Genomic DNA, 114,718 nt, shown 5'->3' with positions numbered 1-114,718 from the left:
ACTAAAATCGCCATCTCCGCCGAAGAGCGGAAAACCATGACCCTTGATATCAGTGCATCGACAAAGACGCCCGCCCCTGTCGCCCTTGTCACCGGCTCGACTTCCGGTATCGGCGCGGCCATCGCCCGAAGGCTATCGAGGGAGGGATACTCGATCGTTTTGCATTCGCGCACTTCGGCTGACGCGGGTCATGCGTTGGCTCGCGAACTAGGCTCAGCAGTTTATATCCAGGCCGACCTGGCCGACGATGCGGACAGGGTAAGGCTTATCCGCGAAACAGTTGGCGTGTGGGGCCGCCTCGACGTTCTGGTCAACAACGCCGGGATAAGTCGCGTGATCCCACACGCCGATCTCCAGGCGGCCACACCGGACGTGTGGCACGAACTGTATGAAGTCAATGTCGTTGCTCCATTTCGTCTGGTGTCCGAAGCAGAATCTGCGCTGCGCGATGCGGCCGCGCGAGGACGGCCTGGTTGCGTCGTGAACGTCAGTTCGCACGCGGGCGTCCGACCCAAGGGAGCCTCCATTCCTTACGCAGCAACCAAGGCCGCGTTAAATCACGTCACACGCCTGCTCGCTGTTTCGCTTGCGCCGGATATCCGCGTGAATGCGGTCGCACCTGGACTCGTCGATACCCCGCTTACCGCCAGCTGGACCCAGGCGCAGCAACTCTGGAAAGAACGCGCACCCATGCGCCGGGCAGCCAGTCCCGAGGACATTGCGCAGGCTGTCGCCTTGCTGGTCGCCTCGGACTATCTGACCGGCGAAATTCTGCTCTCGGATGGCGGATTAAATCTGACGTAAGCGCGTCGAGCGAGCCATATTCGTTTACGTAGGAACATTCCCGCCGTCAATACACCGCCCCGAATGATCCAATCTGTGGGATAAGGTGTGAAATCTTCGCTAGATCACGCTTTAGAGCCCGCCCACTAAAACGTATATTGGGAATGTACTGGATAGTTAATTGGGGTCACCGTGATGGATATTCCTCTTTCCGATGAGGCTTGGTTGCGCGTCAGCCATCTCCTGTCCCGCGATTCGAAGCAGCGGTTTGGCCGCCCCGCCCGGGATCCGCGAGATGTGTTGAATGCCATTCTCTGGGTCATCACCCGCGACGAGAAGTGGCACCGGCTACCGGCCAACTTTCCGCCATCGCAGACGTGCTACATCAAATGGCTGCAATGGCGACGCGCCGGCCTCATGACTCAGATACTCGATGAACTGCAGATCGAGCAAGTCTGAATGAAAGCTCTCCTCCTCCGTGGTATGTCGGCTGCTCGGCCGCGATAGTGCACATTTTTTGCTACTCCGTAAGCACTATTGAGCACCATTGCGACGGCGACCCGCGAGCTTAGGCCGCCACCGGCCTGCAGCAACGGGCCGGCCCGGGAGGAGTAATTTATGCGAGCTTTAAATAACAAGGTACGGACTGCAATTTTTTCCGTCGCGACCGTATTGCTTGCAGCATGCGGCGGCGGCCACGGAGGCAGTTCGAGTAGCGGCGGCAGCACAACCACACCGGCAGGCGGCGTCAATCTGCAGGTTGTCTCATTCGGCGACAGCCTCTCGGACGTCGGAACGTACGCGCCGATCGCAAGCGCGGTGGGTGGCGGGCGTTTTACGACCAATCCAGGCCAGGTGTGGACGCAGAACGTCGCGCAGTATTACGGCAATACGCTCACCGCCGCGTACACGATCGGCCTCACACATGCACTGAGTCCGAATGGCGGTATGGGCTATGCGGAAGGCGGCGCGACGGTGGCAACGCCCGCGACCGAATACAACTTCCTCACCGACGTGATTGGCGACATCGAAATGCCTGTCAATCAGCAGGTTTCGAGCTACCTGAGTGCGTACAAGAGCTTTAACGCCAATCAGCTGGTGCTCGTGTGGGCCGGCGCGAACGATGTGCTTCGCGCGGGAGCGCTGCCCGCCGCTGCTTCGATCGTCCAGACTGCCGCCAACACACTCGCCCAACAGATCGGGCTGATCGTCCAGAATGGCGCCACGCATGTCGTGGTGGTCAATCTGCCGAACGTCGGTCTATCGCCTGACGGCCTCGCGTCGTCCGACGGCGGAGCCAACTTGACGCAGGAATCGGAACTCTTCAACAGTACCCTGACCGGCGCGTTGCAAACCGCCGGCCTGCAAAGCAAGGTGATCCAGATTGATGCCTACGCATGGTTGAACGGGATCATTGCGAATTTCCAGGCCAATGGCTTCGCCGTGTCGAACACCGCACAGGCCTGCGACGCCTCGAAAACGCCCGATGACACGTCCTTGCTATGCTCGCCCGCAACCTACGTGAGCGCCAACGCGGACCAGACCTACATGTTCGCTGACGACCTTCATCCGACGACCCATTTGCACGCGCTCTTCGCCCAGTACGTTGAGCAGCAGATCGCAGCCAGCGGTTTGGGTCACTGAAGACACGACTGACCGCCCCTGCCTGCGTTGCTTGACGACAGGCAGGAGCGCTCGCCTCATTTCCTCAACCACGTAATAACAACCGCTCACGACCCACGAGCGTCAGAACTTGTACGTCGCCCCAATCTGCGCGAAGCGGCCGACATACGTGTACAGCGACGTGTCGTAGCCCTGTTGCCACAGCGGGCCATCCGCCCATACCGCGTCGAACGGCGGCACGCGATTGAAGATATTGTCGATGCCGCCGTACAACGTCCAGTGCTTGAAGCCCGTGTAGGTCACCATCAGGTTGAACTGGCTATAGGACCCCATACTGGTACTTTGCGGCGTCGGCGTCGGGATGTACGTGAAGGTCTGCGTATAAGGCCCCACGTACTGCCACGTCAGCGAGGTACTCCACTTGTGATACGCCCAGTTCAAGGTCGTATTGCCCTTCCAGCGCGGGAAAGCGCCGCCGAACGGCTCATTGAGCGCGAGGTTGTTGCCTGCCGCGTTCACCGTCTGACCGTCCAGCGTAAACTTGAACGACTCGACATAGGCCCAGTCTCCCGACAGCGTGAACGTACCGTACGGCGTCGGCAACGACTGGCGGAAGGTGGTTTCGAAACCGCTCGTATCGAGCCCGCCGAGGTTCTGATACTCGAAGGTCTCGTATTCCGGCGTGGTCGTACCCGGGTAATAGACCGTCGACGACGGCTGGTCGATGCCGATCACGTTGCTGACGTGAATCTTGTACCAGTCGAGACCGACATCGGTTGTGCGGGCCGGCGACAGTTCGAAGCCAATGTTGTAGTTCTTCGTGCGCTCCGGCTGCAGATCCGGATTGCCCGACGTCAGCGCCGTCACCGCACCGGACTGGTTGATCACGAGCGCCATGTTTTGCGAGGTGCTGTCTTCGACAAACGTCGGTGCACGAAAGCCGCGATCGTACGACGCATACGCGGTCAACTCCTTGACCGGCTGCCAGCGCAAAGCGAAGCGAGGCGAGAATGCACCGCCGACATCGCTGTAGTGATCGTAGCGGCCCGACTGACTAAACGTCAGCCCCTTGATGATCGGGATATCGAACTGGTAGTACACCGCAGCAACGTTGCGCTGACCTTGCACCTCTTCCTCATCCGGCGTCAGCACCAGGCCCTCGGCGTACGCCGCACCTTGACTCAGCGACTCGCTCTGGTGGAAGAACTCAGCACCCAGACCAAGGCCCACGTCGCCCGTCGGCAGGTGAAACAGCGTCGGGGTCGAGATCGTCGCATCAAGCGTGTCGAGCTTGGAGACGGCTATATTGTTAGCGTCCATGTACAGGCCGTTAAGCCCGTTCGGCGTCGCAGACGGATTCGCGAAGTCGTAGGTGCCGTTCTGGAAGATGTTGTTCAGAACGTTGACATTCAGCTGGTTCGAGTACGAGTTGGACACATCGCTTTGCGAGTGGGTGTAGGTGGTTGCCCAGTCCCAATCCCCGTTCGGCAGTGTGAGCGAACCCTTCACACCCGTGGCCGCCCGCCAGTAGTTGGCGTCCGTGGTTTCCGCCACGGAGTTGGGGAACGAATAGATGAGCGGCGTCGCCACCCCGAACGGGTTGTACGGGTTGCTCGCCGGCACGGTGTTGTTGAACAGCGAAAACGTCTTCGTCGATGGGTTATACACCAGCGACGAATTGGTGCCGCCCACGGTGTTGTTCCAGACTCCGCCGCCCTGCACGCTTGTGTTGTTGCTTTCCCAGAGATCGACAAATGCGGTGGTTGTGTCGTTGATCTTGAACTGCGCATCCACCTTCGCGCTTAGACGCTGACTCCACGGTTCAATGGAGAAACCGTTGCCGGTGTACAGGCCGCAGACGCTTCCGGTTGTCTGACCATAGAAGACCGAGGTGAAATTCGTGCTGGCCGGTTTGACCGAGCTGCCGTATGGACACGAACTGAGCGCCTGCGCATTGCCCGTGGTGGGATTTGTCCAGTAGGAAGGCGCGAGCATCGACATACCGCCCGGCTGCCCCGTGAAGTCCATGGACGAGGTCGAATCGCGATCGGCCAGCGTGGAGCCGTTGTCCCTGACGAAGCTTGCGGATGCCGTGACGTTGTAGCCGTCCGAAGTGAGGTTGCCGAAGCCGCCGAGCGCGCTGAACTTCGCCGTGCCGTTGCCGCCGCCACCGTCAGTGGAGCCGCCATAGCTGCCATCGAGCTGCAAGCCCTGGAAATCGTGCTTCGTGATGATGTTGACCACGCCCGCGATCGCGTCCGAACCGTATTGCGACACCGCACCGGTCTTCACGATTTCGATGCGGTCGATAGCGTTAAGCGGCAGCGTGTTCAAATCGAAGAAGGTATCGACGCCGTTCGAAAAGAAGGCGAACGGTGCAACCCGCTGTCCGTCGATCAGCACAAGCGTGTATTTTTCGCTGAGCCCGCGCAACGCCATGCCCGAGGCGCCTGCCGCAAAGTTATTGGACTCGGCTTCGCTCCAGCTATCGGCCGAATTGGCGCTAGTGCTGCGCAGGAAATCGGAAACGCTGTTGGCGCCGCTGTCCTGGATCTCCTTGGCGGTAACCGTCTGGACCTGGTTAAAGCCAACCTTGTCGGAGCTACGGATCAGCGAACCCGTCACCTCGAACCGCTTGACCTGGGCAACACCGTTTTTGTCCTTCGTCATCTCCGGTGAAGACGGTGCGGTAGCCGCCGAACTGGCTCCGGCAGCCGGCGCCGCGGCAGTGGCCGCGGGCGTCGAGTCGTTCGTTGCAGCCGGTTGACTCTGAGCGAGCGCAGAGGTGCTGAGTGTTGTGCCCAATGCTGCCGACAGCGCTATTTCAGCCCAAAGGATCTTCCCCATGGCCGATACCAAAGCTCTTTGTTTCATGATTTCCCTTCACTCTTGTCAATAAGCCAAACCCGTTGCGCAACTCAACGTGTTGCGCCTGGGCATTTTTTTCGACTTCAGGTGGCCTGGAATTTTTGAAATCCCCACCCTGGTACTGCGGGACAGCAGACACAACATCAACGACTCAAAGACCTTTCAATTACATCGACATAAAATAGGATTACTAATTTATTTACAAAACATTAAAACTGAAAGAAACTGAATCTATACGGGTTCCCGTTCGGCTCCAGGGTCGAACCCAGGCGATCGGGAAAAGCGTAGCCATGCCAGGCATGGCTACGTTCACAACTGATGAAGCACTTTGCGATGCGCGACACGGCATGCCGCGCGCACCGCTCGCACGGTGCGGACAGCGCGCTGACTAGTTAGCGGGGACGCCGTCTTTCCATTGCGCCCAGTTCTTGACGATGGCGTTGACCAGCGGCGAACCGGCGAGATAAAGGTTGTCCACTGCAGGAACGAATCCGCCCTGTTGCTGGTAGTTCAGCAGGTTGTCAACGTTCGATACGCCGGGCGGCGGCCGATCGAAGTCCGATCCCGCACGCAGGACGGCCACACGATTCGTGTCGGCGAGGCCCGCCGCAGCGGCGCGCTTGATGACCTCGAAGGTCGCGTTGTCTTCCTGCTGGGTGGTGCAGTACGTGCCTTTGCCGTCGGTCAGCAGTTTGGTCCAGTCACGCGCGCGCTGCCCCAGCGCCTCGCCGGAGAACCATGTGTCGCCGGCGAGCGTGTCGCACTGGATGACCGTCGGCGGCTGATTGGCCGGCGCGGTCGTGTATTTCGCCCGATACGCCTGTGCTTCGACGCTATCGGTCAGCTTCACGTCGCGCGAGAGCAGGTAAGCTTTCTGCAATAACGCTTCGTTTAACTGAAAGACTTCAGTGTGGTAGTCCAGCGGAGGCTTTTCGTTGCCGCTCTTTGTGTTAATGCCGAGATAGCCCGACTTCCAGCCGCTGGGGATTTCGCGCGCATCGAGCTCCCACTGGATACCGAAGTCCACCAGATAGCGAGCCCACGCTGCCGACCCCAGCGTGCCCTGCGCCGGGTCGATGCCGGCAATGCCCGATACCAGGAAGTAGGTCTTACGCAGATCGAACTTCTTCGAATAAACCAGCGCGGCCATCGTGGCAGCCGCGTTCGCGTGTCCCATGCCCGTCGTGACAACGCATACGTCATCATGGTTGCAGTGAACCGCGGGGTAATCCGGCGATAAACCGGCCACTTCGATTGCCTGTGTTTTTCCCAGATGGTCGAGCCATGTTTTACCTTCCGGCGCGAACATCGAAATGATCAGTACCTTGACGTGCCGCGGGGTCGACGGCGACTGTGCGGCGAAGGTGGTGCCGGTTTGAATAACAAATGCGAGACCCGCGCAAACAAGACTTCGAAGCAGTTTCTTTTTATGCATGAGGCGCTTTGATTAAAAAATGATTCGGCCGAACAGCCCAGCTTTGTGCTTAAGTGCCCAATAATCGTGCGGCGACGTCGCCTTACTGCGAGTTTCATAAACAAACAGTAACTTTTTGTAGCGCCTCGGCGCAGTAGGCGGGACTATAAGCACGGCGCATGCCAAAGCTTGTCCGAGGGACGGGTGTGATACCCGGTATACGAGAGGATATATAACTGCGGATGCGAAATGGGTAAGACCCAAGCCGTAAAAGGAAGAAGCCCGCGCATCACACATCGCGCATGGCAAGAGGCCCAATCTTGCGGCCAAGGCAGCAAGCAAAATGTAGGCGGATTCGCTAGCGCCCCGCTTGGGGTGCGTGAGGCCGCCACGCCAGTGCGGCCCCAATGCCCTTTGAGACGCCGCTCACGATTGCTGTACGTGGCGGGCAAATGCAGATATTCGGATGCTCTACTAGTCCTTGTCTTTGAACCGCACGGCCCGGACTCGATTCACGCCTCTTAAGAGAACAGCTTTTGCCATTCATCCTGCTTGTGCATGTCCTCGCGCGTGTTGACCTCGATCAGGACGCCACCAGGCGAGCGGCAAAAGAACCGCGATCCACGCGTGTTATTGAAGACCTCAGTTTCCATGCGGACGCCTCCCGCGCGAAATTCCTCATAGAGGGTATGGACGTCCTTCAAGGTCTCGACCTCCACGCCGAAGTGGAAGTTCTTTGGCCAAACCGGCACCTCCTCCGTGACGCACTCCAGAACAATGTCGAAGCCGCTCCGTTTGAGCAGGCAGTGCTCGCCGGCGGCGACAATCTCGCAACCAAGGTATTTTTCGAAAAAGGCAGCCGTTTCGGCCACGTTGGTCGTGGGGAAACTGAGGTGGTTCAGCTTTGCTTCTTGATGAAGATTCATGATGGATCTCGCAGAAATTTTGAAATGTGTCGTAGAGCGGTTGCTCGGCGCTCCGCTTGCATGCAGCCGCGCCGATCAACGCGATGCTCCACGAGGATTATTTTGCGAGTAATTGCTCGATTTTTAAACTCGCATTGGGCAGCGCCTGTGCGGTGGCGTGCGACCCAATATCTGCGCGGGTTTACGGGTTTGATGGAGCAACGATCTGAACAATTGCTCGCTTTTGGGAAGGCAACAAGGCACCGCCGGCTATTTCCGGGCTCGCGACTTTTCGGGCGGACGCTCCACGATCCCCAGATATCCGAACAAAGCGCGGCCGACACGGCTTTCCAGGTCGCGGCGATCCGATTCGCCGCGCTCCCCCGCACCATCGACGATGGCGCGAATGACGGCGATCAGGTCTTCGGTCGTGACATCCATGTTTGACTGCAGCGGAATATCCTCGCGACCCAGAATCTGTTTCATTACGTCGTGAAAGGCGCCCTTCGACGCGGCCAGTTCTTTCGCAATCGCGGGGCGGTTTTCCTCGAAGTCGAGCGCGCGTGCAAGCGCCGGACGGCGCAGTTGCTGGTGGACCGCGACGGCGATCAGATGCTTTAGTGCCTTCTGGCCGGTGGGTTCGTGCAATGCATCTTTGGCCTCGGCAAAGAACACGGCTCCTTCCCGCTTGCTAAGGGAAACGATCAGCGCGTCCTTGTTTGGGAAGTATTGATAGAGCGTGCCGACGCTGACGCCCGCGCGCTGCGCGACGAGATTGGTATTCAGCCCGTCGAGTCCCTTGGTCTCAAGGATGAGGGCTGCTGCCTCGAGAATCGTAGCGACCGTTTGTTCTGCGCGCGATTGCTGTGGAATCTTGCGCGGCTTAAGTGAATGGCGCTTTTTTGTCGTCACCACGAGATCCGTCAAAAAGCGAGCAATCGCTCGGACCTTATAGCTTAACGGATGATTCGCCAGACCGCCGCGAACGCAGTTCGCGGCGGCGCCATCGCATCGACTACGAAGCTCCGGTCAAGACCGGACTCGAGGTTCAGCGCGATCAGACCTGCGCGGCCCATGCCACAGCGTCAGCGCCGGCAGGAATGCGCAACGGGCACGATGGGTCATTTGCCGCACGCCACACCGCTTCGGCCACATCCAGCGAATGCGTGACCACCGAGGAGTCAGCCCATCGCGCGAAGACCCCCTGTGCAATCTCGGCGTACGCCTCGTGGATGCCACCTGCCATCCGCGGACGGCCGTTTTCAGCGAAGCGGGTCTCGGGGGCACGTCCCGGCAGCACCAGGCGCGCTCGCACATTGAAGGGCTCGAGTTCCAGCGCAAGAGATTCGGTAAATGCGTTCACGGCCGCCTTGCTGGCGGTGTACACGGAGAGCAGATGGAGCGGCCTCAAGGTCACGCTCGACGTCACATTGACGACGACGCCGTCCTTCCGCTCGCGAAACTGAGGCAGCACTGCCTGAGTCATCGCTATCGTGCCGAGCGTGTTGGTTTCGAAGATCTCGCGCGCGATCTCCATCGACGTACCTTCGAGCGCGTTCAGCATGCCAATCCCCGCGTTATTGACGAGTACGTCGATCGGCCCAGCCGCATCCACAGCCGCGCGGATGCTGGCCGGATCCGTGACATCGAGCGCGAGCACGCGCAGGTGCGCGGAACGCGGCAGCACGTCCTCGCGCGGCGTGCGCATCGTGGCGATGACCTGCCAATCGCGATCGAGAAAGTAACGAGCGGTCTCGAGGCCGAATCCGGACGAGCATCCGGTGATCAGGACGGTTTTCATGGTGACTCCGTTGGTGGGTTGCCGTACCCACACGATAAGTCGCCGCACCCGGACTTGCTACAATTGAGCGTCCATTTTGCATTTGCAGGAGTCCGGTTATGGTCGACCCGCTCGCGGAAGTCGTCACGCTGCTTCAGCCGACCGCCAGTTTCTCAAAAGTTGTCACTTGCGCCGGCCCTTGGCGTGTTCGCCGCTCGGACACGGGGCAGCCCTTCTATTGTTCGATCCTCGAGGGCTCCTGCCGCCTCGAGGTGGACGGGCATGAGCCAGTAATCCTCCAGACGAACGACTTTGCACTGATCCCGGCGGCATACGACTTCGCGACGACGAGCCTCGAGCCGCCGTCGCCCAGGCACGCGGACAAGTCGCCCGTGATGCTCGCCGATGGCAGTTTCCGGGTCGGTGTTCAGGAGGGTCCGCCTGACGTGGTGGTGCTCGTGGGCCACTGCGTCGCCGGTTCGCCGGATGCGGCCCTGCTGGTGTCGCTGCTGCCGAAACTCATTCACGTCCGCGGTGAGAAAAGGCTCGCCACGCTCGTGCAACTCGTGCGAGACGAGACGCGCGCGCAGCGGCCCGCACGGGATGTCGTCCTTGCGCGGCTGCTGGAGGTTCTTTTCATCGAGGCGCTTCGATCGTCGGGAACAGCGGCATCGCCCGGCCTGGTGCGTGGACTAAGCGACCCGCGCCTCGCCGCCGCGATACGGCAGATGCACGAACGTCCAACAGAAACCTGGACTGTTGCACAACTGGCAAAAGAGGCCGCCCTCTCGCGCTCGGCATTCTTCGAGCGGTTCAGCCGCGCCGTGGGCGTCGCACCCATGGAATACCTGCTGTCGTGGCGTATGGCCTTAGCCAAGAACCTGCTGCTACGCGAAGAGTGCAGTGTGACAGAGGTCGCAGGGCGCGTCGGCTACAGCTCCGCCAGCACGTTCAGCGTCGCATTCACCCGCCACGTCGGATTGCCGCCAACGCGGTATGCTCGGGACCGGAGACTCGTCAGCGCGCAGCCGTGAATCCGGATCGTCCAGGCTGCGAATTTGAAACCCTGCAAGGAGTACGACATGAGTTCAGCTTCACTCACGACCGGAATTGATCACGTAGGTCTTACCGTCAAGGATCTCGGCCTCACCAGCGCGTTTTTTATCGACTGCCTTGGCTGGAAAAAGATAGGCGAAAAGCCGGACTATCCTGCCGTGTTCGTCTCGGATGGCCACATCATGCTGACCTTGTGGCAACTCAAGAACACCGAATCCGAGGTCGCCTTCGACAGAAAGTCCAACGTCGGGCTGCATCACCTCGCAATACGCGCCGCGGATGAAAGCGCATTCAACGAGATATTCGAGCGTGTGTCGAAATGGCCAGGCGTCAAGGTGGAGTTTTCGCCCGAGTTGCTCGGCAAGGGGCCGAAGCGCCACATGATGATTTACGAGCCGAGCGGCATCCGCATCGAGTTCGACCTGAATCCGCCCAAGTAAGCACTCGTCAGCCATCCTGAACATCGTCTATGGGCCGGGCGCGGCTGTTCACCGCGCCCGGCGCTGAGGTGTTCGCGCGACGCGCAATTCCGATGGATCGAGGAAGAAGTCCCGGTTGTCCGCCAGGCGCTCGATCATGAAGTCGATGAAGGTTTTCACGCGCAGCGGCTGTTCGGTTCGATGTCCGTAATAGATATGGATCATGCCGTAGTCCGCAATGTGCTGCGTCAGCAACGGAACGAGCCGGCCGCTTCGGATGTGAGCCGTAGCGTTGAAGGTGGCCAGCTGTCCGATGCCAAGCCCCGATAGCACAGCATGCGTTTCCATTTCTGTGTCGTTCACACAGACGACACAGGGCACGTCGCGATAGACAACCTCATCGCCGATCCGGAACTGCCACTGCGCAAGCTTGCCGGTGTTCGCGCGACGATAGCCGGTGCAACGATGCTGAGCCAGTTCCTCGATGGTCCGCGGCACGCCGTTACGCTCGATGTATTCCGGCGACGCGCAGACAATCAGATGGATCGGCATGAGCCGGCGCGCAATCGATCCGCCCGAAGGTGGCGGCCCCGCCCGAAATCCCACGTCGGAACGTTCCGTCACGAGATCCGTGAAGTGATCGTCGAACTGCACTTCGAGTTGCACGTTCGGATAAAGCTGCTGGAATGCCTCGAAGCAAGGCCACAGCAGCGGAAGTCCGAGCGATCGCGGTGCGCTCACGCGCAGCAGACCGCCGACCTCCTCTTTCGAGCGCCGCGCCTCGTCGAGCGCGGAGTGCAGAGTGGCAAGCGCCGGCTTCACGCTGTCGAAAAGCCGCTGGCCCTCCTCGGTCAGGCTCAGCTTGCGGGTAGTCCGGTGGAACAGCCGCACCCCCAACTCCTTCTCCAGTTGCATCACCGCGTGGCTCGCAGCCTGAGGCGAGATGCCCTGATCGACCGCGGCGCGTCGCAGGCTGCCGAGCGCCGCGGCGCGCACGAAAGTGGTGATCGCACGAATTTCGTTCATGATCGCGCCCAGATTAGCAAATTTTAGTTGATTATGAGTCTAGCAATTGACGGCTAGTTTGTGTCAATCGTGACGCCTACCATGGCATCACCTCATCCGAGGCCACCCATCCGTAGGAGAGACATCATGGCAAGTACCCAGCAAGGCGATTTCAAGCGCGTATGGTTCATTACCGGTGCGTCGCGCGGTATCGGCGCGCTGATCGCCGAAGCAGCGCTCGCGGACGGCAACGCCGTCGTGGCGGCGGGACGCAACGTCGCGGCCATCGTCGAGCGGTTGGGCGAATCGGCCGCCTTGCTGCCGGTGGCGCTGGACGTGACGGATGAGACGCAGGCCCGAGCGGCGGTACGACAGGCGGTGGAGAAATTCGGCCGCGTCGACGTGCTGGTCAATAACGCCGGCTTCGGCCTGCTGGGCGCAGTAGAAGAGTCTGCTGACAAGGACGTCCGCCGGATGTACGACACCAACGTATTCGGCCTGCTGAACGTGACGCGCGCGGTACTGCCGACGCTGCGCGCCCAGCGCTCGGGCCATGTGATCAATATTTCGTCGATTGGCGGTTACCGCGGCTCGGCGGGATTCGGCGTGTATTCGTCGACGAAGTTCGCTGTCGAAGGCATTACCGAAGCGCTGCATGCCGAATTGAAACCGCTCGGGATTCACGCGACGGTCGTCGAGCCCGGCTATTTCCGCACGGACTTTCTGGATGGGTCCTCGCTGGTCGTCGCGCCTGAGGTGATTGCCGACTATGACGCGAGCGCAGGCGCCGTGCGCCGCAAAGCCCAGGAGATGAATCACAACCAGCCGGGCGATCCGAACAAGCTGGCGGCTGCGATGATCAAACTCGTTGATGCACCTACGCCACCGCTGCGTCTTCCGCTTGGTACTGACACGCTTGCTGCTATCGCTGCGAAGAACGCTTATGTTACGCAGGAAACGGAGACGTGGAAGGCGTTGTCGGCATCGACGGACTTTGCTGCTTGAGTCGGGAAAAAACAGGAGCGCGGCGATTCGACATCCGCGCCTGAATCGTCGACAATCAACCCCGATCCAGGGCCATCGGGGAAAGTGACATGAGCATTCGGGACGCGCGATCGAGCGATGCGAAAGAAATTTGCATCTTGAGTTGCCAGTTCGGCTGGACTGCTTCCGAGGAAGACATCAAGACGCGGCTTGAGGTCATATTGCCCAGATCGGATCACAAGATTCTTGTCTATGAAAATGATGCCGGAGAAGTCCTTGGATGGATTCATGCTCGCGTCGACATCATCGTCTCCAGTGGAAACTATGGAGAGATTTTGGCTTTCGTGGTGCGTGAGGGTTCGAGAGGCGTCGGCACTGGCCGCGAACTCCTTTCAAGCGCCGAGCATTGGATCAAAAGCCACGAATACAACGCTACATCGATTGTCATACGCTGCAACAACGAGCGAAAGCGCACCCACGAGTTTTATACGCGCAACGGCTATAGCATTACGATGATTGGCCTTAGAAAGCAGATCGGCAACTGAGCCAGCCCGCCTAAAACTGGTCCCATGACGGCTGTTCTCCATAAGCCTCAGCCAGGTAATCCATGAATCGCCTCGCCTTCGAAGGCACATAGCGCGCAGTCGGATAAACCGCGTGGATCGTCAATTCGGGCGCCTTATATCCGGGCAAGAGTTCCACCAGTCGCTTCGTGCGGATATGCGGTCCAAACACGAACGTAGGCCCATACGCAATGCCGATACCTGCCAGCGTCGACGCCAGCAGCATCTGCATGTTGTTCGCCTGCATCCGGTACGGCCCGTCGATCGCATGTTGGCGGCCTGCTTCATCTATCAGTGCCCACTCAGGTATCGACACCGCCTCGTTGAAGGCCAGACGAGGCGCGTCACGCAGATCTTCGGGCGTTTTCGGCACACCCTCACGTTCGAGAAACGCAGGTGCCGCGCACAGGACCATCCTGCACGGCGCAAGACGCCGCGCGACCAGCTGCGAATCGGGCAACCGGCCGATGCGGATCGCGACATCGACTCCATCGTTCTGCAGATCAACGTAGCGATCATCAAGCGAAACCTCGATGTTCACCTGCGGATGGTTCTCGAGGTAACGCGCCACCACGTCGCCCATATGCAGTTCGCCAAAAGTAACCGGCGCGGCCACGCGCAACGTGCCGCGTGCAGTGCTGTGGGCATCGCTCGCCTCGCTGTTGGCGTCGTCGAGTTCTTCGAGTATCCGCTTGCAGCGCACGTAATAACTACGTCCGGCATCCGTGAGGCTAAGGCTGCGCGTACTTCGCTGCAGCAACCGGACGTTCAGATCGGCCTCGAGCGCGCTCAGATACTTTCCTGCCATGGAGGCCGACAGTCCAAAGCGTCTGCCGGCTGCCACCAGGCTGCCCTCGTCCACCGCGGCAACGAATACCCCAATGCTCGCAAAACGGTCCATGGCTCGCTCATTCGATAGTTTTACGACAGGTTGATGATAAGAAATACCGGATTATCTCGCCAAGCGATCCAATCTACTATGGATTCACGGTCCGGAAACGGAAATCGAATCGCGTGAACATCAGAGGAGCGGCGCCATGAAAATCGCATCAAACGGCATTCATATCGAGGTCAACGATCAGGGCAGCGGCACACCCGCTATTGTCTTTCTGCATTACTGGGGCGGCTCGTCACGCACCTGGAACGACGTGATTGCCGCGCTGCCGAACTCATACCGGACAGTCGCGCTCGATCACCGCGGCTGGGGAAACTCGGACGCTCCGGCTAACGGCTACGCACTCGCTGATTTCGCCGATGACGCACAAGGGGTAATCGGGTCGCTGAATCTGGGCAAGTTTGTGCTGGTAGGTCATTCGATGGGCGGCAAGATCGCACAATTACTGGCGGCGCGCCGTCCCGAAGGACTGGCGGGATTGGTGATGGTCGCGCCCTCCCCGCCGGTTCCACTTGTGCTTCCCGCTGAAACGCGAGCGCAGATGGAAGTGGCCTACGAATCGCGCGCGTCGGTCGAGATGTCGATCGACCACATGCTCACGGCGAAGACGCTAAGCCCGAAGCATCGTGAGCAGGTGATTGAAGACAGTTTGCGTGGTGCCCCGCAGGCCAAAGCAGCGTGGCCGCTCCATGCGAGCCATGAAGACATTACACGCGAGGTTGCGACGATCAATGCCCCTGCGATCGTTATCGCTGGCGAACTGGATCGGGTGGACAGCGTGGAAACGCTTCAGACGAAACTGCTTCCCTATATTCCACATGCTCGCATGCATGTCGTGCCAGGCACCGGCCACTTGTCGCCGCTCGAATCTCCGGTTGAGGTCGCCAGGCTTGTCAAGAATTTCGTCGGGTCCCTTGAATTGACGACCTCGTAAGCGAAGCAATGTTTGAAATGCGCGGGGAAAGCCGCGTTGGCACTACCTTCCCCGCGTACTCGGCTATAAAATGACGCTCCCCTGCAAAAGCCCTCTCCGCGGAGCAACATGACTAACGTACGACTCAGCCGCGCTACCCCGGCCGACGCAGCCGATCTGATCGCCGCCAACGTTGCGAGCCAGGCTCACCATTTGCCATGGGTTACATCCTTCACCGATCAGGCCGGTTTCGACACCTGGTTTGCGCGTAGCCTCACCGGACCCAACGTTGGCCTGGTCGCGCGTGAAGCAGCGTCGCATCAGGTAGTGGGCATCATCAATCTCAACGAGATCGTCATGGGCGCTTTCCGGAGCGCCTATCTCGGCTACTATGGAATGCTTAGCTTCGCCCGCACGGGCCTGATGACCGAGGCGCTCCGCGCGGCCGCATGCTATGCGTTCAACGATCTTGGTTTGCACAGGCTGGAGGCCAACATTCAGCCGGACAATCTCGCATCGATTGCGCTAGTGCGCCGCGTGGGTTTCAAGCAGGAAGGCTTCTCGCCGCGCTATCTTCGCATCAACGGGGAATGGCGCGACCACGAACGCTGGGCACTGCTTGCCGACACGGCGGACTAAGCAATGCCCCACACACGGCGCCATCGCGCGGACCTTTTAGAACCGGTGGCGCATCCCCACTCCCACCACAATTTGCTCATCGGTCGAAGACATCGCCTGACCGCTTACATCGGCTGTTAATCCCGAGCCGTCGCTGTCGATATGCTGATAGCTGGCCTGCAAATACAGGTCCGTACGCTTGGACAGAAAATAATCGGTCATCACCGATACCTCATGCCACTTCGGATGATGCTCGCCGCTCGCCGTAGAGAGCGCCGCGTCCGTGTAGGTGTATTCGCCGATCAGCTTGAACGCCGGGCTTAGCGTATAACTCGCGTTCACTTCATAGTTGTTAAAGCTCGCACCCTGGCCATTCTGCGTGAGGCCGAGGCTATTGGCCCCGTTGATCGTATCCAGGCCACCCAGTTGCGTGCGCGTCCAGACGAAGCCGAACCTTGCTGCGCCGAGCGTATAGTTTGCCCCTGCGCCATAAGTACGCTGCTGCGCGGCTATAAACGTCCGATCAGTCAAGGTTATCGCGCCGCCGGTATTGCTACCGCCACCGTTATTCGCCTGCAAATAACCCGCACCGAGACTCAATGGACCCGCGTCATAGGCTGCGCCGAAGCTGTACAAACGATTGTCGTCGAAGCCGCCAGCCTCATCCGAGAACCCATACAGTGCTCCAAAGCGCAGCCCCTCGTATGAGTTGCTGGCGAACTTCACCGAGTTATTCACGCGAAACGAGTTATTCAGGTTGTCGTTATCGAACGGATGTGCAGACAGATTGTTGCCGCCAGGATGCACACCGGTGAAGCTGAGCGGGGCGAGATAGTCCACCACCGAGTCGTACTGGCGTCCCAACGTGACCGTGCCGAAGCGGTTGTTCGACAGCCCCGCAAGCGCCTGATAACCAAACTCGCGACCGCCTTGCCGAGCCGTTCCATTCATTACGCTGAAGCCGTTCTCAAGCTGGAAAATCGCCCGTGTTCCGCCGCCGAGATCTTCGCGCCCGACGAAACCCCAGTGGCTGCCGGTCACATCACCGCTGCCTGCTTGCCAGGCAGAATGCCCATTCTGATTGCTGGCATACAAGAGCCCAGCATCGATCACCCCATAAAGCGTCACGCTCGATTGTGCTTGTGCCCCGCAGGCGTACCCCGCCGCGCATACGGCAATAACAAGAGTCTTCTTCATTTGTGTCCTGAAGTTTTGATTTGACCGTTCGTGCGCACGCCGACACGACGCCCCTTTCGAGAGCGTGCGTCGATGCGTTGCCGAAGCGGCGTGGTTTGGGGGCTGGCTGGGCCGTGTGGCTAACGGCTGGCGATGCCCGTCTGAACGGCGAGTCCGTCGATCAGAACCTGATGGTGGCCGCGCGAGCATGGCTCGATACGCGCGGCGACACCGAATACCTGGCTGAGCGTCGCAGGCGTGACGACTTCGGACGGCGGTCCGAAGCGCACGATGCGCCCCTCGTGCAACAGCATCGCGCGCTCGCACGCGCGCATCGCTGCGTTAATGTCGTGCAGCACCACCACGGTCACGATGCGGCTCTCACGCGTGACCTCGCGCAGCACCTGCATCACGTGAAACTGGTGGTTGAGATCGAGTGCTGAAAGCGGCTCGTCGAGCAACAACACTTGCGGGTCGCGCACCAATGCCTGAGCAATGCCAGCGAGTTGGCGCTGCCCGCCCGACAACTCGTCAAGCGAACGCGCCGCGAGGTTCTCGATGCCGAGCCTGCGCAGAACGCTGTGGGCGTGCGCGAGATCGTCCCCATGCGGGGAACGTCCCAGAGAACCGGCATATCCGCGCGTGGCGCGGCACGCCACCAATACGGACTCCAGAACTTGCAGGCGCACTCCGGCGGGCAACGCCTGCGGCAGATATACGACGCTATGCGAACGGGCACTGGCCGCCGACAACGCGAGCGCCTCGCCATCAAGCGACAGCGAGCCGGCGTGAACGCGCGTAAGCCCGGCTAAAGCACGCAATAGCGTGGACTTGCCGCTGCCATTGGGTCCCAGCAGTGCAGTGATCTGGCCACGAGGCAGCGGTCCGGCCTCGAGCGCAGTGAGCACCTGGCGCTTGTCATAGCGCACGCTGAGATCGTGGATGTAGAGGCCACTCATCCCAGTTGCCCCTGTGAGCGCACCACAATGCCGAGAAACAGCGGAATGCCGACCAGCGCCGTGACAATGCCGACCGGAATCAGCACACCGGGGATGATCAGCTTCGAGGCGATGGACGCGAGCGAAAGCGTCAATGCGCCGATCAACATGCTGCCGGGCAGATAAAAGCGATGATCCTCGCCGAACAGCGTGCGCGCGATGTGCGGTGCAATCAGCCCCACGAAGCCGATCGTACCGACGAACGACACCGCGAGTGCGGACAGCACCGATACGCGCAGCAGCGTCGACAGGCGCAAGCGCCGCACGTCGATACCGAAGCTGGCCGCGCGGTCTTCGCCAAGACGTAGCGCAGTCAACGTCCAGGCGTTGCGCATCGACAGTGGCAACGCCAGCGCCAACGCGACCGCCAGCACTGAAATCTTGGGCCAGTCCGCGCGCGCCAGCGAACCGAGCGTCCAGAACACGAGACCCTGGAGCGCATCGGCCGAGGCCACGAATTGCATCAACGAGACGAGCGCGTGAAACGCGAACACGAGCGCGATGCCGAGCAGCACGACACCTGCTGTGTTCATGCCGCGCCAGCGTGCCACCGAATCGAGCATCAACGCGGAAAGCAGTGCAAAAATGAATGCATTCGCGGAAACGATCCAGGTTTGCGATACGCCAGGAATAGCGATATCCAGCACGATCGCCAGAGATGCGCCGAACGCAGCCGCAGCCGATACGCCGAGGGTATAGGGGCTCGCGAGCGGATTGTTGAGGATCGTCTGCATCTCCGCACCCGACAATCCCAGCGATGCGCCCACCAGCAGCGCCATCACCGCGTAGGGCAGGCGAATCTGCCAGACGATCACGCTAGTCGCCGGATCAGCTGAGGCCCGTTCGAAAACCGTGTGCAGCAGCGCCATCAACGGCAAGCCGGAGGGCCCGGTGCGCAGGTCGAACAGCAGCGAGCACGCAATCAGCGCGGTGACAGCGAAGAGCCACATGACGCGTCGATGCGTGAGGCGCCGGTAATGCCGCAGGCTGATGTCCTGCGGCATGGTCTGGTGCGGAAGCGTCGCCATGCATTAGCCGCCAGTCGAATGCGACGCAACCGTAGACGCGGCGCCCTTCACTCCGTCCACCCAGTACGCGCCATCAGGCGGCACAGCGAGGAAGCGGCGATACAGTTCGGCCTGCGTAGCATTCACGTCGAGGTCCTTGAACTGCTGCGGATAAAACCACTTCGCAAACGCCTCGATCGCCACGATGTTGTACGGCGAATCGTAGTAGTTGTGTGAAATACCATGCACGTCGCCGTCGTGGATTGCCTTGATCGTATCGAAGCCCGGCCGTGCGACGAGCGTCGCGAGGCTCGCTTGCGCATCGTGCTCGCTCGTCAGTGCGCCGACCCGCAACGATGCGAGGCCCGGCTTGGTGCGGCTGCCAGTGGCGATATACACATCGGGTCGTGCTGCGATGACCTGCTCCATGCTGATGTCGCCGAGCACGCCAGGCACCAAGCCCGCCGCGATGTTGCGTCCGCCTGCGGCCTGGATGAACTCGCCAAAGTTGCCGTTGCCGGCGGTATGGCAGCAACCAGCATCCCACGCGCCAGCTAACAGGTCGATAAAGACCGTGGGCCGCTGCTGCAACGGAATCTGTTTCACCACGGCCTGCACGCGCGCCAGGTGCTGCTGATAGAACTGCGCGTACGCATTCGCCTCCGGCTCGCGGTGCATCACCTTGCCGAGCAGTTCGATGCTGGGCAGTGTGTTCTGCATCGGATGCAAACGGAAGTCGACGAATACGACCGTCGTACCGGTCGCCTCGAGTTGCTTGACGAGCGCGTTATAACGGCTCGGGCCGTGACCCGCGAGACTGAAAATGGCGAGATCGGGTTTGAGGCTCAGCGCCTTCTCATCGCTGATGCTGTCTTCTGTTGCCTTGCCAATCAGCGGAACCTGCCTGATGCCCGGAAATTGCTCGGCGTAAGCGTCGAAGGTCTGCGGATCCATGGTCGGCAGATCGCCTTGCCATCCGACGATACGCTCCAACGGCTGTTTGCCTTCCAGCAGTGCGACCGCCATCAGCAAGCGGCTTTCGCCAAGCAGGATGCGGTGCGGGTTCGCTGGGATGCGGATCGTGCGGCCGGCAAGGTCTGTCACTGTCTGCGCGGGCGCCGGGCTTGATATTCCGGGTGCCGAGCTTGTTCCGGTGGCCGGCATTGTTCCGGGGGCCGGCCTTTCTCCGGTTGGGGTCGTCGCAGCATGCGCTGCTCCACCGGCCCCGAGCATGGCGAAACCAACCGCCGCGCACGCCACCATGGCGCGCGCGACTGAGCCAAGGAAGTGAGCCCGTGACTGAAACCGGAAAATCGACATGGTATAGTTCTTGAATGAGAATGATTGCCATTTGCGGACTCCACTTTAGCGGTGCAATGTAATGGCGATGTGTTGAAACAAGGCTGTTTTGTAATGGAATGTGTTGGCGCGGACGCGATCGCGGTGATTGCGTCGTAGATGCGCAGATGTGTAGATGCCCCGCGCCCCGCAAACAAGAACTCACGATGGACCACATACTCGTTGTCGACGACGACCCCAACATTCGCCAACTGCTGCAGGACTACCTGCGCAGCATGGGCTATGGAGCGACCGCCGTCGAAAACGGCGTGCAGATGAAGCAGGTCATCAACACGTCGCACGTCGATCTCGTCGTACTCGATCTGATGCTCGAAGGGGAGGACGGCCTCGATATCACGCGCGACCTGCGGCGCGAACGCGGCGTACCGGTCATTATTCTGAGCGCACGAGGCGGCCTGCTTGACCGCATCCTCGGACTGGAGATGGGCGCCGACGACTACTTGCCGAAGCCCTTCGACCCGCGCGAACTGGTTGCCAAGATCAAGGTGGTGCTGCGCCGCACGCGCAGCGTGCCTGGCGAACGGCTCGCGGATTCGTCCGTGTTCGTGAACTTCGCTGGATGGAAGCTCGACACTCGCATGAAGCAGATGTGCTCGCCCGAAGGCATGATCGTCTCGCTCGGCGGCTCCGACTATCGCGCACTACGCACGCTCCTCGATCATCCGAACCGGCCGCTCTCGCGCGAGTTTCTGCTCGACCGCGTGTTCGGCAAGGAGCGCACGCCGCTCGACCGGTCGATCGACGTATGCATCAGCCGTCTGCGTCAACACCTCAAGGACTCGGCGCGCGGCACCGGACTGATCCGCACCGTGCGTAACGAGGGCTATATGCTTGCGGCCGATGTCACACATGAAGCCTGAAGCACCTCGATGAGCCACTCACACTGATGAAACTGCGCCTTTGGCCCGATACACTGTACGGACGGCTTGTACTGATTCTGGTGATCGGCATGTTCGCGGGGCAACTCTTCACCAGCACGATCTGGTTCGAGACACATGACAACCGCACGCTTGAAATTCCCGCGCGCCTGTTTGCCAGCCGGCTCGCGGATACCGTGCGTCTGCTTCAGAACGCCCCGGACGATACCGCGCGTGATTCGATCGCGAGGCAACTCGGCGATCAACGCTACCGCTTGCAATGGATCGACGCGCCCGCTGCCGTACCGGTTGACGGGTCGCTCGCACAGCGCGCCGTTAGCGACCTGATAGCGGGCGTGATCCGCCGTCGTCTCGGTGAAGCCATCGAAGTACATCTGCTTGACGTTCAGTTGCGCGACGATAAGGGCCATCATAACGGCATCCTCGGCCTGTTCAATTCGCGCATGCCGTCGGGCGATTTTCATCTGCAATTGAAACTGCCGCAGGGTCAGTGGCTCGACGTGCACGCCAACGAAGGACAGGCCGGCATGCAGACCGAGCCCGGCTCGCTGGTGCTCGACTACCTCTTGCGGATCTATCTGGTGCGTCTCACGGCCGTGTTGTTGCTCGCGCTCGTGGCCGTGCGCTTTGCAGTCAAACCGCTAAAGGAACTGGCGAAGGCCGCCGAGGCGTTGGGCCGCAACATCTACCGTCCGCCACTGCCGGTAACAGGTCCGCTGGAGGTGCGAACCGCGGCGCAATCGTTCAACGCGATGCAGGAGCAGCTCACCCGTAGTCTCGCTGAACGCACACGCTTTTTGACGGCTGTATCACACGATCTTCGTTCGCCGCTCACAAGGCTGCGGCTGCGCACCGAGATGCTTCCCGACACCGAAGCACGCGAGCGCTTGCGCGGCGATCTCGATGAGATGGAAGCGATGGTCGGCGCGACGCTCGATGCCGTGCAAGGCGTGGAGATTACCGAAGAGCGTCACGAGATCGAAGTCAATTCGATGCTGGAAGGCCTGGCAGAGGATGCCCGCGAGGCGGGTCATGAAGTCAGTATCGAAGGTCGTGCGACGCGTCCTTTGTCCGGGTATCCACGCAATCTGAAACGCTGTTTGCAGAATCTGCTCGACAATGCGATCCGCTATGGCGATAGCGCGAAGATCAGCGTAAGCGACGATGACGCCGTCTTGTGCATCGCCATCAGCGACGAAGGCCCCGGCATCGCCGACGAGGCCTTGCTCGAGCGCGTGTTCGAGCCGTACTTCCGCGTGTCGGCGTCGCGTAGCGGGGCAAGCGGCGGAACAGGACTCGGACTGACGATCGCACGCAGCGTTGCGGCCGCACATGGTGGCACACTGACGCTGCGCAACGGCGCGGTTAAAGGACTCGTGGCGACGCTAAGACTGCCGCGAGACGGCCACACGCATGAACTGTCGTGGCGCATCGGCTGAAGCGGCAGGACGCTCCGCTTTGTTGGCCCTTCTCTAAAGATCGTACCCGGGATTACGCCGCGCAAGCCGGTAGGCGGCGGCGAGATCGAGACGAACCTGCCACTCCTCCGGTGAAACCAGATGACGGACATCAGGAATTTCGAGTGCGGTGCTCAACATGCTTTTCCTCCTGCCGCTCGCGCGGCGTGTTCTTCCTGCAGTTTGCGCCACAGGATCTTGCCGCTGCCCGATTTGGGTAGCGACGTCACGAACTCGACAAACCGCGGCGCCTTGTACGACGCCATCTGTTCATGCGCCCAGTCGATGATGTCGCTCTCAGTCAGTTTTCCTGCATAACCGGCGGCGGGCACGACCAGCGCCTTTACCGTTTCACCACGACGCTCGTCCTGCACGCCGATCACGCACACCTCATGAATGCCCGGGTGCCGGTACATCAGCGCTTCCACCTCGGCTGGCCAGACCTTGTAGCCGGATGCGTTGATCATGCGCTTGAGGCGATCGGTCATGAAGAAATAGCCGTCTTCATCGATATGCCCCAGATCGCCAGTGCGCAGAAAACGTTTGCCATCGAGCTCGACAAACGCCTCAGCCGTCCCCTTGGGATTGCGCCAGTAACCCCGCATGATCTGCGGTCCGTTGACGACGATTTCGCCGGTTTCGCCCCGCGCCACTTCCTGCAGCGTGGCCGGATCGATCACCCGCGAATCGAGATCGAATACAGGAACGCCAAGGCACTGCGGTTTGGGACGATGAGGCGGGTTGATATGCGTCCCGGCGATCGTCTCCGACATGCCGTAGCCTTCTACATAGTCAAGGCCGGTCAGTGTCTTGAGCTTGCGCGCAATCGCCTCCGGCATGGCGGCGCCGCCGCCGCGCGTACCGCTCAGGCTGGAAATATCGTATTCAGCAAGCTTCGGATTGGACAAAAAGTCGACCATCATCGTCGAGATGGATTGCCACGCGGTAACGCGATAGCGCTGCATGCATTGCGCCGCTGCGTCGCGATCCCAGCGCGGCAATATGACGATGGTTGCGCCTGCATACAACGGACCGTTCATGCCGCCCTGCATGCCGGTGACATGAAACATCGGCAATACCGACAGATGAACGCTGTCTTGCGATCCCCCAAACCACACGCAACCACCCACCGACGTACTCATCACACTGCGATGCGTGTGCATGCAACCTTTCGGCTTGCCCGTGGTGCCGGATGTGTATGGCATCACGCACAGATCGTCTGGGCCGGCAGTGAGCGGCCCTGGAGCCAGGCGACGTTCAAGCACCGTGCTCCATGCTGTGACACCGTGACGTTCGATGGATTTTCGCGGCGCAGTGACGAACTCTGGAGGCGTAATGGGCAACGGCTGTTTCAGGTAGTCGCTATAAGTCGCGACGATTGCATATTTCAGGCCCTGCCCTGGCGCCTCGCCCAGCAAAGGCTCGATCTGTGGATACAGGCATTGCGGGACGATGGCGGTCGTCGCGCCGCTGTCCTCCACGTAATGCCGTAACTCGTCCGTCAGGTTCATCGGATTGACTGGCACAACCACCGCGTTCGCTCGCAGGATGCCGTAGTAGGCAAGCACCCATTGCGGACTGTTCTGCATGTAGAGCAGAACCCGGTCGCCAGCCTTTACTTCGCACTCCTGTTGCAGGAAACCCGCGATCCGTTCGGTTTCATCTTTGAACTCCGCAAACGTAACCGGCGTATCGTAGAAGATGATGAACGGCTTATCCGGAAAGCGGGTTGCCGCGACCTCGGCGTTATAGAACAGGCTGGTTTCCGGCAAGCTCAGGTGCAGTGGCACGCCAGTCGGCCAGTGCGCGTGATGAAGCGTATTCATGGTATCTGCTGCCCTCATGTTCTTGTATGCGTCTGCCTGTCTGCGCTCGTCGTCAGACGATGCTTGAGCCGCCATCTACCGCCAGATGCTGGCCGGTAATATGGCGCGACGCCTCGCTCGCGAGAAACACCACCGAACCCTTCAGATCTTCCTCGCCGCCGAGCCGGTGCAGCGGCGATTGCGCAATCACGGCTTCGCTCATGGTGGCGAGCAGTCCCGCCGACATCTTCGAGGGGAAAAAGCCCGGGCAGATGGCGTTGACGTTAATGTTGTGCCGGCCCCATTCGGAAGCCAGCGCTCGCGTGAAGTTGATCGCCGCGGCCTTCGAGGTGTTATAGGCAATCGTGTTCATGCCGGCTGGCGCGCCCTTCAGGCCAGCTATCGAGGCAATGTTGATGATCTTGCCGGAGCGGCGAGGAATCATGCTGCGCTTGCCGACTTCGCGTGCGAGAAAGAATGGCGCATTGATGTTCAGGTTCATGACCTTGTGCCACGCCTCGTCAGGATAGTCCTCTGCAGGAGCGCCCCACGTTGCGCCGGCATTGTTGACGAGAATGTCTATGTGGTCGTAGACCCCTAGCACCTCGCTGACAAGATCGGGAATCCTGTCGAATTTCGCAAGGTCGTTGACGATGGTATGGACTTCGATGCCGAGCCCTTCGAGATGCGCTTTCGCCTCTGCCAGTTCGTCGGCCTTGCGCGCGGTGATCGCCACGCGGCAGCCCATTTCTCCCAGCGCCTCGGCCATCTGCAAACCGAGCCCGCGCGAGCCGCCGGTAATCAGCGCCACCTTGCCTTCCAGTTGAAACAGGTCTTTCACATGCATCAGGCGTCTCCTTGATATAGATGGGCTTCCGCGAAGCAGACGAGTCCGTTTTTTCAGTCCATCATACGTGTGAGCATTCGCTGTGTAAATAAAAGCATGACCGTTCAATTTATGCATAAACCGTCGGCCCCCCGTCTGTCATCGGGACTTACCCGGCTGTCGAGCCGACCGCACACCGATAGATGAGCGAATAACCGCGCGTACGTTGCGCCGCACCACCAGGAAGCCCTTGCCGGTAAAATCGCTCCTTACGAAATCAAAACTTACCGGTGCGCTCCACGCACAGCCCATCACAGTGACAACGACTCTCGACCAATTGCTTGCGGGACAACTGACCGGTACGCAACGCCTGAAACTGGCCTGCGGGCTCCACGAATTTCCGCGCGAAATTCTGGATCTCGCGGACACACTGGAAATTCTCGATCTCGCCGGCAACGCGCTCTCGTCGCTACCCGATGACCTACCCCGCCTGAAAAAACTGCGCATCATCTTCTGCTCGGACAATCAGTTCACCGAGCTGCCCGAAGTACTCGGCCAGTGCGAGCAGTTAAGCATGGTGGGCTTCAAGGCAAACCGCATCCATACGGTGTCGGGCCGATCGTTGCCACCCGCACTCCGTTGGTTGATCTTGACGGACAACGAAATCGAAACGCTTCCGCCTGAAATCGGCAACTGCTCGCAGCTGCAGAAGCTGATGCTGGCCGGGAACCGCTTGCAGACATTGCCGACGGAACTGACCGCATGTACCCGTCTCGAACTGATCCGGCTCGCGGCGAACCGGCTTGCGGAATTGCCAGCCGCGTTGCTCAAACTGCCTCGGCTCTCGTGGCTGGCGTATGCCGGCAATCCGTTTACCGCGAAACTGGAAGCCGCAGCATTGACAGAAACGCCGATCGCGGACGTGCACTGGGATGCGCTGGAATTGCATCATCAACTCGGCGAAGGCGCCTCGGGTGTCATTCATCGCGCAGCGCATCGCAAACACGAAAAAGACGCTCGCCATGTGGCCGTCAAGCTCTTTAAGGGCGACGTGACCAGCGATGGCTTGCCCCACTGCGAAATGGCGGCTTGCATCAACGCAGGCGCTCATCCCAATCTGATTCCGGTGCTCGGCAAGCTCAAAGAGCATCCAGCGGGGAGCGATGGCCTCGTCATGGAGTTGATCGATCCGCAATTCAGGAACCTGGCTGGTCCGCCCAGCCTCGATTCGTGTACGCGCGATATTTACAGCAACGACACCCGCTTCGATTTCTCCTCGGCGTTAAGCATTGCATGCGGCATTGCTTCAGCAGCCCGTCATCTGCATCGGCGAGGCATCATGCATGGCGATCTTTATGCCCACAACATTCTGCATTGCGGTCAGGGAAGAGCCTTATTGGGCGACTTCGGCGCCGCGTCGTTCTATGCGAGAGACGACGGGACACTAGCTCCTTTGCTCGAGCGCATCGAAGTGCGGGCGTTTGGCTGTCTGCTTGAAGAGTTGATCGAGCGAATCGATGAACGTGAAGCGGAGCCGGACACTCTCGCTGCCTTGTTAAGGCTGCAGGCCGCATGTTTTAGCACAACGGTGGCCGCAAGACCGTCGTTTGAAGAGATCGTGGAAGGGCTTTCAGCATTAAGCGGCTCGCAAGGGAGCCTTGGCACTTAGCCACCGCAGGGCGCCGCGACAGCGCGTAATAAAACCGTCAGGATCTAACTGTGCTCCTCGCCAAGTCCGGCGACTGTACCGGTTCCAGCGGCAGTCGTGCCGCTAAGATGTCGCCTCGACGAGAGGTATATCGCTTCAGCTGCGAATCAAGGTGCGATCTGCCGCACTTTATTTTTTCTCCTCGTTATATACGCAGCGATATCACGATCTGTCCGACCCCATAGATCGCGACGTCTCCCCACACGCAATCACGACAAACGAAATGATCATCAACATGAGAAAGTCGCTACTCACAGCGGCGTTGTTACTCTCCTGGGCAGGAACCAGCTATGCACAAAGCAGTGTCACCCTCTACGGCATCGTCGATACCGCACTGATCTATGCAAACAACCAGACAACCGGCGGCGCAGGCGCACCCGGTCACAGCGGCATCGAAATGGACAGTGGCGGCATCAGCGGAACACGCTGGGGCCTGAGGGGTTCGGAAGATCTGGGCGGCGGCCTTTCCGCCGTCTTCCTGCTGGAAGATGGCTTCTCCAGCGCCAACGGAAAGCTCAGCAACTCGGGCGACCTGTTTGGCCGCCAGGCCTATGTCGGCCTGAGTTCGAACACCTACGGCACGATCACAGCGGGACGGCAGTATAGTTTTATGTCCCAATACCTCTCGGCGCTGAGCGCCGAAGGTCTCGGCTGGGCCGGCAATCTTGCTGATCACCCGTTCGACAACGACGACATGATCCGGCATCAAAGCATCCAGAACTCCGTAAGATATGAAAGCCCGACGTATCGCGGTCTGACCGTAGGCACGATGTATGGCTTCTCGAATGAGGCCGGCGAGTTTTCGAACGATCGCGCCTATAGCATGGGCGCCAAATACGACAACGGACCGGTCTCTCTCGTCGCCAGCTATCTCCAGATCAATCGTTCGGCTGGCGCTGCTAACGTCAACGCGAGCGGCGCTGTCACCAACGACGATAGCGACGCCGTCATCACCGGCGGAAGTCAGCAGCTCTGGGGGCTCGGTGGAAAATACGACTTCGGTCCGGCATCCATTGGACTGGTGTGGACCCATTCGTCGACCAACGACGTGACGAGTGTCTATCAAGGCGGCAACCTCGCGCCCTTGGTGGGCAGCCTGCTTCGCTTTAACAACTTCGAAATCAACGGCCGTTATTTCGTCACCCACGCTTTAGCGCTTTCCGCATCCTATACGTACACTGATGGACGTTTCGACTCGTCGACCGAAAGCCTTAGCCCCAAATGGCACGAGGCGATCGTACAGGCCGACTACCAGTTTAGCCGTCGCACCGATGTCTACCTGGAGAGTCTCTACCAGACGGTGAGCGGCGGCGGTGGCAATCCGGCATTCAATGCTTCGATGTTCAATGTGACACCATCCGCAAACAATCGTCAGTTACTGTTTGTAGCAGGCTTCCGTCACCGGTTCTAAAGCAGGTCTGTGCAGCAACGGAAACTAAAAAACTATTAATCCACCGTTCGCGGAAGTTAACTGCCAGACACTTGCGAAATTCCGCAGGTCCAAGACCCAGAAACGATAACGCCCAGGTTATCGTTTCGTTCCAAAAGTTTTACTGTCGCATCTTCAAACACCCCACTACTATCGCCTCCAAGGAGAGATTGACGTAACGCGTTGCTCTCCGGCCGTCGTTTTCCAGATGTAATCTCGCTGTAAATCAGAAACCTGTTTTGTTGAATGACGACACATTTCAATCGATTTCCTTTTATATAGGAATACGAAATTGTGGCGGTATATTTTTCAAGTTAAACCACAGAAGGTAAAGAAACATGACTGACCTGTCGCGACGCAAAGTTCTGGTTGGCGCTGCAGCCTCGGCTGCAGCGCTCGGTGTAGCCGCCACCGCTAAAGCCGCGTCGTTCGGCAACCCCGATCGACCACCCGAAGGCCAAATCAACGCAAAGAGCCCGACGAGCCTGAACGACCCCGGTCCGCAAAATCCGACACTGGCGGGTCAGTTCCCGTCGTTCCAGAATCCGCCGGCTACCGATATCAATGGCATGCCGCTTTTCTGGGCCTCGTTCAACAATGCCCACAAGCGCTACCAGAACGGCGGTTGGGCTCGCGAGGTCACGCAGGACGACTTCGCCATTTCGGAAGATATTTCGGGCGTCAACATGCGCCTCGCCGCCAACGGCATCCGCGAGATGCACTGGCACCAGCAAGCCGAATGGGCCATCATGCTCGACGGCAAGTGCCGGATTACAATTCTCGACGAACAAGGCCGTCCGCAAGTGGCCGACGTGAAAACCGGTGACCTCTGGTACTTCCCGCCCGGCCTTCCGCACTCGCTGCAAGGTCTGGGACCGACGGGCGCCGAATTCCTGCTCGCGTTCGACAACGGCCGCGCATCGGAATTCAACACGCTACTGCTGACCGACTGGATTGCCCACACGCCGCCAGAAGTGCTCGCCGCCAACTTCAACGTCCCCGCGGACGCATTCAAGAACATTCCGGTCGACAATCTCTGGATCTTCCAGGGTGAAGACCCGGGTCCACTGGACGCCGCACAACGAGCGGTGGCTTCCCCGCTAGGCCTGCCTGCTCACCCGTTCATCTTCTCGCTCAGCGATATGCCGCCGACGAAGCTGACCAAGGGCGGCATGGTACAGATCGCCGACAGTCGCAATTTCAATGCATCCACCACAGTCGCCGCAGCCCTGGTCACGATCAAGCCGGGCGGCATGCGCGAACTGCACTGGCATCCGAACGCAGACGAATGGCAGTACTACATTAAAGGCGAAGCACGCATGACCGTGTTCGACACGGGTCCTAAGGCCGCCACCGCCGATTTCCGTGCCGGCGACATCGGCTATGTGAAGAAGAGCCTCGGCCACTATGTGCAGAACACGGGCAACACCGACCTGATCTTCCTTGAGATCTTCAAGGCTGATCACTTCGCCGAAGTGTCGCTGTCCGACTGGCTGACGCACACCCCACCGAAGATGGTCATGGAGCATCTGAACATCACCGCCGAGACGCTTGCGCGGTTCCCCAATAACCGTCCCGACATATTGCCGATTTAACGGCTGCAACAGAAGTCGTACTGAGTTGCCGCCCGGGACATAAACGGTTCGGGGCGGCGCAAAAGGACCGGCATAGGCGGGTAGGCGACCGACGTCGCGCTCCATTAGCCGTTGCGTTCAATTCCGGTGGGTCAAGGTTAAGACGATGCTTCCATTTCTCAAGATACTCCAGCCGAGCGGTGCACCACTGTCTGGCGCGACACAGCAAACCGAGCTAGCCGTGCGCGATGTGCTGAGCGGACGTCGTAAAGGTGTACGCGCTTTTCTGCCGTTCGTTGGCCCCGCCGTCATTGCGTCGGTCGGCTACATGGATCCGGGTAACTTTGCGACCAATATCCAGGCGGGTTCGTCGTGCGGGTATGAGTTATTGTGGGTCGTCGTCGTGGCGAGTGTGGTCGCCATGCTGTTCCAGGCCATGTCGGCCAAACTGGGCATCGTCACAGGGCGAAATCTCGCGGAACTGTGCCGCGAGCAATTCCCGAAACCCGTCGTGAAGGCAATGTGGTACGGCTCGGAGATCGCCGCGATGGCGACCGACATTGCCGAATTTCTCGGTGGCGCCCTGGGCGTCTCACTGCTGTTTCACGTGTCACTGCTCTGCGGCCTGGTCGTCACCGCTGTAGTGACGATGGCTATCCTGCTGCTCGACCGGGGAGGCTTTCGCCCACTCGAACTGGTCATCGCCACCCTGGTCGCCGTAATTGGGCTCAGCTACGTCTGCGAACTCTTCATTGCTCCGCCCGACTGGCACGCAACGATAATCGGCAGCATCGTGCCGCGGCTGCACGGAAGCAATGCGATCACGCTTGCCGTCGGTATCATCGGTGCAACCATCATGCCGCACACGTTGTTTTTGCATTCTGGCCTGACACAAAACAGGACTCCTGCGCGTAATGACGAGGAACGCCGCCGGCTGGTGTGGTTCTCTAACCGCGAGGTCCTCATCGCGCTCGGCATTGCAGGTTTCGTCAATCTGGCGATGGTGATGATGTCGGCGGCGGTGTTCCCGCGTTCCGCGGACGGAATCTCGGACATCAGCGTGGCGTATCACTCGCTGATTCCCCTGCTTGGCGTCGGCGCCGCCGCGGTATTCCTGATCTCGTTGATGGCATCAGGCATGTCGAGCTCGGTAGTAGGCACGATGGCCGGTCAGGTCATCATGCAGGGATTCGTCGACTTCAAAATTCCTGTCTGGACGCGCCGCATCGTCACCATGGTGCCGGCCTTTGTAATTGGCCTGCATTTCAATGTTGTCAACGCAATGGTCATCAGCCAGGTCGCTCTCAGCTTCTTTCTGCCGATCCCGCTCGTCGCACTCGTGGTCCTTTCGTCACGCCGCAGCGTAATGGGCAAATTCACGGCCGGCAAATCTACGATCCTCGTCGCAGCGCTGGCCACCATTCTGATCGTCGCGCTGAATCTCGACTTGCTGAAGCAGGCACTGTCTTAAGGTTAATCAAGGAACCATCATGGGCTCACTAAGCATCTGGCATTGGCTAATCGTTGCGTTGATCGTCTCGCTCGTATTCGGAACGAAGAAGCTTCGCACAGTAGGCGGAGATCTCGGCACGGCGATTCGCGGCTTCAAGGACGCCGTGAACACAGAAACATCAGCAGACGCACCGACACCGGTCGCGACCACGGCGAGCACAGGAACATCATCTGTGCTCGCTGAGAACGTGACGCGCGTCACGCCATTGTCCTCGCAGGAAATGCGATAAGTAGGGTTGCTCCTAAGCGCTGTAGATCGACACGGCCCGCAATGCTGCCGTTAGACGTTCGCAAAGACCAAGCTTAGTGGTGGTCGACGGCAGTCACTATTTCACTGGTCTGCATCTCCCCTTCCTTGCTCAAAAACGTTTTGAAGGCTTGAGCGACGGGTGCAAGTTGCTTGTCCAGGCGGTGTACCACGTGCCACTTTTGCACTACCGGAAAACCCGCGACGTCGAGCACCGCCAGCATGCCTGCCCGCAATTCGAGCGTAACCGTATGAGCAGAAAGGAAGCTGACGCCCATTCCCGACATCACCGCTTGCTTGATCGCTTCCGTGTTGCGGATTTCCATCGGCTCGCTCAACTGCACTTGACCGTCGAAACACTGTTGCATTGCATTCCACGTGTCCGAACCTTTCTCGCGAACGATAAACCGCTCGCTACGCAGATCGGACAGGCGGATGTTTTCTTTGCCAGCAAGTGGATGACGCGGCGAAGCGACAATCAGAAACGCGTGCGGCGCGAACGGCGTACTAACGAATTTATGATCCGCGGGCGCGCCTACCATGATGGCGAGATCGATTCGATTCTCTTCCAGACGTCCAAGCAGCGCGTCGTGATTTTCCACGGTCAGATCCAGCTCGACCGCTTTGTTTTGTGCCGAGAATTCCGCCAGCAATCGCGGAAGAAAATATCCGCCGGTACTGATCACACCAATGCTAAGACTGCCACCCGAGAGGCTTCTCATCTTTGCCAAGGTTTCCTCAGCTTCACGGAAACAATGAATGATCGCGCGGCTATGGCGGAGCATTTCCTGACCAGCGGGTGTGAGGTAGATTTTCTTTCCAAGCTGCTCAAACAGCGATACGCCTGCATGTTCCTCAAGATGCTTGATCTGCGTCGAGACCGCCGGCGGCGACAGATTCAACTCGTTCGCCGCCCGGGAAAAACTCAGGCGGCGTGCGACAGTTTCAAAGGTCTTGAGTTGACGCAAAGTGGCATTCTTCACAGTGACCTGCACAAGGTTGAGGGTTTTACCGGGGACGCAGCGGTCTGCCGCGCGTCCCCAAGACAGGACGCACGGAGACGGCCTTAGATTAAACCGGCCCCGGAGCTAACGGGTATGACGTCAACATTGCAAGATTTTCATCTCGCATGCGATGCCGCGCGATTGCGCAAGCAACTCATACCTGCCAAAACCGAATTAAAACCCAAATCGACTCACCCCATCAGTTACACCTGTAACACAGCCCGTCTCGCATGCAATAGACCGGCAATCGGGGCCAGCGAAACTGTTACTCGACACCACTTGCAGCAGGCACACGCTTATGCAGCGAATTCTCAGCGCGGACTATGACCGGATCATCGGCAAGGTTCTCCGGGACACAGACCTCGAGTGAGTCCCGAACCATGCGCATACTTTTCGTTTCTCCACGGCATCCGGAGGCCAGCTGGTTGTATAAAGCCTTGCACGAAAGTACCCACAGCCTGTGCCGCACCCACGACGTGGTTCAGGGCGTGCGGCGGGCCATGCTGGAGCCGTTCGACGCGGTGATCCTGATGATCAACGACCCAGGCGTCTACTCTGAACTGGACTCGGCGCTAGCGAGGCTCTCGGCCGCTGCTCGTACTGCGATCCAGATCGTCATTCTCGCAGGGGCCACCGCTCAGGGGCGAACCGCAGCGTTACGCGCTGGCGCCGACGCCTGTTTTGCCCGGCCGTTCTCGTTCATCGAAATGCATGAACGTCTGCAGGCACTACACCGGGCCGCCCTGACACGCTCGCGTGGCGAACAGCAGGCCGTGATGCCGCTCCGGCTTGATTCCATGACGCGTGAACTGGTGAGTGGGGAGCGCCGCCTGCTCCTGACAAAGACCGAATACCTGTTACTCGAATGTCTGATGCGACAGGTCAATGTCCCCGTCCCTCACGAGCAGTTGATACGCTATGCGTGGCCCGGCAAAGACATCGTCACTTCCAGCAGTGTCAGTCCGTTAATCTGGCGATTGAGGTCCAAGCTGAAGACGCATGTGCCGCTGGTTCATATCAACACGGTGAACTGCTATGGCTATCAGCTAAGCGTCTTGCCGGGCTGAGGCGCCACTCACTGACTAAGGACTCGATGAAGCGTAAGCGCCAACTCGTCCGAACGTAGTGGTTTTCGTAGCAACGCCGCGACACCGGCGTTGGCCGCTTCGCTCTCGAGAAGCGGATTGCCGTAACCGCTGCAGAGAATAACCGGCAGCGTGTTCCGAATCGCGCGAATGCGGGCCGCCAGTTCAAGACCTGTCAGGTCAGGCATGGTCTGGTCCGTAACGATCACATCGAAGCGGTCCGGATCGTCTTCGAACGCCCGCAATGCAGCGGTACTGGATCGGAAGCCCACGGGTTCATAACCCAGTTCGGCCAACACCTCCTCGGCAAGCGTCACCAGCGCATCTTCGTCATCGACGATCAGCACCACCTGCCCCTCACCGCGGGGCAGCGTTTCGGCAATATCCTCGACGGCGGGCGGCGGCGCTGCAGTGACGGGAAGGTAAATATCGAATCGCGTGCCCTCCCCGACCACGCTGTGAACGTCAATGCCGCCGCCATACTCGCGCACAATTCCGTCGACAAGCGAAAGTCCGAGTCCGGTCCCCTCACCGGTCTTGCGTGTCGTAAAGAACGGATTGAACATGCGTCCGCGTACTTCATGCGGGATTCCTGTGCCGCTATCGCTAACGCTCAGCCTGACGAAATCACCAGGCCCTACGATTCCGTCCGATAACGCTTTGGCAGATATCAGATGCTGATCTTCGAGTGTTACTGCTAGTGTGCCGCCCGCCGGCATCGCCAGGACCGCGTTGCTGCAAAGATTCATGACGACCTGGTGCAGGTGCGTGGCGTCGCCAGCAACGTAGGTATCCTTTTCAGTGAGCCTGATATCGAGCTCGATGTTGTCGGGCAAGCGAGCCTTTAGCAACTCGATGGTCTCAGCGACTGCAAGCAAAACATCGACGGGAACGCGCGCGGCCATACCGCTTCGACTGAAGGTCAAGATACGCTCGACGAGCGCCCGCGCCCGGTTACCGGCATTCAGAACCTGCTGGACGTATCGACGCTCGTCGCTCCCGGCAGGCAACGAGTGGAAGGCCCGTTCCCCATAGCCGAGAATCGCACCGAGAATATTATTGAAGTCGTGAGCAATGCCTCCTGCGAATGTGCCCAACGCCTCGAGCTTCTGCGATTGCCTCAGTTGTTCCTCGAGCTGGTCGCGTTCGTGTTCGGCCTCGCGGTGCGCGGTAATGTCTTCTACCGTCGCAATCAGCATGTCGTCGGTTTGCGGAAGATGGTGTTGCGAATGCGGGCGATGAGCCGCAACACTCGCCATGCCGACGTCAGCCCAAACCACGCGCCCATCCAGATGTGTGAAGCGGGTTTGAAAGCGGACCGTATCGTGCACGCCGGATAGCAGTCTGGCGACGTACTCGCGCGCCGAAGCGACGTCCTCGCGATACGTGATGTCGAACGCACCCACCTCTTCGAGCTGAGCCGCCGAGTAACCCACCATCCGCTGGAACGCTGGATTGGTCGCCACATAGCGGCCATCTGCGGTCAATACGACAACGCCCAGCGGCGCATTTTCGAATACCGCTCGCCAGCGGCGCTCGCTCGAACGAAGCCGATTGTTCACGTCCTCCAGACGGCGCATCTGGCGGATCAGCGCATAAGCAAGGAATGCGACGAAGGCAGAGATCGAGCCGGTGCGCACCACCGCATTGATCGAACTTGTGCGCCAGTCGGCCAAAGCGACCGACTTGTCACGTGAAACGACAACTAGCAGAGGGAACCCGGGAACCTGACGCGTCGCGGCAAGCGCGTCGGCGGGCAGCTTTCGTTGAGGCTCGGCGGCAAACTCGACGATTGGCGTGCCGCCATCGCGCAGCAGCTTGATAGCGGCCCCGTCGCCCAGGTCGATGCGTTTATAGAAGTCTCTAAAGTACTCCTCTTCGACAAGCGCACGCGCCACACCCACAAACCGGCCCTCCCCGTCCTGCAGACGAATCGCTACGGCGAACGTCGGCGTTCCGTCAATGAGACTTTGCAACGGCTCGCTCACCACGACCGCCTCTCCGGACGATTTCCTCAAATCCTGGAAGTACTGACGATTGGCGATATTCGGACTCGAGTTCGCGGGTGGCACCGTAGTGGCAATACGGTTGCCGTTCTCGTCGGCGATCGTCACCTCGCGAATCTGTGGCAAGCCGTCGATCTGGCGCCTAAGGAAAGCGGCTTTCTCCGCAGGCGTTTCCACCTGGTTGCGCGGGTCCCGCTCCCATACCGATGTGCGCCTCAGGATCAGCTCCACCTCCTGTAGCGAGCGGGCCGTCTGTTCGGCAAGCGCGCTCGCGAGGCTGGACACTTCACGGTCATTGTCTGCGAGGGTCAAGCGGCGCGCCCGCCAGCTATCCCAGCCGGACGCCACACATACCAGCAAGACGATCAGGCCTGCACCTATCGCAATGACCCAGTGCAGGTAGGGTCCGCTGATGACACGTCTGGTTGGCTCGGCCTCGGCCATGGTTCTCGCGATAGGATGGACACTCACCGGACCTCAGCATCATGGAACAGCCCGCCAACCGCGGAGACCAGCTGCTCGCAGCTAAACGGCTTGGCCAGCACGCGGTCTACGCCGAGCTGTCGCGCCATCTCCGCGCCCGTCCCGGGTCCAGGCTGAAAATATCCGGAGACCGCTATGATATACGCGGTTGGAAAGCGGGCCTGCAATTGCTGCAACGCTTGCGCCGCGCCGACCTTTGGCGAGTTCAGGTCGGCGATGACGACTGCAAACGAGTGGCGTTCCTCGGTTCGCAGCGTGTGTAGCGTCTCGGAATCGCAGACAGCGTATCCGGCATCCGTCAGCCACAGCGAGACCAGTTCATGCATGAACGGATCCTCGTCGAGAACCAGAATGTTCTTTCCACGCGCCATGACGGATGCCCCCATCATTGGTTGACCGGGGTCGCTTGAGTTACGGTAGTCCGGGCTATTTAAAGCGCGTGAAATTGCCGCGCTGTTTCTCTTTTGTGCCGTTCTATTACATTTGAAATGAAGCTTTGCGTTGCGCAGGCTACAGCGCAACGGAACTCAATTTTTCCACTGGCACGGCGAAGACGTAGCCGGCCCCCCGCTCGGTTTTGATAAATTGCGGCGTGGACGCGTCTTCCTCGATCTTGCGACGCAGGCGCAGAATCTGCACATCGATGGAACGGTCGAAAACATCGTCGTACAGACGACTTGCTTCGAGCAACTGATCGCGTGACAAAACCCGCCCCGGCGCCGACAGAAACGCACTCAGCAGAGAGAACTCGCCATTCGTGAGTTCAATGCGTTCACCGGCTGGCGTCGTCAATTTTCTGGTGCCGATATTCAGTTCCCAACCGGCGAACCGATAGGCGCGAACGTCGAGTTGACGACCGATCAGGGTCTGAGATGCGGCCGTGCGGCGCAGGACCGTGCGGATTCGGGCGAGCAGTTCGCGCGGGCTGAATGGCTTGGTGACGTAGTCGTCGGCGCCCAGTTCGAGCGCCATGACGCGGTCCGCTTCGTCGAGCCTGCCGGACACGATGATGATGGGGAGCGAGGACTGGTCGCGCACTCGCCGGGCGATCTGCATGCCGTCTTCCCCCGGCATGCGCAAGTCGAGCACGATCAGATCGATCGCAAACTCTTTAAGAGCCGCAGCCATTTCCTTGCCATTCGCTGCTGCCGCAACCCGCATGTCGTTCTCGCGGAGATAGTCCGCAATCAGCGTTCTGATTGCGGGATCATCATCCACCACGAGAACGTGAGGAAGATTTTCATTGCTCATGCCTGGCGCTCCTATAACCGCTTGGATTATAGCGTGCAGGCCTTTCAGCAAGCTCTAGGTGAAACGCTCCATGGTCTCGTTAGCGAGGTCGAGAAAAGCCTGCACAACAGGATTGATGTGCTGCAATTGCGGACGCAAGGTAAAACCCCTGAACATCACATCCGGCGAAAACGGGCGGAACACGATCCGCTCCGGATTCGTGTCGAGCGTGGCAAGCGGGTTCACCACACCAATCCCAAGTCCGCGGGACACCATGGCGCAAATCGTCGCGCCGTACGGGGTTTCGATTGTCGGCACCTGGTTGACTTCTGCCTGACGCAGGGCACGATCGACCGCCGAGCGCGTATCGTCCGCATACGAGGACAGGACAAGACGCTGGCCCCTGAGGTCGCGCGCGTGAATACGCTTTTTGCCCGCAAGAGGGTGCCCGGCCGGCAACGCGCACACGCCGGCGAGGCGATACAACTCAGCGCTCGTCACACCGAATGCATCGGGCGTGGTGGTAGCAAAGCCGATGTCGCAATAGGCAGACGACGCCCAGCGCTGGATGGTCCCTTCACTACGCATTTCCAGTGCAACGGCGATGCGCGGATACGCCGCCAGAAAGCGCTCGATCACCATCGGCACAAACGACAGCGCGAGTACCGGCGCCGCCACGAGCCGCAGGCGCCCCGTGCCGAACTGCCGGATTTCGCGCGCGGAATTCACGAGCTTCTCCAGCCCCACGAAGCTTCGATCGACCTCCCGGTAAAACGCGCTCCCCGCATCGGTTGCCTGGATGCGCCCCCCGTTACGTGTGAACAGGGCGAGCCCCGTCGATTGCTCGAGCTCCGCAATCAGGCGGCTGATGCTCGGCTGCGACGTGCCCAGTTCTGCGGCCGCCGCCGTCATCGAACCACGCAGCATCACCAGCCGGAAGGCCTCGATTTGTCGCTGATTCATTGGATAGATCCCTCCTTTGAGCCTCGATCCGGATCAGCATGCCATATCAAAATTGAATAGCAGACGTTTTTGGCCGTATTTGACTGGATGATCGACGCAAACCTAGACTGGTTCCTACGCTTGTCACTTCAAAGAGGCCATGCGACCCGACACCCTGCTCTTCCACGATGACTTCCGGCTTGCGCCCTACTGGTGGGACGCAGCGCCGCCCGAGACGGCACGCGAGCCGCTGCCGGATAGCGTCGACCTGGTGATCGTCGGCAGCGGCTACTGCGGCCTGTCTGCCGCCGCGCAAGCTGCGCGCGACGGCGCGAGCGTCGCGGTGCTCGATTCGGCCGAGATCGGCGCGGGAGGCAGCACCCGCAGCGGCGGGATGGTGTCGAGCGGACAGAAGCTCGCTTTGACCAATGCGATACGCGGGGTCTCCGCGGAGCGCCTCGTGCGTCTGATGCGTGAATCGGCGGCGAGCTTCGAGTATCTGCAACGCCTGATTGCCGACGAAGCGCTCGACGCTGATTTGCAGATTACCGGCCGCTTCTTCGGTGCCTTCACAGAGCGGCATTTCGAACACCTGCGCAAACAAGGCGATCTGTTGCGCGAGAAAACCGGCGTCACGGTGCACCTCGTGTCGCGCGACGAGCAACGCTCGATCATTGGCTCGGACTACTACTACGGCGGCATTCTCGTCGACGAATATGGCGGCCTCCATACGGCCAAATACCATCGTGCCCTGCGCGGACTGGCCCGGCGCCGTGGCGCCAGCCTGCATTCGCACGCTGCAGTAGAACGAATCGAACGCAGTGGCGCGCATTTTCTCGTGCATACCGTACGTGGGAAAATCGAAGCAAGGCAGGTACTGGTGGCCACCAACGGCTATACGGGACGCTTGCTACCGTTCGTCTCGCGGCGCGTCTTGCCCGTCGCGAGTTATCAGATCGCGACCGACGCTCTGCCGGCGGGCCTGATGGATGCGCTCAATCCGGGACGCCGAATGATTAGTGATTCGAAGCGAAATCTGTTCTATACACGCCCCTCGCCGGACGGCACCCGGATGATCTTCGGCTCGCGGCCGGCGATCCGCGAAGTGGACGAGCGCGCAGCCGCGAGGCTCCTCTACGCCAAGCTGATCCAGCTCTGGCCGGCGCTGCGCGACGTGCGCATTACGCATGCATGGAAAGGCTACGTTGCGATGACCGGCGACAAGCTGGCGCATATCGGCGTGCACGACGGCATTCATTACGCACTCGGCTGCAACGGCAACGGCGTCGCGTTGATGAGCTATCTGGGGCAGCGCACCGCGCGGCACATCCTTGGCTTCGACGCCGCCCCAGGCGCGTTCGGCGAAGGCGAGTTTCCGCTTAGCGTGGCGGGCATGGCGAGCCGATGGGCGGTGCCGGTCGGCACCGCGCTCTACAAGCTCGACGATCTCTGGAACGGTCGCGCACGCGCCACCCTCTCCTGAAACAGACCTGGACATTGCGTTGACTTCTTTGTAATACCCTTCAATCGGTGGTCCTTTCGACGGAGCAAACATCATGCGCTTTCGCCACTTTCTGCGTCTCATTGCGATAGTCGTTCCTCTTTCATTCGCGGCGCTCACCCAGGCGCATGCCGAGGACGTGGGCACCCTGACACCCGGCAAGCTCGTCGCCGGCGTGGATGCAAACAACAAGCCCTACTCGTATATCGACGACGGCAAGATGACCGGCTTCGACGTCGAACTGCTGCGCGCCATTGCGGCAAAACTCGGCCTTACCGCGGACTTCCGTGCGCAAGACTTTAGCGGCCTGTTGCCAAGCGTGGCGAACCAGCAGATCGATCTTGCTGCCGGTTCGATTTCGATCACTAAAGACCGCCTGAAGATGGTCGATTTCTCCGAGGGCTACCTGACGGGTCTGCTAAGCGTCGCGACCTTGCCTGGCAGTCCGATCACGAGTGACCCAGCCTCGGTAAAGGACAAACGGATCGGCGTCGTGCAGGGCACCATCGAAGATACGTATTCGGATAGCTACCTGCCCGGTGCGCAAATCGTGCGCTTTCCGAATCTGAATGCAGGCTTCCTGTCGCTACGCTCCAAGTATATTGACGGCTACTTCGTCGACAAGACGCTCGTCGAAGGTCTGCAAGGCAAGTATCCGCAGATGAACATCGCCGACAAGCTCGATATCTCGGCGGTCAATCTGCCCGCCGGCTTTCCGGTGCGCAAAGGTAACGCCAAGCTCGAAGCGGCCTTGAACAAGACCATTGACGAACTCGTTGCCGACGGCACCTGGCTTAAGCTATACCTGCAGTTCCATCCGGGCTATCCGAAGCCGGCCAATCTGCCGCCGTATGCAATGAAGACCGGCAGTTAGCCGGGCCGTAACTGCGACGCAACCGGGCGGCGTCTAACGCGCCGCCGACGCTCAAAACAGGAGCGCGCCATGAATGCCTTTTTGCAGAACTTTCTCGACTGGCCGTTGTTGATCGGGTCGTTGCCTTCATTGCTCTGCACCGGCCTCGTCAATACGCTCGTGCTGTCGCTGTTTTCGACGGTACTGGGCATTATGGCGGGCATGGTGCTCGCGCTGATGGCGGTCTCGCACACGCGCTGGCTGATGTTGCCGGCGCAGATCTTCATCGACGTGTTTCGGGGCCTGCCGGCCGCGCTGGTCATCCTGCTCGTAGGTCAGGGGCTGGCTCCGGTCGGACTTGCGATCTTCGGTCCGAACCCGTATCCGCTCGCCATCGTTGCGCTCGGCCTGATTTCGTCGGCCTACATTGCAGAGATTTTCCGCTCGGGCATTCAAAGCGTGGGACGTGGGCAATTGTCCGCCTGCCAGGCACTTGGCATGACCTATTGGAGCAGCATGCGGCATGTGATCGTGCCGCAAGGCATTCGCCGTATCTTGCCGGCGCTTGCCAACCAGTTCATTTCGATCGTCAAGGACTCGAGTCTCGTCTATTTTCTCGGCCTGCTGACCTCGCAGCGCGATCTGTTCACCATTGGGCAGAACACCTCGGTCAATACGGCGAATCTTTCGCCGCTAGTCGCGGCCGGTGTCGTGTATCTGCTGATCACAGTACCGCTCACGCATGCAATCAATCATATCGACCGTTGGACCAATCGCCATGCCAATCCACGGCAAGGCGGTAAAGCACGGGGCACCATGCTCATGACTCGAAGGCAGCGTAGATCTGTCCAGGCACCGGCAAGCGAGGCCGCCGTCGCCGAAACACGTCACTAAACACAATCTCTATCTATTGGGCAGCAACCTATATGGGACCACAAGTCGAGACTGTCGCTAGCGATACCACGCCGCCGGCTGAAGTCGATGTCGTCGTGATCGGCGGCGGGATTATCGGCGTGAGCACCGCGCTCTACCTGAGCGAAAAGGGCTTACGGGTAGCGCTCTGCGAGAAGGGGCATATCGCGGGAGAACAGTCGAGCCGCAACTGGGGCTGGGTGCGTGTCACTCATCGCGACATGCGTGAATTCGAACTGAGCATTGAAAGCCTGAAACTATGGCGCGGCCTGGACCGTGCCCTTGGAATCGAGACCGGCTTCAACCAATGCGGCATTCTCTATATGACCGAGGATGAAAAGGTCATAGAGGGTCATCGCACGTGGCTCGCGAATGCACGCGCGCTCGCAGGGGATGCGTTCGATACGCTCGAGGTCGATTCGAAGGCAGTCGCCTCGTTACTTCCTGGCGCGGCGAAATCGTTTAGAGGCGGCTTATACACACCGGGCGATGCCCGCGCCGAACCACAACGCGCTGCACCGGCGATCGCCAATGCTTTGCGTAAGCGCGGCGTGAAGATTCTGACGCCCTGCGCAGCACGCGGTATCGAAACGAGTGGTGGGCGGGTCAGCGCGGTGGTAACCGAGCACGGCACGATCCGCTGCCAGAGTGTCGTCGTGGCTGGCGGTGCGTGGTCGCGGCTCTTCTGCGGCAATCTGGATGTCGATGTGCCTCAATTGCTGGTGCGTGCCTCAGTACTACGAACCGATCCGCTGGAAGGTGGCCCGACCACCAGCGCAAGCAACAAGCAGTTCGCGTTCCGCAAGCGGGCGGACGGTGGATATACCGTGGCCTATGGATTCCGTACCTACACCGACCTCACGCCCGATTGCTTTCGCCTGTTCTTCAAGTACCTCGAAGCATTGAAAAGCCAGCTGGGCGCATTGCGGATCGGGATCGGCGCGCGCTTCTTCGACGAGCTGCGACGCCCCCGGCATTGGGCGCTCGATCAGACTTCGGTGTTCGAACATGTCCGCACGCTCGATCCGGAACCCATCGTCCGCTACGTCGATGCGGGACTGCACGAGTTCATCAAGGTGTTCCCGCAGTTTAGTCACGCACGTATCGCGCAGCGTTGGGCGGGTTATATGGACGTCACGCCCGACGCCATTCCGGTGATCTCGGGGGTCGACAAGGTACCCGGGCTGTTTATCGGCACCGGCTTTTCGGGTCACGGCTTCGGCATCGGTCCGGCTGCGGGAAAGCTGATGGCCGACCTCGTGGCAAACGATGCGCCATTGGTCAATCCCCACGCGTTTCGTTTGAACCGCTTTAGCGACGGCACGAAAATCGTCATCGATGCAGGTTTCTAGGGAGGATCATATGCAGAAGGTAGCGATGATTTCCGGCGCGAGCCGCGGTATCGGCCGGGAAATAGCGGACGAACTGGACCGGCGCGGTTATCTGTTGTCGCTGGGCGTGCGCAACCCCGCGGGGTTCAACGACAGCTACGCCGACAGCCTCGTCTTCGAGTACGAAGCGCGTGATCCGGAAGCGGGACGTCGTTGGGTCGATGCCACTATCGAACGGTTCGGCGGCATTAACGTGCTAATCAGCAACGCTGGAATCTGCAAGCCCATCAGTCTCGAAGACGGCACGGACGAGCTGCTCGAAGAGACCCTTGATATCAACGTCAAGGCACCGTTTCGGCTGATTCAGGCAGCGTTGCCGCATTTGCGCCGCGCAGGCAATGCGCGCGTCATACAGATTGCGTCGCTGTCGGGCAAACGCGTGAAGAACCTCAATGCGGGCTACCAGATGTCGAAGCACGCGATCATCGCTCTCAATCACGCCGTACGGCGCGCCGGTTGGGACGACGGAATCCGCGCTACCGCGATTTGCCCAGGGTTCGTCAATACGGAAATGGCAGCCGGTATTGCAGATCTGCCGCCTGAGGCAATGACACAGCCGGACGACATCGCGCGTCTCGTTGCCAACACAATAGAAATGCCAAACTCGGCGAGCGTCGCCGAGATTCTGGTCAATTGCCGTCATGAGGATTTGTTTTAGCGCAGCGCAACATTTCGAGCCGAAAGATGGTCGATGCTAAAACGTGACAATGCTGTGACGCAACAGACAGGTCGCATTAGGCCCTTTAATCGTGCCTCTTATGCAGTTCCTAAATTGGCGCTTTTGCAGCGTCCAATTAAGTTAGTTTAGTCGCGTGCAACGAGATTGTTGACGCGTCCCTCGCCTGTCACAAGGCAACTCGACAGGAAATTCTGCCCTTGTCCGCTGGAAGCCGCGTCGGAGAAACCCTTATCCATTGCGCCCAGTCTGACCAGCTCAGCGCCTTTCGCGCAGGAGATCGAGCCCTCTTCACCAGCCTGCGCATGGGTTAATGCCCGGCCTGCGGTCAAATACGCAAGGAGCATCAGTACTGCAATATTAAATACGCGTCTCATGGTTTGCCTCCTCTGACGAGAAGACTAGCGCGAACCATGCTCACACGATGTTAGGGGTTTCCCGATCAGCGTTAAGCCGATAATCAGTCAATAAGGACCCCACACTTTACTGTTTACGGGTTTTCCCTTTGTCAAAATGACGCACGACATGCTGCGCTGCATTATCGTGCGGCGCAGCAATTCAAAGATGCATGGAGGTCCCTTAAGAGCCTGGGTGGTTTACTATCCGAGCTTGAACCCGACTCAGATCGATCGGGACACGTGGAGAAAGCGATGCTTCCAGCAGCGCAAACGTATGAGACATTGGCCGCCACATTCGCTTGGCAGATACCGGATCGCTACAACATTGGCGTGGACGTGTGCGACAAATGGGCCGACGGCTCGGGGCGCCTCGCGCTGATCTACGAGGATCGCGACGGCAGCGCCACGCACTATAGCTTCGACGATCTCAAGGCTCGCTCCAATCAGTTTGCCAATGCCTTGCGCCGCAGCGGAGTCGCGCGGGGCGACCGCGTGGCGATCTTCCTGCCGCAATCGCCCGAAACTGCGCTTGCGCATGTGGCGGCATATAAGGCCGGCTGCATCGCCGTGCCGCTCTTCGCGCTGTTCGGCGTCGACGCTATTCAATACCGGCTCGCGGATAGCGCCGCAACCGCTCTCATCACCGATGCAGCAGGTCTGCAAAAGCTCGCTGAAATACGCCACACGCTGCCGGAGCTGAAAGCTGTGTATTGCATCGACGCCAATCAAGCCGCCGCGGCCAGCGACGTGCACGCGTTCTGGGAAGCCCTCAACGTAGAGTCCGACTCGTTCGAACCAGTGGACACCTCGTCCGAAGATCCCGCGGTCATCATCTACACCTCCGGCACCACGGGCAAGCCAAAAGGCGCGCTGCATGCACAACGCGTATTGCTAGGGCATCTGCCAGGCGTGGAACTGTCGCAGGCCTGCTTTCCGGCACAGGCGCAACTGATCTGGACGCCAGCCGACTGGGCGTGGATCGGCGGTCTCTTCGATGTGCTACTGCCCGCGTGGCATCACGGCGTGACCGTCCTTGCGCGCCGCTTCGAAAAGTTCGACGGCGAAGCCGCGTTCGACCTGATGGCGCGTCATGCAGTCACACACACCTTCCTGCCGCCGACCGCGCTGAAAATGATGCGCACAGTCGCGCATCCGGAGCGCTGGAAGCTCGCGTTGCATGCGGTGGCGAGCGGCGGCGAATCGCTTGGCGAAGAACTGATCGCGTGGGGGCGCGCCGCGCTCGGCGTGACCATCAATGAGTTCTATGGGCAAACGGAGTGCAACGTCGTGGTGTCGTCGTGCGCGACGCTGTACCCGCCGCAGATCGGCGCGATCGGCAAAGCGGTGCCGGGCCACGAGGTTGCGATTGTGGACGATGATGGCCAGCCCGTGCCGAACGGCATGATCGGCAACATCGCAATTGCCGGCCCCGATCCGGTAATGTTCCTCGGTTACTGGCGCAACGAGGCCGCCACGCGCGACAAATTCCGCGGACGCTATCTGCTAACCGGTGATCTCGGCCAGCGTAATAACGAGGGCTTCATCCGCTTCGTCGGACGTAACGACGACGTCATCACTAGCGCTGGTTATCGCATCGGCCCGGCGTCGATTGAAGACTGCCTGCTGCAACATCCGGCAGTCTGCATGGCCGCGGTGGTCGGTGCGCCAGATGCGCAACGCACGGAGATCGTGCTGGCATTCGTGGTGCTGAATGCGGGCTTTGTGCCGGGCGACGATCTGGTGCGCGACATACAGCAGCACGTCAAGACGCGCCTTGCCGCGCATGAATATCCACGCGAGATACGCTTTGTGGAAACATTGCCGATGACCGCAACCGGCAAGGTAATTCGCAAGGAGTTGCGTGCGAGTCTCACGGCGTCCGGCGGAAAAGCGCCGTAAAATACGCGGTCTCAACGCTTCGGCGTAACCCACGGAACAATTGAATTGCAAAGCCTACGTGCAGACGAAGCACTCGCCTACCCGGGCTCTCTGCTTGATGCCAAAGGCCGCATCGTCGCGCCGTACGATCTCGAGCAGCGCGACGCTGAGATCGGCGAGCACGTTGCGCTTGCGAGCCAGGCCGGCATCCTCAACGCAGCCGCCCAGCCATTCGAACTCGATTACTCGCAAATCGCTGTTGCTCATGTGATCAACGGCATGGGCGTGACGCTCGGCGATTCGATTATCGGCTTGACCGCGCTGGCAGCGATCCGGCAGATCTACCCGCACGTGCGCTTCGTCGTGTACCGGCCGGAACTGGCGCCAGCTTACGTCGAACAACTCTATGCGCTTGCCGAAGGCCGCGTTGCGAGCACTCGCAGCTTGCCTTGGCCGCTTGCGGATATCTCACGCGAAGAAGTGCGTATCGACCTCGGCAACCAGCTCTTCTGGCCTCGCTTCATGTCGTTGCCGATGATCGATTTTTTCCTCGATGCGCTCGGTGTGCCCCCCTCGAGCGTGCCGTCATCGAACAAGGCCAACCGCTGGCTCCAGACACTGGAGCTGCCTTCATTGCCCGAGGCGTGGCGCAACCGTCCATATGTGCTGTTCTGTCCAACGGCCAGTACGCCGATCCGCAGCATTGCGACACCGGTGCGTAGCGTACTCGTGAGCCGCTTGTTCGAGCAGTTCGGCTTTCCCGTGCTGGGCTTTGGACCTGTCGATCATCCGCAGTATGTGGATGTGACAGCAGCATCTCCAGGCACTGCAGACTTTCTTACGTGGGTCAGACACGCGCGTTACGTGCTGACTGCAGACACCGCAGCCGTGCACATTGCAGCCGGATTCGACGTGCCCACGACGGCGTTCTTCACGACGGTCGCACCCGAACTGCGGGTGCGCGACTATCCGTTTTGCCGCCCTGTCACGCTGGAATTGCCCGGACTGAGCAACGTGCAGGCAAGCGATCGCAAGCAGGACATGACGCGACTGAACGCGGCGTATCAAGAGGCGATGAACAGCGAGTTGCCCTTCGCACCGCTGCGCGCAGCGTAGGAGTGACGACGGCCCTGCGACCACCATCCGGGACAATATAAACCGACGCAGCCACGGCCCAGGCACGCCCAATGCTGGGTAGTTCTCGTACCACAACCATCTACCGGAGGAGAACTATCATGCCCTACTTACTCGGCTGGCTACTTGGCGTACCGGTAATCGTCCTCGTCATCCTTTATCTGATCTTTCACTGACATCACCGTCTCAGGCAGAGGTGCATGTGGCTACCCGCAAGGATGCGGCTACCTCACCTCTGCCAAAATAAAGTTAACCACCCGCAAGCAGCACCGGCCAGCCTGTTAAACAGGTCCAGGTCGTATCGCGCTGCATGACTGGTGCGCGCGTCTTGATTGTGATTTTCAGCCTCGTACAATGTGATCCGGCATGTGATGTCATGTCGGGCTGATGCAGCGTCCTACGCGGCACGGCACTCGAAAGACGATTGCGTTCGAGGAGCACATTCATGGCAAACAGCGAGTATTTGTTGTCGCATCAGGAACTGGTGAAGGCCGTGATCATTCATCAGAACATTCACGATGGATTCTGGCGCCTTAACATCAACTTCAACGTCGTTGCCACGCACGGCAAGCAGATGCCAGACCCCTGCCTGTCTGTGACCATTCAGGGCATCGGCATCATGAAGGCGGACCCGACCGACGAGATGGCAGTAGACGCAGCGCTCACCAATCCGGAGAAAATCGAACCTGTTCAGGAAGCAATGCCGGAAGCTACTGCCGGCATGCAGTTTTGCCGCGACGTCTACCGCAAGGTTGCGGTCCATCTCGACGACGCGGCGAAACCGGTCAGCGCGGCGACCGCCGTCGACCTGCGTGCGCGGCTACATAAATGAACGCGAACCCTCTTCGCAGCACCACACGCTAGTTGCGCCTCGCCGCCCGCATCATCACCACATAAAGCACAGCACCCACCGCTGCACCGATCAGCCACCCGAAGTTATTGGCGGGCAAGACGTGCAGCAGTTGCGTGCAGAGTTCCCAGCCCACCGAGATGATGCCGGAAATGACCAGCGCAGCAATGCCCACCTTGTTCCAGCCGCCGTCGTAATAGAAGCGTCCGGCCGGCGCCATGCTGTAAAGCTCGGCCGTTTCGATCTGCTGCTTCTTGATGAGGTAGAAGTCGGCCATCATCACACCATATAGCGGCGCCAGCACTGAGCCAAACACGCTGACGAAAATCGTAATCGCCTTGGGACTGTCAACAAAAATCCACGGACACACGAGAACCGCAAGAATCGAGGCCACGAGGCCGCCCTTCTTGAAGTCGATATGTTTGGGAAAAAGATTCGCGATGTCGTAGGCAGGCGAGACAAAATTGGCAACGATGTTGATGCCCATTGTCGCCACGATAAACGTCAGACTGCCGATCACCACGGCCACCTTATTCTGGATGTGAGCGACGATTGCAACCGGGTCCATGATCATCGAGCCGAACACGGTCGCGCTGCCGGAGGTCACGATCACTGTGATGATGGCGAATACGATGAAATTGACCGGCAGGCCGAGAAAATTACCTACCTTCATCTGACGCTCGCTCTTGGCAAAGCGCGAGAAGTCGCCGAAGTTGAGCAACAGCGCAGCGAAGTAACTCACCACCAGCAGCGTGGCATTACCCATGCTGGCGAACTGCTCGCTGCCGGACAGTACCTTGCCGCCGAGCGTGAGACTCAGGCTGCCCAGCCCCGCTTGCGAAAGAATCCACGCCATCAGCGCGAACATCACCACATATACAGCCGGGCCGCAGAAATCGATGAACTTGCGGATCGCCTCCATGCCGCGCTGGAAGATGATCAGCTGGAACACCCACATGAACAGGAAGCTGACCCAGCCAAGTCCGTCGAGGCGCAGGAAGCTGAAGTCGTGCAGCGCCGCAGCCGCTGGAAAAAACAGAATGACGAGCGTCGCCACCGCTTTCGACGCAAAGTAGGTTTGCACGCCGTACCAGACAATGCCCACCACACCGCGGATGACCGCCGCGAGGTTCGCACCCATGACGCCCATGCTGACGCGGGCCATGACCGGAAACGGAATGCCATGCACATAACTGGGTTTGCCGACCAGGTTCATCAGCACATACACGACCAGAATGCCGATGGTGAGCGCAATCAATACCTGCCAGCCGGATATGCCGAGAAGAAACAGGCTTGCCGCAAACGTGTAACCGCCGACGCTGTGGACATCCGACATCCACATGGCAAAGATGCAATAGCCGGTCCACGTGCGTTTGTTGAGCGGAACCGGTGCGAGGTCATGGTTGTACAGACGCGCGTCGGTCTGTGCCGCCTGCCCGCCGGTGCCATGCGGGGCGCTACCATCGATAAGCGGTGAGGTCGACATGTCTTCCCCTGTTGCTGTACCTGACGATTGAATCCCGGCGCAATGCGCTGCCATGCTGTGCCGGGTTGTGGACGGGCTGCGTTCCGACGACCTGCCGCTTGCCATTGCAACAATATAGATTGTTCTACGAAAAAAATGACCGTGCCGAAATAATCAGCCATGTTTTACGGGGGAAAGTGCAAAGTGTGGGATGCACGCCTGTTCGGATGCTTAGGCGTGCTGGTGGAGATTGGCGAGCCCGCTACTGCAGGTGCTGTCCACCATTGATGGCGATGTTGGCGCCGGTGACGAAGGCCGCCTCCCGCGAGCATAGATAGAGTACGAGCGCCGCCACCTCCTCGGGCTGCCCAAGCCGTCCCACCGGGATCTGCGGAATGATCCTGGTGTCGAGCACTTCTTGCGGCACCGCCATGACCATTCTGGTGGCGATAAATCCAGGCGACACGGTATTGACCGTGACACCCTTTTTCGCCACTTCGAGTGCCAGAGATTTGGTAAAGCCATGCATGCCCGCTTTCGCGGCGGCATAGTTCGTCTGACCGAAACCGCCCTTGGAGCCGATAATGGACGAGATATTGACGATGCGCCCCCAACCTCGCTCCACCATGCCGTCGCAAACCGGTTTCGTCATGTTGAAAAGCGAATCGAGGTTGGTGCGCAGAACTGCGTCCCAGTTGACCTTGTCGAGCTTCTTGAAGCTGGCGTCGCGCGTGATGCCGGCGTTATTGACGAGAACATCGACATTGCCCACTTCCGCTTGAAGCTTTTGGGCACCTCGCTGACATGCATCGTAGTCCGCAACATCTACTTCGTAAGCCGGAAAGCGGCGCCCGGCCGCTTCCATCCGCGCTAGCCAGGCTTGCGCACCGGTGTTAGCGGGTGAGTACGTCACCACCGTCGTATAACCTGCGTCATGCAGCTTGACGGCGATGGCTTCACCGATACCACCCATTCCACCCGTCACCAATGCGATCTGGCTTGTCATTGCGGCTGCCTCGCGTGAGAGGATGCTGATCCGGTCACCGCGTGTTCAGCCTTCCCGGCCACTCACCCGGTTGTTGCGCCCGATGCGTTCGATGTGCGCGGCAGCACCGCTTCGAAGCCGCCTTCGGCCATGTTGACAGCTTGCCGAACCGACTTGTTGACGCTGTCGTAAAACACGCCGCTCGAATCGATCAGCTTTTTCAGCGCAGCGACAGCCGCTTCGGAACCCGCCGGCGCCTGCTTCGACATATCTTCGAAGAGCGCCTGCACCCGGCGATTGTGCGCTTCGTACTGCGCCGCTGCAATCGCTGCGAACCCCGTCTGGGTGCCCACTGCAATCTCATACACGCGATACTGCCAAGCCTGGATTCGTTCGGCAAACCCACCGTCAGGACTAGCCTGCTGCGCGAAAAACACCTGCGGGTCAGCGGCGGACAGCAGTTTATGCGTGTCGGCAAGGGCCGATCTGGCCGCCTGCAGATTCAACACGGTCAGCTTCTGGAAGCTCTCGAAAGACAGGTTTGCCAGACCGTAAAACGTTTCGAGGCTGGCCTTTTGAGCCGCGGCAAACTGCTCCGGAAACAACTCATTCATCTTGAAGCTCCTTAAGGCGACTCGTATTTTTAAATAAGCATAACAAACTAAGTTACCGCTCTCTCAGGTTCTATACCAGCACGTCCGCTCAAATTACCGTTATCTGGAAGCCTCTTCGGGATCGTACAGACGGTGACGCGGCTTCCCGCGCTCCGGGTCGATATCAGTGAATGCGGCCAGCCGCTTTCAGGAACGAGTAACCCTCACGGGTCAAACGCGGCAATGCCTCGCCGGAGCCCGCGTGTTCGAGACTGACGAGTTGGCGCGCGAGCAGAACGTCGAGATCTGCCCGATCAACCTCCAGTTGCGCCGTGGCGTCCTTAACCAGCATCAGCGTTGCGAATTCATGAGGGCTCAGCATCTTTGTCTCCCAAGCTTTTAGGGGCTGCCTTGACGGGATTCTGACGGTCAGCCGTCGCGTCCCGAAACCTGACTCATTGAACGGATTACCGCAAATGCGACTCCTCGCCGGATCGACACGCGTCGCGTATCGAGGGAAGTCATCTTAATTCGGGCCAGCGCAAAATATCAATATGTGGGAAATGGCTTTTGAGATAAGCCGCGGCTGATGACCGGCGTGCGCGATCTCGGTGAAATATGCGCTTTGCCAGAACCGGCAAGCGTTTGAACGTAGTTGCGGCGGCAAGTCGAGCACTGCCGGACAAGTCGCCGCCAGGGTAAACAGGTAGCCCGTATATATGAATACCGGACTGGATCGACGCGCTTATCCCCGCCAGCGGCCAGCCGGGTTTTTCTGACCGGTACCGGGACGGACGCAATCGGCGCAATGCTTCGCCGCGTCGCGAACCATGAAGTGAACCAGCGTTTGCGACACATTCAGCGCGCGAGCCGTGTCCTGCAACGTCTCTTCGCGCAGGCGCACGAACTCGAAGGCAGCACGCGTGCGCTCAGGCAACTGGGCCAACGCATCGAACGCGTGGCGCAGCGCATCGCGAGTCGCTAGCGCCGCTTCGGGACCCGGGTCAGACGAAGCGATATCGAGGCCGTCCTCTGCGTCAGCCTGCCAGGCGCTTTCGAGCGTCTCGCGATCACACGCATCCATCGCGGCATTGCGCACCATCCGCGTGACATATGCCACTGGTTGACGAATTGCATCCTGGTTTGGAAAAGCCACGAGCTTGACGAACACGTCGTGCACCACATCTTCGGCGCGGCTGCCGCAACCGACGAACGAGGCAGCGAGCGTCACCAGCGACGGGCGATGTCCGATCAGCACGTCCAGCAACGCACCGCCGCAGCCGCCCGCAGCGTCAGCGGTCTGGCCCGGTTCCCGGCGACGTTTGCCGGTCTGCGGTAGGGACGCGCGCGGCGTGCGGCCACGGTGCAAAACCTGTCCGGGTCCCGCTAGTCCATCCGCCATCGATCCAGCCTCCGTTAATCCAGTGGGAGGCTGTAATCTAACTTAAATGCGAATAATTCTCAATAGCATTTAAAAGTGACGTCACCCGCCAAAAGGGACGAGGCGTTCCTGCGTCGACCATGCGACGCACGTGGCATAACCCGCGGGCGCAGCGAGCCACGTTGCCGCGAGATCCCGGGCCTCGTCAGGCACGTGATCGCGCAAACGTACCTGCGTACCCTCGCGCGGCAGGACCGTCAGACGTTGCAACCCACGCACCACGCCGACGCCTGTTGTCTTGAGCAAGGCCTCCTTCGCGACCCAGGCGTCGTAGAAGTGCTCGAGACGTTGGTCCGCAGACGCCTCGTCGAGCCAAGCCGCTTCGCTGCCCGCCAGCGTCAGCGAGGCAAGCGAGCGCCAGTCGAGATGCGCGCTGCGCTGCTCGATATCCACGCCTACCCGGCGTCGCATGGATAGTGCGATCAGACCATGCGCGCCCGAGTGCGACACGTTGAAATCCAATGACGTGGTTTCAGCCAGCGACGGACGGCCCATGGCGTCGCGCACAAGCCGCAGCGCGTGCGGCGCGGTGGCGAGCGTACTCGCGAGTTGCTCTCGCAAAGCGGCGCGCACCGTTGCGAAGCGAAGCGCATCTTCGCTGCGTCGAAACACGCGCGCGTGCGCGCGCTCGTCGCCGGAAAGCACGCTGAACGCTTCGTCAGCGAGCGTCGCGGCGAAGTCGATATCGACTCGCCACACCTGAACATCGGACGGGCCGTCATGCAACAACGGACAGAGAGGGATGCGTTTCATCGCGGGGTGCGGATGCGTTGCCCGGCGGGCGTACGGAATGCGCCACTGTACCCGATACGGGACAGCAACTTTACAGATCGCCTGCTTCGGAAGCCAGCCATGACGGGCATGTCACGGCCCCGCTCCCCCATCAGAGGGATATTCGATGCTGAGGACTCCGCTCAACATACCGAGACCATCCCACCGGTCCGGTGAGCGAGAAGAACACTGGCCGACTGCGCATCTGCAGTTCCCAAAGGCGGTAGACCGGTTCACGAACAAAGCATCCTCTGGAGAACAAGTATGGGCAAAAAAGTGGCCGAAATCATCGTGGAAACGCTCGCCGCGGCTGGCGTAAAGCATTGCTACGGGATCGTGGGCGACACACTGAACCTTATCGCTCACCACATCAACGAGAGCGACATCGAGTGGGTCCATGTGCGCCATGAAGAGGCGGGAGCATTCGCTGCCGAAGGCGAAGCCATGTTGACCGGCAACCTGACGGCCGTTGCCGGAAGTTGCGGGCCTGGCAGTCTTCACTTCATCAATGGTCTGGTGGACGCCAATCGCAACCGTGCGCCGGTGATCCTGATTGCAACCCAGGTGGCCAGCGAGGAAATCGGCTTCAACTTTCCGCAAGAGGTCGACTTCAAGGCGATCTACGGATCGTGCAGCGTGTTCTGCGACATGATCATCACGCCGGAGCAGGCCCGGCGTAAAACGGTAATTGCGTGTCAAACCGCCATTGCAAAAGGTGGCGTGGCCGTGCTGATCGTTCCGGTTGACATCTCCCACGCCACTGCGAGCGACGCGGTGCCGTATTCGGTCCACACGAATGTGCCCATGGTCCGGCCAAATGACGCAGACCTCGACCGTGTCGCCGACATTCTCAACTCGGGCGAGAAAGTTGCCATCTACGGCGGCTCGGGATGCCGCGGCGCCCACGCTGAAATTCTCGCGGTGGCCGAGCGGCTGAAGGCGCCGATTGCACACACGTCGCGCGCCAAGGACGTGCTTGAACACGACAACCCGTACAACGTCGGCATGACCGGCATTATCGGCAGCGAAGCGGGTTACCTGGCGGTGTCCGAATGCGAGACCTTGCTGTTGTTGGGTGCGGACTTCGCATGGCGGCAGTTCTACCCGGAGAAGGCCAAAATCGTTCAGATCGACATCGCACCCGATCACCTCGGCCGCCGGCATCCGGTCACGCTAGGGCTGGTTGGCGATATCAGGTCCACCATGGAAGCGTTGTTGCCACGCCTGAAACCGCGCACGTCCACCGAGTTCCGCGACAGGCTCGTCGCACGGCATGCCGATGCGCTGGAGAGCCACCGGTCCAAGGCGGTCCCGTCGGACCGTGGGACGATCCCTCCCATCTATCTGACCGAGTTGATCAACCGGCACGCGGCGAGCGATGCGATCTTCTGCGCCGACGATGGCACCCCCACCGTCTGGTTGTATCGGCACATCGAAACGAACGGAAAACGCCGCGTGTTTTCGAGTCTGCTACACGGCACGATGGCGGCTGCTCTGCCAATGTCGCTGGGGTTGCAAAAGTGCCAGCCCGGACGTCAGGTGATTTCGATGTCCGGCGACGGCGGTCTTGCCATGCTGTTCGGTGAACTCATGACGGCCGTGCAGGAGAAGCTGCCCATCAAGGTGGTCGTGTTCGACAACGGCAAGCTCGGGTTTATCGACATCGAACAGAAGTCCGAAGGCATGCTGCCGCTCTACACAGGGTTGCAAAACCCGGACTTCGGTAAGGTCGCCGAAGCGATCGGATTCTGGGGGCGCACGGTGACGAAGGCCGATGAGCTCGAAGATGCCGTCGTGACCTGGTTGAAGGAACCGGGCCCCGCACTTCTGAACGTCAAGGTGGATACGATGACGCTCGTGATGCCGCCGAAGATCGATTGGGGCTCCGCGTACGGGATGGTCCTGTACTCAGCGAAAGCGATGTTGCAAGGCCAATCCGCCGATGTCTTCGCCATGATCCGGGAAAATTTATAAGGTTTGCCAGGCGAATTCGATACGGAACGAACCATGAAAGACAGTGCAGACGATCAACGGTGGCAGCAAGTGCTGGCCTTGTTGGCACCCGTGTCGCCGCTTGCGGTCGTCAGGGCCGCCGAGGCCCGTTGGGCCTTGGCGGCGGCGGACCGGCGACGTCAGGATTCCGTACGAAACTCCACACGGATCGAGATCCTCGAGCGCATATCACCGACCTCCATCGTGGTGGCTCTCGCAGACGCGACATCAGGCAGATATGGCGACCAGACCTGGACTTTGCGCGTCGCCCGCCGCAAAGGCGTTTGTTCGCTGAGCGGCGAGACGTTCCTGGCGGGCGACCCCGTCTATCGCGCAAACGTGCGGCGGCGCAACATGGCGATTGCCCGCCAGGCGATATCCGCAGCCGCCATTGCTCGCCTCGAGGCTGGCATGTCCTCTCCGAACCCGAAAGGTTCGTGGTAACCCGAACCCGGTCCAACCCTGGGTAGAAAAGCGTCCCAAAGGGGGATAGATTGCTGACTAGAATAATCGTGTTCTAACGAACGACAGGAGACGTGCGGGAGATGTCAGGCCACGCACGCGCCGGACTGAATGGAGCCTGAAATGGTGCGCACAGATCTGGCAGTACTCGTAGGCGTCGCGATTCTCGCGTTAGTCAGCCTGCTTGCGTGTGGCTTTTACGTGCACCGGTGTAGCGATCGCTACCGCAATCGCAACCGGAAACGGCGCTCAGGGGCGCCCATCAAAGTTAGGCCTGCGATCCAGCGCATTGACGATTTGCGCGCGAAAGCGGAGGCCACCATGGGCACACAGCTCAGCCATCGTTGCAAAACCTCGCTGTATCGCGTGATATCCGGGCACGGGCGTGACGAAAGCATCGTGTTCCTGATGGCCGACAGCCGCATCGCCGCGCAAAAGGAAGCCATTGCCGCGCTGGCCGCAATCCATTGCATTGCTCCCCACGATGTCTCTCTCCACGGCCTTGCCTCATTTCGTGACCTGATAGACGGCGGCGTTAGCGAAGATGAGGACCTGCGCATATTCGAGGTTGCCTGGGAGGGTGCAAGCGTCACCGTTTGGGCCGAACATCCGCTGTTCCTGACCGACGATCCCAGCCTGCTTGGCAAGTGGGCCGAGCTGTACGGAGATCTTGCGCGAGAGCTGGCTACAACTGCGATCGAGCGGGCGCGCAGCTAACGATACGGCACACGGTGTGCGCACCACCGGCAGGATCGGTGGGCCGGCGTTGATCCGCCACAGCTCCAGACAATCGGGGCGCAGCCTGCAGGCTGCGCCCCGATCTTCATACGCCATCTGAAAGTCGATCCATACGGCATCTTCAGGATTGCCTGGTTTCCAGAACTATCAGGCTTCGTTCCTGCGCCTTATCGCCCATGGCGTTGCTATATCCCCGCCTGCTCAACCTGGAAAAATCTACGCAAACCCTATCTCGCGCGCAGGTAGGTATTTATTACCCATCACCAGGGTTTGACCCAGAAATTTTTGCTTGCTTAGAAAATACAGCCGGGAGTACATTTTTTCCTGCAGTACGGCTGTATCCGTTGGAACCTGAGAGCCTATAAAAAGCCGCGACATAAAATAACGATGCGCGGTTACGCAGTAAAAACGGTCCGCACCCGGAATCCGGGCGCGGACCGTTTCTATCTCCGCCGTCGTCTCCTACGTTCGTGAATGGGACTGTCAACGCGCGAACGCATCAGTAGCCTACTCGGCCACACATTGCCGGGCCTCGAGCGTGCTCAAAAACTCTTCGAAGCCCTCGATCGGAAGCGGCCGGCAGAAGTAGTACCCCTGATACGCGTGACATCCTGCTCCGGCGAGGAAGTCACGCTGCGCCTCGGTCTCCACGCCTTCGGCAATCACCCCGAGGCCGAGGCTCTGTGCAAGCGCGATGATGGCGCGGGCAATCACGGCGTCGTTCGGGTCGACCAGCACATCGCGTACGAATGAGCGGTCGATCTTCAACTGATCCAATGGCAGACGCTTCAAATAGGACAACGATGAATAGCCAATGCCAAAGTCGTCGAGCGAGAACTCCACGCCTTTTGCCTTGAGCGCCGCCATCTTCTGGATGATGTCCTGTGCGTTGTCGACCAGCACGCTCTCGGTCAACTCAAGCTTCAACCTGTCTGGCCTCGCGCGGGTGCGGGCAATGATGGTCAAAACCTTGTCCACGAAATCAGGTTCGCGGAACTGCTGGACACTGACGTTCACTGCAATCGTGAGATGTTCCATGTCCGCACGCGTGGCCCATTGCGCCAGTTGCATGCAGGCCGCCTCCATGACCCAGCTTCCGAGGGCAAGGATCAGACCGGTTTCCTCCGCCAACGGAATGAACTCGGCAGGCGGGACGATACCGCGCGTGGGATGCTGCCAGCGCACCAGCGCTTCCGCACCCGTTACGCGCGTGCCGTCGACCTGCGCCTGGTAGTGCAGCAGGAACTGATTGGCCTCGATCGCATTGCGCAACCCGGCTTCCAGCGCGGCCCGCTCCAACACAACGGTCTGCATGTCCGGATCGAAGAAACACACCGCATTGCGGCCCTTTTCCTTGGACTTGTACATTGCGAGGTCTGCCTGCTTCAGCAGTTCGTCGATGCACGTCTGATGTCCCTTGAACACGGTGGCGCCGATGCTCGCAGTGCTGCGGTACTCAATGTCTCCAAGTTGATACGGACTACCGAGGACAGCGAGAATTTTTTCGCCCAGCGTTTCGGTCTGGGTGGCGGCTTCCTCGCGATTCTCGTGCAGGCTCCCCACCACCACCACGAACTCGTCGCCCCCTACGCGGGCCACTGTGTCGTTCTCGAGTACGCTCGCGGCCAGGCGTTGCGCGACTTGCTGCAGCAGCAAGTCGCCTTTGTCGTGGCCCAGGGTGTCGTTTAGCGTCTTGAAGTGATCCAGATCGATAAAGAGCAAGGCGCCGCACGTGTCACTCCGCGCGCTCGCGGTAATCGCCTGCTTCAGGCGGTCCAGCAGCAAGGTCCGGTTAGGCAAGCGGGTCAGCGCGTCGAAGAACGCCAGTTCCTTGATTCGCTCTTCCGCGATCTTGCGCTCGGTAATGTCGTGATGCGTGCCGACATAGTGACTGATAGCCCCATCGTCGCCTCTCACCGAGGAAATCGTCAGCCACTTCGGGTAGATTTCGCCATTCTTGCGACGGTCCCAGACTTCCCCTTGCCATGCGCCGTCACACTGAATCGCTTCCCACATCGCGCGGAAGAACGCTTCGTCGTGACGACCCGACTGAAATACGCGCGGCGTCTGGCCCACAATTTCCTCGGGTGTGTAGCCCGTGCATGCGGTGAACGCCGAGTTCACGCGCAGAATTTTGGCGTCGGCGTCGGTGATCATCATCGGCTCCTGCGAGTCGAACGCAACCGCGGCGATGCGAAGCTCGGCCTCGTTGTCACGCAGTTCTTTCGTCATCGCCGAGGCGAGCCGCATCGCGCGGCCGCGGCCGGTCATGATGAGCCAGGTGAGGACGGTCAGCATCAGGCTAAGGCCCGTCCCGATAGCGGCAATCAGCAGGGCTGTGTTGCGGCCGAAGCGGGCATTGAAATCGTCCTGGGCGCTCATCGAAAGCGTCCAGTCGTGACCGTCGACGACGAGATATTCGTTGGCCGAAATATCCGTGGGCAAATGATGGCCGCCCGCATCGGCTGTCTTATACACCAGCGTCGCGGCCGAAGGCTCGATGCCATCGTAGATCGCGATGGTCAGCCCGGGAGGCTGCTCGCCGTACAAACTGGCGATCACGTCGCGCATGCGGAACGAAGCATAGACCCAGCCGATCAGGTGAGCGCGGCGCTGGGCAACGCTGTCCTGCGACTGCCCGGGTGCGTAGATCGGCAGGTACAGGACGAAGCCGGGGCGAGGCGTGGCCTCGGAATCCACCGAGAGGCGAACCTTCCCTGAAATCGCCGCCATGCCGGAATCGCGCGCCCGCTCCATGGCGCGGCGCCGCGCCGGGTCGGTCCAGCCATCGAAACCAGGCGGCGCGCGATTGAGGCCAATATAAGGCTCACGCTGGATGATAGGCGCGTAGTTTTCGCGCGAGCCGTCAGGCTGGATCGTATAGTCGGGCAGGCCCTGTTGGCGCATGGCGGCGATGTGGTCGGCCTTTTGCGCCGCCGGCACCCACGTGACGATGCCAATGGCCTGAATGCCCGAGAAGTTGGCGTCGAGATCAAGCGTGCTGACGTAATCGTGGAAGCGCTCGCGGTCCACCGTGCCGGTCGCGCTGAACAGACTCTGCACGCCGCGCAGCAACAGCTCATACGTGCCCATACGCTGTTCGATCCGGCTGACAGCGTCGCCCAGCGAGAAGTCGAACTGAGTGAGCAGTTCATGGCGCGCAGCTTGCCGCTCATGGTCCCAAAGTGCCCACGTCACACTGAGTGAAGTGGACAAGACCAGGAGTGGCAGCAGGATAAGGCGCGTCCAGCTCACGGCGGCGTCTGGAAGTCGACCATCGAATCGGCGAGGTCAGGTTTGAAATACTTCTGGAAGATCCGCCGTACGGTGCCGTCCGCACGCATTTCATTTACCAGCGCCCGCCATTTCTCCCGCTCGGCCGACGACAGCGACCTCTTCGACATGATCACGCCATGCGGTACGGCGGGATCGTTGAACTCCACGATAGTGGTCACATCGCGAATTTTCGTTTCATCGATAGCGGGGTAATCGAAGGGCTCGATAATCATCCCCTGGATTTGCCCCAGAAGCAGCGCCTTATACAGCGGGTCCAGGCCGCCGGCCTGGCTAACGCGGTTTTCCGCCGTCAGATCGTCAACCAGCCGGTTGGCCGATTCGCTATAGCGGAAGCTGCGGATAACGCCGAGCTGAAACTGGTCGTTGTGCTCGAAATCGCTTAACTGGCGAATGCCGGCATCCTTGCGCACCAGCAAATAGTATTTGTCGCTGAAGTACCAGGCGAAATCCGCGTACTGATTACGCTCGTCATTGGCAATCCCGGACAGGCTGAAATCGAGCGCGCCAGATTCGATCAGCTTCCAGATGCGCGCGCGCGACATCAGGCTGACTCTGATCTGGCAACCGCTGCGACGGATCAGCTCGTCGGCGAAGTCCTTGTCGATGCCCGTGTCGGTGTCAACCGAATAGAGCAGACCGTGATCGTGCAACGCCAGCGTAAACGAACGGGAACAGGTCGGACCAGCCGCCATTGCGCTGCCAAGGCAACTCAATGCGAGCAGCAGACCCCCGAGGCCGCGTCGAATCACAGCGTCTCCATGTGAAGGTGACCAGGATACCGCCTTCAATTCCGTCGAAAACGACTCCGCCTTCGGATTTTGCCGTCCCCGTCGCATTGAGAGCAATTGATTAAATGCGGATTTTTTCGGATGCCAGCTTACACCTATCCGCTCGAATCGCTAAAAGATTCAATCCAAAAGCGCTCCGTACGCATTAACGGCAGCGCCTGGCGATTCTTGAGGGTAATGGGAAAGAAAGCGGCGAACGCCGCTAGGACGATTCACCCGCTGCAGGCTCGGGCTCATTCGACAGGCGTGCCTTGGCATGGCGCATCTTTTCGAGGGTCTTGGGCCCAAGCTTGAGGGCCACGCCGATAGCCAGCGCATCCATGATGCACAGATGCACGAGCCGCGATACGCCCGGCGTGTGTGGATCGATCGCGCTCGGCACGCGCAGCAGCAGCGGAATGTCGACGAGCCACGCAAGCCGCGAGCCGACATTGGTCAGCGCAATGGTCGTGGCGCCGCGCTCCTTGGCGATCTGAATGCTTTCGTTCACCTCGATGCTGCGCCCCGAGTGCGAAATTGCGAACGCCACGTCGCCGGGTTCGAGAAGCCCGGCATAAAGGCGTTGCAGATGACCGTCGACGAAAGCGCTGGCGGCGATGTCGAGTCGCAGGAAGCGCAGTGCCGCATCCTGGGCCACCAGTCCCGAGCCTGATCCTACGCCGAAGAAATACACGCGACGCGCGCTGGCCAGGCTCGCAATCGCCGCTTCGACCACCACTGGATCGAGCGCCTCGCGCGCATGTGTGATGCCGTCGACCGCCGCTTCGCCGACCTTGTCGAGCAAGGTCTTGATGTCGTCATCCCGTGCGACGGCCGTGGACGCATACGGCAAACCGCCCGCCACGCTCTGCGCCAGTTGCATCTTGAAGTCGCGCAGGCCGTTCGCGCCGACCGCGCGGCAAAAGCGGGTGACCGAAGGCTCGGACACGTCCGCGCGCTGGGCGAGCTCCGTAATGCTCGCGCGCATGGCGAAGTCGACGTCGCTCAGCACCATGTCGGCGACCTTGCGCTCGGCTGGGCGTAACTCGGTCAACGCACCGCGAATGTGGGGAATCAGGTTGGGAGCGGACACCCGTGTGTTTCCTTATGGGTTCAAGGTCTGGAATCCGCGCTTCGTACAACTCAAAACGGCGGCCACACGCGATTTCAGTCGAGCCTGCGTCCACTCTCCGTATCGAACAGGTGAATGTGTCCAGCCGGCAAGCGTAGCGCCACGCGCTGACCAGGCTCGATGGTCGAGCGCTGGCGCGTCGTCACGCACCACGTGCTGCCGCCTATTTTCCCGTACAAGTGGGTCTCGGCGCCAGTTGGCTCGACCACTTCGACCTCCATGGAGACGCCTTCCGGCGGCGCCACGACATCAATGTGCTCGGGTCGAATGCCAAGCGTAACCTTCGCGCCGGTTTTGGCGGAGGACGGTGTCTGCGACAAGGCCACCTCACTGCCGTCCGCCAGTTTCAGCGCGAGACCGCTTGCGCCGCTCGTCAGCACGCCGTCGACGAAATTCATCGAGGGCGAGCCAAGAAAGCTGGCCACGAACAGGTTCGCCGGCCGGTCGTACAGATCCAGCGGCCGGCCGATCTGTTCGATGCGTCCCGCGTTCATCACGACAATCCGGTCGGCCATCGTCATCGCTTCGATCTGATCGTGCGTGACGTAGATGACCGTGTTCTTCAGCCGCTGGTGCAGTGCCTTGATCTCGGTACGCATCTGCACACGCAGCTTGGCGTCGAGATTCGACAGCGGTTCATCGAACAGAAACAAAGACGGTTCGCGCACCACGGCGCGGCCCATCGCCACACGCTGGCGCTGCCCGCCGGAGAGCGCGCGCGGCAAACGGTCCAGATAGCTGCCAAGGTTGAGCATCTTCGCCGCGGCTTCGATGCGCGGCTTGAAACTGCTGGACGATTCCTTACGGATGCGTGGGCCGAAGGCGATATTTTCGTAGACCGAAAGATGCGGATACAACGCATAGCTCTGGAACACCATCGAGATATTGCGCTGCTGCGGCGCGAGACTGTTGGCGCGTGTGCCGCCGATCATCAGGTCACCGCCGCTGATCTCCTCGAGTCCGGCCACCATGCGCATCAGCGTGCTCTTGCCGCAACCCGACGGCCCGACCAGCACGACGAATTCGCCGTCGTCGATATTCAGATCGATGCCGTGCACCACCTGCGTGTCGCCGTAACGCTTGAAAATGCCGCTCAGTTGCACTGCTGCCATGCTGTCCTCATCGTCGTCCGGTGCAACCGCAAGGTGCGCGCACCACGTTCATCTGGTTCAAAACGTCTCGAGCGTCAAATCCTCGGCCATCAGCCGGTTGCCTGCCATCAGGCCGCCGTCGACCGGCAAAGCCACGCCGGTAATCACGCGCGCCATCGGCGAGGCGAGAAACTGCACCGCGTCGGCGATGTCGTCCGGCGTTGCGAAGTCGCGCAACGGATAGTATTTCTTCAGGTTCTCGAAGACCTGTGGATTCTTGTCGACACGCGCCTGCCACGCCTTTGTTTTCACGGTGCCCGGGCAGACGATGTTCGCGCGGATGCCGTATTTGCCCAGTTCCAGCGCCAGCGCCTTCGTATAGCTGATCAAGCCGGCTTTCGCGGCGCTGTAGGCCGGGTGACCGAGCGACGCCAGCCCGTTGACCGAGCCGATCAGCACCAGCACGCCCTGCTGGCGCTCGATCATCGAGGCGCGCACGGCTTCTACTGTGTAATACGTGCCGTTCAGGTTGAGGTTCACGTCGCGTTGCCAGCTGGCGATGTCGGTGGTAGCCAGCGTTGGCGATTTTGCGCCGCCCGCGTTGGCCACCAGCACGTCGACCGGCCCGCGCAGCTTGACCGCCTGCGCGACCGCCGCCTGCACAGACGCGGGGTCCGCCAGATCGGCCACGACCGATGTGACTCGGTCTGCGCCCAGCGTGGCGGCAAGCGCATCGAGCGCGGCCGGGTTGAGGTCGAGCGCGAGCACGGTATCGCCCTGCTCGACAAAACGCCGGCACAGCGCGCTACCGATCCCGCCGGCGGCGCCGGTGACCAAAACCACTCGATTCATGTCTTCCCTCACCCTCGGTTGACCGGCGCCAAAACCCTTCGCACCCTGTAAATTTCCAACACAAACCACTCAAACCGCTTATTCTGAGTGCCTCGGCGGATTCTACGCCCGTCTTCGCACCGCACAAAATACGCCTTCTTTACAGCATCTTAAGCATAAACGGCCCAGATAAAAAATATCGAAGACCCTACGTGACAACATTTTTTAACTCCTGTAGGATTTTTTCAAACAATTTGATAACCCAGCAGCCGGCGACGGCAGCAGACCACCCCCCATCTTCGTTGGATGGGACCGGAGTAAGCGCTAAAGCGCTAACTCCGATCGACACAGGAGAGAGAAATGTCGTTGCAAGCCCGTGCTTCCTTCGCGCTAGGCAAGATTGCCGTAGCGCTCGCGTGTGCAGGTTTGGCCGTCGCGGCACACGCCGACACGGTCCGCGTGACCGTCGCCCATTACAGCGACGCCACCGCACCGTACTTCCAGCAAGTTGCCTCGGACTTCGAAAAGGCCAATCCCGGCACGACCATCAAGATCGAGGACGTGAGCTGGGACACGCTGCAGCAGAAACTGCAAACGGACATCACGGGTGGCGCCAACGCCGATCTCGCGATCGTCGGCACACGCTGGCTGCTCGACTTCGTGAAGGACGATGTGGCTGAGCCGCTCGACGGCTACATGGATGCGAGCTTCAAGAACCGCTTCATCGGCCCGTTCCTCGCTCCGGGCGAGATCAACGGCAAGGTGTACGGCCTGCCGATCGCCGCCTCGGCCCGCGCGCTCTACTACAACAAGGATCTGCTGGCCAAGGTCGGTTATCCGAACGGCCCGAAGACCTGGAATGACGTGATCGATGCATCGAAGAAGCTGAAGGCGCAAGGCATTGCCGGCTTCGGTCTGCAAGGCAAGGAAATCGAAACGGACGTCTACTTTTACTACGCGCTGTGGAGCTACGGCGGCGAAGTGGTGGGCAAGGACGGCAAAGCTGCGTTCAACTCGCCGGCTGGCGTGAAGGCAGCGACGCTGTACAAGACGCTGATCGACGACGGCCTGACGGAACCCGGCGTGACGGGCTATAGCCGTGAAGACGTGCAGAACCTGTTCAAGCAGGGCCGCGTCGCCATGGTGATCTCGGCACCGTTCCTCTCCAAGCAGATCGCGAAGGAAGCGCCGAACCTGAAGTACGGCATCGATCCGATCCCGATGGGCACGACGCACGCCACGTATGCAGTGACGGATTCGATCGTGATGTTCAAGAACTCGAAGGTGAAGAAGAGCGCCTGGAAGTTCCTCGACTATCTGTTCACGAAAGAGCCGCGTGTGAAGTTCACGAGCACGGAAGGTTTCCTGCCGACCACCAAGGCCGAAGCGACCGACCCGGCGTTCGACAATCCTGATACGAAGGCGTTTATCGCGCTGCTGCCGAGCGCGAAGTTCGCTCCGACCATCACGGGTTGGGAAGATACCGCCAAGGCTGTATCCGACGCCATGCAGTCGATCTACCTTGGCAAGGCCCAGCCGGCCGCTGCGCTTAACGCGGCAGCCGAAAAGGCAAATGAATCGCTTGGCAAGTAATGCCAGGGTAATTTAACAACGTGTCAATGTAGACCGGTGCGCGCCGCTGCTATCAGCGGCGCGCATCGTGTTGTACCCGGCCCATCCCGTTGCACCGGCCTCGAGGGTGAATCGAGCGTCCGGCGCGACTTACGATCGAGCACGCATGAGCCGTCCTGCTTCCCCGCGCCTGTCGGCGCCCTGGTTGCTGATTGCGCCTAGTTTGATATTGGCGCTGTTTATCATCAGCTATCCGATTTTCAACATCGTGTATCAGTCGCTGCACGACGTTTCGCGTTTTGGCGCCATCCGTGACTTCACCGGGCTGAAGAATTTCTATACCGTCTTTGCCGATCCGGAATTTCTCGGTGCGCTAAGGCGAACCGTCTACTGGACCTTCTTTGTGGTGGGCGGCACCGTGCTGATCTCCGTGCCGGTGGCGCTCGTGCTTAATCAGGATTTCTATGGACGCGGCGTAGCACGCACCATTGTGATGCTGCCGTGGTCCGTGTCGCTGACGATGACCGCCGTCGTGTGGCGTTGGGCCTTCAATGACGACTACGGCATGGTCAACGTCACGCTGCACCGGCTCGGCCTCATCGACGGGCCGATTCACTGGCTCGCTACACCCGAGCTGGCGTTTCCGGTCGAGATCGCCGTGGGGATTCTCGTATCGATTCCGTTCACGGTGACCATCCTGCTGGGCGGTTTGTCATCCGTACCAGGCGATATCTACGAAGCGGCGCGTATCGACGGAGCGAGCGCATGGCAGCAGTTCCGCAAGCTGACGCTGCCGCTGCTCAAACCGTTCGTCAACATGGCGATCCTGCTGAATGTGATCTACGTGTTCAATTCGTTTCCGATCATCTGGGTCATGACGCAAGGCGGCCCCGATGAAAGCACGCACATCCTCGTCACTTACCTATACGAAGTCGGCTTCCGGCTTGGACGTCCGGGTCAGGCGGCAGCGGTGTCGCTGATCATGCTGGTCATGCTGTTCGCGTTTTCGATGCTGTATCTGCGCATGCAGCCGTCAAAAGAAGGAGAGAACGCATGAGCCTCAAGATGAAACGCACGCTGTGGTGCTGGCTCGCGCTCTCTCCGCTGATCGTCCTGGTGCTGTTCCCGTTTGCGATCATGCTGTTTACCGCGCTCAAGCCGGCCAACGAGGTGTTCGTCTACCCGGCGCGCTGGTTGCCGGTGCACTGGCAATGGAGCAACTTCGCGGATATGTGGGAGGCCGCCAACTTCGGCGTGGCGTTGCGCAACAGCGTGGTGATCAGCCTGCTTTCCATGGCGCTCGCGCTGGCGGTCAGCCTGCCCGCGGCCTATGCCCTCGCGCGCTTTCCGTTCAAGGGACGCGGCTTGTACCGGCAATTCCTGCTCGTCACGCAGATGCTCTCGCCCATCCTGCTGGTGGTCGGCCTGTTCCGCCTCGCCGCGATGATTCCCTACGGCGACGGCAATCTGGTGGACTCGAAGCTCGCGGTCATCGTCTCGTACGCGGCGTTCAACATTGCGTTCGCGGTGTGGATGCTGTCGTCGTACTTTCAGACCGTGCCGCGCGACCTGGAAGAGTCGGCGTGGCTCGAAGGCTGCGGTAGAGCCAAGGCGGTATTCAAGGTGTTCCTGCCGTTGGCCGTACCAGCCATTGTCGTCACCGCCATCTTTACGTTTATCAACGCGTGGAATGAGTTTGCGGTGGTTTATACGCTGATCCGTTCGCCCGAAAACAAGACGCTCACCGTGCAGGTCACCGATATGGTGGCGGGGAAATACGTCGTCGAATGGCATCTGGTCATGGCCGCGACGCTGTGCGCAACCTTGCCGGTTTCCGTGGTGTTTGCCTGGCTGCAGCGCTATCTGGTCAAAGGACTCGCTTTGGGGGCAGTGAAGTAAATCGGCAAGCCCACGAGGCGCAGACGTCGCCCATTCCGGTCACCGTTACGCTAGACTGCGGTCGTCCCGGAGGGCTTCGTCGTGTCCAACCTGAAATCCCGACTGATTCGCTTCAACGCTGCTTGCGCCCTGCTCTGCTTCGAGGCGCTTGCACATGCCGCATCCTTGCAGGCCGCCTCCGATGTCAAGGCTGCGAGCCAGGCGCAAGTCTCGCCGCGCGCGGATATTTTCGCGGCGCGGCCTGTTGTCGGCGACGACCCCGGTGCGGTTAGAGATACGCTGGCGACAGGGCGCGTCCATGCGAACTGGCCCACCTTGACCGAGCGTCTACGCGAACTGATTCCTGCCCGCAAGCCGCCGCCCAATCTCGACCTGGCCAAGGTCGGTCTCGATCACGATCTGGTTTTCGTCGTACCGCTGCCGTACGGCGTGCTCTATCGTTCGCAAAACCATTCCCTGACCGTCAAGACTGATCTGGCAAGCGACGACGCGCCGGGCATGATAGTGCTTAAGAAAATAGTCGCCGGGCAAAGCGGACGCGGTCTGGTGGTAGCCCCGGAAGCCAAAGCGAAAGGATTTGTCCAACAGATCGATCTCGTTGGACTCAAGCTCGACGCATCCAGCAAGACCAAGGTGCGCGCGCACCTCACGGTTCCGCAAGCGACCTTCGCCAGTGTCGACGGCGACTTCGCCATTGCGCTGATGTGTGACCTGACGCCGCCCTACCTGAGCGATAAGCGCGAACACAGCGATCCAACCGATGACGAGCCGACCGACATCACGACCCGAACCTCGGTTCTGTACGCCAATATTCGCGCCGTCTGGCTGATCAGCCCGCACACGGGTACGGTGCTAACGAAGAACCTGCATTTGTCGAACTAGCTTGGCAAACTGATTCGGCGCCGCCAGAGCGGCGCCGGTCGCCTCAAACGCCTTCGACGAGAACGGCGCGATATTTCGAGCCTTTGAAGCGGTGCTGCCTGACTTCCTGATACTCAGGACCGTCGTACCAAGCGCGTGCCGCTTCCGTGGTGGGAAACTCGACAATCACGACACCCTCAGGCGCGTCACCCTCGAGCACCTGCTGCGGACCATAGGCAGCAAGGATTTTGATGGGGTGCCCCTTGAAGGTTGCGCCCACCTTGCTCTGATAGATGTCGAGTTCGGCCTGATCCTGCGTGCTTTCGCGGGTGAAAACGATATACGTTGCCATGGCATGCGCTCCTGCAGTGGAGTGGAGGTGCCACAGATGATGCCACGAAAGCGCGTGATGGTCCGCCGTGCTGCTCAGGCCGTCTGCACCTGAAGCTCGTCCAGCGACCCCTCGATCGCCTTGCGGATTGCTTGCGCCAGTTCACCGGCCGCGAACTTGGCGATATATCCGTTCGCACCCGCATTCTTCACGTGCGCTTCGTTGGCGGCTCCGGTCAGCGACGAATGAATCACAACCGGAATGTCGCGAGTACGCGCATCGCCCTTGATATGCCGGGTCAGCGTAAAGCCATCCATTTCGGGCATTTCGAGGTCGGTCAGGACGAGGGCGACCTTGTCGCGTGCGCGCAGGTTCTGAGCCTGGGCGTCGCGCGCGATCTGCTGCAGCATGTTCCAGGCTTCTTCACCGGTTTTGGCCATGATGTACTCCGCGCCGATCGCACCTAAAGCCTGTTCGATCAGCTTGCGTGCAAAGCCTGAATCATCCGCCGCGAGAATCTTGGCTCCGGGCGGCATGCGCAGATGTGCACCGACCGAATTGGGATCGACCGCCGGGTGTTGGGTCGGGAAAACATCGCGCAAGACCTGCTCGACGTCGATGACCTGAGCGAGCCGCGAATCGCCCGTGTTGCCGTCGATACGCGCAATGCTCGTCACCGACTTGCCGGCAGCGGCGCCTTCGGCCGTCAGCACCTGGTTCCATTCGAGCCGGACGATGTCGTCCACTTCCTCGACCGCAAAAGCCTGCGTAGAGCGCGCAAACTCGGTAACCAGCAGGATGTTCAGGCCGCGCGTCGGCTGACAGCCCATCAGTCGCGGCAGATCGATCACCGGAATGATTTGCCCGCGAATATCCACCGCGCCCATCACAAACTCCGACGCGCCCATAATCGGCGTCACGTTCGGCATGGTCGAAATTTCGCGGATCTTGAAGACGTTGATACCGTATAGCTCGTGGGCATCGCTATCAGGAACCGACCCAAGGCGAAACAGCAGCAATTCGAACTTGTTCGAGCTGGTCAAGCTTGTACGTTCATCGGTCGCGCGCAATTCTGATGCCATTACTGATTCTCCGGGTTCGATTACCGGGCACAGCGCGTTGATGTCGCCCATGACACCGATCGAACGCTCCCGCCTCATAGCTGGTTATCGGCGCACTGCGCCCAAAATTCAGCGCAATCAGGGCGTTTTACGCAGCTTTTCTGCGCTTTAAGGGTTTGCGAGCAACACGCAAACGATTGCGAGTAGGCAATAAACGTTAGACGAAAGCGTTTCGCACGCCGCGTATTCATCAGACGCTGCAAAGTGCGGTCATGAATCTTGCTGCTACCTTTCGACCCAATGCCTTTCGCAGGCCTCACCAAAGAGTTCACGCCATGAAACTGAAGACGATTGCCCCGCTGGCCGTTTTGCTGCTCTCAACCGCCGCGTGGGCGGCAGATGGGGGCGACGCATGCGGCAGGCTGGTCGGAGCCAGCGGGGCGAACCAGCCGGATGGTGGCTTCCGGTTACGCAGTGGCGAACCTGTTGATTTCGTCGGCGGTGGCAAGACGGTGCACGGCGCGTTACAGGTATTCGTCGACGGGAGCGTGTATCGAGCCTATTGGCAGCCCGACGGCGGCCATGAACTCTATGTGCTCGCGAATGCCGCGGCAAACAGCACGCGTCTGATCTCCACACCGCCGCAAGGACAACCCGCCGGCGCGGGGCAGCCCGGCACCGTGCTCGCCCCGCTGAGCGTGGTGTCATGTCCGGCCCTGTAAGCTGCGTGGCATACTCATCGCAGCAGCGGGTGCCGTCGTCTCCTCGCACGATGCGCCCCAGCGCCTACGTCTTCACACTTCGAAAACCGGCCAGGCAGGAGTCGATTCGATGCACCAAGCCATTCGCCATTTGCACGTCAAGGCGCCCGCGCGCGGGCTTGTTGAATTCACCGCGGACGTGCGTGAGTTTGTTCATGAAGCGTCCGTCCAGACCGGCATTCTGACGCTGTTTTGCCGTCACACCTCCGCGTCTCTCCTCGTTCAGGAGAATGTCGATCCATCTGTGCGACGCGATCTGGAAACCTACTTCGGCACACTCGCGCCCGAAGACCTCACCCGCTACGAACACGACACCGAAGGACCCGACGACATGCCCGCGCATCTGCGCACGGCCCTCACCCAGGTGCAGCTTTCCATACCGGTCGGACATGGACGCATGACGTTGGGCACGTGGCAAGGCATCTACCTGTTCGAACATCGACGCCTTCCCCAGACACGCGACATCGTCGCGCACCTCATCGGGGAGTGATGAACGGAACCGTTCGTCGCGTGCGCCTCAAGATTCCGCGGGACGATGAATCCTTAAGGGCAGGAAGCTTGCCGCGCCCACGGCCATCAAATGAAAACCAGTGAGTACGATAAACACGACAAAAAACCGCTGCGGTTCGGCGTTCGTTGCGGCATGCATCGAAAGCGACATGACCATGGCCAGCAGGGTGGTCGCAATCGGGGCGCCGAGCCTTTGCGCGATGTTTAACGCTGTATTCGCCAGCGGAATCCTGTCTTTCGGAATCGACGAATAGGCTGCGGTGATTGACGGTATATTGATCGTTCCCTGCCCCGCTCCCGTCGCGAACAGGCTGAGTGCTGCCCATACAGGCGAGAACTGATGCTCGATCATCCATAGGAACGGCAGCATGCCAAGAAAGGCGAGGCCTGCGCCTCCGGCAGAGACCGCGCGGCAACCGTACCGGTCCGTCAGGAATCCTACTAGTGGGAACGAACACATCATCCCAACCCCGATTGCTGAGATCAGCCAGCCGGCTTGAGCGGGGGACAGCGCGCAACCGGTTATGAGGTAGAGTGGAATGAGAAGCTGCCGTCCAAACATGATCCCATTCGCGCAGAATTGCGTGGCTGCGGCAACCGAAAAAATCCGGTTGCGGAAAATCCTCACGTCGATCAGCGACGCGCTGCCGCGACGTATAGAGTAAAAGAAAAAGCCGCAGAGAAACAGCGCACCCACCACTAACGTGCATTTTCCGAGCGTTATAGACGTGTTCTGCAGGCCATAGATGACGCCTACGAGACCTGGCGAGATCAACAGGAAGCCAGGAAAATCAAACGGCCGCTTTTGCTCCGCCAGCGTATCGCGCGGAAGCAGTCGAACCGCCAGGATGACGCCCAACACGCCAAGTGGCAAGTTGAGGTAAAACAGCCAGGGCCACGTGGCATGCGCGAGAATCGCCCCGGCCAGCACAGGGCCGACAACCGGCGCGACCAGGATAGGCACGGTGACATAGCCCATCGCACGCGCCATGTTCTTTCCGGCGACGCGTGCGATCATCATTTGCGTCATCGGCGTCAGCACGCCTCCCGCCAGTCCTTGAGCGATCCGGGCACAGATCAATTCGTCCATGGTGCGTGCCGCGCCGCAGAGAAGCGAGGCCAGTGTGAATGCGGCAAAGCACGCAAGGTAAATGCGCTTCGCGCCGACGCGGTCGACCAGCCAGCCGTTAAGTGGCAGCATCAGCGCCATCGCGAGCAGATAGCCGCTGATGATCCACTGCGCCGACGCAATCGACGCGTGGAGCGACTGACCGATGGTCGACAACGCTACGTTTACGACAGTCGAATCGACTTGCGTCATGATTGGCGCGATCAATACGACAACTGCGACCCGCCAGACCATTGGATCGATGCGATTCGATGTGTTCGCGCTTCGGGTGGAGCTGCTCATTTTTCCGCCAGCCGTTTGATGATTTCGCCGGCCTTGAAGAGCGTTTCGCGCTCTTCATCATCGAGTGCGTCAATCGCCTGCGACAGCCACATGCGCTTGGCGTCCCCCGTTTTCTTGCGTAACTGGACAGCCTTCTGGGTCAGCTCGATCAGCACCTGGCGCCCGTCGGTCGCATGCGGCTTGCGTTTGATCATGCCCATTTCTTCGAGCGACGCCACCGTCGTGCCCATTGACTGGGGTTTCATACCCTCGGCACGCGCAAGATCGGCCGTGGTGGCGGGACCGTCTTTCGCGAGACGTGATACGACCATCGATTCCGTGAACGAAAGCTCGTCGCTATAGGATTCGCTGCGAGTCCGCCGCACCAGCATCCCGATGGCTTGCATAAAGTCGATGATGGCTTGATCGAAAGGCTTTTTGGACATATGTCTCAGGAACGCCTGGATGGAACAATGAGACACAGCATGGACAAAAACAGTCAAACTTGCAAGGTAAACTTGGAAGATTAACTTCTAATATCGTTGACCACGAAGCCACGATGCCGGTCAGCGCGGCTCAGATTCGCCAACGATCCCGCGTGCCGGATGTCCGAATTTCGAAAGTACTTGACCTAACAACTGAATCGCTCCCCGCTAAAGTCTCTTCTGTATCCAGGGCAAAGCGCTGCCACGCCTGCTCTTAACAGCGACCGGGAGAATGCAAGGTGGACGCACTGAATTCGATGCGGGTCTTCGTCAAAGTTGCGGAATTCAACAGCTTCGCGCGTGCCTCAGAGGCGCTCGATATCGCGGTGCCGAGAACAAGCAGGATCATTTCCGAACTTGAAGACCACCTCGGTACCCGCTTGCTGCAACGAACTACGCGCAAGATGTCGCTGACCGAACCTGGACGCATCTATCTGGAGCGTTGCCGGCAGATTCTCGGCGAGATCGAAGAGACCTATCTGATGCTTTCGGCCAATGCGGTGAGCACCTCTGGGCGAATCCGTGTCGTTGCGCCGGCCCTCTTTGCCCAGCGGAAACTGGCGCCGGTACTCGCCGCTTACCAGCGCGCCTATCCTAACGTCGTCGTCGAATTCGTTCTCGCCGATCGCACGGTCGATCTGATCGAGGAGGAGTTCGATCTCGGGATTCTGCCGGCACGCCGGATCCATGGCATGAGCCAGATCTCGCGCCATCTTACGCATACCGACTTTTACGTCTGCGCAGCGCCCAGTTATATCGATGCGCATGGGTCACCTAAACATCCATCGGATCTGGCCCATCACGCATACCTGGCATTCCGTACTGAACACAGCAACGAAGAAATCGTTTTCCACGCCGCCGACGGTACGCCTATAGCTGCGCATCCCAAGGCCAGCTTTGTGTGCAACAACATCGGGATGGTGCGTGAAAGCGCGTTAGCCGGGATGGGCATCGCCACCCTCTCCGCGTATCTGGTCGAAGACGACATCCGCACCGGACGCCTGCAGCGCGTATTGCCTGAGTATCACCTGGCGGACCGAGAGTTCCGGATCGTTTACTCGACGCGCAAGTTCCAGTCGCTCAAGGTCAAGGCGTTCATTGACCTGGCGGTTGAACACTTCCGCGAACGGGATGTCTAGCTCCTACACATAGCCCGCTTGATCGCCTGAAAGGCCGCCCCCTCCAGCACGACCCATCAGACAATTGGCCGAATCGGCATGCAGACCACCGTCTAAAGCGCCACCACCGCTCGCCCTTCCTTCCAGATGAGCCTTTCCTGGAAGGAAAGCCTGCTTGAGAATCCATCGATTATCGCGCTCCGGAAAATGCAGCAGGATGCGAAACATAGCGTTATCGCTCTTGCTCAAGAAGGAGTTTGGTATGCCATTGATCGATCACCTCGATCATCTCGTCCTGACATGTGTCGACCCCGAAGCGACCCGGCATTTCTACACGCAGGTCATGCAGATGGAACTCGAAACCTTCGGCGCAGGCCGTCTGGCGTTCCGGTTCGGCAACCAGAAAATCAATCTCCACGTCCGTGGCGCCGAATTCGAACCCAAGGCGCACGTGCCCGTGCCTGGCGCGCTGGACCTGTGCTTCATCACCACCGTTCCCCTTGACGACGTTATCCGGCATCTGAACGAGGTGGAATGGCCGATCGTCGAAGGTCCGGTCGAGCGAACGGGCGCTACGCAAAAAATTCGTTCGGTGTACGTGCGAGATCCTGATCTCAACCTGATCGAGATTTCAGAACTCCTGAGCTGATTGGTAATGCCCAGCTCCGCACCCGGCATAAGAACCGTGGGCGGCAAGACACCACAACCTACAAATCAAGGAGACACCATGAATGCCAACAATCCGGGCATGGGCGCCGCTACAGGCGCCCAACCTGCCTTTCCATCCTCCGAAGCAGGCATAGCAGCAAGTGCAGCGCCTCAGTCCGCCGATGCCTTCACGGTCGGTGACTGGATGGACAACATGCCGGTAGGCTCGCTGCATCGATTCGTGGTGTGGGTGATCGGCATTGGCCTCTTCTTCGACATGTACGAGATCTTTCTCGTCAGCTCGATCGGCACCGCGCTTCAGAGCGAGTACGGAATCAACCCGCACAGCACCGACTTCAAGTTCCTGCTCGCCTCAGCCTTCATTGGCATGTTCGTGGGCTCATTTCTCCTCGGCAGCATCGCCGACCGTATCGGCAGGCGCAAGGCGTTTCTGTTCACCCTCGTCTGGTATAGCTTCTTTTCGCTGGCCGGTGCATTCTCGGTGAACGCCGGAATGCTGGTAGCCTGCCGCGTGCTTACCGGCATTGGCGTGGGCGCGATCTATCCCGTTGCAGATAGCTTCCTCTCCGAGATTCTGCCCAAAGAACGCCGCGGCCGGCTGGCTGCATGGGCCTACACCACTTCGTATGTGGCTGTACCGTTAGTGGGATTCCTTGCAGTGTGGCTCAATCCGCTGCACCTTGGCGGTGTGGCGGGCTGGCGGATCATCCTCGCGATTGGGAGCCTCGGTGCCGTATTGGTCCTGTTCGTTCAGCACAAGCTTCCGGAAAGCCCGCGCTGGCTTCTGGCCCAGGGACGCGTGCAAGAGGCGCACGCCATGCTGCGAAGGTTTGCCGGCAGCGCAGGTGTTAACGTGTCGAGCATTACCCCGGAAGCGAAACCACACCAGCACCCAATGCGCTTGAGCGAACGTTTTGCCTTACTGCGCCAGGCGCCTTACGGCAAGCGTTATGTAATGCTGACCATCTTCCATATGCTGCAAGGGTTCGGCTACTACGGCTTCGGCACTCTGGCCAGCACCGTGGTGAAAAGCCGCGGTTACGACATCACAGGTGGGACGTTGTTTATCGCGCTGTCGTTCCTCGGCTATCCCGTGGGGTCTCTGCTTTCGATTCCGCTTCTCAACTGGATCGAACGCCGGACGCTGGTAGTCGCGTCTATCCTCTCGATCGCAGTCTTCGGGTTATGTTTTGCCTATTCGAACAACTCAATGTTGATCGTGTGCTTCGGCTTTTTGACAACGTGCGCATCGAATGTATTCAGCAATGCGTACCACGTATATCAGTCGGAGATATTTCCGGCCAGTGTGCGGTCCACTGCGATCGGCAGCACCTACTCGCTGTCACGCTTCGTCAGCGGCGTCTTGCCGTTCATCCTGCTGCCGGTATTGAACCAGCGGGGCGCAGGGGCCATGTTCGGCATCATCGCTGCGGCATTGCTGACCGTAGCGATCACCATACGTACGCTGGGGCCTCGCACCACGCGGCGTAGCCAGGATGAAATCAATCCCGTTTAGCAGACCGGCGCCGCTATCCCTACAGAGGCAATAGCGGCGCAAATCGTCTACACAGCAACCTTTCGCTCCGCTCCAAGCGGCAATTCAGGCATGTTACGGTCAGACTGCGGCACGGCGTCGGCGCGCCGATGCACGTCATGTGTCACGAAGCCCTGTTCTCGGCTCGGCACATCGAACCACTCCCGATGGGCGAACGAGTCACGGATATCCTCAAGACCGCTCTCCCAATGCTCGTTCATCGTGTCGAGGCTGAACTCGTAGTCCTTGTAATGCCCCTCATAAGGTTTGTTCTTGTAGATGAGATGCACGACATTGATCGCGCTGCCGTCAGCGGCTTCTTCCGCGCGACGGAATAGCGGATCGGACTTCAGCACGTCAGGCGGAACATGCGCAAGCAGTTCCTTGATGAAACGCGCGTGCTTCTGACGATCTGCCAGCATGTTGGTGATCGCCCGCGTGCGGCTCGAGTATTGAATGTCTTTGGCGCGTTCGGACACGTCGAGGAAGTCGCCCGGTGGATTACCGCGCGCGCTCCACAGATCCACCTGAAACACCAATGCATCCTTGTGATCCGCATCGCGCAACACCTCGGTAAGCGGCGTGTTGGACACGAGGCCGCCGTCCCAGTAGTACTCGCCGTCGATCTCCACCGCAGGAAAGCCAGGCGGCAATGCGCCCGACGCCATGAAATGCTCCGGTTCCAGACGCATTTTCGTGTTATCGAAATACACCAGGTTGCCGTTTCGTACATTCACCGCGCCGACCGACACGCGGATGTCGCCGTCGTTGATGCGATCGAAATCGGCGAACTGCAGGAGCGTTTCCCTTAACGCAGACGTATCGTAGTAGCTCACCAGGTTGGACGTCTGCTTGCCGAATCCGGCCATCGGCAACGGTCTGCGTGGCGAGAAAAATCCCGGCTGACCTTCCGTCAAGGCGCGTCCTGCTGCCCACAGGCCGGCCCACTTGCGCGACTGATCATGCATGCCGAACACGGTCGGTATCCAGGCTCCCAAACCGCCTACCCAGTCAAGCGGGTGGCAGATCGAATTCCAGAACTCGTGCAACGCTTCCACCCGCTTCTCCGGCGCATTGCCGGCAATGATTGCGGTGTTCAACGCACCGATCGAGACGCCTGCAATCCAGTTCGGTTGCACGCCGGCCTCGACCAGACCTTCGAAGACGCCGGCCTGATACGAGCCAAGCGCACCGCCACCCTGAAGCACCAGAGCAATTTCGTCGTAGCGCGGCAGCACGAACGCATCTGGCTGCCGGTTGTTCTTTTTCGAACTGCTGCGCATACGTTACCCCTTTATTGCATTGCCCAACCGTGGCTGACGATCACCGACTGTCCGGTGAGCGCATTCGATTCGAAGCCGGCAAGGAACGCCACCGTATTGGCCACGTCCTCGACCGTGGTGAACTCACCGTCGACAGTTTCCCTAAGCATCACGTTCTTCACGACTTCAGCTTCGGAGATGCCGAGCGCCTTGGCCTGCTCGGGAATCTGCTTGTCGACAAGCGGCGTGCGTACAAAACCCGGGCACACGACATTCGCGCGCACACCGCGCGGACCACCTTCTTTCGCAACCACCCGCGCCAACCCTAGCAACCCATGCTTGGCGGTCACATAGGGGGCCTTCAGCTTCGACGCCTCGTGCGAGTGCACCGATCCCATGTAAACGATCGAGCCGCCCTTGCCGCTTGCGTACATGTGTTTGATCGCCGCTTTCGTGGTGAGAAAAGCGCCGTCCAGATGGATTGCCAGCATCTTCTTCCAGTCGGAAAACGCATACTCCTCAATGGGGGCGACGATCTGGATACCCGCGTTCGAGACGAGCACATCGATGCTGCCGAGTTCCTTCACCGCGCGCTCAATGCCGCTATTCACCGCTTCTTCGCTGGTGACATCCATCGCAACGGCGAGCGCCTTTCCGCCCGCAGCGACGATGCTGCTCGCCACCTTCTGTGCGTTCTCGAGATTCAGGTCGGCAATCACCACTGCCGCGCCGAGACTGGCGAGTTTGCGTGCGCACTGCTCACCGATACCGCTTGCCGCACCGGTCACCAGCGCGACTTTATTCGTCAAAGACATGTTGCTCTCCTTTCCTGCAGGTTCATGGAGCGTTATTGATTGACCGCGAGTTTCACGGTCTCGGTCGAGGCCAGATAGTCGAACGCAACCTCGCCGATATCCAGTGTCAGATTGGCGACCACGTGCCGAGCCCCGACGATGCGCTTCACCGGCAGGTCGGCGACGGGCGCCAACGCATGCGGATGCAGTTCGAGCGCTGCCGGCCCCGACCACGCGCCGAGCACGCTCACGTCGCGCAGAAAGAAACGCACGAGTTCACACACGCGCGCTGAACCGTCGACATGCGGAATCACTTTCAACAGATAGTTCGGTGTGTCCGCCAGCTTCTTGCGCTCGGCCTCGATATCGAGCGCTGTGTGCTTGAAACCCATCGTGCCGGTTGCGATACGCTGTGTGCCGTAGTCGAGCGTGCCGAGCAGCGTGTCGTTGCCGTCGACACTCAGAGTGGGCCTGGCCAGTTTCTTCGGAAAACCCCAGATTTCGCGGCCACCCGCGATCGGGCCTTCATCATCCAGGTACATCGAGTGCGTGTAGTTGCCGAGACGCCCTTGCTGGTCGCGTACCGAGATCACCTGACCGCTTTCGGTGTAGTCGCCAAAGCCGGATGAGTCCGGCATGCGAATAAATTCGTAATGCACAAGATCGTTTTCCGGATGCAGCGGCTCCGGCACAATGGCGCGCAATGCATCAAAATCGGTCTCATACGAAATGATGAAGTATTCCCGATTGATGAATCGATACGGCGGCCGCGGATAGGCGGGATTATGAACGGGCATCGCAAAGGCATCTTTGCGGATGGAAGCGAGATTCATGACATTCCTTTTATGACTGGGGCGCAAGCAGCGCCGCGTGAAATGGTAGGGGCAATCCTCACGCCGAACGAGCCACCATTTATCAATAGACCGTTAACCAAACTGCAACGCTGGAACTGGAACCGCCTCACACATCACGGTGTCGAACGCGGCAGTGGCATCGCCAGTAAAATCATCGCTGCCTGCGCGGAATCGTTTCTCAACGCACGCGATTCACCGGGCGCGAGGCGACACGAGTCGTGTTTATAGAGCGTCGTTTCATCGTCTCCGGTACTAACCACCACCTGGCCTTGCAGCACCAGGTAGTGCTTTTCCAGCGGCGACGCTGCAAGCGAGGTGTGGCCTCCGGGCTCTATCGTCGACACACCCATCCACAATGCTTCGGAAGGGCCGGCCTCATGGCCCTGCAGTCTCACGCAACGCATCTGATGGTGCTGCGCAGGAAAGTACTCGGGGGCTTCATTAAATCGCGTCACGTTCATGGCTTAAGCAAGGCTCCGTGGGTGATGACTTCATTCGTTGCGTTGAAGTGAATGGTAGTCGCCGCATAGCAGCCGGAATGCCAATTACTTTCGCTTTTCGGCCAACCCTGTGCAGACCGTTTTCGCTGCTACGGAAAAACCTGAAGTACGCAGAATGACCGGAACTCGAAAACATCTGTCTGAACGGTCTTCGGAATTAACGCTAAGCTCTGCGGCGAACTGCACTCTTCGAGATTGATACCCATGAGCGAAACACCCGGCGACGATACCGCCCAGCGCCATCTTGTACGTCTGACTGCGGCGCTGTTCCTCTCCTACCTGGCCGTCGCGATGGCGCTGCCGGCCATTCCCGTTTACGTGACCCATCAACTGCACCTTGGCAACGCGCTGGGAGGACTGGCCGTAGGTATCGCATTCCTCTCGACAATTCTCACGCGCAACCATGCCGGCAATCTCGCCGACCAGGTTAGCAGCAAGATCTGCATGCTGCGCGGACTCAAGCTGTATTCACTGGCCAGCCTGATTTGCCTCGTATCCGCGTGGGCGGTACTGCCCCCGCCCGCCAGCTACGGATTGCTGATCGTCGGGCGTCTGCTCCTCGGTCTCGGCGAAAGTCAGGTACTGGTCGGCATGATCAGTTGGGGTGTCGGCCTCATGGGCACCCACCGCTCGGGCAAAGTCATCGCACTCGTCGGCGCCGGGATGTACGGAGCATTCGCCGCAGGCGGCCCAGTTGGTCTTTTGCTGCTTCGCTACAGCGGATTTGCAGGTCTGATGCTCGCCTGCACCGTCGTTCCGCTGCTGGGTTGGTGGATGGTTCACGGCGTCCCGGAAGTGCGGTCGCCTACCGGTAAGCGCGAATCGTTCTGGCGCATCCTTGCCCGCATCTGGCGGCCCGGCGCGGCGGTGGGACTGCAAGGCGTGGGCTTCGCGGGACTCGGCGCCTTCATCTCGCTGTACTTCTCGAGCCGGGGTTGGCCGTTGGCCGGTTTTGGACTGACCTGTTTCGGTGTCGGCTTCGTGCTCGTGCGGCTCGTTTGCGGACACTTGCCGGATCGTATCGGCGGTACCCCGGTGGCCATCGTGTCGCTGATGGTCGAAGCGTGCGGACAATATCTCTTGTGGATCGCGCCCGGCCCTTCACTGGCACTGGTCGGCGCGTTGCTGACCGGGCTCGGCTGTTCGATGGTGTTTCCGTCGATGGGCTCGGAAGTGGTCAAACGCGTGCCACCTCAACTGCGCGGCACCGCGCTCGGCGGCTTTGCCGCGTTTCAGGATCTGGCTTACGGTGCGACAGGTCCCATCGCAGGGCTGTTCGCCGATCACTATGGCTATTCTGTCGTGTTTCTGATCGGCGGACTTGCGGCTGTGCTCGGGCTGGGCATGGCGATCGCGGCCCATCGGGAAGGTAGAGTACTTGCCAGTAGCTGAGGATAACTGGATATCTTTGGTGCATTGGCGCGGTAAGCCCGAGAAGCTTCGGCCAACCGCGCAAACGTCTTGTTAGAAATGCAGCACGACCGGCTTGGAGAACATGTACCGTTCCGCAAGCGCCACATAGCGGTCTGCCGATGTGGTCATCCCGGCGAGTTCCTGTTCTGTGAGTGGACGCAAGAGTTTGGCAGGATTGCCGGCCCATAACTCTCCCGACCCAATCACCTTCCCCGGCGTCAGCACCGCACCCGCCGCCAGCATGCCGCCGGCACGGACAATTGCGTTGTCGAGCACGCGCGCACCGAACCCCACGAACGCCAGATCCTCGATGGTGCACGCATGCAGGATTGCGCCATGTCCCACGGTGACCTGGCTGCCGACCAGAGTCGGCGGGCCATTGGTCGTGCCGTGCAGAATCGAACCGTCCTGAATATTCGTTCGCGCACCGATCACAATGCGCTGTACGTCCCCGCGTAATACGCAGTTGAACCAGATCGACGCTTGCTCGCCAATCTGCACGTCGCCAGTGATCGACGTACCGCGCGCAACGAATGCCGTTTTGTGCACGGTGGGTGTCCCGAACTGTCGGGCGTCCTGATGCTCACTCATTTCACCAGGCCCAGTTGTTCGCGCGCCTCCCGTGGCGTCGCAATCTCTCCACCGAGCGACAGGACGATATCCCGTGCACGAGCCACCAGCACCGCGTTGGTTTCGGCCAGCACCCCTTTGGAGATGTAGATGTTGTCTTCGAGGCCGACACGCACATGCCCGCCGGCCAGCCACGCCTGCGCGACAATGGGGAACTCCGTGCGGCCAATGCCGAAGGCCGACCAGGCCGCGCCTTGCGGGAGAAAGTTGCGTGCATAGAACAGCGTCTCCGGCGTTGCCGCGAAGCCGTACTTCACGCCCATGACGAACGTCCAGAGTCCTGGCCCGTCGAGTACACCTTCCTTGATCAGATCGAGCGCGAGGTGCAGGTCACCGGAATCAAAGATTTCAAGCTCCGGCTTGACACCCGCTTCGCGTATCACACTAGCCATGCGCCGCACGTTCTTCGGCGTGTTGATCACGACGTCGCCACCTGAGTTCATCGTATTCAGATCCAGGCTACAGATATCTGGCTTCAATGCGGCAATATGCTCGACCCGCTTTTCAGGCGGCAACAATGTCGTTCCAGGTGCCGCTACTTTGGGATCGTCGTCGCTCGGAATAAAGCGCCCGCCGGGACCGGTGGTCAGATTGATGATCAACTCGTGATCGACGGCACGGATGAGTTCGATCACCTGCCGGTACAGCTCGATTTCCATCGAGGGCCGGCCGGTTTGCGGATCGCGCACATGAATGTGAACGACGGCAGCGCCGGCCTGTGCTGCTTCCAGTGCCGACATAGCGATCTGCTGTGGCGTGATGGGCAGGCCAGGATGCTGCTCCGGCTTTGTCAGGTTACCTGTCACCGCACAGGTGATGATGGTTTTACGTGCATGCATGATAAGTCTCGCTTAAGCTCAGTTCAGACGACGGCCACCATCGACCACAATCGCGACGCCAGTGCTGAATTTCAGGTGGGTCGCACACGCTTCGATTGCTGCGGCGATATCTTCAGGAGTGCCAATGCGACCGAGAGGTGTCGTCGCGGCCACCTTGTCGTTAAAGTCCGAGCCACGTCCAGGCACAAAGCTCGTATCCACGACGCCCGGGGAAACATTCAGAACGCGGATGCGCGGCGCGAGCGCGCGCCCCAGCGATGCGGCCATCACATCAAGGCCGGCCTTCGCCGCACAGTAAGCAATGTTGCTGCCCACGCCGGTAGTGCCGGAAATCGACGATACGTTCACCACGAGACCATCGCCCGACTCGTCGAGCAGCGTGCGAAAGGCGCGAATTGCTGCGAACTGCGCGCGCCAGTTCACCTTCATGATTTCGTCGATGAGTTCGTCGGTCAACGCGTCGAGGTCCGCGTGTTTGATTGGCCTGGTGAACCCAGCCGTATTCACCAGAATGTCAGCCCGCCCCAGTTGCGACTTGACGCAGTTGGCGAGGTCTGTGAGCGACGCGCTATCGGCAATCGACGTCACCGCTGCCAGGTGGCCGCTGCCCGGCAGTGAATCGACAACACGCTGTGCCTTGGCAACGCCGGACTGGCTGGTGACGACAACGGTAGCCCCCGCATTGGCGAGCCGGTTTGCCGTAGCGGCACCAATACCACCCGTGCCGCCAAGAATGACTGCCACTTTTCCTTCGAGATCGTTGGACACTGTAATCTCCGCTTTATTTGATGGGGGGCGTCGGGTACGTCGGCGTCCCTTCGGCCAGCACGAATTCGTACCCGAGTGTGTAATACGGTCCGCTCACATCCGCGTCAGGCGCGTGGCCGTCTTCGTGCAGTTCGAATGTGCCTACCAACGAGCGAATAACGCCGAACACGACGTCCGATCCCAGGTATTCCGAATCGTCTGCAAAGACCTGGCTCACCAGGGTTTCGTAGCCTTCAGCAATAACAACGAAGTGAATATGAGCCGGGCGATACGGATGCCGGTGCTGCTTGTCGAGCAGCACGCCAACCGGACCGTGCGTAGGGATCGGATAGCCCGCGGGCCTGACGGAACGAAAGCGGAAGTAACCGTCGGCATCCGTTCTGAAGCGGCCACGCAGATTCATATCGGGCTGCTCCGGGTCCTGGTTTTCATACAGACCCACCGGCGACGCTTGCCACACGTCGACCATGGCATTCGCGACTGGCCGGTTTGCCCGATCGACTACGCGAGCGCGCACGAACAACGGCGCACCGGGCGAGCCATCGTCGACGATGCAGTCGCCATTGCGGTATTCAGGTGAATTGCCGCGATAGAACGGGCCGAGCAGCGCGCCGGGTGTCCGGTCGGTCTTGTCAATCGTATTGAGCAGCGTGACCAGTGTTGAAAAGCCCAGCACGTCCGAGCACAACACAACCTCGTTGTGATCGTCCACGGTGGCCTGGCCAATCGCTTTGACAAATTCAATGCCCTTCTCGAACTCCTGGTCCGTCAACCTGACTTCCCGGAAGAACGCGTGGGCGTGACGTACTAGCGCGTCGACGATCTGCTTGAGCCGGGCGTCGTCGGTCCGGCTCATTGCGGCAAGCACCACGTCCGTAATCCAATCAGCATCGTCCACGATACTGTCCAGATGCGATAAATCGGTCATACGAGTCTCCTTATAGGCTCACCGGACTCGCCTCACGACGGCGCTGATGAAGCGCCTGAAATTGGTTTCAATGAGTTTCGTGAGGCCATGTCTGGATGCTAGCCACTCGGGAGATGCGCGGCGGACAACCGCTTTCGAGTTTCTGCCACTTGAGCGTTTCTGCGCTGCTGGCGCCCTCACCCCAGGGAGCGCGACCAGCAATCAATGATCACGCGGACGCCCGGATCCGCGTTCGCCAACCTCATCGTAAAGTCGTGCACGCGCAGCACCGCCGACACGATGCTTAGACCGATGCCAGAGCCAGCATGATGCTCCGTGCTTTTGCTCCGGTAGAAGCGCTGCAGCACCAGATCATGTTCAGCGGCCGGAATACCAGGTCCTGTGTCGGCAACGGTGACCTGTGGGCCGGCCGGTGTTTTTCTCAGTTCCACCTTGACGGTGCCGCCCTCCGGCGTGAACTTGATGGCGTTATCCACCAGGTTGCTCAGCGCCTCGAACAGCAGATTGCGGTCCCCATGGATCCCGGGAATCGGCTCCACGTGCATGACGAATTGAACCGACCGGCTTTCGGCCAGCGGCTCATAAAGCTCGCCGATTTCCCGCACGAGTGTTTCCATCTCCACCTCGGCAAATCCCTCGCGGCGTTTCAGCGCGCCGATCTCCGAGATCCGCAGGATTGCCCGGAAGCGCTGCAGCAAGCGGTCGGTATCGGATCGGGCACGCGCAATCAGGTCCAGCATTGGCTGGTCTTTCAGGCCTCCGGCCCGATGCGCCATGCTACCGAGCAGCACAATGACGTGCGCAAGCGGGGTGCGAAGATCGTGGGCAATGCTATCGCACGCCCCCTTCATTTCACCGATGAGCCGCTCGACTTCATCGAGCATGTGATTCACAAGATGCGACAGCATGTCGATTTCATCGCGGCCGCCTGTTGGCAGACGCTGGTTCAGATCGCCTTGCGAAATTCGCAGCGTGACGCGACGAATCGCCCTCACACGTCTCATCTGCCGCACACTCATGGCAAGCCCCAAAGCAATGCCAGCGGCCAGGCAAAACGTGCCGCCCATCGAAAATGCCCTGATGATCGCCTTACGGATGTGAAAGATGTTCGTGACATCGCGGCTGACCAGCAATATGTCGCCGTTCTTGCGCCGCTCCGCCGTCGCACGCACCATGGGCACCGGGCGCCTGCCCGTGACAGACAACGTGCGCGCCAGCGTCACGCCATCCCTGTCGACGGTCAACTGCGGGGGAAACGCCATCACGTCACCCGCAATGTGCCTGCCGTCCGGTGTAAATAACCCGTAGTAGTTGGCGTGCATGTGCGAATTTTCGAGGCGATCCTGGATCGCATCGGGAAGCATGTTATCGGGCGTCGAATCGAAATAGATCAGTTGCCAATCCATCACGACGTCGACTTCGTGCTCCATCTGCCCGGTCACCGCGTGCTCCACGAAGACCAGCAGCAACAGCATTGAAAACAGAAAGGTGATCGTATAGACGAACAATAGCCGCGAGGTCATCGTGGTCCAGCGGGGCCGCCGCTCCGCAGGTTCGGTTTCAAAGGGGGATTTCACTTGCGTTGGCTTCGGATGGACGATCGACGGTCAACAGGAAAACACATTTTTCGGAATCCTGCTCTGCAGCGAACAGCTTGCAGACTAGGCTCGCTGCCCGAACCGCTGCCTGACCGCTTGATTAAAGAAAATTTAACTGGCGGTCTGCGTAGACACTGTTATCCGGCCGACAATAATCCTCCTCTATCCAATCGCTTCAGGTCCGCAAGCACCGTCGAATGGACCACAAAATAGGGGCTCAAATCGCAGTGTTCATCTAGCCGTCAGTTCGCCGCCATTTTCGCGTCACTCCATTTTTGTATGATGAGCCTAACGAGTGCCGGCCGATAAAGCGGCATGCGCATCCCATCCATCCGTGGTTCAGCGGAGAATCAGACTCATGAGTAAAGATCCCCAGAAACCGGACGCCACCGCAGACGATCCTGCAACGGTGCTTGAACGCCCTACGCGTCGATCGTTCCTGACACGCGTGGGCGCTGCCGGGGTCGCAATCGGCGCCGGTCAACTTCATTCGGTGGCCCTCGCGGAGGCCGATCCCACCATCGAGGAGGCACCGCCAGCATCGAACGTGTCGGCAGATGGTGCCAACATGCACGTCCGCCTGAACGTCAACGGCACAAACTACGATCTGGATATCGATTCCCGCACGACCCTGCTCGACTGCCTGCGCGAGCATCTGCACCTGACCGGCACCAAGAAGGGCTGCGACCATGGCCAATGCGGTGCGTGTACGGTCCATGTGGATGGGCGGCGTGTAAATTCATGCCTCAGCCTTGCCGTCACCCACGAGGACGAGGCGATCACGACCATTGAGGGTCTTGGCAAGCCCGGAGCACTGCACCCGATGCAAGCGGCTTTCCTCGAACATGACGGGTTCCAGTGCGGGTACTGCACGTCCGGGCAGATCATGTCCGCCGTCGCGCTTCTCAAGGAGCCATACGGTCATAGCGACGACGATGTGAAGGAGGCCATGAGCGGGAATATCTGCCGCTGTGGCGCCTATACGAACATCGTGGCCGCGATCCAGCAGATTCGTCGCAGAGTTTAAGCGGAGCGCGCTCATGGAATCCTTTCAGCTTAAACGCGTCGCCAATGTCAGCCAGGCGATCGACTCCGCGAATCCTGCCGCTAACGGCCAGGCCAACGGCGCCCCGATTCGTTTCCTTGCGGGAGGCACGACGCTGCTCGATCTTATGAAGCTCGACGTCGAACGTCCTGCTCAGGTGATCGACATCCATCGCTTGCCACTCGATCAGATCGAGGCCATCGACGGCGGTGGCGTCACGATAGGAGCGACGGTACGCAATTCGGATCTCGCCAATCATCCGCTAATCAAAAGCCATTATCCGGTTCTGTCGCAAGCGTTGCTATCCGGCGCATCCGCGCAATTGCGTAACATGGCGACGACCGGCGGCAACCTGCTGCAACGCACACGTTGTGTTTACTTTCGCGACACCGCAACACCCTGCAACAAGCGCGAACCCGGCACCGGCTGCTCGGCGATCGACGGGTTCAACCGGAACCTGGCCATTCTAGGAACCAGCGAGCACTGCATCGCGACGAACCCCTCGGACATGAACGTAGCGATGACCGCACTCGAGGCTACGATTCACGTCGAAGGCGCGCAGGGCAAGCGGGATATTGCTATCGACGATTTCTTTCTGTTGCCGGGGAGCACGCCCGAGCGTGAAACCTCGCTTAAACCGGGCGAACTCATTACTCATGTGACGCTTCCGGCGTCGGTGCCTGGCAATCGCATGGTCTATCTCAAGCTGCGCGACCGCGCGTCGTATGAGTTCGCATTGGCGTCGGCAGCGGTCGTCATCAAGGTCTCAGCGGGCAAGATCGATCACATCCGTATTGCGTTAGGCGGTGTAGGCGTCAGGCCTTGGCGCTCAAAAGAGGCTGAAGCGCAATTGCTTGGACAAGCGCCGGACGCCACGGCTTTTCGTGCTGCGAGTGAAGCAGCGCTGCAATCGGCGCGCGTACAAAGCCAAAACGGCTTCAAGGTCGAACTCGCAAAGCGCTGCATCCAGCACGCACTCACACTTGCCACACAGACTGCCTGACGCAACGGTCGCGATGGTCGCAACGTTGGCGACGCGGAGAGAATATGCCATTAGCTAGCACTAAAGCGCAGCCGATTATCGGCGGCGACTTCACTCGAATCGACGGTCCGCTTAAAGTCAGCGGCACCGCCACCTATACTTCGGACGTCAATCTGCCCGGGACGCTTTACGCCGTGCCTGTTTGCGCGACGATCGCCAAAGGGCGCATCACACGTCTGGACACCGCCGCGGCCGCAGGCATGCCGGGCGTTCGAGCGGTATTCACGCGCGAGAACATCGGCAAGTTCTATCGCGTCGGTTTTGCGGTGGACACCCGTATCGACGAAAAGCGCCCTCCTTTCGAAGACGACAACATTTACTACTATGGCCAGTACATCGGCGTGGTGGTGGCCGATACATTCGAGCGGGCAAGCGCAGCATCGCGCGCGGTGACGGTGGCGTATTCGTCGAGCCAACCCGATGTCCGCGCGGAGATGTCAGCGGACCAGACGCCGAGCGTCGATACGCACCGCGGTGACCCGGATGCAGCGTTCGCAGCAGCTCCAGATACGCAGAAGCTGGACGAGACGTACACGACGCCCGTTGAAACGCACAACCCCATCGAATTGCATGCAACGGTAGCCGTATTCGATGGAACGAACTACACGTTCTACGAAACGTCGCAATCCATCGTCAACCAGCGCCTCGTCATGGCGCAGATGCTCGGTGTGTCGCAGGACCAGGTACGCGTGATCATGAAGTACCTGGGCTCCGGATTTGGCGGCAAGCTGTTCCCGTGGTCGCACTCATTGCTCGCCGGCGCCGCGGCGCGCAATCTGATGCGGCCCGTGAAGCTGGTGGTGACTCGCGAGATGATGTTCCACAACGTCGGTCACCGTACCAGCACGCAACAACGCATGCGCATCTCCGCGACGCCCGACGGACGCTTCACCTCGTTCCAGCAGGACTACGTCTATCAGACCGCGCGCAAGGAAATGCGCAAGGAGAACTGCGGCGAGACCACAGGCTATCTGTACAGCTCGCCTAACCTGCGCGCAACCGCCGCCTATTCGCGCCGCGACATTGCACCGAGCACGTCGATGCGAGGCCCCGGTGCCGTTCCAGGACTGTTCGCCATCGAGTCGGCTGTGGACGAGCTCGCTATCAAGCTCAATCTCGATCCTGTTCGCTTGCGCCTCGTCAACGAGCCCGAGATCGACGAAGGCCTGAGAGTGCCGTTTTCGTCCCGGCATCTCAAGGAGTGCATCACGCTCGGCGCCGAGAAATTCGGCTGGGCACAACGCACGCCTGCGGTGGGTTCCATGCGCCGCGACGGCCTCGTGTTGGGCTGGGGCATGGCGGCCGGCTCGTGGGCCGCACGGCGCCTCCCGACGGAGATCCTCGTCGAGCTTCACGCCGATGGGACGGCACGCGTCTCGACCGCGACCCAGGACATCGGTACGGGGACGTACACCGTGCTGGGCCAGATGGTGTCCAACCTGACTGGCGTCCCGCTCGAGCGCGTCTCCGTGGCACTCGGCGATACGCGCTTGCCACCCGGACCGCTGTCTGGTGGCTCGATGGTGACCGCATCGCTAGTTCCAGCGGTGACGCAGGCCGCGCAGGCCGCGATCCAACAGCTCCTGATCGCGGCGTCCCAGGCAGATAATTCGCCGTTCAACGGCCAACCGGTGACGGAACTCGCGTTCGACCACGGCATGATCTACCGTAAGGGCACCTCACCAGGCGCGGGCGTGCCGTTCGAGCGAATCCTCGCGCCGGCGCAGGTCAATATGGTAGTCGGCCGGGGCCGCTCCGGTTCAAGCGCGGACGATCCCGACGCGGCGAAAATTTCGATCCACTCGTATTGCGCGCACTTCATCGAGGTCACCTGGCAGCCCGAAACTGCTCGATTGCGAGTCAACCGCGTAGTGAGCCTGATCGACGGCGGCAAGATCATCAACGCGCGCACTGCCCGCAACCAGATTGAAGGGGCCGTGGTAATGGGCGTCGGCATGGCGCTGTTCGAAGAGACACACTACGACAAGCGCAGCGGAGCACCGATCAACCGCAACCTCGCTGACTATGTGATGACCACGCATGCCGATGCGCCGAAAATCGACGTGACGTTCCTCGACTATCCGGACCTTGCGTTGAATCCGCTCGGCGCACGGGGGATCGGCGAAATTGGCCTGGCAGGCATTGCACCTGCCATTACCAGCGCCGTATATCATGCAACCGGTGTACGGGTGCGCAATCTTCCGGTTCGAATCGAGGATCTGCTAGCGGCTCAGGTCTCTGCGTAAGCGGTCACCGCCAAAAGACTCCGGCCCTTCAAGGGCCGGAGTCCAGGCAAAAAATAAGCGAAATTCTCGCCTACATGGTCGAGTTGTTGGCGATAGCCAGGCTCGGGCAATAATGCGTCGCGCTCAGATACGGCGTTTGCTGTGTGCGAACGCCAGCCGCGCTAGACGTAGGCGGATCAATAAACACTTGCGCATTGTTCGATCCCACGGGAGCGGTGAGCGTCATTGTCACTTTCCACCAGTTCCCCTCTTTCACTGCGGAGACCGACGTAGCCTGCCCCGCGCCCCACGTCCCGCGCACTACAGCACCCGTATTCGTATTGAGAACCCATGCGAATTCGGTGCCGCTCGGGTCGTCGGTCTGAATCGAGCCTCCAGGAAAGACCGTTGCGTTAGTAGTCGCAAGCACATAGTCGCTGAAACTATACGATTGTCCGCCCTGAACCCTGATGATCTCGCGGACGTTCGACACCGACGAGCCGTTTGTGCTGATAACCGTCGCAGCTCCTTTGTCCACTCCCGACACATCCGTTGCAGGCTCTGCGGTGCCGCCATTCTGTTGCGCCCAAACATCCGGCGTTGCGAGACTCAACGGCGAATCGATCAGGTTGTTCGCATAGCAGGCTGCCGTGGTCTTGTTGGCCGGCGGACCATAGAAGCTAGCAATGCTGGCCTGAATTGCGTTGTCGGTTGTGTTGGAGGTTGCCTTGGTAATCACCGCGCCTTCGAAGAACTGGATAGGCGCAGCGCTACCGTCACCGCCTTCGCCAAGCGAGAGGCCGCCTTGCCATTGCCCGTTGAAGGCATGGCCCGCATCGCTCTCAAAGTTAAGCGCTTCGGGAGGCGCCGCATCGTAGACTGGAGTGAGTACGCTCTGTGAAGCGGAACCGCCCTTGACAACGAAGATATTGGACGCCGTCACGGGTGAATATTTGGAGAGTACGGTGACAAATTTCTCCTTCGCAGGCTGCTGCGGACCATAGAGGTAGACGCCAGCTTCTGCATCGACGCCCGGCCAGTTGGTATCGAGTGCGTTGCACACAGGGTCTTTTACAGTGGACGGTTGGGCCGAATCACCGTCGCAATAGCCAAACACCGCGGCATTACCGTTCGAGAACGCCAGCGCAAACATTTCGCCCTCAATTTCTCCGTGCGCATACGTGCTCGGATTGGCGCTGCTTTCCATGTTCCCGTAAGTGCCGCAGCAGGTCGAGGACTGGCTATAGTGCGCCCCCGCGACCATGTATTCGGCAATCTCCGAGTCGCCGATCGACTGGTTCACCGTGCCGAACCGGTTGCGATATGCCTGTCCCGCCAACGTACCCAGCGCTGGAACCTCGGCGCCTTGCAGCGGCACGAAGCCGAGTTGTGCGGGCGTGCCGGGTAGCGCCGGCAGATCGTTACCAATCGATACCTGTTCGGTCGGCGCCGCCGTGGTCAACGCAGTAGGCGGCTGCAACAGTTGCACAGTCAGCGTGCCACTGGTTCCCGGAAGCGTGATCGTCGCAAAGCCGTTCAGCACCGGAACGGTCGTCGACTTCTTCGCAGCGGTACTGGTACTCGCCGCTGCGCTGGTGCTCGGAATGGTCAGTGACTCTGTTCCGTCCGAGTTGAGTGTCAGCGTCCCCGTCACGTTTCCGAACGCGCCTCCCTTCAGAGGTGAAACCAGGTCGATCTGATCGTAGATGTACGTGACGGAGCAGGTTGTCCTGTTGCAGAACGAGTCTGCACTTTTCACATTCGCCGAGCCGACCAACGAGCGGTCGGAGCCGTTGGGCAAGTTGCCCGACGTATAGGGATAGACGTTCAGCGTTGTATTGTCGGACGCCCGCTGAATCTGGAACAGCGGCCCCGAGTAGTGCTTTGTCAACAGCCGTGTCACGCTATGAGCCGCGGAGCACGGTGTGTTGGCCTCGGCTGCGGCGTCACACGGCAGGGGGTTCGCCGTTGACGCTTCTTCCGATGACGTATTGGCGCTCGTCTGCGCCGCGGCCTGGGCGGCGGCTTGCGTTGGCGACGAACTTGCGGCTGCTACAGCCTGAGATGCAGATGTGCCGCTACTGCCGCCGTCGCATGCGGCAAGCGCGACTGTCATCGCTAACAGAACGGAAAGTAACCCAACTCCTCTGGACATCATGACCTCCTCCTGGAAGACCAAGCTTTGGATTTAACTCAACAATTTAGTTGTACGGATTGATGTACACAGAAACGTTACTGATCAAGCAACTGCCATGCGGAACCGTCAGTCTTTCGAAAGGGTTAGACAATGCGCTGCCAACCGGCGCACCGCGCCGTCCCGGCCACGCTCCATCCGGCAATCCAGTTCAGCCGTCGGGCACGAGTTCGCGCACGTTGGCCGGAAGCAATCCAGTTTGTAATTTGATCAGCGTGGGTTTGCGGGTGCTGTGAGATCCGGGCACCGCGGTGGGTTGGGGCAGCATTGGCTTCATCGTGTCTCGCTGGGCCGGCGGCTAGCGCAAAACGCCAGCAGGCAGCATCACCAGCGTCCGTTGAAACACTCCGTGACTCACCATGCTTGTCTCCATTGTCATTGCAGCGGTTGTCCGCCCCAGCGGGGCAGCATCCAATGCAGCGTGGCTGTCAGGCAGCCGCGTCGAGTAATAATATTAGTCAATAATATCGATTTGACGTCTAAGTACAATCCCTTACACGGAGAAAGAAGTCCAGTGGCTGCGCCTCAGCGCCCAGATCTACCATACATACGGCACGGCATTGGGTAAATATTATTGCTAATACGATCAATCATAATCGACCGACGGCGGGCGACAGGTGGGATTTCAATTCGTTGTCCGCAACAACGCGCGTGCGAGCCAGGCCGCCTGCCCCTCGTTGTGAGGGGCAGCGTTCCGCGGCATTCGGCTCAAGCGGTTCTCGTTTTGCGAGGCTGGGGAAGACTACTGGAGGGGTCTTGCAGACTTGCGGTCAGTCAGTCCTCGGCACGATCAACCGGTCCATGAGCAGCCGCCGTGGCGAGCCGCCATGATGCACGGCCGTTGCGTTTGACTTCGTAGAGTGCGCAATCAGCGGCCTGAAGCAGTTCGTCTGGCGTATATCGGGTGCCTTCTTCGTCCAGCGCGACACCGACGCTGATCGAGACCGGGATCGCCTGTCCGCGGAAAGTGACGGGCGTTGAAAATGCGTCAACCAGTTTCCGCGCAACTACGCGTGCTGCATCGTCGTCACGCAAACGGCCAAGCAGCACGACAAACTCGTCTCCGCCGAGCCGACCGACAAGGTCATCGTCGCGTGTGGCAGTACGCAGTCGTTGTGCCACGACACGCAGCACCTCGTCGCCGGCTGCATGACCATAGGTGTCGTTGATGATCTTGAAGTGGTCGACGTCGATGTAGCAGAGTCCTACGCGCGTGCCATGACGCCTACGGTCATTCACGGCGTCGCCGACCGCATGCATGAAAGCACGGCGGTTGGCGGAGCCCGTCAGCGGATCGATCTTGGCAGCACGCTCGAGCGCGGTGACCTGTTCGACGCGGGCAGTGATGTCCGTCACCACGACGTGAAAACCGTCGACGCGTTCCTCGGCATTGCGGTGCGGGATGTATCGCACATCGACATAGATCGACCCGTGTGGCGACATCACGCTACGCTCCAACTGCTGAGGTTCTCCCGCTAATGCACGCTGGACGTATCGCTCGGAAATCTGGTACTGCGCGTCGCCAAGATGCTCTCGCATCGTCCTGCCAATCACTTCTTCTGGAGGAGTACCAAGCATGGTTGCAAACGCCGCGTTCGCATAACGGTAGGTTTCCGATGTATCCACGTAGCCGACCAGGGACGGCAAAGCGTCGGTAATAGCCCTGAGTTGCGCCTCGCTGCGTGCTGCGGTACCGGCAGCGCTATGCTGGGCCTTGACGATCGGCACGATGCGGGCTCGAAGAAACAGTGTGCCTGCCAGCGCACATAGCGCCATCACGCCGACGGCCACCAGCAGCGCGTGCTGTACGGGAGCGAGAAAGACCTCGGTCCTGATCTTGGAGGCTGTGGCGAGTCCGGTCGTACCGACCGGCGCGTAGGCCACCACGACGTCGTCGCTGCGCGAATCCCTGTGCCGCTGCGTGCCAGCTTCACCATGAAATGCCGGCGTGATCAGTGGGCGATTCCCCAGCGCTGGATCGATCACCAGGTTGTGCGGCAATTCGGAAGCGGTCGCCGCGAAGCAACGTAGCAGCCGGCCGTCGAGACCACATAGCACGGAGCGCCGCCCTTCGCGCGAGCGCGTCGCCGCCATCGAATCCAGTATCGGCAACGTCTGCTCGGTTTCAAGCGCGAACTGAACAGGAAGTCCAGCGGCGTCTTGCAGCAGAAGTTCGGAGCGCTGACGATAGACGAACCCTGCGTGCCAGAGCAATTGCGCCTTGACGCGGGGTTGACCGGCAGAGGGGCGCACCGGCACGATCTGGTCCGGCGTGGCGAGGCGCCTGCCCGCGCTGGAGAGCACCCGACCGTCGCTGCCGACCAGACGGATGCTAGCGAACGCATCGGGTCCCACATAGGCGCTCATGTCGAGCGCGGCGGCACACGATTCAGGGCTGCCGGCGCAGGGCGTGTGTTGCAAACGGCTCTGCTGCCTCGTGGCGAACGCATTGGCATGCTCCTGCGTATTCTGCAGGATGACTGACAATGTGGCGGCTTGCTCGACGGTGTCGCTCAGCAACTCGCTACGCTCTGTTGCTTCATCGCTACGCACCATCAGCGAAGCGAGCATGACGCCGACGGCGAGCGCGGAACTGACAACCACCAGCGCGGCGATCACGGGTACGCGCGCGTTGGCGCTTTCACCCAGAATGCTCACGCCAGGCTGGCGTTTTGCCCAGACACACCATAAGGTTGCACCGGCGAGCACGAAACCGGTGCCGTTCAGTGGCGCGACAACGAAAAGCTCGCCCCATCTCCACAGGCCACCAATTGCCATGCTCTGACACAGCAGCCCAATAATGCCCGTGAGAATCGTGCCGTAGATGAAGACACGCGGGCCGACTGCGTTGCGCGGTGCGGCTAGTCCGCGCAAATGCAGAAGCGCCCCACCGCAAAACACAAAGCCGATGGCAGTCAACGCCGCCACGGGATATGACTGGGACGCCGGATCGGCGAGAAGCCTATCCAGGTAACGGGCGTCGAGCGAGAAGCCAAGCCGTTGCAACCATTCGACCAGCACCACGGCGCCGCCACACATCAGCGTGAAAGGAGCAATCAGAGAGAGGCGCGTCGACCGCACGCTGCCGCCTGTCTCGCGCAGCATCCCGATGGAGGCGACCAGGAAACAGAACGCGTTGAATGGCAGCACATCGCTGCATGTTTGGGTCATTCCCGCTACGTGCAGCAGTGCCAACGAAAGTTCGTAGACTGCACCGGCGAACAGCAACCACGCGGCTCCCCGGCAACTCACCAGCGCGTCTGAACACGCACGCAGCTTCCGGCCGATAAAAGCACGGGCCAGTAAATATGTGATGGCGCGGCCACCCGGGCGCCGCGGGATAGACCAGTTCATGCGGCAGCGCTGTCGGAAGTCGAGATGGTCAGGTCGCCCGAGGCGCGAAACGCGCTCAATGGCCGCATGCGATCGCCGGCCGTGGTCAGCAGCGCGTCGAGCGAGCCACCATCAGCGGGCCACGCTGCGGTGCCGACACGTACAGCGGGCGACACCGGCAAGCCGTCGATGATGTCGATCAGCGTGTCGAGTTGACCAGCCAGCGAGACGACCATCGTCGCCGCGCGTGAACCGCCGGGGACCGGAATCCGGTCCGGCACCAGAATGGCGATCTGATCATCGGCGGCACGCACGAGTACGTCGGACGGTCCCAGCACACGGTTGATGCGTTCGAGGACGGCGCGCAACAGCACGTCGCGAGCCTCAAAGCCCCACGCATCGCGGACCGGCTTGAGCGAGTCGATACAGAGCAGGATGATCGACAGGGCGCCCGTGTTGCCCAGCTGATGTGCGCGATCCATGGTGAACTGCTGGGCGAGCCAGTGCCGGCTATGCAGACCTGTGGCGGCGTCAGTGTCGAGCTGCGTTTCAAGAGCGCCACGCTGACGCTCGGTCTGCGCGACCTCGCTGACGACGCGCGAGCGCAGCGCATGCAGCGTCACCACAACGAGCATGACGAGCGCTGCCAGCGCGCCCCACAAAACCAGCGCCCAGCGCGTATGGGCACGTTCGCGCCCGTTCAGCAGTTGCGCTTCCTGATCCGCGAAGGCCTGCAGCGTTGAGCGAATCACCCTGCGATCCGCTTCATAGCCTGGATCGGCAAGCAACGCTTGCGCAGCGCCGTTGCGCCCTTCCTTCATGTCATCGCGGAGTTCGTCGAGGCGGGCACGGATCCGGGCCATCGCTCCACCGATGGTCTGCAGGCGCGATACCTGTTCCGTATTGTCGGCCGTCAGCGTGAGCAGCTGGGCGCGCAGTATCTCGGAGCTGACGTAGGCGTCTTCGATTTCTTGCAAAACCGCCGTGCGATCCCCAGCCCGCGAATCCATCGTCGGGACATCGAACACATAACGCAGCATGGACGAATCGCGGACAACCATCGTAATGCGCATCTCCGACTCGAGCCGCATCACCTCGTAGGAGTGCTGGATCCAGTCCGTTTGCGATTGCTGCATGGTCGCGCCGAGCCCGACGCAGGCGAGAATCGCCGCGCCTAGCGCAGTTGCGATCCGCACACGGCGGCGCATGAGAGTTTCGATATTCGGCACGATTTACCTTGAACGACATCTGTCACACAAGTTATCGGCAAATGTTTGCGCAACTTCAATCAGACCCACATGCGTAGGTGTATTTACCTAGGGGTATTTGTCCGATGAATACTATGAGTCGGTCACAGATCTCGCAGGCGCCGTCCGTGGGCGGCGATGATTGATCGCTATGAATACGCCCATCAGAATGAAGAAACCGAGCAACAGCAATACGGCATTGATGAACACACGCTCGTAGCCGAGCTCGCTTACGTTAATGAAAGGATAGGGATAGAAGTCGGTTTCGCTGCCGCGCCAGAGCGTTATCAACAGATAGCCGAGCGGATAGATCAGCCAGAAAAGGCAATCGCGCAGCAGCAGATGGAAGCGGGGAACGAAGAGCAGCCAGTACAGCGTGCATAGCAGCGGTATGACCGTATGCAGCAATTCGTTGAGCAGTGCGCGGTAGCCGTACGGCGTCCATAAATGGCGCAGCAAGGTGTTGTAAGCAATGCCGACGAACACGATGTAGACGACCACGGCGGTGAGCACCGGTGGCTTGCGGAAGAACCGCCCGGGTGCGGAGCGTGCCCGTACGGCCACAAACGAAAAGCTGATCGCGACGACGAGCGTCGTGAGGTTCGTCAGGTACGCACTGATACGCTCGATACCGTCGATCACGCCCAGGCCGCGGAACAGCATCCTGCCAATCGTGATGTCGCTCTGCGCCGCGAAGCCCACCCATGCCAGCACCGCAATCAACGATGCCACGCTCAACGACGCGAAGCTCGGCGTCGGCAGTGGCAATTCAGATGAGTGCGGCTCAGGTTGAGCAGAACGCTTCAGCATACTTCCAGATTATTTCTCGGCGGTAAGCTTGTCCTGCGTGCTGGTATCGAAGTCGGTGGCGGCATGGCGCTCGTGCAGCTGATCCGAAAGCTCGCCGAAGACGCGATTGACCTTGCGGCCGCGCTTGACGGCCGGGCGCTCGCCGATCGCATCGGCCCAACGCTGGACATGCTTGTAGTCCTGCACCGAGAGGAATTCGGCCGCCCCGTAAAGCCAGCCCTTTACGAGGCCGCCGTACCACGGCCAGATCGCCATATCGGCGATCGTGTACGCATCTCCCGCGATGTATTCGTTCTCGGCGAGCTGCTTTTCGAGGACGTCGAGTTGACGCTTCACCTCCATCGCGAAGCGGTCGATCGGATATTCCATTTTGCTCGGGGCGTACGCGTAAAAATGGCCGAAACCGCCACCGAGGTAGGGAGCACTGCCCATCTGCCAGAATAGCCACGACAGGCACTCGGCGCGCGCGCTCGGCTCAGTCGGCAGGAAAGCACCGAATTTTTCGGCGAGGTGTACCAGGATCGCACCGGACTCGAACACGCGGATGGGTTTCGGTCCGCTGCGATCGAGCAGCGCGGGAATCTTGGAGTTCGGATTCACGCCGACAAAGCCGCTGCCAAACTGCTCGCCATCGCCAATCCTGATGAGCCATGCGTCATATTCCGCACCGCTGTGACCGAGCGCCAGCAGCTCCTCGAGCATCACCGTGACCTTGACGCCATTCGGTGTCGCCAGCGAATAGAGCTGCAGCGGGTGCACGCCGACCGGCAACTCCTTGTCGTGCGTCGGCCCCGAAATCGGGCGGTTGATATTCGCAAAGCGGCCGCCGTTATCCTTGTTCCAGGTCCAGACCTTAGGCGGTTCGTAATCGACAGTGCTCATGCTTAAAGCTCCTCGCGTCCTTGCATCGTGGGATGGGTGATTGGAAGCGAGATTAACAAATTGACGGAAAACGTGCAGTCCGCTTCATAGTGCGTTCCGACCCGCAACGGAAAGTGCAGCACGATGCCAGCAATGCGTTAGTGAATCGCAAGCGGAGTTACCATACGCAAACTGGATGCAGCGCTTGCGCTGCAAAGACCGCATTTAGACTTGACCGAGCCCGCCATGAGCAACGACTCTTCAGGCAATTTCGACGAGCTGGCCTCGGGTGGCAGCCGCTACCACCAGGTATACCCACGGCTGGACGAGAGGCAACTGGCGATATTGGAACGCTACGGCGAGCGCCGCAAGCTCAAGACGCACGACATCCTCTATTCCGAAGGCGACCGGCACACCGGGATGTTCGCCATTCTCTCCGGGACGATCGAGGCATCCAGACGGTCCGTTGAAGGCCCCGTACTGCTGGGCACACATGGCCCGGGCAGTTTCACCGGCGAGGTAGCCACGCTCGCGGGCCGGGCTGCAGTCGCAACGTCGCGCGCCATCTCCGATTGCGAGGTGATCGTCATCGACGAGGAATCGTTGCGCTCGCTCGTGATCGCCGAAGCGGAGTTGAGCGAAACGATCATGCGCGCCTATATTTTGCGGCGCGTCGCTTTCATCCGCGGCGAACACGTGGGCGTGGTGGTGATCGGCAGCACGTCCTCGGCCCCTACGCTACGTCTGCGCCACTTCCTGAGCCGCAACGGTCAGCCCTCGGCTTACTTCGATATCGTTGAGCACTCCGAGGCCAAAGAACTGCTGACGCACTATGACGCAACCGAAGCCGACATCCCGGTTGTAATCACGTTGCAAGGCGTCGTGCTGAAACAGCCCAGCCACCGCGCCGTCGCCGATGCAATCGGCCTCAGTCCGGACAGACTCGACGGCGAGCACTTCGATCTCGTTGTGGTAGGCGCGGGACCCGCAGGACTCGCGGCCGCGGTGTACGCCGCATCCGAGGGACTAAAGGTGGCCGTTCTGGACGCCAAGGCACCGGGAGGCCAGGCCGGCACCAGTTCGAAGATCGAAAATTACTTTGGTTTTCCAACCGGCATATCGGGGCAGGCGCTAGCCGGTCGCGGCCTGTCGCAGTGCCGCAAGTTCGGCGCCGAAGTTGGGGTGCCTATCGAAGCGCTGACCATCGACTGCACGGATGCCAGGTCGTTTCACATCGGTCTGAATCAGGACGAGTGCGTCTACGCTCGCGCTGTCGTCATTGCCAGCGGCGCGCGCTACCGGAAACCGGATCTCTTGCGTCTCGAACACTTCGAGGGTCGCGGCATCTACTACAGCGCGACCTTCATGGAGGGCGCATTCTGCAACAACGAAGAGCTGATCGTGGTGGGCGGCGGCAATTCGGCGGGACAGGCTGCGGTATTCCTTGCGAGGTTCGCGCGCCATGTCCACGTGGTGATTCGCGGAGAGGGACTCAGAGCGAGTATGTCGACGTATTTGATCAGACGGATCAACGCGGCGTCCAACATCACGCTTCACACGAAGACACAGATCGTCGAGTTATGCGGCGAGTCGCGACTCGAGGCCATAAAGTGGAATCGGCAAGGAGAGATTGAACACAAACCCATCCGGCACGTTTTCCTGTTTCTTGGCGCTCAGCCCAGTACCGGATGGCTTGGCGATTGCGTCACCCTAGACAAGGATGGCTTTGTGCTGACCGGCGCCGATACCGGCGCCAAATGGACAGCAGAGCGGCCGCCGCACGATCTCGAGACCAGCCGGCCCGGTATCTTTGCGGCGGGCGACGTGCGCAGCGGCTCCGTCAAAAGAGTGGCAGCCGCCGTGGGAGAGGGAGCGGCCGCCATTCAGGCGGTTCATCAATATCTTGCAGGATGGGCGTGACTAATCCTTGGCGGGCACGCTTGGCTCAACTGCCCGAAAGTGCCAACCGTCGCCCTCCTTGACGTACACGGCCATGATATGGCCGCTCTCCTGGCGGAACGTCCCGTCGCCTTTTGGCACCTGAACGGAAAACTCTGCGACGCTGAATCCTCCGTCGCCTTGCGCGCTCGCATCGATCACGTGAATGTGATGCTCTTTCGCGCCCGAACCAAAGCGCTTTTCGTAGTACTCCTTGAGTGCTGCGCGTCCTTTGATGATTTTCCCGGCCGGGGAAACCAGCATGCCGTCTTCGGCATACAGTTGCGCCATGGCATCGGCATTTTTAGCCGCGTAGTTGGTGTCGTAAAGATGTCCAAGTTGCGCAGCCGCAGACTGCGCTTCCTGAGACGACGGCTCTGTGGCATTCGCATTGGACGTCGCTGCGCAAGCCAGCGTATTGCCAATGAAAAGTGCAGCGAGCAAAGGGGAAATGTGCCGTTTCACCTTGGAACTCCTTTGATCGGGTTGCGGTAGTGGCTCTCTCAATGAGTCAGTCGAGAAGAGCAGGATCGTGGATCGCGCCTGTCAGCAGTTCGGCAAACGCCTGCAATGCATGCGGTAACGTGCGGCCGGCCATCGTCTGAACCTGAAGCCTGCGCTGGTGTAGTTCGGGATTGCTGATCGGCACGGCTGCGAGTCCCTCCATTACGAGGCGGCTGCGCACGGTCAGGAAGCCGGTTAGCGTGACAGCATCGGTAAGCAGCACGAAGCTCTGCAGCGCAGCGTGGTAGTTGCTAACGAACACGGGCTCGAAAACCAGGCCTTCCAGACTGCACGCAATATCGAACATCTGGCGGATCGTCACACCCTGGTTGTCGATGGCGAGCGGCCAGGCCATCAGATCCGCGAGCGAGACGGACTCGCGTGCGCCAAGCGGATGATCGCGCCTGACCAGTGCGAAGATCGGCGCCAGCTGCGAATACACCACATGGATGTCCTTCTCCGGCGCGACGCTGAAACACACGGCGATATCCGCGGTGCCTTCACGCACGCGTTGTGTCGCGACAGATGGCGCAGACACATCCAGTTGAAACTGCGTCGCCGGATGCGTCTTCAGGAAGCGTGCAAATACCTGCGGCAGAAAATATGGCGCGACCCCTTCCGAACTTGCCACGCGAATCGTCGCGCGGCTGCCATTGCTCAGCCCGCGAATTTCGTCGGTGACGCGCTCGGTTTCCAGCAGGCTGCGCCGCGCGTGTTCGGCAAGCACACGTCCCGCATCGCTCAGCACCATCCCGCGCGGCCGCCGTTCGAACAGCGCCACACCGACTTCCTCTTCGAGCTTCGCAATCTGCCTGCTTAGCGCCGACACCGCCACGTATAGCCGCTCCGACGCTTTGCTAAGCGAGCCGCTGCGGGCGACTTCGAGAAAGTAACGCAGTGCAGTATTGTCCATTTCGGTCAGGCTTCCCCGCTTTGCCGTTTCGGCAACGATATCTGCCAAATATTGTAATTGTCCACAAATATCGTCCACGCCAAGATCGTTACACTGCTTCGTACGAGCCAGGCGCGCGCCCACGGCGCGTCACGACGGAGAACGATGTCGACCAAGGACGCCTCCATGAGCCCTGATTCAGCAGCCGTAGTAAGCGAATCCCTCGCCAAGCCCGTCTCGCACGCCGGGGTATCACGCCTGATCCTGGCAACGTCCATTGGAAATGCGCTCGAGTTTTACGACCTGATTGTCTACGGGTACTTTGCCACCACGCTGTCGCGGCTGTTTTTCCCAACGCATGACAAGACGGTGTCGCTACTGCTCACGCTCGGCACGTTCGCCTTGTCATATCTGGCGCGGCCGCTTGGTGCGCTGGCGCTCGGCTCGTATAGCGATCGCAAGGGCCGCAAGGCTTCATTGACGCTGTCGATTTCGATGATGACGCTCGGCACCGGGATGGTCGCGCTGATGCCGTCCTATGCCACGATCGGCCTGGTCGCGCCGATCGGCATTTTCGTTTCGCGTCTGTTGCAAGGCTTTTCCGCTGGCGGCGAATTCGGCAGCTCCACGGCGTTTCTGATCGAGCATGCGCCGGCACGGAAAGGCTTCATGGCGAGCTGGCAGTTCTCGAGCCAGGGGGCAAGCACGCTGCTCGCTTCGGCGTTCGGCGCAGTGCTCACCGGCACGTTGACGCAGCCTCAGCTCGAAGGCTGGGGCTGGCGCATTCCCTTTTTGTTCGGCATGCTGATCGGTCCAATCGGGCTTTATATCCGGCGCCGCATGGATGAAACGCCGGAGTTCGAACGGGCGGAGAAGTCGAGTTCGCCGGTGCGTGAACTACTGGCTACCCAGAAGGAACGCGTGCTGGTGTCGATCGGCTCGCTGGTGCTCACCACCACGGCCAACTATATGCTGCTGTACATGCCGACGTATGCGGCGCGGCAACTCGGCCTCGCGCCATCGTCAGGCTTCATTGCGACGCTGGCCGCCGGGTTCATCATGATGGTGCTGACACCGGTGGTCGGACACTGGTCCGACAAGGTAGGCCGCACGCGCATCATGCTGGTCGCAGGCACGTTGTTCTTCTTCACGGTCTATCCTGCGTTCATGTTCATGAACGCCCATCCGTCGCTTGCGACGTTGCTTGCCGCGGTGGTGTGGGTCGCCCTGCTGAAGGCCACCTACTTCGCGCCGATTCCTGCGTTGATGTCCGAGCTGTTCCCGACCCGCACCCGCACCACCGGCATGGCGCTCGGCTATAACATCGGCACGACCGTTTTCGGCGGCTTCACGCCGCTCGCGGTGGCGGCATTGATCGAGGCCACAGGCAATAATCTGGCGCCCGGCCTCTATCTGATGTTCGCGGCCATCATCAGTCTGTTCACGGTGGTGTGGGCGCGGGCACGTTTGAATGCCCACTAGGTCAGCCGGGCCCTTCGAACCAACCGGGATTCTACGAATGCAATACGATTTTGAACAAGCGGTGCAGTTTGCAGTTGATCATGAGTCGCTTTGGGACCGCCATGTGGATGGCATGTGGGGCGTGCATGTGAACGACCCACCACCGTGGAACCGGTTGCTCGGGCCGGTGCATGACCGCGGTCCCGTGTCCGGCACGATCGCACTCGATGGACGCGTGTTGACCTCATGGGGCGAGCCCGACCGGGCAGATCTGACTTTCAGCGTCGCGAAGATGTACCTGGCGCTACTCGCAGGCATTGCCTACGACCGCGGCCTGCTGCCGGACGTCGACGAACCGGTGCACGTGCGAGTGCCCGGCATCGGCTTTGACGATGAGCACAATGCCGCCGTGACCTGGGCTCATCTGCTGCAGCAAACAAGCGAATGGCAGGGCACGTACTTTGGCCTGTCCGATCAGGCGGACCACTATCGCGCTGTCAACTTCGCGGCACCACCAGACGGCAAAAAAGGTGATCTGCGTCCTTTGCAGCGCCCCGGGACGTATTGGGAATACAACGACGTGCGTATCAACCAGCTTTCGCTGGCGCTGCTTCATCTGTTCCGAAAACCGTTGCCCGAGGTGTTCCGCGAGGCGATCATGCGCCCCGCGGGCGCGAGCGAAAACTGGCAATGGGTTGGCTACGACAATGCGTGGGTGGAGATGGATGGCCGGCGCATGCAATCCGTGCCGGGCGGGACGCACTGGGGCGGCGGTATGTCCGTCAGCGCGAACGATCAGCTCAAAGTGGCGCAACTGCTGTTGAACGAGGGCATGGTTGACGGCCGGCAGATTCTGTCTCGCGAGTGGATCGCGCGTATGCGTACGCCATGTGCGATTGCGCCGTTTTACGGTTACCTTGTGTGGCTCAATACCGATCGCAAGATTTTCCCGAGCGTGCCGGCGTCGAGCTATTTCGGCGTCGGAGCCGGCAGCTCCTTCACATGGATCGAGCCCGAGCGACGCATGACCGTAATCGTCCGGTGGTTGAATCCTGCGCACGCGAACGAGTTCTTTGGGCGAGTTCTGGAAGCGGTCGAGGCGCCCCGCGCAGCTTAATCGTAGCCGTTCCTGTTTCCCGACATGGGCAACGGCGTTGATGTCGATGCAAACGAGATTATCGAGCCCCTTGCACGTGTCGACGATGAACGCGTTGCAGTGCTGCCGAAGGGCATTCTCGTGGGCAATGATCTCTTCTGAAAGTGACGCGGTCGATAATCTGCATACCGAAGTTTTTAGTTGTGTCGCCGCCCAAGACATTTGACGTCTTGGGCGGACGTTTGCATCGCTTTCCTATCCTGTCACTTCTTGCTGGCCAAACCGTCGAGGCCGCCAAGCAATCCGCCGCCAGATGTGCCTGTGGCCGTCGTCGCCCCGCTCAATGCACCCGTTAAGGTACTGACCAGCCCCGTGACCGGCGCAAGCAGATTTCCGGCGGCGCTCGTGCCGCCCGTACCCGAGCCCGCGACCGTACCGAGTGAGCCGGTTAGCGTGGTCACCAACGACGTCACCGGCGCAAGTGGACTGGTGCCGCCGCTCTTCACGCCGCCTGCCACGCCGCTCAAGGTGCCGGGTAACGAGGTGAGAATGCCGGTCAGCGGTGCGAGCGGGTTGCCTGGTGTACCGCCTGCCGTGAGCAGGCCGCCGGCCGACGTGACGGTGTTGCCGACTGCTGTCACGACATTGCCGAGATTCTGTCCAATCGGATTGCCGGTCGCACCACTGAGCTTGGTTCCAGCGCCATCCAGTCCGTGACCGATCGTCGACAGCAAGCCGTTCAGCGGCGAGCCGAGACCGGTCGTGTCGCCGATGGTTTGAGTCGTCTGCGTGAGAACGGTTGTGATTGGCGTGATGGGCGCGCTCACTGTTTGCGTCACCTGCTGAATGAATCCTGTGGACAGCGTGGTGGTGAGTTGTGTCCCGAGCGCACTGACAGCATTGCCGACCGTGGAGACTGTGTTGCCGAGCGGCGTGGTCAGCGGGCTAAGCGGCGCCGTGGGACCACTGCCCAGGCTGCTTACGAGTTGGCCGGCGCTGTTGACCGCCTGGCCCGCGTCATAGACGAGGTTGCCGGTGCTCGACACCGTCGGGCCTAGCGGATTGGTGGAATTGCCCAACTGTCCGAGGCCGTTCGTCGCGCCCGCGCCCAATGCAGTAACGCCGGCGCCGAGATTCGACACAACGTTGCCGAGCGCTATTGTGGTGGCAGGATTCGCGCCGGGAATCGGCGTGAGGCCAATCTGGTTGCCCACCGACGATACCGTCTGGCCGGTACTGGTCACGACGTTGCCTGCGTTCTGGACCACTACGCCGAGCGGGTTGGCGCTCGTGGGCGTTGGTGTCGGCGTTGGTGTCGGCGTTGGTGTCGGCGTTGGTGTCGGCGTTGGTGTCGGCGTTGGTGTCGGCGTTGGTGTCGGCGTTGGTGTCGGCGTGGGCGTCGGTGTCGGCGTCGGCGTCGGTGTCGGCGTCGGCGTCGGCGTCGGCGTCGGCGTCGGTGTCGGCGTCGGCGTCGGCGTCGGCGTCGGCGTCGGCGTCGGCGTTGGCGTTGGCGTTGGCGTTGGCGTCGGCGTGGGTGTAGGCGTACCACCACCTGTTCCTGCTCCAGCACCTGCTCCAACTCCGCCCGGCTTCGTCGGCGTACTTCCACAGCCCGTCAGGACGATCATCGACGACACGCACATCGCGATCGCCGACAGTTTGAATCTGTTCATGGTTTAGCTCCCCCGCAAATGTGGTTATCTGCTGCGGGGAGCTAACTGCAAGACCTATGCCGATTTGTAAGACGAAGGAATTGATCGAAAAAATACCATTCAAATCAATGCGTTAATTAGCGAACGCCGACTCGGAAAGCCGCATTCCAAAGTGGATGTGTCGAGGAACACCTCAACGAGCGAGCACGTGTAACGTAACGCGATGCCCCCGCGAAGCACCTCAACTTTCCGGGATTCTCTCCCACGCGCCAGATCGAGCCGAGCGAAACACAGCATCGATCACTCGCATATTCGCGCGTGCATCTTCTAGTGGTATAGCCTGCGGGCGTCCACTCAATATCGCCTCGGCGAACGTGGCCGCTGCGATGCCATATTGATCGCACACAGGAAGTTCCACCCAGCGATCAGTCGCGACACCGGCGCTGGTGTTTTCGCTCACTAACAGACGCGTCGGTCGATCGGCTGGCGCATTGAATGGAATCTCGACTTCGATCCGCCCCTTCGTGCCGTGAAATTGCATCCGCTGATAGCTATAGGTCTGGGTGGAGTAGAAGAAACTCGCCTGCACACCTTCAAAATCCATCAGCACGGAGCCGAGCCGGTCCACTTCGAATATTGGGTCCCGCTCCATCAGGGCAACCACCCGCCCCGGCTCACACCTGGTAACGAAGCGTGACGTTGTGATGGGATAACAACCAATATCGAGCAGACCACCTCCGCCCAGTTCGCTCTGGTTGCGGATATCGTTCGGGTTCGTGTTGCTATAGGTGAAGCCGCCGGTCACTGCCCGCAATTCGCCAATCACACCTTCGTCGATCAAGGTCCGCACCTTCAACCATTGCGGATGCGTGCGAACCATGAACGCTTCCTGTATGTAACGGCCGGTTCTGTCGCGCGCAGCGATGAGCTGTTCGACCTGTTGGGCGTCCAGCCCGATCGGCTTCTCACACAAGACGTGCTTGCCTGCCTCGACGGCCTTGATCGTCCATTCCACGTGGATGTGATTGGGTAGCGGAATATAAACCGCGTCGATTTCCGGGTCCGCCAGAAGCGCCTCGTAGCTGTCGTATGCCACGGCCAGACCATATTTGGCGGCGGCTTCCCGAGCCTTCTCCTGAGATCGCGACGCGATGCCCTTCACCCGACACTTTGGCGCGCTGTGCATGGGCACGACAACCTTGTTGTTGATCTTCGCGGCGCCCAGGATCCCCCAGACAATCTCATCCTTTGCCATAACTTCTCCTTTTCCGATCAAGTACCTGAGGAGTAGAGACAGACTGGACAATCGCGTGAGCCGGCAAGTTCATGAGCCCGCGAAAGACCAGACGCATCCGATCCTGCCAGTCTACACGCGGCGACCACAACCACCACCGCCGGTACAAGAGCGCCCACCACCGCTTTCGCAATCGAACCGTCGCTGCCTTCTGGCCGGTCGCTGCATTCGAACCGGTATTAGCCAGAGTCGGTCATTTGACCGATACCGCAGAGACAAGCCAAGTGCGATCCTCTCTACCGACGCGAGCCTTAGCCGTGCGATAGATCACGTGCAGTCGGGCCGCCTTTGTCAAAACTTTAAGGAGTCGCAATGGTTGCTCATCACGAAGATATCACTCGCGTTCGGGAAGAACGCTGGCTCAAGCACTATTACTTTATTCGGACCGCGTTTTCCGCTATCTGGGTCGCACTTGCTTTCTCCATCGGACAGCACTCCCCGGTCGGCGCGGCTGTCTTGCTCGTCGTCTATCCTGCATGGGATGCACTGGCCAACTACGTCGACATGTCGCGTAGCGGTGGGATGGCTGAAAATCGTACCCAGGCCACGAACGTCCTCATCAGCGTCCTGACAGCGGTTGCAGTGATCGTGGCGTGGACGGTGAACATGAACGGTGTTCTCGGCGTATTTGGCGTCTGGGCCATACTTGCCGGGTTGCTTCAGCTCGGCACTGCCGTCCGCCGCTGGAAGCGCTTCGGTGCGCAGTGGGCGATGATCCTGAGCGGCGGACAGTCGGCATTGGCAGGTGCATTTTTCATCGTACAAGCCCATGCGCCAATGCCTCCCGCTATTGCCAAAGTGGCTGGCTATGCAGCGGTGGGCGCCGTCTATTTTCTCGTGTCTGCGCTCTTGCTATCCGTTGGCCAGCTGCGACGCAAGGTTGCCTGAACGCCTTGAGATCTCGGTGAAAATCCTGGCGATCGCACTCGCATCTACTATAAAGCTAGTTGACAAGACACGACGTTCATCCTACGATCTACTACATCTTTAGTAGGAGGCATTTTGGACATCTCGCTGACCGACCGCGAAGCTGACGTCATGCACATACTATGGGAACGCGGCCCCTCGGTTGTCAGCGAAGTTCGTGCTGGACTCGCAGATGACCTCGCCTACACCACTGTCTTGACGATCCTTCGCACGCTGGAAAGCAAGGGTTATGTAACCCACGTGGAAGAGGGTCGGGGACACCGCTACACTGCAGCCGTTAAGCAGCAAGCCGCGCGCAAAAGCGCTTTGCGGCACCTCACGAGCAAGCTATTCGGTGGATCAACGGAATTGTTATTTGCGCACCTGGTGGCAGATAAGAATCTCACGCCCAAGCAAGCTCGTCGTATGCGTGAGCTACTGAAAGAAAAACCAGACGAGGAGTAGCCCGCATGCTGACGTGGATGATTTACGCGGTGTCGGTGTCGGCGGTTCTATCCGTGGCTGCGCTCATTGCCGAACACTCCGCACGGGACCGGCGATCGCCCAGCAGAGGGTTCTGGCTTCTCGCGATCGTCGCATCGCTGGCCATTCCAGCGCTCATGACGTCGGTTTCAATCGAAATCCCCGAGGACCTGAAACCGTCGGTGCCCCCGAACGTAATCGCTCTGCATAAGATCACGTCGACGCGTCTATCTCCCGCAGTCTGGGTCGAAAATCACGACAGTGGCTCTTCAACGTTTCAATACGCTGAACTCCATGCCAAAGACGTATGGCTTGGAGCGTCGATATTGATGATTCTGGCTTTGCTGATCAGCGCAACACATTTGCAGTGGCGCAAACGGCAATGGACTGTTGCATCAGTCTGCGGCGTTTCAGTGTATCTATCGAGTGACGCTGGCCCCGCTGTTGTTGGCCTTCTCCGCCCTCAGATTGTTTTGCCAGCCTGGCTCCTCGATTCGCCTCTGGAGCAACAGGCAGCTGTCATGGCGCACGAGAGTTCACACATCGACGCTCATGACCCGAGACTGCTCACGATCGCACTCTGCCTGATCGCGCTGATGCCGTGGAATTTGCCACTTTGGTGGCAATTGAGACGACTCAGGTACGCCATCGAGGTCGATTGCGACGCGAGAGTCCTGGAGGCCGGACACAGGTTTTCTGTTTACGGCGAAACGCTAATCGCAGTCGGAGAACGGCAATCGCGATACATCGGCTCAGTAGCTGGCATGTCGGAGTCCAGATCATTTTTAGAGCGACGTCTAAAGCTGATGCTAAGGAAGCCAGCCAAGCGGAAATTGCTAATCGCAGTACTTCTAGGATGTATGTCAATCACCCTGGTCACTCTGGCCGCACAAGTGAGCCCACCTATCATGAACGAAGCTTCAAGCGAACATACTCAAGTGCCCGTAGCTGCTGAAATTCTGGATCGATATGTTGGCACGTACAAGTTTACCGGTACAGCGGTGATGAAAGTCCGACGCGAAGGCGACCATCTGGCCCTCCAGCTTACAGGGCAAGGATGGGTTGAAGAGTATCCCATGAGCAACACAGAGTTTTTTGCAAAGGTCGTCAAGGCGACGCAGACGTTTGTGGTTGATGATCAAGGCCACGTTACTGCCTTGATCCATCACCAGAATGGCCGCGATATCACAATGCCGCGAATCGATTCTGCCGAAGCGGAAAAGATGGAGGCAACGCTCGCTGCGAAGGTCAAGAGCCAGACTGCAACTCCGGGAAGCGAATCTGCACTTCGCCGGAACATTGACGGCTTGCAGTCAGGAAATCCGCTTTACGCCGAAATGTCGACCGGCTTGCAAGAGGCCACGCGAGAGCAACTGCCCAGAATCAAAGAAGACCTGGATCGAATAGGTCCTGTTGAAAATGTCCGGTTTGTGGGTGTGGGCAACCAGGGTTGGGACATCTATCAGGTTACGCACGATTCGGGGTCTTCTACCTGGCGCATTCATCTCGCTGACAACGGCATCATCGATGGCCTTCTCGTACAAGTGGGGCCCTGAACGCCCACACGCCAGCTAGTCGCTACCGGTCCGCACCCCTCGCGTCAAGCAGCCGGCGCGACAGTTGCGCCGACGATGCCATGCCGCTCGAGAGCCTCGGCGACAAAGCCGGACGCCTTCATCTCTTCAACGAACGCGTGCAACGCATGTGCCGCCGCGGCACCACGGCTCTTGGGCACACCCATCGCCTGGCGGATGACCATGAAGCGCTCGTCGATCAGACGCAGGCCAGACGCGTTGCGCGCATCGGCTTCGAGCTGCTGCTTGACCCCCGCCGCGACTTCGAGATTCTCGTCGAGGAACGTTTGAACGACCGTCGGCGAGGTGGGCGCGCGCACAATCTGCGCATGCTTGAGTTCGCGCGTAAGAAACAGATCATAGGCGCTGCCCTTGCCGACAGCCACGCGATGCTGAGGCTGGTCGACGTCCGCGTTGTCGCGAATCGGCGAGGCATCGCGCACCAGGTAATAGCCTTCGATTAGCACATACGGTTCGGTGAATGCGATGGTCTCACCTCGCAACGGATCGACGGCAAAAAAGCCGAAATCGGCGCGCTCTTCGCTAACCGCTTGAACGGACTTGCCAGCCGCATCGAACACAACGAGTTCCAGTTCCACACCGAGCTTTGCAGCGAAAGCGCGCGCAAGATCGACCGAGACCCCGACGACCGTGCCCGACGCATCCTTACCCGCGAGAATCGGATTGCCGAGGTTGATGGATGCGCGCAGCTTGCCTGCGGGCGTAAAGGCTTGAATGACAGACGGATCGGCTTTCATGGCTATGAGTAGGTTCGAGATTCGGTTCGTGTGGGCCGCTGTCGATGCTTCACGGCGAGTTCCCAGATGCAGTGGGCAGTGATTTCAACCGGCTATGCGCGCCTCGCTCGCCTTGAGCCGGCCGGGCAAGCCCGGCCGCAAAAGAATCGCGACAGCGAGCACGCTCGCGAGCGCAATGCCCCCCGCCAGCACGAAAGCGCTGAAGAAGGTATGGCTCCGCTGCACGAGAAAACCCGTCACTGCAGGGCCGATGATACCCGCGCAGTTGGCGATCGAATGCACGCATCCGCCAACGCTTCCAAGCTTCGCGCCGGGAATCGTGTCCTGGATCAGCGCCCAGTACGTGCTGCCGCTCAGATACAACGCGAACACGGCGACGGCCATCAGCAGCAATGCGCTGAGCGTGGTCGTCACGGTGCCTGCGAGCGCGACGCAGATGCCCGCCGCGCCAAGACACACGATCAGCACCCATTTGCGCGCGCGCAGCGCATTGCCCGTGCGGCGGAAAATCAGATCGGACAGCAGGCCGCTCAAGCCATAACCGACGAAGCCCAGCAGCCACGGCAGCACCGTCGCGAGACTCATGCTTTTCAGGCTCAGGTGACGGTCCATCATCAGGAAGCTCGGGAACCACGTGAGGAAAAAGAACAGGATGTAGCTGTATCCGAAGTACGAAATCATCGCTGCGAGAATGGCGGGCTGTCTGAGGTAAGCGCCGAGTGGCTTCAGATCAGCGGGATCCTCCGAGACGGCACGGTCGGAACCGATCAGCCTGCGCTCCTCTTCCGATACGTGCGCATGCTGATGCGGCCGATCGGTGGTCATGAATTGCCAGAACACCAGCCAGATCAACCCGAGACACGCGACGCCGGCGAATGCGATGCGCCAGCCGTAGGCCGCGGTCAGCAGTCCGACGACTGGACCCGCAACCGCGCCGCCCAATGGCAGGCCGCAATTGGCGAAGCCGAAGGCGGTGGCCGATTCCTTGTGGGGAAACCAGTTGTTCACGATCTTGTTGATGGTCGTCGCGAGCGGTCCTTCGGCCATGCCGAAAAACGTACGGATGACCAGCAGCGAGCCGAAGCCGGTGGCGAGGCCGGTTGTTCCGCACAACACGGACCACATCAGGATCGCGCCGGAAAAGACGCGCTTGCCGCCCCAACGATCGGCCGCCCAGCCGCCGATCGTGTTGAACACCGCATAGCCGATAAAGAACGTCGAGAACACCAGCCCCAGGTTGGCTGGCGACAAGTGCAGCTCCTGCATGACCGCCGGCGCCGCGACAGACAGCGCCGACCGGTCCAGGTAGTTGATGAAACCCGCGATGAACAGCAGCAGGACGATGCGCCAGCGGATTTTCGTCACCTGTAGCTCCTCCAATGTCGTTATGCGCTTGCGGGCCAAGCGCCGTGATGGGCCGCCTGAGTCCGCCGCGTGTCTCCTCGCCGGCGCGTCTCCGCCTGATGCGCGGATCATGCGCGAACCGGCGCTTCAGCTCTGCGGGCGCGCGGCCGCTTCCAGCATCGCGAGCTGCGCTGCGCCGATATCGATGCCGTCGGCCATCTGACGGTCCAGCCGGTCCAGCTCGATCTCGCCAGGCACGATCACGGGCGCGTTCGGATCGGCCGGCGCGGAGCCGCGCAGGATCGCGGCATAGTCGGCCATGCGCGCGGCGAGCCACGCGCCGCTGCCGAGCATCGCGACATCGATCAGGATGTAGAAGTGGCCAAGGTTTTGCGGCTGGTCCGGCTCGTTTTCCCACGACTTCACGTGCGTCAGATAAGCCGCGCCGGAAAGCAGCCCCGCGAGCAGATCGACGACCAGCGCGAGGCCATAGCCCTTATGGCCGCCGATTGGCAGCAGGAAGCCATCGAGCGCGGCCTTCGGGTCCGTGGTCGGCTTGCCTTGCGCGTCGGTGGCCCAGTCGCCCGGAATCGCTTCGCCACGCTTTAGCGCGTTGCGAATCTTGGCGCGCGCGACGACGCTGATCGCCATGTCGAGAATGAACGGACGGCCACCGGGATTCGGTACACCGAAGCCCACAGGACTGTTGCCAAGCCGCGCGTCGGTGCCACCCCATGGCGCGATCGTCGTCGTCGCGTTGCTGCCGATGACGCTGGCAAAGCCCTCCGCCGCGGCCAGGTAGGAATACGGCGAAACGGGACCGAAGTGATTGCTCCCACGCACAAACACACACGCGATGCCCTGTTCGCGCGCGGCCTTCATCGCCAGTTCGAGAGCACGGAAGCCCACGAGAGGGCCGACGCCGTTATCGCCGTCGAGCCGGTAAAGCGCGGGGCCAACCTGCTCCGACGTAATCGACGGCGTGGGATTGATGCCCCCGATGCGCAGGCGTGAGCCGTACGATTCGATTCGGCTCGTGCCGTGCGTACGCAAGCCGAACAGATCCGCCAGCACGAGAATGGTGGCGGCGTCGGTGGCGTCGGTACGATTCAGGCCGAGCGCACAGAGCGCTTCGACCGACAGTTCGGTCAGCCGTGCCTTGCTGACGATGCCATTTGTGGACGTGGACTGGGTCATGGAACGGGTCGTCTCCTTCGATCTGCAAACCGTGCGGTTCATGCGGCTGCCGTGTGGTGCCGCCGGGTTTCACACATGATCGGACCAAACCGATTCCCATGACAAACGCATTTTTTCGCTTGATTGACGCGTCACACGCACGAATCCGGCGCCTGCCGGAAAGGCATGGAAACACGCGTTTTCAGGCGGTCGCCCGTGACTTTGCGCGCTGACGGGTGCCGCCGCGCGCCCGCACGAGCAGATCGAAGAAATGCTGCGCGGCCACCGGCAGCGGCCGGTTCTTGCGGCGGATCACACCGAGCGTGCGCACCACGCTCGGGCCCGTCACCGGAATGCTGACGAGCGAGCGATGACGGTCGCGCGGCAGCGCGAGCTTGGGCACGATGCCGATGCCAAGTCCCGCTTCGATCATGCTTACAAGCGCAGGAACGTGCTGCACTTCGCAGAACCAGCTCGGCTGCCGCACTGCATTGGCGAGCGCGCTGTCGATCAGCGTCCGGTTGCCGCTGCCTTGCGCAAGCAGCATGTAGTCCGGGTACTGTGCGATCTCCGCCCAGCTCACCGAGCGCTTGCCCGCCAGCGGATGATCGCGCTGGCAGGCAAGCACGAACGGATCCTGCAGGATCGGTGTGAACTCGATGTCGGGTTCCTGCGTGCCAATATAGGTGAGACCGAAATCGGCTTCGCCCCGCGCCACCGCGAGGAATACGACAGACGACGTTTCATCGATCAGCCGCACGCGGATGCCGGGATAGGTCTGGTGATAGGCCTTGAGGGCATTGGGAAGAAAGAAGCTTACCGCCGACGGCACGCAGGCGATGGTGACGAGTCCCGTCAGCCGGCGTCCTAGATCCTCCATGCCGAACAGCGAGCTTTCCAGTTCGGCGAGCACGTTGCGCGCCTTTTCGACGAACGAGCGGCCCGCGACGGTCAGTTCCATCTTGCGCGTCGTACGTTCGAAGAGCCGCACGCCCAACGCCGATTCGAGCTTTTCCACGCGGCGCGATAGCGCGGACGGCGAGATATTCAGCGAGTCGGCGGCGGCGCGAAAGCTGCCGAAATCGGCGGAGGCGACGAACGCGCGCAGGTCGGACAGATCAAAGTTCATTTTGCTGGTCTATCGATGAAGGGGCATGTGTGTGCACAGCCGGTGTAACGCGCCCGATATCAGCGATCACGCGCTACCCCAATCCCGTCAAGCATAAGATCGATTCCAACGAGAAAATCGACACGGTCGTCGTGAGCGCTCATCTGTCTCGCAACGCTGCGAGTGAACGGGTATTCATCCGGATCGAGCTGAGACCACACAGTCGACACCTCGTCCAGAAAGTTGGTTCTATCGAGGCCTTGCTCGCGAGCGAAATGCGTATTCGCC

106 protein-coding genes and 1 pseudogene (1 of these 107 cut by a window edge) are annotated in these 114,718 nt (G+C 60.2%); 47 read left to right on the top strand and 60 right to left on the bottom strand.

Translation table 11 applies throughout. The features are described from left to right. Positions 1-36: 36 nt before the first annotated feature. From P3T20_RS32145 to P3T20_RS32135, 3 genes are all read left to right on the top strand, one after another. The gene (locus P3T20_RS32145; RefSeq protein ID WP_074267430.1) at positions 37-804 is read left to right on the top strand and encodes an SDR family NAD(P)-dependent oxidoreductase; all 768 of its coding nucleotides are present in this window, start codon (positions 37-39) and stop codon (positions 802-804) included. A gap of 174 nt (positions 805-978) precedes the next feature. Further along, positions 979-1,242: a transposase gene (locus P3T20_RS32140; RefSeq protein ID WP_254368970.1), complete on the top strand. Its 264-nt coding sequence runs from the start codon at positions 979-981 to the stop codon at positions 1,240-1,242. Positions 1,243-1,401: 159 nt separating this feature from the next. Then, a complete protein-coding gene (locus tag P3T20_RS32135; protein WP_074267428.1) occupies positions 1,402-2,427 on the top strand; it encodes an SGNH/GDSL hydrolase family protein in 1,026 nt (341 codons plus the stop codon). A gap of 102 nt (positions 2,428-2,529) precedes the next feature. On the opposite strand, the gene P3T20_RS32130 is transcribed toward P3T20_RS32135, so the two are convergent. From P3T20_RS32130 to P3T20_RS32110, 5 genes are all read right to left on the bottom strand, one after another. Next, complete coding sequence (locus P3T20_RS32130; RefSeq protein WP_074267427.1) at positions 2,530-5,280, bottom strand: TonB-dependent receptor; 2,751 nt, start codon at positions 5,278-5,280, stop codon at positions 2,530-2,532. Between the two features lie 382 nt (positions 5,281-5,662). Then, a complete protein-coding gene (locus P3T20_RS32125) occupies positions 5,663-6,709 on the bottom strand; it encodes a purine-nucleoside phosphorylase (protein ID WP_429288934.1) in 1,047 nt (348 codons plus the stop codon). A gap of 500 nt (positions 6,710-7,209) precedes the next feature. Continuing rightward, positions 7,210-7,614, bottom strand: coding sequence for a VOC family protein (locus P3T20_RS32120; protein ID WP_074267425.1), 405 nt, complete (start codon positions 7,612-7,614; stop codon positions 7,210-7,212). A 249-nt stretch (positions 7,615-7,863) separates the two neighbouring features. Then, positions 7,864-8,505, bottom strand: coding sequence for a TetR/AcrR family transcriptional regulator (locus P3T20_RS32115; protein WP_074269310.1), 642 nt, complete (start codon positions 8,503-8,505; stop codon positions 7,864-7,866). Positions 8,506-8,650: 145 nt separating this feature from the next. Continuing rightward, positions 8,651-9,394 (bottom strand): SDR family oxidoreductase, encoded by a 744-nt coding sequence (locus P3T20_RS32110; RefSeq protein WP_074267424.1) that lies wholly within the window; start codon positions 9,392-9,394, stop codon positions 8,651-8,653. Positions 9,395-9,492: 98 nt separating this feature from the next. Here P3T20_RS32110 and P3T20_RS32105 point away from each other — a divergent pair, with 98 nt between their 5' ends. Both P3T20_RS32105 and P3T20_RS32100 read left to right on the top strand, forming a co-directional pair. Continuing rightward, positions 9,493-10,407, top strand: a complete 915-nt coding sequence (locus P3T20_RS32105; RefSeq protein ID WP_074267423.1) for an AraC family transcriptional regulator — start codon at positions 9,493-9,495, stop codon at positions 10,405-10,407. A 48-nt stretch (positions 10,408-10,455) separates the two neighbouring features. Next, positions 10,456-10,869 (top strand): VOC family protein, encoded by a 414-nt coding sequence (locus tag P3T20_RS32100; RefSeq protein ID WP_074267422.1) that lies wholly within the window; start codon positions 10,456-10,458, stop codon positions 10,867-10,869. 48 nt (positions 10,870-10,917) lie between these two features. On the opposite strand, the gene P3T20_RS32095 is transcribed toward P3T20_RS32100, so the two are convergent. Then, positions 10,918-11,874 carry a LysR family transcriptional regulator gene (locus P3T20_RS32095; RefSeq protein WP_074267421.1) on the bottom strand — a complete coding sequence of 319 codons (957 nt, stop codon included), beginning with the start codon at positions 11,872-11,874 and terminating at the stop codon, positions 10,918-10,920. A gap of 126 nt (positions 11,875-12,000) precedes the next feature. Here P3T20_RS32095 and P3T20_RS32090 point away from each other — a divergent pair, with 126 nt between their 5' ends. Together P3T20_RS32090 and P3T20_RS32085 are read left to right on the top strand one after the other, a co-directional pair. Then, on the top strand, positions 12,001-12,858 hold the full coding sequence (locus P3T20_RS32090; protein ID WP_074267420.1) for an oxidoreductase: 858 nt from the start codon (positions 12,001-12,003) through the stop codon (positions 12,856-12,858). 89 nt (positions 12,859-12,947) lie between these two features. Further along, positions 12,948-13,382, top strand: coding sequence for a GNAT family N-acetyltransferase (locus P3T20_RS32085; protein WP_074267419.1), 435 nt, complete (start codon positions 12,948-12,950; stop codon positions 13,380-13,382). Between the two features lie 10 nt (positions 13,383-13,392). Here P3T20_RS32085 and P3T20_RS32080 read toward each other — a convergent pair whose 3' ends face one another. Beyond that, positions 13,393-14,301, bottom strand: a complete 909-nt coding sequence (locus P3T20_RS32080; protein WP_074267418.1) for a LysR family transcriptional regulator — start codon at positions 14,299-14,301, stop codon at positions 13,393-13,395. A gap of 136 nt (positions 14,302-14,437) precedes the next feature. Between P3T20_RS32080 and P3T20_RS32075 the strand changes: the two genes are divergently transcribed. Next, the gene (locus tag P3T20_RS32075) at positions 14,438-15,229 is read left to right on the top strand and encodes an alpha/beta fold hydrolase (protein WP_074267417.1); all 792 of its coding nucleotides are present in this window, start codon (positions 14,438-14,440) and stop codon (positions 15,227-15,229) included. A 108-nt stretch (positions 15,230-15,337) separates the two neighbouring features. After that, the gene (locus tag P3T20_RS32070; RefSeq protein WP_074267416.1) at positions 15,338-15,847 is read left to right on the top strand and encodes a GNAT family N-acetyltransferase; all 510 of its coding nucleotides are present in this window, start codon (positions 15,338-15,340) and stop codon (positions 15,845-15,847) included. Positions 15,848-15,883: 36 nt separating this feature from the next. Here the strand turns inward: P3T20_RS32070 and P3T20_RS32065 are convergent, their stop codons facing one another. The 4 genes from P3T20_RS32065 to P3T20_RS32050 form a co-directional block, all read right to left on the bottom strand. Beyond that, entirely contained in the window at positions 15,884-17,023 is a 1,140-nt protein-coding gene (locus tag P3T20_RS32065; protein WP_429288933.1) for a porin, read from the bottom strand. Between the two features lie 119 nt (positions 17,024-17,142). Beyond that, the gene (locus tag P3T20_RS32060) at positions 17,143-17,961 is read right to left on the bottom strand and encodes an ABC transporter ATP-binding protein (RefSeq protein WP_429288932.1); all 819 of its coding nucleotides are present in this window, start codon (positions 17,959-17,961) and stop codon (positions 17,143-17,145) included. Next, the gene (locus P3T20_RS32055; RefSeq protein ID WP_429288931.1) at positions 17,958-19,028 is read right to left on the bottom strand and encodes a FecCD family ABC transporter permease; all 1,071 of its coding nucleotides are present in this window, start codon (positions 19,026-19,028) and stop codon (positions 17,958-17,960) included. Before P3T20_RS32055 ends, P3T20_RS32060 begins: the two co-directional genes overlap by 4 nt. Positions 19,029-19,031: 3 nt before the next feature. Further along, positions 19,032-20,111: an ABC transporter substrate-binding protein gene (locus P3T20_RS32050; protein ID WP_429288930.1), complete on the bottom strand. Its 1,080-nt coding sequence runs from the start codon at positions 20,109-20,111 to the stop codon at positions 19,032-19,034. Between the two features lie 401 nt (positions 20,112-20,512). On the opposite strand from P3T20_RS32050, the gene P3T20_RS32045 reads away from it, so the two are divergent. Together P3T20_RS32045 and P3T20_RS32040 are read left to right on the top strand one after the other, a co-directional pair. Continuing rightward, positions 20,513-21,226 (top strand): response regulator, encoded by a 714-nt coding sequence (locus P3T20_RS32045; protein WP_429288929.1) that lies wholly within the window; start codon positions 20,513-20,515, stop codon positions 21,224-21,226. A gap of 26 nt (positions 21,227-21,252) precedes the next feature. Next, the gene (locus P3T20_RS32040; protein WP_429288928.1) at positions 21,253-22,683 is read left to right on the top strand and encodes an ATP-binding protein; all 1,431 of its coding nucleotides are present in this window, start codon (positions 21,253-21,255) and stop codon (positions 22,681-22,683) included. A gap of 33 nt (positions 22,684-22,716) precedes the next feature. On the opposite strand, the gene P3T20_RS32035 is transcribed toward P3T20_RS32040, so the two are convergent. From P3T20_RS32035 to P3T20_RS32025, 3 genes are read right to left on the bottom strand one after another with little or no spacing between them, the layout of a single operon-like run. After that, entirely contained in the window at positions 22,717-22,842 is a 126-nt protein-coding gene (locus P3T20_RS32035) for a hypothetical protein (protein ID WP_429288927.1), read from the bottom strand. Continuing rightward, complete coding sequence (locus P3T20_RS32030) at positions 22,836-24,527, bottom strand: long-chain fatty acid--CoA ligase (RefSeq protein WP_429288926.1); 1,692 nt, start codon at positions 24,525-24,527, stop codon at positions 22,836-22,838. Before P3T20_RS32030 ends, P3T20_RS32035 begins: the two co-directional genes overlap by 7 nt. A gap of 52 nt (positions 24,528-24,579) precedes the next feature. Next, positions 24,580-25,353, bottom strand: coding sequence for an SDR family oxidoreductase (locus P3T20_RS32025; RefSeq protein ID WP_074267410.1), 774 nt, complete (start codon positions 25,351-25,353; stop codon positions 24,580-24,582). Positions 25,354-25,648: 295 nt separating this feature from the next. Between P3T20_RS32025 and P3T20_RS32020 the strand changes: the two genes are divergently transcribed. The 5 genes from P3T20_RS32020 (at position 25,649) to tatA (ending at position 31,785) form a co-directional block, all read left to right on the top strand. Beyond that, on the top strand, positions 25,649-27,001 hold the full coding sequence (locus tag P3T20_RS32020) for a leucine-rich repeat-containing protein kinase family protein (RefSeq protein ID WP_429288925.1): 1,353 nt from the start codon (positions 25,649-25,651) through the stop codon (positions 26,999-27,001). A gap of 274 nt (positions 27,002-27,275) precedes the next feature. Beyond that, positions 27,276-28,451 carry a porin gene (locus P3T20_RS32015; protein ID WP_429288924.1) on the top strand — a complete coding sequence of 392 codons (1,176 nt, stop codon included), beginning with the start codon at positions 27,276-27,278 and terminating at the stop codon, positions 28,449-28,451. Between the two features lie 356 nt (positions 28,452-28,807). Continuing rightward, entirely contained in the window at positions 28,808-30,064 is a 1,257-nt protein-coding gene (locus tag P3T20_RS32010; RefSeq protein ID WP_429288923.1) for an oxalate decarboxylase family bicupin, read from the top strand. A 145-nt stretch (positions 30,065-30,209) separates the two neighbouring features. Beyond that, positions 30,210-31,514: an Nramp family divalent metal transporter gene (locus P3T20_RS32005; RefSeq protein WP_429288922.1), complete on the top strand. Its 1,305-nt coding sequence runs from the start codon at positions 30,210-30,212 to the stop codon at positions 31,512-31,514. A 19-nt stretch (positions 31,515-31,533) separates the two neighbouring features. Further along, positions 31,534-31,785 (top strand): Sec-independent protein translocase subunit TatA, encoded by a 252-nt coding sequence (gene tatA, locus P3T20_RS32000; RefSeq protein ID WP_429288921.1) that lies wholly within the window; start codon positions 31,534-31,536, stop codon positions 31,783-31,785. Positions 31,786-31,858: 73 nt separating this feature from the next. On the opposite strand, the gene P3T20_RS31995 is transcribed toward tatA, so the two are convergent. Beyond that, positions 31,859-32,785 carry a LysR family transcriptional regulator gene (locus tag P3T20_RS31995; protein ID WP_429288920.1) on the bottom strand — a complete coding sequence of 309 codons (927 nt, stop codon included), beginning with the start codon at positions 32,783-32,785 and terminating at the stop codon, positions 31,859-31,861. Positions 32,786-33,231: 446 nt separating this feature from the next. Here P3T20_RS31995 and P3T20_RS31990 point away from each other — a divergent pair, with 446 nt between their 5' ends. Continuing rightward, positions 33,232-33,873, top strand: a complete 642-nt coding sequence (locus tag P3T20_RS31990) for a response regulator transcription factor (RefSeq protein ID WP_429288919.1) — start codon at positions 33,232-33,234, stop codon at positions 33,871-33,873. Positions 33,874-33,881: 8 nt separating this feature from the next. Here the strand turns inward: P3T20_RS31990 and P3T20_RS31985 are convergent, their stop codons facing one another. From P3T20_RS31985 to P3T20_RS31970, 4 genes are all read right to left on the bottom strand, one after another. Beyond that, positions 33,882-36,341: an ATP-binding protein gene (locus tag P3T20_RS31985; RefSeq protein WP_429288918.1), complete on the bottom strand. Its 2,460-nt coding sequence runs from the start codon at positions 36,339-36,341 to the stop codon at positions 33,882-33,884. Positions 36,342-36,364: 23 nt separating this feature from the next. Beyond that, positions 36,365-36,751 (bottom strand): response regulator, encoded by a 387-nt coding sequence (locus P3T20_RS31980; protein WP_429288917.1) that lies wholly within the window; start codon positions 36,749-36,751, stop codon positions 36,365-36,367. 139 nt (positions 36,752-36,890) lie between these two features. Continuing rightward, the gene (locus P3T20_RS31975; RefSeq protein ID WP_074267401.1) at positions 36,891-37,631 is read right to left on the bottom strand and encodes a response regulator; all 741 of its coding nucleotides are present in this window, start codon (positions 37,629-37,631) and stop codon (positions 36,891-36,893) included. 54 nt (positions 37,632-37,685) lie between these two features. Beyond that, positions 37,686-38,573 (bottom strand): LysR substrate-binding domain-containing protein, encoded by an 888-nt coding sequence (locus P3T20_RS31970; protein WP_429288916.1) that lies wholly within the window; start codon positions 38,571-38,573, stop codon positions 37,686-37,688. 139 nt (positions 38,574-38,712) lie between these two features. On the opposite strand from P3T20_RS31970, the gene P3T20_RS31965 reads away from it, so the two are divergent. From P3T20_RS31965 to P3T20_RS31945, 5 genes are all read left to right on the top strand, one after another. Continuing rightward, positions 38,713-40,035 carry an NAD(P)/FAD-dependent oxidoreductase gene (locus P3T20_RS31965; RefSeq protein ID WP_429288915.1) on the top strand — a complete coding sequence of 441 codons (1,323 nt, stop codon included), beginning with the start codon at positions 38,713-38,715 and terminating at the stop codon, positions 40,033-40,035. A 73-nt stretch (positions 40,036-40,108) separates the two neighbouring features. Beyond that, positions 40,109-40,927, top strand: a complete 819-nt coding sequence (locus P3T20_RS31960) for a substrate-binding periplasmic protein (RefSeq protein WP_074267398.1) — start codon at positions 40,109-40,111, stop codon at positions 40,925-40,927. Between the two features lie 69 nt (positions 40,928-40,996). Then, complete coding sequence (locus P3T20_RS31955) at positions 40,997-41,800, top strand: amino acid ABC transporter permease (protein WP_429288914.1); 804 nt, start codon at positions 40,997-40,999, stop codon at positions 41,798-41,800. Between the two features lie 32 nt (positions 41,801-41,832). Next, positions 41,833-43,170: an NAD(P)/FAD-dependent oxidoreductase gene (locus tag P3T20_RS31950; protein ID WP_429288913.1), complete on the top strand. Its 1,338-nt coding sequence runs from the start codon at positions 41,833-41,835 to the stop codon at positions 43,168-43,170. Positions 43,171-43,180: 10 nt separating this feature from the next. Further along, positions 43,181-43,867: an SDR family NAD(P)-dependent oxidoreductase gene (locus P3T20_RS31945; RefSeq protein WP_429288912.1), complete on the top strand. Its 687-nt coding sequence runs from the start codon at positions 43,181-43,183 to the stop codon at positions 43,865-43,867. A gap of 146 nt (positions 43,868-44,013) precedes the next feature. Here P3T20_RS31945 and P3T20_RS31940 read toward each other — a convergent pair whose 3' ends face one another. Beyond that, the gene (locus P3T20_RS31940) at positions 44,014-44,262 is read right to left on the bottom strand and encodes a hypothetical protein (RefSeq protein WP_074267394.1); all 249 of its coding nucleotides are present in this window, start codon (positions 44,260-44,262) and stop codon (positions 44,014-44,016) included. 273 nt (positions 44,263-44,535) lie between these two features. Here P3T20_RS31940 and P3T20_RS31935 point away from each other — a divergent pair, with 273 nt between their 5' ends. The 3 genes from P3T20_RS31935 (at position 44,536) to P3T20_RS31925 (ending at position 48,127) form a co-directional block, all read left to right on the top strand. Continuing rightward, entirely contained in the window at positions 44,536-46,182 is a 1,647-nt protein-coding gene (locus P3T20_RS31935) for an acyl-CoA synthetase (RefSeq protein WP_429288911.1), read from the top strand. Between the two features lie 45 nt (positions 46,183-46,227). Then, positions 46,228-47,277: a glycosyltransferase family 9 protein gene (locus tag P3T20_RS31930; protein ID WP_429288910.1), complete on the top strand. Its 1,050-nt coding sequence runs from the start codon at positions 46,228-46,230 to the stop codon at positions 47,275-47,277. Between the two features lie 463 nt (positions 47,278-47,740). Further along, the gene (locus P3T20_RS31925; RefSeq protein ID WP_429288909.1) at positions 47,741-48,127 is read left to right on the top strand and encodes a hypothetical protein; all 387 of its coding nucleotides are present in this window, start codon (positions 47,741-47,743) and stop codon (positions 48,125-48,127) included. 28 nt (positions 48,128-48,155) lie between these two features. Here P3T20_RS31925 and P3T20_RS31920 read toward each other — a convergent pair whose 3' ends face one another. From P3T20_RS31920 to P3T20_RS31895, 6 genes are all read right to left on the bottom strand, one after another. Further along, entirely contained in the window at positions 48,156-49,631 is a 1,476-nt protein-coding gene (locus tag P3T20_RS31920; protein WP_429288908.1) for an NCS1 family nucleobase:cation symporter-1, read from the bottom strand. Positions 49,632-49,872: 241 nt separating this feature from the next. Then, the gene (phbB, locus tag P3T20_RS31915; protein ID WP_074267389.1) at positions 49,873-50,616 is read right to left on the bottom strand and encodes an acetoacetyl-CoA reductase; all 744 of its coding nucleotides are present in this window, start codon (positions 50,614-50,616) and stop codon (positions 49,873-49,875) included. Between the two features lie 62 nt (positions 50,617-50,678). After that, positions 50,679-51,209 carry a TIGR01841 family phasin gene (gene phaP / locus P3T20_RS31910; RefSeq protein ID WP_429288907.1) on the bottom strand — a complete coding sequence of 177 codons (531 nt, stop codon included), beginning with the start codon at positions 51,207-51,209 and terminating at the stop codon, positions 50,679-50,681. A gap of 163 nt (positions 51,210-51,372) precedes the next feature. Beyond that, positions 51,373-51,570 (bottom strand): hypothetical protein, encoded by a 198-nt coding sequence (locus P3T20_RS31905; protein ID WP_074267387.1) that lies wholly within the window; start codon positions 51,568-51,570, stop codon positions 51,373-51,375. 363 nt (positions 51,571-51,933) lie between these two features. Continuing rightward, positions 51,934-52,590 carry an RNA polymerase factor sigma-70 gene (locus P3T20_RS31900; protein ID WP_429288906.1) on the bottom strand — a complete coding sequence of 219 codons (657 nt, stop codon included), beginning with the start codon at positions 52,588-52,590 and terminating at the stop codon, positions 51,934-51,936. Between the two features lie 81 nt (positions 52,591-52,671). Continuing rightward, positions 52,672-53,382, bottom strand: a complete 711-nt coding sequence (locus P3T20_RS31895) for a 4'-phosphopantetheinyl transferase family protein (RefSeq protein ID WP_429288905.1) — start codon at positions 53,380-53,382, stop codon at positions 52,672-52,674. A gap of 282 nt (positions 53,383-53,664) precedes the next feature. Between P3T20_RS31895 and P3T20_RS31890 the strand changes: the two genes are divergently transcribed. The 3 genes from P3T20_RS31890 to P3T20_RS31880 all read left to right on the top strand — a co-directional run bounded on the left by P3T20_RS31890 (position 53,665) and on the right by P3T20_RS31880 (position 56,571). After that, on the top strand, positions 53,665-55,374 hold the full coding sequence (locus P3T20_RS31890) for a thiamine pyrophosphate-dependent enzyme (RefSeq protein WP_429288904.1): 1,710 nt from the start codon (positions 53,665-53,667) through the stop codon (positions 55,372-55,374). A 33-nt stretch (positions 55,375-55,407) separates the two neighbouring features. Continuing rightward, positions 55,408-55,836 carry a DUF3331 domain-containing protein gene (locus tag P3T20_RS31885; protein ID WP_074267383.1) on the top strand — a complete coding sequence of 143 codons (429 nt, stop codon included), beginning with the start codon at positions 55,408-55,410 and terminating at the stop codon, positions 55,834-55,836. A 339-nt stretch (positions 55,837-56,175) separates the two neighbouring features. After that, the gene (locus tag P3T20_RS31880; RefSeq protein WP_254368967.1) at positions 56,176-56,571 is read left to right on the top strand and encodes a hypothetical protein; all 396 of its coding nucleotides are present in this window, start codon (positions 56,176-56,178) and stop codon (positions 56,569-56,571) included. Between the two features lie 528 nt (positions 56,572-57,099). On the opposite strand, the gene P3T20_RS31875 is transcribed toward P3T20_RS31880, so the two are convergent. From P3T20_RS31875 to P3T20_RS31855, 5 genes are all read right to left on the bottom strand, one after another. Then, positions 57,100-59,847, bottom strand: coding sequence for a bifunctional diguanylate cyclase/phosphodiesterase (locus P3T20_RS31875; RefSeq protein WP_429288903.1), 2,748 nt, complete (start codon positions 59,845-59,847; stop codon positions 57,100-57,102). Continuing rightward, entirely contained in the window at positions 59,844-60,638 is a 795-nt protein-coding gene (locus P3T20_RS31870; RefSeq protein WP_429288902.1) for a substrate-binding periplasmic protein, read from the bottom strand. The genes P3T20_RS31875 and P3T20_RS31870 overlap by 4 nt, the downstream gene beginning before the upstream one ends. 241 nt (positions 60,639-60,879) lie before the next feature. Then, positions 60,880-61,749 (bottom strand): MurR/RpiR family transcriptional regulator, encoded by an 870-nt coding sequence (locus P3T20_RS31865; RefSeq protein WP_074267379.1) that lies wholly within the window; start codon positions 61,747-61,749, stop codon positions 60,880-60,882. Positions 61,750-61,823: 74 nt separating this feature from the next. Then, positions 61,824-62,900 carry an ABC transporter ATP-binding protein gene (locus P3T20_RS31860; RefSeq protein WP_429288901.1) on the bottom strand — a complete coding sequence of 359 codons (1,077 nt, stop codon included), beginning with the start codon at positions 62,898-62,900 and terminating at the stop codon, positions 61,824-61,826. A gap of 57 nt (positions 62,901-62,957) precedes the next feature. Further along, entirely contained in the window at positions 62,958-63,731 is a 774-nt protein-coding gene (locus tag P3T20_RS31855; RefSeq protein ID WP_429288900.1) for an SDR family oxidoreductase, read from the bottom strand. A gap of 339 nt (positions 63,732-64,070) precedes the next feature. On the opposite strand from P3T20_RS31855, the gene P3T20_RS31850 reads away from it, so the two are divergent. The 4 genes from P3T20_RS31850 to P3T20_RS31835 all read left to right on the top strand — a co-directional run bounded on the left by P3T20_RS31850 (position 64,071) and on the right by P3T20_RS31835 (position 68,063). Continuing rightward, a complete protein-coding gene (locus P3T20_RS31850; RefSeq protein ID WP_074267376.1) occupies positions 64,071-65,303 on the top strand; it encodes an ABC transporter substrate-binding protein in 1,233 nt (410 codons plus the stop codon). A 145-nt stretch (positions 65,304-65,448) separates the two neighbouring features. Continuing rightward, the gene (locus tag P3T20_RS31845) at positions 65,449-66,339 is read left to right on the top strand and encodes a carbohydrate ABC transporter permease (protein WP_074267375.1); all 891 of its coding nucleotides are present in this window, start codon (positions 65,449-65,451) and stop codon (positions 66,337-66,339) included. Then, entirely contained in the window at positions 66,336-67,181 is an 846-nt protein-coding gene (locus P3T20_RS31840; RefSeq protein ID WP_074267374.1) for a carbohydrate ABC transporter permease, read from the top strand. Before P3T20_RS31845 ends, P3T20_RS31840 begins: the two co-directional genes overlap by 4 nt. 81 nt (positions 67,182-67,262) lie before the next feature. Further along, entirely contained in the window at positions 67,263-68,063 is an 801-nt protein-coding gene (locus tag P3T20_RS31835; RefSeq protein ID WP_429288899.1) for a hypothetical protein, read from the top strand. Positions 68,064-68,106: 43 nt separating this feature from the next. On the opposite strand, the gene P3T20_RS31830 is transcribed toward P3T20_RS31835, so the two are convergent. Next, complete coding sequence (locus P3T20_RS31830; RefSeq protein WP_074267372.1) at positions 68,107-68,394, bottom strand: DUF1330 domain-containing protein; 288 nt, start codon at positions 68,392-68,394, stop codon at positions 68,107-68,109. 74 nt (positions 68,395-68,468) lie between these two features. Beyond that, entirely contained in the window at positions 68,469-69,455 is a 987-nt protein-coding gene (locus P3T20_RS31825) for a chemotaxis protein (RefSeq protein ID WP_074267371.1), read from the bottom strand. A 314-nt stretch (positions 69,456-69,769) separates the two neighbouring features. Here P3T20_RS31825 and P3T20_RS31820 point away from each other — a divergent pair, with 314 nt between their 5' ends. Together P3T20_RS31820 and P3T20_RS31815 are read left to right on the top strand one after the other, a co-directional pair. Beyond that, a complete protein-coding gene (locus tag P3T20_RS31820; protein ID WP_429288898.1) occupies positions 69,770-70,156 on the top strand; it encodes a hypothetical protein in 387 nt (128 codons plus the stop codon). A 109-nt stretch (positions 70,157-70,265) separates the two neighbouring features. Continuing rightward, the gene (locus tag P3T20_RS31815; RefSeq protein ID WP_429288897.1) at positions 70,266-70,685 is read left to right on the top strand and encodes a secondary thiamine-phosphate synthase enzyme YjbQ; all 420 of its coding nucleotides are present in this window, start codon (positions 70,266-70,268) and stop codon (positions 70,683-70,685) included. Positions 70,686-70,712: 27 nt separating this feature from the next. On the opposite strand, the gene P3T20_RS31810 is transcribed toward P3T20_RS31815, so the two are convergent. Both P3T20_RS31810 and P3T20_RS31805 read right to left on the bottom strand, forming a co-directional pair. Continuing rightward, positions 70,713-72,116, bottom strand: a complete 1,404-nt coding sequence (locus P3T20_RS31810) for a DHA2 family efflux MFS transporter permease subunit (RefSeq protein ID WP_429288896.1) — start codon at positions 72,114-72,116, stop codon at positions 70,713-70,715. Next, complete coding sequence (locus P3T20_RS31805) at positions 72,113-72,598, bottom strand: MarR family winged helix-turn-helix transcriptional regulator (RefSeq protein ID WP_429288895.1); 486 nt, start codon at positions 72,596-72,598, stop codon at positions 72,113-72,115. The genes P3T20_RS31810 and P3T20_RS31805 overlap by 4 nt, the downstream gene beginning before the upstream one ends. A gap of 221 nt (positions 72,599-72,819) precedes the next feature. Here P3T20_RS31805 and P3T20_RS31800 point away from each other — a divergent pair, with 221 nt between their 5' ends. Beyond that, positions 72,820-73,719: a LysR family transcriptional regulator gene (locus P3T20_RS31800; RefSeq protein ID WP_429288894.1), complete on the top strand. Its 900-nt coding sequence runs from the start codon at positions 72,820-72,822 to the stop codon at positions 73,717-73,719. 3 nt (positions 73,720-73,722) lie between these two features. Here the strand turns inward: P3T20_RS31800 and P3T20_RS31795 are convergent, their stop codons facing one another. Next, the gene (locus P3T20_RS31795; protein WP_143787656.1) at positions 73,723-73,926 is read right to left on the bottom strand and encodes a hypothetical protein; all 204 of its coding nucleotides are present in this window, start codon (positions 73,924-73,926) and stop codon (positions 73,723-73,725) included. Positions 73,927-73,960: 34 nt separating this feature from the next. Between P3T20_RS31795 and P3T20_RS31790 the strand changes: the two genes are divergently transcribed. Together P3T20_RS31790 and P3T20_RS31785 are read left to right on the top strand one after the other, a co-directional pair. Next, positions 73,961-74,347, top strand: a complete 387-nt coding sequence (locus tag P3T20_RS31790; protein WP_429288893.1) for a VOC family protein — start codon at positions 73,961-73,963, stop codon at positions 74,345-74,347. Positions 74,348-74,446: 99 nt separating this feature from the next. Next, entirely contained in the window at positions 74,447-75,883 is a 1,437-nt protein-coding gene (locus P3T20_RS31785; RefSeq protein ID WP_429288967.1) for an MFS transporter, read from the top strand. Positions 75,884-75,930: 47 nt separating this feature from the next. On the opposite strand, the gene P3T20_RS31780 is transcribed toward P3T20_RS31785, so the two are convergent. From P3T20_RS31780 to P3T20_RS31765, 4 genes are all read right to left on the bottom strand, one after another. Beyond that, positions 75,931-77,184 (bottom strand): DUF3734 domain-containing protein, encoded by a 1,254-nt coding sequence (locus tag P3T20_RS31780; RefSeq protein WP_429288892.1) that lies wholly within the window; start codon positions 77,182-77,184, stop codon positions 75,931-75,933. 11 nt (positions 77,185-77,195) lie between these two features. Next, positions 77,196-77,978, bottom strand: a complete 783-nt coding sequence (locus P3T20_RS31775; protein WP_429288891.1) for a 3-hydroxybutyrate dehydrogenase — start codon at positions 77,976-77,978, stop codon at positions 77,196-77,198. Between the two features lie 32 nt (positions 77,979-78,010). Continuing rightward, complete coding sequence (locus tag P3T20_RS31770; RefSeq protein WP_429288890.1) at positions 78,011-78,790, bottom strand: acetoacetate decarboxylase; 780 nt, start codon at positions 78,788-78,790, stop codon at positions 78,011-78,013. Positions 78,791-78,924: 134 nt separating this feature from the next. After that, positions 78,925-79,272 (bottom strand): cupin domain-containing protein, encoded by a 348-nt coding sequence (locus P3T20_RS31765; RefSeq protein ID WP_429288889.1) that lies wholly within the window; start codon positions 79,270-79,272, stop codon positions 78,925-78,927. A 243-nt stretch (positions 79,273-79,515) separates the two neighbouring features. Between P3T20_RS31765 and P3T20_RS31760 the strand changes: the two genes are divergently transcribed. Beyond that, the gene (locus tag P3T20_RS31760; RefSeq protein WP_429288888.1) at positions 79,516-80,703 is read left to right on the top strand and encodes an MFS transporter; all 1,188 of its coding nucleotides are present in this window, start codon (positions 79,516-79,518) and stop codon (positions 80,701-80,703) included. Positions 80,704-80,775: 72 nt separating this feature from the next. On the opposite strand, the gene P3T20_RS31755 is transcribed toward P3T20_RS31760, so the two are convergent. The 5 genes from P3T20_RS31755 to P3T20_RS31735 all read right to left on the bottom strand — a co-directional run bounded on the left by P3T20_RS31755 (position 80,776) and on the right by P3T20_RS31735 (position 85,412). Beyond that, positions 80,776-81,315, bottom strand: coding sequence for a gamma carbonic anhydrase family protein (locus P3T20_RS31755; protein WP_429288887.1), 540 nt, complete (start codon positions 81,313-81,315; stop codon positions 80,776-80,778). Beyond that, the gene (locus P3T20_RS31750) at positions 81,312-82,193 is read right to left on the bottom strand and encodes a 3-keto-5-aminohexanoate cleavage protein (RefSeq protein WP_429288886.1); all 882 of its coding nucleotides are present in this window, start codon (positions 82,191-82,193) and stop codon (positions 81,312-81,314) included. Before P3T20_RS31750 ends, P3T20_RS31755 begins: the two co-directional genes overlap by 4 nt. Before the next feature lie 18 nt (positions 82,194-82,211). Continuing rightward, on the bottom strand, positions 82,212-82,961 hold the full coding sequence (locus tag P3T20_RS31745; RefSeq protein ID WP_429288885.1) for an SDR family NAD(P)-dependent oxidoreductase: 750 nt from the start codon (positions 82,959-82,961) through the stop codon (positions 82,212-82,214). A gap of 13 nt (positions 82,962-82,974) precedes the next feature. Beyond that, positions 82,975-83,889: a dioxygenase gene (locus P3T20_RS31740; RefSeq protein ID WP_429288884.1), complete on the bottom strand. Its 915-nt coding sequence runs from the start codon at positions 83,887-83,889 to the stop codon at positions 82,975-82,977. A gap of 176 nt (positions 83,890-84,065) precedes the next feature. After that, the gene (locus P3T20_RS31735; RefSeq protein WP_429288966.1) at positions 84,066-85,412 is read right to left on the bottom strand and encodes a sensor histidine kinase; all 1,347 of its coding nucleotides are present in this window, start codon (positions 85,410-85,412) and stop codon (positions 84,066-84,068) included. A gap of 433 nt (positions 85,413-85,845) precedes the next feature. On the opposite strand from P3T20_RS31735, the gene P3T20_RS31730 reads away from it, so the two are divergent. The 3 genes from P3T20_RS31730 to P3T20_RS31720 are packed head-to-tail and all read left to right on the top strand — an operon-like array spanning position 85,846 to position 89,820. Further along, the gene (locus P3T20_RS31730; RefSeq protein WP_429288883.1) at positions 85,846-86,514 is read left to right on the top strand and encodes a (2Fe-2S)-binding protein; all 669 of its coding nucleotides are present in this window, start codon (positions 85,846-85,848) and stop codon (positions 86,512-86,514) included. 13 nt (positions 86,515-86,527) lie between these two features. Continuing rightward, positions 86,528-87,535, top strand: coding sequence for an FAD binding domain-containing protein (locus tag P3T20_RS31725; protein ID WP_429288882.1), 1,008 nt, complete (start codon positions 86,528-86,530; stop codon positions 87,533-87,535). A 44-nt stretch (positions 87,536-87,579) separates the two neighbouring features. Then, positions 87,580-89,820: a xanthine dehydrogenase family protein molybdopterin-binding subunit gene (locus P3T20_RS31720; RefSeq protein ID WP_074267351.1), complete on the top strand. Its 2,241-nt coding sequence runs from the start codon at positions 87,580-87,582 to the stop codon at positions 89,818-89,820. A gap of 70 nt (positions 89,821-89,890) precedes the next feature. Here P3T20_RS31720 and P3T20_RS31715 read toward each other — a convergent pair whose 3' ends face one another. The 6 genes from P3T20_RS31715 to yghU form a co-directional block, all read right to left on the bottom strand. Then, the gene (locus tag P3T20_RS31715) at positions 89,891-91,957 is read right to left on the bottom strand and encodes an arabinofuranosidase catalytic domain-containing protein (RefSeq protein WP_429288881.1); all 2,067 of its coding nucleotides are present in this window, start codon (positions 91,955-91,957) and stop codon (positions 89,891-89,893) included. Between the two features lie 187 nt (positions 91,958-92,144). Next, positions 92,145-92,270 (bottom strand): hypothetical protein, encoded by a 126-nt coding sequence (locus tag P3T20_RS31710; protein ID WP_429288880.1) that lies wholly within the window; start codon positions 92,268-92,270, stop codon positions 92,145-92,147. A 497-nt stretch (positions 92,271-92,767) separates the two neighbouring features. Further along, positions 92,768-95,347 (bottom strand): GGDEF domain-containing protein, encoded by a 2,580-nt coding sequence (locus P3T20_RS31705; RefSeq protein ID WP_083611613.1) that lies wholly within the window; start codon positions 95,345-95,347, stop codon positions 92,768-92,770. Continuing rightward, positions 95,344-96,534 carry a sensor domain-containing diguanylate cyclase gene (locus P3T20_RS31700; protein WP_074267348.1) on the bottom strand — a complete coding sequence of 397 codons (1,191 nt, stop codon included), beginning with the start codon at positions 96,532-96,534 and terminating at the stop codon, positions 95,344-95,346. Before P3T20_RS31700 ends, P3T20_RS31705 begins: the two co-directional genes overlap by 4 nt. Before the next feature lie 132 nt (positions 96,535-96,666). Further along, positions 96,667-97,383 carry a Pr6Pr family membrane protein gene (locus tag P3T20_RS31695; protein ID WP_429288879.1) on the bottom strand — a complete coding sequence of 239 codons (717 nt, stop codon included), beginning with the start codon at positions 97,381-97,383 and terminating at the stop codon, positions 96,667-96,669. Between the two features lie 9 nt (positions 97,384-97,392). After that, on the bottom strand, positions 97,393-98,265 hold the full coding sequence (yghU, locus tag P3T20_RS31690; RefSeq protein ID WP_429288878.1) for a glutathione-dependent disulfide-bond oxidoreductase: 873 nt from the start codon (positions 98,263-98,265) through the stop codon (positions 97,393-97,395). Between the two features lie 225 nt (positions 98,266-98,490). Here yghU and P3T20_RS31685 point away from each other — a divergent pair, with 225 nt between their 5' ends. Continuing rightward, positions 98,491-100,164, top strand: coding sequence for an FAD-dependent oxidoreductase (locus tag P3T20_RS31685; protein ID WP_074267345.1), 1,674 nt, complete (start codon positions 98,491-98,493; stop codon positions 100,162-100,164). Here the strand turns inward: P3T20_RS31685 and P3T20_RS31680 are convergent, their stop codons facing one another. Both P3T20_RS31680 and P3T20_RS31675 read right to left on the bottom strand, forming a co-directional pair. Beyond that, a complete protein-coding gene (locus P3T20_RS31680; protein ID WP_429288877.1) occupies positions 100,165-100,647 on the bottom strand; it encodes a YybH family protein in 483 nt (160 codons plus the stop codon). A 46-nt stretch (positions 100,648-100,693) separates the two neighbouring features. Then, entirely contained in the window at positions 100,694-101,599 is a 906-nt protein-coding gene (locus P3T20_RS31675; RefSeq protein WP_429288876.1) for a LysR family transcriptional regulator, read from the bottom strand. Positions 101,600-101,764: 165 nt separating this feature from the next. On the opposite strand from P3T20_RS31675, the gene P3T20_RS31670 reads away from it, so the two are divergent. Both P3T20_RS31670 and P3T20_RS31665 read left to right on the top strand, forming a co-directional pair. Continuing rightward, positions 101,765-103,060 (top strand): MFS transporter, encoded by a 1,296-nt coding sequence (locus P3T20_RS31670; RefSeq protein WP_074269305.1) that lies wholly within the window; start codon positions 101,765-101,767, stop codon positions 103,058-103,060. A gap of 37 nt (positions 103,061-103,097) precedes the next feature. After that, complete coding sequence (locus P3T20_RS31665) at positions 103,098-104,156, top strand: serine hydrolase domain-containing protein (protein WP_429288875.1); 1,059 nt, start codon at positions 103,098-103,100, stop codon at positions 104,154-104,156. Between the two features lie 278 nt (positions 104,157-104,434). Here the strand turns inward: P3T20_RS31665 and P3T20_RS31660 are convergent. Together P3T20_RS31660 and P3T20_RS31655 are read right to left on the bottom strand one after the other, a co-directional pair. Continuing rightward, a pseudogene (locus P3T20_RS31660) lies at positions 104,435-105,511 on the bottom strand (collagen-like triple helix repeat-containing protein); the annotation flags it as partial. A 517-nt stretch (positions 105,512-106,028) separates the two neighbouring features. Further along, the gene (locus P3T20_RS31655) at positions 106,029-107,042 is read right to left on the bottom strand and encodes a Gfo/Idh/MocA family protein (RefSeq protein ID WP_074267341.1); all 1,014 of its coding nucleotides are present in this window, start codon (positions 107,040-107,042) and stop codon (positions 106,029-106,031) included. A gap of 351 nt (positions 107,043-107,393) precedes the next feature. Between P3T20_RS31655 and P3T20_RS31650 the strand changes: the two genes are divergently transcribed. The 3 genes from P3T20_RS31650 to P3T20_RS31640 all read left to right on the top strand — a co-directional run bounded on the left by P3T20_RS31650 (position 107,394) and on the right by P3T20_RS31640 (position 110,026). After that, a complete protein-coding gene (locus P3T20_RS31650; RefSeq protein WP_074267340.1) occupies positions 107,394-107,969 on the top strand; it encodes a hypothetical protein in 576 nt (191 codons plus the stop codon). A gap of 114 nt (positions 107,970-108,083) precedes the next feature. Then, positions 108,084-108,452 (top strand): BlaI/MecI/CopY family transcriptional regulator, encoded by a 369-nt coding sequence (locus P3T20_RS31645; RefSeq protein ID WP_074267339.1) that lies wholly within the window; start codon positions 108,084-108,086, stop codon positions 108,450-108,452. Between the two features lie 5 nt (positions 108,453-108,457). Further along, positions 108,458-110,026 carry a M56 family metallopeptidase gene (locus tag P3T20_RS31640; RefSeq protein ID WP_074267338.1) on the top strand — a complete coding sequence of 523 codons (1,569 nt, stop codon included), beginning with the start codon at positions 108,458-108,460 and terminating at the stop codon, positions 110,024-110,026. Between the two features lie 44 nt (positions 110,027-110,070). On the opposite strand, the gene P3T20_RS31635 is transcribed toward P3T20_RS31640, so the two are convergent. The 5 genes from P3T20_RS31635 to P3T20_RS31615 form a co-directional block, all read right to left on the bottom strand. Then, complete coding sequence (locus tag P3T20_RS31635) at positions 110,071-110,802, bottom strand: ABC transporter substrate-binding protein (protein WP_074267337.1); 732 nt, start codon at positions 110,800-110,802, stop codon at positions 110,071-110,073. A gap of 84 nt (positions 110,803-110,886) precedes the next feature. Continuing rightward, positions 110,887-112,167 (bottom strand): MFS transporter, encoded by a 1,281-nt coding sequence (locus P3T20_RS31630; protein WP_074267336.1) that lies wholly within the window; start codon positions 112,165-112,167, stop codon positions 110,887-110,889. A 126-nt stretch (positions 112,168-112,293) separates the two neighbouring features. After that, positions 112,294-113,343: an Ldh family oxidoreductase gene (locus tag P3T20_RS31625; RefSeq protein WP_429288874.1), complete on the bottom strand. Its 1,050-nt coding sequence runs from the start codon at positions 113,341-113,343 to the stop codon at positions 112,294-112,296. A 181-nt stretch (positions 113,344-113,524) separates the two neighbouring features. Beyond that, positions 113,525-114,451: a LysR family transcriptional regulator gene (locus P3T20_RS31620; protein ID WP_074267334.1), complete on the bottom strand. Its 927-nt coding sequence runs from the start codon at positions 114,449-114,451 to the stop codon at positions 113,525-113,527. A 59-nt stretch (positions 114,452-114,510) separates the two neighbouring features. Next, positions 114,511-114,718, bottom strand: partial view of a TetR/AcrR family transcriptional regulator gene (locus P3T20_RS31615; protein WP_429288873.1) — the end only. It continues 479 nt past the right edge of the window; 208 of the gene's 687 nt are visible here — the last part of the coding sequence; the start codon falls outside the window, past its right edge; it ends in the stop codon at positions 114,511-114,513.

The sequence above is a fragment of the Paraburkholderia sp. GAS206C genome (assembly GCF_050435645.1).
GTDB classification, from domain to species: Bacteria; Pseudomonadota; Gammaproteobacteria; order Burkholderiales; family Burkholderiaceae; genus Paraburkholderia; species Paraburkholderia phenazinium_B.
This window is presented reverse-complemented; position numbering and strand designations above follow the sequence as displayed.

Excerpts from the sequence above, each read along its gene's own strand:
- P3T20_RS31820 (WP_429288898.1), top strand. The coding sequence starts at position 69,770 with ATGAAACTGAAGACGATTGCCCCGCTGGCCGTTTTGCTGCTCTCAACC.
- P3T20_RS31925 (WP_429288909.1), top strand. The coding sequence starts at position 47,741 with ATGGCAAACAGCGAGTATTTGTTGTCGCATCAGGAACTGGTGAAGGCC.
- P3T20_RS31775 (WP_429288891.1), bottom strand. The coding sequence starts at position 77,978 with ATGTCTTTGACGAATAAAGTCGCGCTGGTGACCGGTGCGGCAAGCGGT.
- P3T20_RS32120 (WP_074267425.1), bottom strand. The coding sequence starts at position 7,614 with ATGAATCTTCATCAAGAAGCAAAGCTGAACCACCTCAGTTTCCCCACG.
- P3T20_RS31975 (WP_074267401.1), bottom strand. The coding sequence starts at position 37,631 with ATGAGCAATGAAAATCTTCCTCACGTTCTCGTGGTGGATGATGATCCC.
- P3T20_RS32145 (WP_074267430.1), top strand. The coding sequence starts at position 37 with ATGACCCTTGATATCAGTGCATCGACAAAGACGCCCGCCCCTGTCGCC.
- P3T20_RS31705 (WP_083611613.1), bottom strand. The coding sequence starts at position 95,347 with ATGAACTGGTCTATCCCGCGGCGCCCGGGTGGCCGCGCCATCACATAT.
- P3T20_RS32015 (WP_429288924.1), top strand. The coding sequence starts at position 27,276 with ATGAGAAAGTCGCTACTCACAGCGGCGTTGTTACTCTCCTGGGCAGGA.
- P3T20_RS31855 (WP_429288900.1), bottom strand. The coding sequence starts at position 63,731 with ATGAATCGAGTGGTTTTGGTCACCGGCGCCGCCGGCGGGATCGGTAGC.
- P3T20_RS31785 (WP_429288967.1), top strand. The coding sequence starts at position 74,447 with ATGGGCGCCGCTACAGGCGCCCAACCTGCCTTTCCATCCTCCGAAGCA.
- P3T20_RS31720 (WP_074267351.1), top strand. The coding sequence starts at position 87,580 with ATGCCATTAGCTAGCACTAAAGCGCAGCCGATTATCGGCGGCGACTTC.
- P3T20_RS31710 (WP_429288880.1), bottom strand. The coding sequence starts at position 92,270 with ATGAAGCCAATGCTGCCCCAACCCACCGCGGTGCCCGGATCTCACAGC.
- P3T20_RS31965 (WP_429288915.1), top strand. The coding sequence starts at position 38,713 with ATGCGACCCGACACCCTGCTCTTCCACGATGACTTCCGGCTTGCGCCC.
- P3T20_RS31675 (WP_429288876.1), bottom strand. The coding sequence starts at position 101,599 with ATGGACAATACTGCACTGCGTTACTTTCTCGAAGTCGCCCGCAGCGGC.
- P3T20_RS32095 (WP_074267421.1), bottom strand. The coding sequence starts at position 11,874 with ATGAACGAAATTCGTGCGATCACCACTTTCGTGCGCGCCGCGGCGCTC.
- P3T20_RS32075 (WP_074267417.1), top strand. The coding sequence starts at position 14,438 with ATGAAAATCGCATCAAACGGCATTCATATCGAGGTCAACGATCAGGGC.
- P3T20_RS32035 (WP_429288927.1), bottom strand. The coding sequence starts at position 22,842 with ATGTTGAGCACCGCACTCGAAATTCCTGATGTCCGTCATCTGGTTTCA.
- P3T20_RS31650 (WP_074267340.1), top strand. The coding sequence starts at position 107,394 with ATGGTTGCTCATCACGAAGATATCACTCGCGTTCGGGAAGAACGCTGG.
- P3T20_RS31765 (WP_429288889.1), bottom strand. The coding sequence starts at position 79,272 with ATGAACGTGACGCGATTTAATGAAGCCCCCGAGTACTTTCCTGCGCAG.
- P3T20_RS31740 (WP_429288884.1), bottom strand. The coding sequence starts at position 83,889 with ATGACCGATTTATCGCATCTGGACAGTATCGTGGACGATGCTGATTGG.
- P3T20_RS31620 (WP_074267334.1), bottom strand. The coding sequence starts at position 114,451 with ATGAACTTTGATCTGTCCGACCTGCGCGCGTTCGTCGCCTCCGCCGAT.
- P3T20_RS31920 (WP_429288908.1), bottom strand. The coding sequence starts at position 49,631 with ATGTCGACCTCACCGCTTATCGATGGTAGCGCCCCGCATGGCACCGGC.
- P3T20_RS31830 (WP_074267372.1), bottom strand. The coding sequence starts at position 68,394 with ATGGCAACGTATATCGTTTTCACCCGCGAAAGCACGCAGGATCAGGCC.
- P3T20_RS31950 (WP_429288913.1), top strand. The coding sequence starts at position 41,833 with ATGGGACCACAAGTCGAGACTGTCGCTAGCGATACCACGCCGCCGGCT.
- P3T20_RS32085 (WP_074267419.1), top strand. The coding sequence starts at position 12,948 with ATGAGCATTCGGGACGCGCGATCGAGCGATGCGAAAGAAATTTGCATC.
- P3T20_RS31900 (WP_429288906.1), bottom strand. The coding sequence starts at position 52,590 with ATGGCGGATGGACTAGCGGGACCCGGACAGGTTTTGCACCGTGGCCGC.
- P3T20_RS31905 (WP_074267387.1), bottom strand. The coding sequence starts at position 51,570 with ATGCTGAGCCCTCATGAATTCGCAACGCTGATGCTGGTTAAGGACGCC.
- P3T20_RS32025 (WP_074267410.1), bottom strand. The coding sequence starts at position 25,353 with ATGCATGTGAAAGACCTGTTTCAACTGGAAGGCAAGGTGGCGCTGATT.
- P3T20_RS32090 (WP_074267420.1), top strand. The coding sequence starts at position 12,001 with ATGGCAAGTACCCAGCAAGGCGATTTCAAGCGCGTATGGTTCATTACC.
- P3T20_RS32100 (WP_074267422.1), top strand. The coding sequence starts at position 10,456 with ATGAGTTCAGCTTCACTCACGACCGGAATTGATCACGTAGGTCTTACC.
- tatA (WP_429288921.1), top strand. The coding sequence starts at position 31,534 with ATGGGCTCACTAAGCATCTGGCATTGGCTAATCGTTGCGTTGATCGTC.
- P3T20_RS31985 (WP_429288918.1), bottom strand. The coding sequence starts at position 36,341 with ATGGCCGAGGCCGAGCCAACCAGACGTGTCATCAGCGGACCCTACCTG.
- P3T20_RS32055 (WP_429288931.1), bottom strand. The coding sequence starts at position 19,028 with ATGGCGACGCTTCCGCACCAGACCATGCCGCAGGACATCAGCCTGCGG.
- P3T20_RS31885 (WP_074267383.1), top strand. The coding sequence starts at position 55,408 with ATGAAAGACAGTGCAGACGATCAACGGTGGCAGCAAGTGCTGGCCTTG.
- P3T20_RS31960 (WP_074267398.1), top strand. The coding sequence starts at position 40,109 with ATGCGCTTTCGCCACTTTCTGCGTCTCATTGCGATAGTCGTTCCTCTT.
- P3T20_RS32065 (WP_429288933.1), bottom strand. The coding sequence starts at position 17,023 with ATGAAGAAGACTCTTGTTATTGCCGTATGCGCGGCGGGGTACGCCTGC.
- P3T20_RS32105 (WP_074267423.1), top strand. The coding sequence starts at position 9,493 with ATGGTCGACCCGCTCGCGGAAGTCGTCACGCTGCTTCAGCCGACCGCC.
- P3T20_RS31880 (WP_254368967.1), top strand. The coding sequence starts at position 56,176 with ATGGGCACACAGCTCAGCCATCGTTGCAAAACCTCGCTGTATCGCGTG.
- phaP (WP_429288907.1), bottom strand. The coding sequence starts at position 51,209 with ATGAATGAGTTGTTTCCGGAGCAGTTTGCCGCGGCTCAAAAGGCCAGC.
- P3T20_RS31810 (WP_429288896.1), bottom strand. The coding sequence starts at position 72,116 with ATGAGCAGCTCCACCCGAAGCGCGAACACATCGAATCGCATCGATCCA.
- P3T20_RS31780 (WP_429288892.1), bottom strand. The coding sequence starts at position 77,184 with ATGCGCAGCAGTTCGAAAAAGAACAACCGGCAGCCAGATGCGTTCGTG.
- P3T20_RS31825 (WP_074267371.1), bottom strand. The coding sequence starts at position 69,455 with ATGGCATCAGAATTGCGCGCGACCGATGAACGTACAAGCTTGACCAGC.
- P3T20_RS32135 (WP_074267428.1), top strand. The coding sequence starts at position 1,402 with ATGCGAGCTTTAAATAACAAGGTACGGACTGCAATTTTTTCCGTCGCG.
- P3T20_RS31715 (WP_429288881.1), bottom strand. The coding sequence starts at position 91,957 with ATGATGTCCAGAGGAGTTGGGTTACTTTCCGTTCTGTTAGCGATGACA.
- P3T20_RS31945 (WP_429288912.1), top strand. The coding sequence starts at position 43,181 with ATGCAGAAGGTAGCGATGATTTCCGGCGCGAGCCGCGGTATCGGCCGG.
- P3T20_RS32080 (WP_074267418.1), bottom strand. The coding sequence starts at position 14,301 with ATGGACCGTTTTGCGAGCATTGGGGTATTCGTTGCCGCGGTGGACGAG.
- P3T20_RS32070 (WP_074267416.1), top strand. The coding sequence starts at position 15,338 with ATGACTAACGTACGACTCAGCCGCGCTACCCCGGCCGACGCAGCCGAT.
- P3T20_RS31840 (WP_074267374.1), top strand. The coding sequence starts at position 66,336 with ATGAGCCTCAAGATGAAACGCACGCTGTGGTGCTGGCTCGCGCTCTCT.
- P3T20_RS31850 (WP_074267376.1), top strand. The coding sequence starts at position 64,071 with ATGTCGTTGCAAGCCCGTGCTTCCTTCGCGCTAGGCAAGATTGCCGTA.
- P3T20_RS31895 (WP_429288905.1), bottom strand. The coding sequence starts at position 53,382 with ATGAAACGCATCCCTCTCTGTCCGTTGTTGCATGACGGCCCGTCCGAT.
- P3T20_RS32005 (WP_429288922.1), top strand. The coding sequence starts at position 30,210 with ATGCTTCCATTTCTCAAGATACTCCAGCCGAGCGGTGCACCACTGTCT.
- P3T20_RS31970 (WP_429288916.1), bottom strand. The coding sequence starts at position 38,573 with ATGAATCAGCGACAAATCGAGGCCTTCCGGCTGGTGATGCTGCGTGGT.
- P3T20_RS31640 (WP_074267338.1), top strand. The coding sequence starts at position 108,458 with ATGCTGACGTGGATGATTTACGCGGTGTCGGTGTCGGCGGTTCTATCC.
- P3T20_RS31750 (WP_429288886.1), bottom strand. The coding sequence starts at position 82,193 with ATGCATGCACGTAAAACCATCATCACCTGTGCGGTGACAGGTAACCTG.
- P3T20_RS32045 (WP_429288929.1), top strand. The coding sequence starts at position 20,513 with ATGGACCACATACTCGTTGTCGACGACGACCCCAACATTCGCCAACTG.
- P3T20_RS31735 (WP_429288966.1), bottom strand. The coding sequence starts at position 85,412 with ATGACCTCGCGGCTATTGTTCGTCTATACGATCACCTTTCTGTTTTCA.
- P3T20_RS31795 (WP_143787656.1), bottom strand. The coding sequence starts at position 73,926 with ATGTTTCGCATCCTGCTGCATTTTCCGGAGCGCGATAATCGATGGATT.
- P3T20_RS31935 (WP_429288911.1), top strand. The coding sequence starts at position 44,536 with ATGCTTCCAGCAGCGCAAACGTATGAGACATTGGCCGCCACATTCGCT.
- P3T20_RS31860 (WP_429288901.1), bottom strand. The coding sequence starts at position 62,900 with ATGGCAGCAGTGCAACTGAGCGGCATTTTCAAGCGTTACGGCGACACG.
- P3T20_RS31625 (WP_429288874.1), bottom strand. The coding sequence starts at position 113,343 with ATGACCCAGTCCACGTCCACAAATGGCATCGTCAGCAAGGCACGGCTG.
- P3T20_RS31940 (WP_074267394.1), bottom strand. The coding sequence starts at position 44,262 with ATGAGACGCGTATTTAATATTGCAGTACTGATGCTCCTTGCGTATTTG.
- P3T20_RS32130 (WP_074267427.1), bottom strand. The coding sequence starts at position 5,280 with ATGAAACAAAGAGCTTTGGTATCGGCCATGGGGAAGATCCTTTGGGCT.
- P3T20_RS32040 (WP_429288928.1), top strand. The coding sequence starts at position 21,253 with ATGAAACTGCGCCTTTGGCCCGATACACTGTACGGACGGCTTGTACTG.
- P3T20_RS31815 (WP_429288897.1), top strand. The coding sequence starts at position 70,266 with ATGCACCAAGCCATTCGCCATTTGCACGTCAAGGCGCCCGCGCGCGGG.
- P3T20_RS31695 (WP_429288879.1), bottom strand. The coding sequence starts at position 97,383 with ATGCTGAAGCGTTCTGCTCAACCTGAGCCGCACTCATCTGAATTGCCA.
- P3T20_RS31665 (WP_429288875.1), top strand. The coding sequence starts at position 103,098 with ATGCAATACGATTTTGAACAAGCGGTGCAGTTTGCAGTTGATCATGAG.
- P3T20_RS31655 (WP_074267341.1), bottom strand. The coding sequence starts at position 107,042 with ATGGCAAAGGATGAGATTGTCTGGGGGATCCTGGGCGCCGCGAAGATC.
- P3T20_RS32030 (WP_429288926.1), bottom strand. The coding sequence starts at position 24,527 with ATGAATACGCTTCATCACGCGCACTGGCCGACTGGCGTGCCACTGCAC.
- P3T20_RS31770 (WP_429288890.1), bottom strand. The coding sequence starts at position 78,790 with ATGAATCTCGCTTCCATCCGCAAAGATGCCTTTGCGATGCCCGTTCAT.
- P3T20_RS32140 (WP_254368970.1), top strand. The coding sequence starts at position 979 with ATGGATATTCCTCTTTCCGATGAGGCTTGGTTGCGCGTCAGCCATCTC.
- P3T20_RS31700 (WP_074267348.1), bottom strand. The coding sequence starts at position 96,534 with ATGCGCCGCCGTGTGCGGATCGCAACTGCGCTAGGCGCGGCGATTCTC.
- P3T20_RS31790 (WP_429288893.1), top strand. The coding sequence starts at position 73,961 with ATGCCATTGATCGATCACCTCGATCATCTCGTCCTGACATGTGTCGAC.
- P3T20_RS31670 (WP_074269305.1), top strand. The coding sequence starts at position 101,765 with ATGAGCCCTGATTCAGCAGCCGTAGTAAGCGAATCCCTCGCCAAGCCC.
- P3T20_RS31980 (WP_429288917.1), bottom strand. The coding sequence starts at position 36,751 with ATGGCGCGTGGAAAGAACATTCTGGTTCTCGACGAGGATCCGTTCATG.
- P3T20_RS32060 (WP_429288932.1), bottom strand. The coding sequence starts at position 17,961 with ATGAGTGGCCTCTACATCCACGATCTCAGCGTGCGCTATGACAAGCGC.
- yghU (WP_429288878.1), bottom strand. The coding sequence starts at position 98,265 with ATGAGCACTGTCGATTACGAACCGCCTAAGGTCTGGACCTGGAACAAG.
- P3T20_RS31845 (WP_074267375.1), top strand. The coding sequence starts at position 65,449 with ATGAGCCGTCCTGCTTCCCCGCGCCTGTCGGCGCCCTGGTTGCTGATT.
- P3T20_RS31635 (WP_074267337.1), bottom strand. The coding sequence starts at position 110,802 with ATGAAAGCCGATCCGTCTGTCATTCAAGCCTTTACGCCCGCAGGCAAG.
- P3T20_RS31730 (WP_429288883.1), top strand. The coding sequence starts at position 85,846 with ATGAGTAAAGATCCCCAGAAACCGGACGCCACCGCAGACGATCCTGCA.
- P3T20_RS31725 (WP_429288882.1), top strand. The coding sequence starts at position 86,528 with ATGGAATCCTTTCAGCTTAAACGCGTCGCCAATGTCAGCCAGGCGATC.
- P3T20_RS31685 (WP_074267345.1), top strand. The coding sequence starts at position 98,491 with ATGAGCAACGACTCTTCAGGCAATTTCGACGAGCTGGCCTCGGGTGGC.
- phbB (WP_074267389.1), bottom strand. The coding sequence starts at position 50,616 with ATGACAAGCCAGATCGCATTGGTGACGGGTGGAATGGGTGGTATCGGT.
- P3T20_RS32010 (WP_429288923.1), top strand. The coding sequence starts at position 28,808 with ATGACTGACCTGTCGCGACGCAAAGTTCTGGTTGGCGCTGCAGCCTCG.
- P3T20_RS31955 (WP_429288914.1), top strand. The coding sequence starts at position 40,997 with ATGAATGCCTTTTTGCAGAACTTTCTCGACTGGCCGTTGTTGATCGGG.
- P3T20_RS32125 (WP_429288934.1), bottom strand. The coding sequence starts at position 6,709 with ATGCATAAAAAGAAACTGCTTCGAAGTCTTGTTTGCGCGGGTCTCGCA.
- P3T20_RS31890 (WP_429288904.1), top strand. The coding sequence starts at position 53,665 with ATGGGCAAAAAAGTGGCCGAAATCATCGTGGAAACGCTCGCCGCGGCT.
- P3T20_RS31755 (WP_429288887.1), bottom strand. The coding sequence starts at position 81,315 with ATGAGTGAGCATCAGGACGCCCGACAGTTCGGGACACCCACCGTGCAC.
- P3T20_RS31760 (WP_429288888.1), top strand. The coding sequence starts at position 79,516 with ATGAGCGAAACACCCGGCGACGATACCGCCCAGCGCCATCTTGTACGT.
- P3T20_RS32110 (WP_074267424.1), bottom strand. The coding sequence starts at position 9,394 with ATGAAAACCGTCCTGATCACCGGATGCTCGTCCGGATTCGGCCTCGAG.